At 66.6% G+C, this 115,343-nt stretch carries 104 protein-coding genes and 3 pseudogenes (1 of these 107 cut by a window edge); 55 read left to right on the top strand and 52 right to left on the bottom strand.

Annotated features, from left to right (window positions below; translation table 11 throughout):
* Positions 1–263: 263 nt before the first annotated feature.
* Positions 264–731: a hypothetical protein gene (locus ACQP1G_RS07900; protein WP_433200144.1), complete on the top strand. Its 468-nt coding sequence runs from the start codon at positions 264–266 to the stop codon at positions 729–731.
* A 51-nt stretch (positions 732–782) separates the two neighbouring features.
* Here the strand turns inward: ACQP1G_RS07900 and ACQP1G_RS07895 are convergent, their stop codons facing one another.
* Both ACQP1G_RS07895 and ACQP1G_RS07890 read right to left on the bottom strand, forming a co-directional pair.
* Entirely contained in the window at positions 783–1,910 is a 1,128-nt protein-coding gene (locus tag ACQP1G_RS07895; protein ID WP_433200141.1) for an acyl-CoA dehydrogenase family protein, read from the bottom strand.
* Positions 1,911–1,919: 9 nt separating this feature from the next.
* Positions 1,920–3,092: an acyl-CoA dehydrogenase family protein gene (locus tag ACQP1G_RS07890; RefSeq protein WP_433200138.1), complete on the bottom strand. Its 1,173-nt coding sequence runs from the start codon at positions 3,090–3,092 to the stop codon at positions 1,920–1,922.
* A gap of 234 nt (positions 3,093–3,326) precedes the next feature.
* Here ACQP1G_RS07890 and ACQP1G_RS07885 point away from each other — a divergent pair, with 234 nt between their 5' ends.
* Positions 3,327–4,139 (top strand): hypothetical protein, encoded by an 813-nt coding sequence (locus ACQP1G_RS07885; protein WP_433200135.1) that lies wholly within the window; start codon positions 3,327–3,329, stop codon positions 4,137–4,139.
* Positions 4,140–4,160: 21 nt separating this feature from the next.
* Here the strand turns inward: ACQP1G_RS07885 and ACQP1G_RS07880 are convergent, their stop codons facing one another.
* Entirely contained in the window at positions 4,161–5,405 is a 1,245-nt protein-coding gene (locus tag ACQP1G_RS07880; protein WP_433200132.1) for an epoxide hydrolase family protein, read from the bottom strand.
* A gap of 89 nt (positions 5,406–5,494) precedes the next feature.
* Between ACQP1G_RS07880 and ACQP1G_RS07875 the strand changes: the two genes are divergently transcribed.
* Together ACQP1G_RS07875 and ACQP1G_RS07870 are read left to right on the top strand one after the other, a co-directional pair.
* Complete coding sequence (locus ACQP1G_RS07875; protein WP_433200129.1) at positions 5,495–6,454, top strand: helix-turn-helix transcriptional regulator; 960 nt, start codon at positions 5,495–5,497, stop codon at positions 6,452–6,454.
* A 66-nt stretch (positions 6,455–6,520) separates the two neighbouring features.
* On the top strand, positions 6,521–6,850 hold the full coding sequence (locus ACQP1G_RS07870; RefSeq protein ID WP_433200126.1) for an MmcQ/YjbR family DNA-binding protein: 330 nt from the start codon (positions 6,521–6,523) through the stop codon (positions 6,848–6,850).
* On the opposite strand, the gene ACQP1G_RS07865 is transcribed toward ACQP1G_RS07870, so the two are convergent.
* Both ACQP1G_RS07865 and ACQP1G_RS07860 read right to left on the bottom strand, forming a co-directional pair.
* Positions 6,851–7,105, bottom strand: coding sequence for a hypothetical protein (locus tag ACQP1G_RS07865; protein WP_433200123.1), 255 nt, complete (start codon positions 7,103–7,105; stop codon positions 6,851–6,853). It lies immediately after the preceding gene.
* Positions 7,102–8,526: an MFS transporter gene (locus ACQP1G_RS07860; RefSeq protein WP_433200120.1), complete on the bottom strand. Its 1,425-nt coding sequence runs from the start codon at positions 8,524–8,526 to the stop codon at positions 7,102–7,104. Before ACQP1G_RS07860 ends, ACQP1G_RS07865 begins: the two co-directional genes overlap by 4 nt.
* A gap of 54 nt (positions 8,527–8,580) precedes the next feature.
* Here ACQP1G_RS07860 and ACQP1G_RS07855 point away from each other — a divergent pair, with 54 nt between their 5' ends.
* The gene (locus tag ACQP1G_RS07855; protein ID WP_433200117.1) at positions 8,581–9,069 is read left to right on the top strand and encodes a winged helix-turn-helix transcriptional regulator; all 489 of its coding nucleotides are present in this window, start codon (positions 8,581–8,583) and stop codon (positions 9,067–9,069) included.
* 9 nt (positions 9,070–9,078) lie between these two features.
* Here the strand turns inward: ACQP1G_RS07855 and ACQP1G_RS07850 are convergent, their stop codons facing one another.
* The gene (locus tag ACQP1G_RS07850) at positions 9,079–9,993 is read right to left on the bottom strand and encodes an SMP-30/gluconolactonase/LRE family protein (protein ID WP_433200114.1); all 915 of its coding nucleotides are present in this window, start codon (positions 9,991–9,993) and stop codon (positions 9,079–9,081) included.
* A gap of 129 nt (positions 9,994–10,122) precedes the next feature.
* Between ACQP1G_RS07850 and ACQP1G_RS07845 the strand changes: the two genes are divergently transcribed.
* The 5 genes from ACQP1G_RS07845 (at position 10,123) to ACQP1G_RS07825 (ending at position 14,203) form a co-directional block, all read left to right on the top strand.
* Entirely contained in the window at positions 10,123–10,848 is a 726-nt protein-coding gene (locus ACQP1G_RS07845) for an alpha/beta hydrolase (RefSeq protein ID WP_433200111.1), read from the top strand.
* Between the two features lie 47 nt (positions 10,849–10,895).
* Positions 10,896–11,273, top strand: coding sequence for a hypothetical protein (locus ACQP1G_RS07840; RefSeq protein ID WP_433200108.1), 378 nt, complete (start codon positions 10,896–10,898; stop codon positions 11,271–11,273).
* Positions 11,266–12,552: a WXG100 family type VII secretion target gene (locus ACQP1G_RS07835; protein WP_433200105.1), complete on the top strand. Its 1,287-nt coding sequence runs from the start codon at positions 11,266–11,268 to the stop codon at positions 12,550–12,552. The genes ACQP1G_RS07840 and ACQP1G_RS07835 overlap by 8 nt, the downstream gene beginning before the upstream one ends.
* Positions 12,549–13,421 carry an ESX secretion-associated protein EspG gene (locus tag ACQP1G_RS07830; protein WP_433200102.1) on the top strand — a complete coding sequence of 291 codons (873 nt, stop codon included), beginning with the start codon at positions 12,549–12,551 and terminating at the stop codon, positions 13,419–13,421. The genes ACQP1G_RS07835 and ACQP1G_RS07830 overlap by 4 nt, the downstream gene beginning before the upstream one ends.
* 251 nt (positions 13,422–13,672) lie before the next feature.
* Complete coding sequence (locus tag ACQP1G_RS07825) at positions 13,673–14,203, top strand: gamma carbonic anhydrase family protein (RefSeq protein WP_433200099.1); 531 nt, start codon at positions 13,673–13,675, stop codon at positions 14,201–14,203.
* A 123-nt stretch (positions 14,204–14,326) separates the two neighbouring features.
* Here ACQP1G_RS07825 and ACQP1G_RS07820 read toward each other — a convergent pair whose 3' ends face one another.
* Both ACQP1G_RS07820 and ACQP1G_RS07815 read right to left on the bottom strand, forming a co-directional pair.
* Entirely contained in the window at positions 14,327–14,950 is a 624-nt protein-coding gene (locus ACQP1G_RS07820) for a phosphoribosyltransferase (protein WP_433200096.1), read from the bottom strand.
* A gap of 11 nt (positions 14,951–14,961) precedes the next feature.
* Positions 14,962–15,816, bottom strand: coding sequence for a carbon-nitrogen hydrolase family protein (locus ACQP1G_RS07815; RefSeq protein ID WP_433200093.1), 855 nt, complete (start codon positions 15,814–15,816; stop codon positions 14,962–14,964).
* 62 nt (positions 15,817–15,878) lie between these two features.
* On the opposite strand from ACQP1G_RS07815, the gene ACQP1G_RS07810 reads away from it, so the two are divergent.
* Both ACQP1G_RS07810 and ACQP1G_RS07805 read left to right on the top strand, forming a co-directional pair.
* Positions 15,879–17,672: a DEAD/DEAH box helicase gene (locus tag ACQP1G_RS07810; protein WP_433200090.1), complete on the top strand. Its 1,794-nt coding sequence runs from the start codon at positions 15,879–15,881 to the stop codon at positions 17,670–17,672.
* 76 nt (positions 17,673–17,748) lie between these two features.
* The gene (locus ACQP1G_RS07805) at positions 17,749–21,192 is read left to right on the top strand and encodes an AAA domain-containing protein (RefSeq protein WP_433200087.1); all 3,444 of its coding nucleotides are present in this window, start codon (positions 17,749–17,751) and stop codon (positions 21,190–21,192) included.
* A gap of 162 nt (positions 21,193–21,354) precedes the next feature.
* Here ACQP1G_RS07805 and ACQP1G_RS07800 read toward each other — a convergent pair whose 3' ends face one another.
* Together ACQP1G_RS07800 and ACQP1G_RS07795 are read right to left on the bottom strand one after the other, a co-directional pair.
* Positions 21,355–22,533 (bottom strand): amino acid deaminase/aldolase, encoded by a 1,179-nt coding sequence (locus ACQP1G_RS07800; RefSeq protein ID WP_433200084.1) that lies wholly within the window; start codon positions 22,531–22,533, stop codon positions 21,355–21,357.
* Positions 22,534–22,580: 47 nt separating this feature from the next.
* Complete coding sequence (locus ACQP1G_RS07795; protein WP_433200081.1) at positions 22,581–23,060, bottom strand: TetR family transcriptional regulator; 480 nt, start codon at positions 23,058–23,060, stop codon at positions 22,581–22,583.
* Between the two features lie 429 nt (positions 23,061–23,489).
* Here ACQP1G_RS07795 and ACQP1G_RS07790 point away from each other — a divergent pair, with 429 nt between their 5' ends.
* Entirely contained in the window at positions 23,490–24,236 is a 747-nt protein-coding gene (locus ACQP1G_RS07790; RefSeq protein ID WP_433200078.1) for a tyrosine-protein phosphatase, read from the top strand.
* Here the strand turns inward: ACQP1G_RS07790 and ACQP1G_RS07785 are convergent.
* Together ACQP1G_RS07785 and ACQP1G_RS07780 are read right to left on the bottom strand one after the other, a co-directional pair.
* Entirely contained in the window at positions 24,190–25,506 is a 1,317-nt protein-coding gene (locus ACQP1G_RS07785) for a class I adenylate-forming enzyme family protein (RefSeq protein WP_433200075.1), read from the bottom strand. The two genes, ACQP1G_RS07790 and ACQP1G_RS07785, sit on opposite strands and share 47 nt — an antisense overlap.
* A 95-nt stretch (positions 25,507–25,601) precedes the next feature.
* Positions 25,602–26,396: an enoyl-CoA hydratase/isomerase family protein gene (locus tag ACQP1G_RS07780; RefSeq protein WP_433200072.1), complete on the bottom strand. Its 795-nt coding sequence runs from the start codon at positions 26,394–26,396 to the stop codon at positions 25,602–25,604.
* A 42-nt stretch (positions 26,397–26,438) separates the two neighbouring features.
* Here ACQP1G_RS07780 and ACQP1G_RS07775 point away from each other — a divergent pair, with 42 nt between their 5' ends.
* From ACQP1G_RS07775 to ACQP1G_RS07750, 6 genes are all read left to right on the top strand, one after another.
* Positions 26,439–27,464 carry a glutathione S-transferase family protein gene (locus ACQP1G_RS07775; RefSeq protein ID WP_433200069.1) on the top strand — a complete coding sequence of 342 codons (1,026 nt, stop codon included), beginning with the start codon at positions 26,439–26,441 and terminating at the stop codon, positions 27,462–27,464.
* 113 nt (positions 27,465–27,577) lie between these two features.
* Positions 27,578–28,309 carry a hypothetical protein gene (locus tag ACQP1G_RS07770; RefSeq protein WP_433200066.1) on the top strand — a complete coding sequence of 244 codons (732 nt, stop codon included), beginning with the start codon at positions 27,578–27,580 and terminating at the stop codon, positions 28,307–28,309.
* On the top strand, positions 28,306–29,292 hold the full coding sequence (locus tag ACQP1G_RS07765) for an ABC transporter ATP-binding protein (protein ID WP_433200063.1): 987 nt from the start codon (positions 28,306–28,308) through the stop codon (positions 29,290–29,292). The genes ACQP1G_RS07770 and ACQP1G_RS07765 overlap by 4 nt, the downstream gene beginning before the upstream one ends.
* Positions 29,289–30,071, top strand: a complete 783-nt coding sequence (locus ACQP1G_RS07760; RefSeq protein WP_433200060.1) for an ABC transporter permease — start codon at positions 29,289–29,291, stop codon at positions 30,069–30,071. The genes ACQP1G_RS07765 and ACQP1G_RS07760 overlap by 4 nt, the downstream gene beginning before the upstream one ends.
* Before the next feature lie 298 nt (positions 30,072–30,369).
* Positions 30,370–34,152 (top strand): ABC transporter transmembrane domain-containing protein, encoded by a 3,783-nt coding sequence (locus tag ACQP1G_RS07755; RefSeq protein ID WP_433200057.1) that lies wholly within the window; start codon positions 30,370–30,372, stop codon positions 34,150–34,152.
* A gap of 96 nt (positions 34,153–34,248) precedes the next feature.
* Positions 34,249–38,022 (top strand): multifunctional oxoglutarate decarboxylase/oxoglutarate dehydrogenase thiamine pyrophosphate-binding subunit/dihydrolipoyllysine-residue succinyltransferase subunit, encoded by a 3,774-nt coding sequence (locus tag ACQP1G_RS07750; protein WP_433200054.1) that lies wholly within the window; start codon positions 34,249–34,251, stop codon positions 38,020–38,022.
* 82 nt (positions 38,023–38,104) lie between these two features.
* Here the strand turns inward: ACQP1G_RS07750 and ACQP1G_RS07745 are convergent, their stop codons facing one another.
* Positions 38,105–38,695, bottom strand: coding sequence for a TetR family transcriptional regulator (locus ACQP1G_RS07745; RefSeq protein ID WP_433200051.1), 591 nt, complete (start codon positions 38,693–38,695; stop codon positions 38,105–38,107).
* Positions 38,696–38,779: 84 nt separating this feature from the next.
* On the opposite strand from ACQP1G_RS07745, the gene ACQP1G_RS07740 reads away from it, so the two are divergent.
* Entirely contained in the window at positions 38,780–39,106 is a 327-nt protein-coding gene (locus ACQP1G_RS07740; RefSeq protein ID WP_433200048.1) for a hypothetical protein, read from the top strand.
* A gap of 33 nt (positions 39,107–39,139) precedes the next feature.
* Here ACQP1G_RS07740 and ACQP1G_RS07735 read toward each other — a convergent pair whose 3' ends face one another.
* On the bottom strand, positions 39,140–40,783 hold the full coding sequence (locus tag ACQP1G_RS07735) for an alkaline phosphatase D family protein (RefSeq protein WP_433200045.1): 1,644 nt from the start codon (positions 40,781–40,783) through the stop codon (positions 39,140–39,142).
* A gap of 127 nt (positions 40,784–40,910) precedes the next feature.
* Complete coding sequence (locus ACQP1G_RS07730; protein WP_433200042.1) at positions 40,911–41,546, bottom strand: TetR/AcrR family transcriptional regulator; 636 nt, start codon at positions 41,544–41,546, stop codon at positions 40,911–40,913.
* 68 nt (positions 41,547–41,614) lie between these two features.
* Between ACQP1G_RS07730 and ACQP1G_RS07725 the strand changes: the two genes are divergently transcribed.
* From ACQP1G_RS07725 to ACQP1G_RS07710, 4 genes are all read left to right on the top strand, one after another.
* Positions 41,615–43,156: a flavin-containing monooxygenase gene (locus tag ACQP1G_RS07725; RefSeq protein ID WP_433200039.1), complete on the top strand. Its 1,542-nt coding sequence runs from the start codon at positions 41,615–41,617 to the stop codon at positions 43,154–43,156.
* A 23-nt stretch (positions 43,157–43,179) separates the two neighbouring features.
* The gene (locus ACQP1G_RS07720) at positions 43,180–44,037 is read left to right on the top strand and encodes an SDR family NAD(P)-dependent oxidoreductase (RefSeq protein ID WP_433208273.1); all 858 of its coding nucleotides are present in this window, start codon (positions 43,180–43,182) and stop codon (positions 44,035–44,037) included.
* Positions 44,038–44,088: 51 nt separating this feature from the next.
* Positions 44,089–45,015 (top strand): alpha/beta hydrolase, encoded by a 927-nt coding sequence (locus ACQP1G_RS07715; protein WP_433200036.1) that lies wholly within the window; start codon positions 44,089–44,091, stop codon positions 45,013–45,015.
* A gap of 184 nt (positions 45,016–45,199) precedes the next feature.
* Complete coding sequence (locus ACQP1G_RS07710) at positions 45,200–46,990, top strand: AMP-dependent synthetase/ligase (RefSeq protein WP_433200033.1); 1,791 nt, start codon at positions 45,200–45,202, stop codon at positions 46,988–46,990.
* 59 nt (positions 46,991–47,049) lie between these two features.
* Here the strand turns inward: ACQP1G_RS07710 and ACQP1G_RS07705 are convergent, their stop codons facing one another.
* Positions 47,050–47,928 carry an alpha/beta fold hydrolase gene (locus ACQP1G_RS07705; protein WP_433200030.1) on the bottom strand — a complete coding sequence of 293 codons (879 nt, stop codon included), beginning with the start codon at positions 47,926–47,928 and terminating at the stop codon, positions 47,050–47,052.
* Positions 47,929–48,016: 88 nt separating this feature from the next.
* Here ACQP1G_RS07705 and ACQP1G_RS07700 point away from each other — a divergent pair, with 88 nt between their 5' ends.
* Positions 48,017–48,571 carry a CGNR zinc finger domain-containing protein gene (locus ACQP1G_RS07700; protein WP_433200027.1) on the top strand — a complete coding sequence of 185 codons (555 nt, stop codon included), beginning with the start codon at positions 48,017–48,019 and terminating at the stop codon, positions 48,569–48,571.
* A gap of 57 nt (positions 48,572–48,628) precedes the next feature.
* Positions 48,629–50,413 carry a molybdopterin-dependent oxidoreductase gene (locus ACQP1G_RS07695; RefSeq protein ID WP_433200024.1) on the top strand — a complete coding sequence of 595 codons (1,785 nt, stop codon included), beginning with the start codon at positions 48,629–48,631 and terminating at the stop codon, positions 50,411–50,413.
* 252 nt (positions 50,414–50,665) lie between these two features.
* Here ACQP1G_RS07695 and ACQP1G_RS07690 read toward each other — a convergent pair whose 3' ends face one another.
* The 3 genes from ACQP1G_RS07690 to ACQP1G_RS07680 form a co-directional block, all read right to left on the bottom strand.
* On the bottom strand, positions 50,666–52,147 hold the full coding sequence (locus ACQP1G_RS07690) for a DHA2 family efflux MFS transporter permease subunit (protein WP_433200021.1): 1,482 nt from the start codon (positions 52,145–52,147) through the stop codon (positions 50,666–50,668).
* A 95-nt stretch (positions 52,148–52,242) separates the two neighbouring features.
* Complete coding sequence (locus ACQP1G_RS07685; protein ID WP_433200018.1) at positions 52,243–52,935, bottom strand: PadR family transcriptional regulator; 693 nt, start codon at positions 52,933–52,935, stop codon at positions 52,243–52,245.
* A 212-nt stretch (positions 52,936–53,147) separates the two neighbouring features.
* Positions 53,148–54,053 carry a glycine betaine ABC transporter substrate-binding protein gene (locus ACQP1G_RS07680; protein ID WP_433200015.1) on the bottom strand — a complete coding sequence of 302 codons (906 nt, stop codon included), beginning with the start codon at positions 54,051–54,053 and terminating at the stop codon, positions 53,148–53,150.
* A gap of 259 nt (positions 54,054–54,312) precedes the next feature.
* Between ACQP1G_RS07680 and ACQP1G_RS07675 the strand changes: the two genes are divergently transcribed.
* Genes ACQP1G_RS07675 through ACQP1G_RS07660 form a run of 4 tightly spaced genes read left to right on the top strand, consistent with a single transcriptional unit; the run spans position 54,313 to position 57,732 of the window.
* Positions 54,313–55,197 (top strand): ABC transporter substrate-binding protein, encoded by an 885-nt coding sequence (locus ACQP1G_RS07675; protein ID WP_433208270.1) that lies wholly within the window; start codon positions 54,313–54,315, stop codon positions 55,195–55,197.
* Complete coding sequence (locus ACQP1G_RS07670; RefSeq protein WP_433200012.1) at positions 55,158–56,354, top strand: ABC transporter ATP-binding protein; 1,197 nt, start codon at positions 55,158–55,160, stop codon at positions 56,352–56,354. Before ACQP1G_RS07675 ends, ACQP1G_RS07670 begins: the two co-directional genes overlap by 40 nt.
* Positions 56,351–57,019, top strand: a complete 669-nt coding sequence (locus tag ACQP1G_RS07665) for an ABC transporter permease (RefSeq protein ID WP_433200009.1) — start codon at positions 56,351–56,353, stop codon at positions 57,017–57,019. The genes ACQP1G_RS07670 and ACQP1G_RS07665 overlap by 4 nt, the downstream gene beginning before the upstream one ends.
* Positions 57,016–57,732: an ABC transporter permease gene (locus ACQP1G_RS07660; RefSeq protein WP_433200006.1), complete on the top strand. Its 717-nt coding sequence runs from the start codon at positions 57,016–57,018 to the stop codon at positions 57,730–57,732. The genes ACQP1G_RS07665 and ACQP1G_RS07660 overlap by 4 nt, the downstream gene beginning before the upstream one ends.
* 12 nt (positions 57,733–57,744) lie before the next feature.
* Here ACQP1G_RS07660 and ACQP1G_RS07655 read toward each other — a convergent pair whose 3' ends face one another.
* The gene (locus ACQP1G_RS07655) at positions 57,745–57,936 is read right to left on the bottom strand and encodes a hypothetical protein (protein ID WP_433200003.1); all 192 of its coding nucleotides are present in this window, start codon (positions 57,934–57,936) and stop codon (positions 57,745–57,747) included.
* A gap of 69 nt (positions 57,937–58,005) precedes the next feature.
* On the opposite strand from ACQP1G_RS07655, the gene ACQP1G_RS07650 reads away from it, so the two are divergent.
* Positions 58,006–58,404 carry a CBS domain-containing protein gene (locus ACQP1G_RS07650; RefSeq protein ID WP_433208267.1) on the top strand — a complete coding sequence of 133 codons (399 nt, stop codon included), beginning with the start codon at positions 58,006–58,008 and terminating at the stop codon, positions 58,402–58,404.
* A 58-nt stretch (positions 58,405–58,462) separates the two neighbouring features.
* Here the strand turns inward: ACQP1G_RS07650 and ACQP1G_RS07645 are convergent, their stop codons facing one another.
* The 4 genes from ACQP1G_RS07645 to ACQP1G_RS07630 form a co-directional block, all read right to left on the bottom strand.
* Positions 58,463–59,659, bottom strand: a complete 1,197-nt coding sequence (locus tag ACQP1G_RS07645; protein WP_433200000.1) for an NAD(P)-dependent malic enzyme — start codon at positions 59,657–59,659, stop codon at positions 58,463–58,465.
* 472 nt (positions 59,660–60,131) lie between these two features.
* Positions 60,132–61,736 carry an FAD-binding protein gene (locus ACQP1G_RS07640; protein ID WP_433199997.1) on the bottom strand — a complete coding sequence of 535 codons (1,605 nt, stop codon included), beginning with the start codon at positions 61,734–61,736 and terminating at the stop codon, positions 60,132–60,134.
* A 51-nt stretch (positions 61,737–61,787) separates the two neighbouring features.
* Positions 61,788–62,054 carry a hypothetical protein gene (locus ACQP1G_RS07635; RefSeq protein ID WP_433199994.1) on the bottom strand — a complete coding sequence of 89 codons (267 nt, stop codon included), beginning with the start codon at positions 62,052–62,054 and terminating at the stop codon, positions 61,788–61,790.
* Positions 62,051–62,905, bottom strand: a complete 855-nt coding sequence (locus ACQP1G_RS07630; protein ID WP_433199991.1) for a PHP domain-containing protein — start codon at positions 62,903–62,905, stop codon at positions 62,051–62,053. The genes ACQP1G_RS07635 and ACQP1G_RS07630 overlap by 4 nt, the downstream gene beginning before the upstream one ends.
* 62 nt (positions 62,906–62,967) lie before the next feature.
* On the opposite strand from ACQP1G_RS07630, the gene ACQP1G_RS07625 reads away from it, so the two are divergent.
* Positions 62,968–64,044, top strand: coding sequence for a magnesium and cobalt transport protein CorA (locus ACQP1G_RS07625; RefSeq protein WP_433199988.1), 1,077 nt, complete (start codon positions 62,968–62,970; stop codon positions 64,042–64,044).
* Positions 64,045–64,054: 10 nt separating this feature from the next.
* On the opposite strand, the gene ACQP1G_RS07620 is transcribed toward ACQP1G_RS07625, so the two are convergent.
* Genes ACQP1G_RS07620 through ACQP1G_RS07610 form a run of 3 tightly spaced genes read right to left on the bottom strand, consistent with a single transcriptional unit; the run spans position 64,055 to position 66,101 of the window.
* Positions 64,055–64,636 carry a suppressor of fused domain protein gene (locus ACQP1G_RS07620; protein WP_433199985.1) on the bottom strand — a complete coding sequence of 194 codons (582 nt, stop codon included), beginning with the start codon at positions 64,634–64,636 and terminating at the stop codon, positions 64,055–64,057.
* 4 nt (positions 64,637–64,640) lie between these two features.
* The gene (locus ACQP1G_RS07615; protein WP_330250104.1) at positions 64,641–65,132 is read right to left on the bottom strand and encodes a general stress protein; all 492 of its coding nucleotides are present in this window, start codon (positions 65,130–65,132) and stop codon (positions 64,641–64,643) included.
* Between the two features lie 12 nt (positions 65,133–65,144).
* A complete protein-coding gene (locus tag ACQP1G_RS07610; RefSeq protein WP_433199982.1) occupies positions 65,145–66,101 on the bottom strand; it encodes an HpcH/HpaI aldolase/citrate lyase family protein in 957 nt (318 codons plus the stop codon).
* Between the two features lie 64 nt (positions 66,102–66,165).
* Between ACQP1G_RS07610 and ACQP1G_RS07605 the strand changes: the two genes are divergently transcribed.
* From ACQP1G_RS07605 to ACQP1G_RS07565, 9 genes and pseudogenes are all read left to right on the top strand, one after another.
* Positions 66,166–67,485, top strand: coding sequence for a magnesium transporter MgtE N-terminal domain-containing protein (locus tag ACQP1G_RS07605; RefSeq protein ID WP_433199979.1), 1,320 nt, complete (start codon positions 66,166–66,168; stop codon positions 67,483–67,485).
* Positions 67,478–68,068 (top strand): DUF1003 domain-containing protein, encoded by a 591-nt coding sequence (locus tag ACQP1G_RS07600; RefSeq protein WP_433199976.1) that lies wholly within the window; start codon positions 67,478–67,480, stop codon positions 68,066–68,068. Before ACQP1G_RS07605 ends, ACQP1G_RS07600 begins: the two co-directional genes overlap by 8 nt.
* Before the next feature lie 120 nt (positions 68,069–68,188).
* Positions 68,189–69,661 (top strand): lytic murein transglycosylase, encoded by a 1,473-nt coding sequence (locus tag ACQP1G_RS07595; RefSeq protein WP_433199973.1) that lies wholly within the window; start codon positions 68,189–68,191, stop codon positions 69,659–69,661.
* A 140-nt stretch (positions 69,662–69,801) separates the two neighbouring features.
* A complete protein-coding gene (locus ACQP1G_RS07590; protein ID WP_433199970.1) occupies positions 69,802–70,665 on the top strand; it encodes a lytic transglycosylase domain-containing protein in 864 nt (287 codons plus the stop codon).
* A gap of 20 nt (positions 70,666–70,685) precedes the next feature.
* Positions 70,686–71,822 carry an Mrp/NBP35 family ATP-binding protein gene (locus tag ACQP1G_RS07585; RefSeq protein WP_433199967.1) on the top strand — a complete coding sequence of 379 codons (1,137 nt, stop codon included), beginning with the start codon at positions 70,686–70,688 and terminating at the stop codon, positions 71,820–71,822.
* Between the two features lie 312 nt (positions 71,823–72,134).
* Positions 72,135–72,419 (top strand): annotated as a pseudogene (locus ACQP1G_RS07580) (DivIVA domain-containing protein); the annotation flags it as partial.
* A gap of 797 nt (positions 72,420–73,216) precedes the next feature.
* Positions 73,217–73,789: a DNA-3-methyladenine glycosylase I gene (locus ACQP1G_RS07575; RefSeq protein WP_433199964.1), complete on the top strand. Its 573-nt coding sequence runs from the start codon at positions 73,217–73,219 to the stop codon at positions 73,787–73,789.
* A gap of 212 nt (positions 73,790–74,001) precedes the next feature.
* Entirely contained in the window at positions 74,002–74,169 is a 168-nt protein-coding gene (locus ACQP1G_RS07570; RefSeq protein WP_011211259.1) for a DUF3117 domain-containing protein, read from the top strand.
* Between the two features lie 16 nt (positions 74,170–74,185).
* Positions 74,186–75,010 (top strand): putative RNA methyltransferase, encoded by an 825-nt coding sequence (locus ACQP1G_RS07565; protein WP_433199961.1) that lies wholly within the window; start codon positions 74,186–74,188, stop codon positions 75,008–75,010.
* A gap of 51 nt (positions 75,011–75,061) precedes the next feature.
* On the opposite strand, the gene glgA is transcribed toward ACQP1G_RS07565, so the two are convergent.
* A complete protein-coding gene (gene glgA, locus ACQP1G_RS07560; RefSeq protein WP_433208264.1) occupies positions 75,062–76,219 on the bottom strand; it encodes a glycogen synthase in 1,158 nt (385 codons plus the stop codon).
* 137 nt (positions 76,220–76,356) lie between these two features.
* Between glgA and glgC the strand changes: the two genes are divergently transcribed.
* Complete coding sequence (gene glgC / locus ACQP1G_RS07555) at positions 76,357–77,571, top strand: glucose-1-phosphate adenylyltransferase (RefSeq protein ID WP_433199958.1); 1,215 nt, start codon at positions 76,357–76,359, stop codon at positions 77,569–77,571.
* A gap of 14 nt (positions 77,572–77,585) precedes the next feature.
* On the opposite strand, the gene ACQP1G_RS07550 is transcribed toward glgC, so the two are convergent.
* From ACQP1G_RS07550 to ACQP1G_RS07540, 3 genes are all read right to left on the bottom strand, one after another.
* Entirely contained in the window at positions 77,586–77,789 is a 204-nt protein-coding gene (locus ACQP1G_RS07550) for a hypothetical protein (protein ID WP_433199955.1), read from the bottom strand.
* An 88-nt stretch (positions 77,790–77,877) separates the two neighbouring features.
* Complete coding sequence (locus ACQP1G_RS07545; protein WP_433199952.1) at positions 77,878–78,135, bottom strand: hypothetical protein; 258 nt, start codon at positions 78,133–78,135, stop codon at positions 77,878–77,880.
* A gap of 121 nt (positions 78,136–78,256) precedes the next feature.
* Positions 78,257–78,889: an O-methyltransferase gene (locus ACQP1G_RS07540; protein ID WP_433199949.1), complete on the bottom strand. Its 633-nt coding sequence runs from the start codon at positions 78,887–78,889 to the stop codon at positions 78,257–78,259.
* A gap of 427 nt (positions 78,890–79,316) precedes the next feature.
* Here ACQP1G_RS07540 and sigE point away from each other — a divergent pair, with 427 nt between their 5' ends.
* The 6 genes and pseudogenes from sigE to ACQP1G_RS07510 all read left to right on the top strand — a co-directional run.
* Positions 79,317–79,931, top strand: a complete 615-nt coding sequence (sigE, locus tag ACQP1G_RS07535; RefSeq protein ID WP_433208261.1) for an RNA polymerase sigma factor SigE — start codon at positions 79,317–79,319, stop codon at positions 79,929–79,931.
* A gap of 88 nt (positions 79,932–80,019) precedes the next feature.
* Complete coding sequence (locus tag ACQP1G_RS07530) at positions 80,020–80,406, top strand: hypothetical protein (protein ID WP_433199946.1); 387 nt, start codon at positions 80,020–80,022, stop codon at positions 80,404–80,406.
* A gap of 10 nt (positions 80,407–80,416) precedes the next feature.
* Positions 80,417–82,018 carry a trypsin-like peptidase domain-containing protein gene (locus ACQP1G_RS07525; RefSeq protein ID WP_433199943.1) on the top strand — a complete coding sequence of 534 codons (1,602 nt, stop codon included), beginning with the start codon at positions 80,417–80,419 and terminating at the stop codon, positions 82,016–82,018.
* A 55-nt stretch (positions 82,019–82,073) separates the two neighbouring features.
* Positions 82,074–82,490: a Sec-independent protein translocase protein TatB gene (tatB, locus tag ACQP1G_RS07520; RefSeq protein WP_433199941.1), complete on the top strand. Its 417-nt coding sequence runs from the start codon at positions 82,074–82,076 to the stop codon at positions 82,488–82,490.
* 645 nt (positions 82,491–83,135) lie between these two features.
* Positions 83,136–83,990 carry a hypothetical protein gene (locus ACQP1G_RS07515; protein ID WP_433199938.1) on the top strand — a complete coding sequence of 285 codons (855 nt, stop codon included), beginning with the start codon at positions 83,136–83,138 and terminating at the stop codon, positions 83,988–83,990.
* A 200-nt stretch (positions 83,991–84,190) separates the two neighbouring features.
* A pseudogene (locus ACQP1G_RS07510) lies at positions 84,191–84,597 on the top strand (XdhC family protein); the annotation flags it as partial.
* 218 nt (positions 84,598–84,815) lie between these two features.
* Here the strand turns inward: ACQP1G_RS07510 and ACQP1G_RS07505 are convergent.
* The 6 genes from ACQP1G_RS07505 to dapE all read right to left on the bottom strand — a co-directional run bounded on the left by ACQP1G_RS07505 (position 84,816) and on the right by dapE (position 91,224).
* The gene (locus ACQP1G_RS07505; RefSeq protein ID WP_433199935.1) at positions 84,816–85,760 is read right to left on the bottom strand and encodes a glucosyl-3-phosphoglycerate synthase; all 945 of its coding nucleotides are present in this window, start codon (positions 85,758–85,760) and stop codon (positions 84,816–84,818) included.
* Positions 85,757–86,641 (bottom strand): dihydropteroate synthase, encoded by an 885-nt coding sequence (folP, locus tag ACQP1G_RS07500; protein WP_433199932.1) that lies wholly within the window; start codon positions 86,639–86,641, stop codon positions 85,757–85,759. The genes ACQP1G_RS07505 and folP overlap by 4 nt, the downstream gene beginning before the upstream one ends.
* A gap of 144 nt (positions 86,642–86,785) precedes the next feature.
* Positions 86,786–88,555, bottom strand: a complete 1,770-nt coding sequence (locus tag ACQP1G_RS07495; protein ID WP_433199929.1) for a long-chain-acyl-CoA synthetase — start codon at positions 88,553–88,555, stop codon at positions 86,786–86,788.
* 42 nt (positions 88,556–88,597) lie between these two features.
* Positions 88,598–89,167 (bottom strand): TIGR00730 family Rossman fold protein, encoded by a 570-nt coding sequence (locus ACQP1G_RS07490; RefSeq protein ID WP_433199926.1) that lies wholly within the window; start codon positions 89,165–89,167, stop codon positions 88,598–88,600.
* Entirely contained in the window at positions 89,161–89,967 is an 807-nt protein-coding gene (locus tag ACQP1G_RS07485) for a TIGR00730 family Rossman fold protein (protein WP_433199923.1), read from the bottom strand. The genes ACQP1G_RS07490 and ACQP1G_RS07485 overlap by 7 nt, the downstream gene beginning before the upstream one ends.
* A gap of 144 nt (positions 89,968–90,111) precedes the next feature.
* Positions 90,112–91,224, bottom strand: coding sequence for a succinyl-diaminopimelate desuccinylase (gene dapE, locus ACQP1G_RS07480; protein ID WP_433199920.1), 1,113 nt, complete (start codon positions 91,222–91,224; stop codon positions 90,112–90,114).
* 71 nt (positions 91,225–91,295) lie between these two features.
* Here dapE and dapD point away from each other — a divergent pair, with 71 nt between their 5' ends.
* Positions 91,296–92,243, top strand: coding sequence for a 2,3,4,5-tetrahydropyridine-2,6-dicarboxylate N-succinyltransferase (gene dapD / locus ACQP1G_RS07475; RefSeq protein ID WP_433199917.1), 948 nt, complete (start codon positions 91,296–91,298; stop codon positions 92,241–92,243).
* Positions 92,244–92,412: 169 nt separating this feature from the next.
* Here the strand turns inward: dapD and ACQP1G_RS07470 are convergent, their stop codons facing one another.
* Together ACQP1G_RS07470 and ACQP1G_RS07465 are read right to left on the bottom strand one after the other, a co-directional pair.
* Positions 92,413–92,802: a PPOX class F420-dependent oxidoreductase gene (locus ACQP1G_RS07470; RefSeq protein WP_433199914.1), complete on the bottom strand. Its 390-nt coding sequence runs from the start codon at positions 92,800–92,802 to the stop codon at positions 92,413–92,415.
* A 41-nt stretch (positions 92,803–92,843) separates the two neighbouring features.
* Positions 92,844–94,271, bottom strand: coding sequence for an acyl-CoA synthetase (locus ACQP1G_RS07465; RefSeq protein WP_433199911.1), 1,428 nt, complete (start codon positions 94,269–94,271; stop codon positions 92,844–92,846).
* Between the two features lie 132 nt (positions 94,272–94,403).
* Here ACQP1G_RS07465 and ACQP1G_RS07460 point away from each other — a divergent pair, with 132 nt between their 5' ends.
* Positions 94,404–95,252, top strand: coding sequence for an oxygenase MpaB family protein (locus tag ACQP1G_RS07460; protein ID WP_433208258.1), 849 nt, complete (start codon positions 94,404–94,406; stop codon positions 95,250–95,252).
* Here the strand turns inward: ACQP1G_RS07460 and ACQP1G_RS07455 are convergent, their stop codons facing one another.
* On the bottom strand, positions 95,253–95,882 hold the full coding sequence (locus ACQP1G_RS07455; RefSeq protein ID WP_433199908.1) for a TetR/AcrR family transcriptional regulator: 630 nt from the start codon (positions 95,880–95,882) through the stop codon (positions 95,253–95,255).
* A gap of 184 nt (positions 95,883–96,066) precedes the next feature.
* Between ACQP1G_RS07455 and ACQP1G_RS07450 the strand changes: the two genes are divergently transcribed.
* On the top strand, positions 96,067–96,951 hold the full coding sequence (locus tag ACQP1G_RS07450) for an oxygenase MpaB family protein (protein ID WP_433199905.1): 885 nt from the start codon (positions 96,067–96,069) through the stop codon (positions 96,949–96,951).
* 101 nt (positions 96,952–97,052) lie between these two features.
* A complete protein-coding gene (locus tag ACQP1G_RS07445) occupies positions 97,053–97,922 on the top strand; it encodes an oxygenase MpaB family protein (protein WP_433199902.1) in 870 nt (289 codons plus the stop codon).
* Here ACQP1G_RS07445 and ACQP1G_RS07440 read toward each other — a convergent pair.
* The 5 genes and pseudogenes from ACQP1G_RS07440 to ACQP1G_RS07420 form a co-directional block, all read right to left on the bottom strand.
* Positions 97,919–98,077, bottom strand: a pseudogene (locus ACQP1G_RS07440) (proline dehydrogenase); the annotation flags it as partial. The gene ACQP1G_RS07445 and the pseudogene ACQP1G_RS07440 overlap by 4 nt on opposite strands.
* Before the next feature lie 86 nt (positions 98,078–98,163).
* Positions 98,164–99,801, bottom strand: a complete 1,638-nt coding sequence (pruA, locus tag ACQP1G_RS07435) for an L-glutamate gamma-semialdehyde dehydrogenase (protein ID WP_433199899.1) — start codon at positions 99,799–99,801, stop codon at positions 98,164–98,166.
* Between the two features lie 60 nt (positions 99,802–99,861).
* A complete protein-coding gene (gene dapC / locus ACQP1G_RS07430; RefSeq protein WP_433199896.1) occupies positions 99,862–100,977 on the bottom strand; it encodes a succinyldiaminopimelate transaminase in 1,116 nt (371 codons plus the stop codon).
* A complete protein-coding gene (gene fdxA / locus ACQP1G_RS07425; protein ID WP_014987978.1) occupies positions 100,974–101,297 on the bottom strand; it encodes a ferredoxin in 324 nt (107 codons plus the stop codon). The genes dapC and fdxA overlap by 4 nt, the downstream gene beginning before the upstream one ends.
* A 199-nt stretch (positions 101,298–101,496) precedes the next feature.
* On the bottom strand, positions 101,497–104,100 hold the full coding sequence (locus ACQP1G_RS07420) for a bifunctional FO biosynthesis protein CofGH (RefSeq protein WP_433199893.1): 2,604 nt from the start codon (positions 104,098–104,100) through the stop codon (positions 101,497–101,499).
* A 268-nt stretch (positions 104,101–104,368) separates the two neighbouring features.
* On the opposite strand from ACQP1G_RS07420, the gene ACQP1G_RS07415 reads away from it, so the two are divergent.
* Both ACQP1G_RS07415 and ACQP1G_RS07410 read left to right on the top strand, forming a co-directional pair.
* Positions 104,369–104,866: a PH domain-containing protein gene (locus ACQP1G_RS07415; protein ID WP_433199890.1), complete on the top strand. Its 498-nt coding sequence runs from the start codon at positions 104,369–104,371 to the stop codon at positions 104,864–104,866.
* Positions 104,863–106,437 (top strand): PH domain-containing protein, encoded by a 1,575-nt coding sequence (locus ACQP1G_RS07410; protein ID WP_433199887.1) that lies wholly within the window; start codon positions 104,863–104,865, stop codon positions 106,435–106,437. The genes ACQP1G_RS07415 and ACQP1G_RS07410 overlap by 4 nt, the downstream gene beginning before the upstream one ends.
* A gap of 69 nt (positions 106,438–106,506) precedes the next feature.
* Here ACQP1G_RS07410 and ACQP1G_RS07405 read toward each other — a convergent pair whose 3' ends face one another.
* Positions 106,507–107,382 carry an alpha/beta fold hydrolase gene (locus ACQP1G_RS07405; RefSeq protein ID WP_433199884.1) on the bottom strand — a complete coding sequence of 292 codons (876 nt, stop codon included), beginning with the start codon at positions 107,380–107,382 and terminating at the stop codon, positions 106,507–106,509.
* 194 nt (positions 107,383–107,576) lie between these two features.
* Between ACQP1G_RS07405 and ACQP1G_RS07400 the strand changes: the two genes are divergently transcribed.
* Positions 107,577–109,352: an APC family permease gene (locus tag ACQP1G_RS07400; RefSeq protein WP_433208255.1), complete on the top strand. Its 1,776-nt coding sequence runs from the start codon at positions 107,577–107,579 to the stop codon at positions 109,350–109,352.
* A gap of 25 nt (positions 109,353–109,377) precedes the next feature.
* Here the strand turns inward: ACQP1G_RS07400 and ACQP1G_RS07395 are convergent, their stop codons facing one another.
* The 6 genes from ACQP1G_RS07395 to typA form a co-directional block, all read right to left on the bottom strand.
* Positions 109,378–109,794, bottom strand: coding sequence for a hypothetical protein (locus ACQP1G_RS07395; protein ID WP_433199881.1), 417 nt, complete (start codon positions 109,792–109,794; stop codon positions 109,378–109,380).
* Positions 109,791–109,949, bottom strand: a complete 159-nt coding sequence (locus ACQP1G_RS07390) for a hypothetical protein (protein ID WP_433199878.1) — start codon at positions 109,947–109,949, stop codon at positions 109,791–109,793. The genes ACQP1G_RS07395 and ACQP1G_RS07390 overlap by 4 nt, the downstream gene beginning before the upstream one ends.
* Before the next feature lie 20 nt (positions 109,950–109,969).
* A complete protein-coding gene (locus tag ACQP1G_RS07385) occupies positions 109,970–111,436 on the bottom strand; it encodes an amino acid permease (RefSeq protein WP_433199876.1) in 1,467 nt (488 codons plus the stop codon).
* A gap of 127 nt (positions 111,437–111,563) precedes the next feature.
* Positions 111,564–112,436: an N-acetyl-1-D-myo-inositol-2-amino-2-deoxy-alpha-D-glucopyranoside deacetylase gene (gene mshB, locus ACQP1G_RS07380; RefSeq protein ID WP_433199873.1), complete on the bottom strand. Its 873-nt coding sequence runs from the start codon at positions 112,434–112,436 to the stop codon at positions 111,564–111,566.
* Positions 112,433–114,175: an ABC transporter family substrate-binding protein gene (locus ACQP1G_RS07375; RefSeq protein WP_433208252.1), complete on the bottom strand. Its 1,743-nt coding sequence runs from the start codon at positions 114,173–114,175 to the stop codon at positions 112,433–112,435. The genes mshB and ACQP1G_RS07375 overlap by 4 nt, the downstream gene beginning before the upstream one ends.
* Positions 114,176–114,237: 62 nt before the next feature.
* Positions 114,238–115,343, bottom strand: the 3' portion of a protein-coding gene (gene typA / locus ACQP1G_RS07370; RefSeq protein WP_433199870.1) for a translational GTPase TypA. Its footprint extends 793 nt past the window's final position; only the last 1,106 of its 1,899 coding nucleotides appear in the window; its start codon lies off the right edge, out of view; it ends in the stop codon at positions 114,238–114,240.

Genomic DNA, 115,343 nt, shown 5'->3' with positions numbered 1-115,343 from the left:
CCGTCGCACGAATTACACCGCGCGTCTCTCATCTAGGTACTGGCGTCTCACGCGTAACTTTGATCACACACGCTACGGCCATGGGACGTGGTTCGACTACGACACGTGCCCGCGACACGCCGAAGAGACCAATTCGATATCTGAATTGCCAATGTTTTAATACGTGCTGGCACCCCCCCGCGTGCCCAGCGTGTTCTCACCTGGCCGGAGCGACCGGCCTCGATTATTGTTGAGCCCCACTCGAACTACGAGGAGTGTCACCGATGGAGAGCAGCAGGGCCAAGATCGCAGGTCCGGCGATCGCCGTGGGCGCGGTCTCTGTTGGACTCGTACTTATCGGCGCCTGCGGGCTCGGTAAGCACGACACCTACGTCGCACCCCCGCCGATCAAATCCCTGAACGACGCGGCCCCGGTCGTCCGCGACGGCACCACCTCGGCGGCGCCGAAGGTGTTCATCCCGCCATCGCCCAGCTGGCAGGTCGCGCCTCCCGGACCGCCGCGCAAGCCGGTCGGATTCACCGATCCCTCGACCTCGCCGGAGTCGACCACCCATGCGTCACGGACCTCACCGCTGTCCGGGCCGCCGCCGGTCGGCAGCACCGAGTTCGAGCTGACGCCGACCGCCGCCCCGCGTGCGACCCCCGTCGAGCCGACCGAAGAGCCGCCGACCACGACGCGCCGCGCGGCAACCACCCCGCCCCAGGGTTTGTCCGGCGAGGCAGACGAATAGCGAACGGCGGCGCATGCAACCGCATACGCCGCCGTTCGGAGTTACCGCGCCCTACAGCTCCGGCAGGTCGTAGTCACCGACCCTGGCACTGAGCACCCGCAGATGCTCCAGCCCACCGCCGAGCGTGCGCTCGATCGCGGTGAGCCGGGCGACGTAGTGGCTGACCGGGTACTCCGCGGTGACACCGATACCGCCGTGCATCTGGATCGCTTCCTGGCCGATATGCCGAGCCGAGCGGCCCACCTGCAGGCGCGCCCGCGACTCTACGATCGGATCGTTGGCACCCTCGGCCAGCGACGCGTTGACGTACAGGCTCATGCTGCGCGCCAGTTCCAGCGAGACGTACATATTCGCCGCCCGCTGGGTCAGCGTCTGGAACTTCGACAGCGTGACGCCGAACTGCTTGCGCGTCTTCAGGTATTCCGTCGTCAGCCGCAGCGCCTCCTCCATCGCACCGATGGACTCCGCGCAGAGCGCGGCCTGAGCATGTCCGACGGTCACCTGCACCGCCTCGGCGGCATCGATATTGCCGCCGAGCAATTCGCCTGGGGCCTTGTCGAATTCGATCTGCGCACCACGCTGACCGTCGATGGTCCGATACGACTTGCGCTGCACCCCAGCGGCATCGAGTCCGACCAGGAACAGCCCGACTCCTCCGCTCGGCAGCACCGCGCTGACCACCAGCTCATCGGCGCTGTCGCCGTGCGGAACCGGATTCTTCAGACCCGTCAGCACCCACGAATCCCCCTGCTGCACAGCGGTGGTCGTGAGTTCGGTGGACGGCCAGCGCACACCGGGCTCGGTGTGCGCGAACGCCAGCAGCTTGGTGCCGCCGGCGACCTCGGGCAAAATCCGCTGGCGCTGTTCGGCACTGCCGACCCGCGCGACCAGACCACCCGGCACCAGCACCGCGTCCAGCAGCGGTTCCGGCGCGAGCCGACGCCCCATCTCCTCCAGCACGACCATCGTCTCCACCGGACCGGCGCCGACGCCGCCGTCCTCCTCGGTGAAGCTCAGGCCGAGCACGCCGAGTTCGGCCAGCTGGTTCCAGACATCGCGGCTCCAGCCGAGTTCGGTGTCGGTGACCTTCAGGCGGGTCTCGGGATCGTAGTTGCGGGCGAGCAGGTCGCGAACCGTGTCGCGCAGCATGACCTGTTCATCAGTGAGTTCGAAATCCATGGCGGCGCCTCACAATCCGAGGATCGTGGAGGCGATGATGGTGCGCTGCACCTCGCTGGAGCCTCCGTAGATGGTGGTCTTGCGGTAGTTCAGGTAGCTGGGGCCGCTGCGCTGCGCCCAACCGGGTGAGGCGATGTCATCGGCGCCGACCGGCAGCGCGTCCTGGCCCGCGATATCCAGCAGCAGTTCGGTGGCGGCCTGCTGCAATTCGGAACCGCGCAGCTTGAGCACCGACGATGCCGGATTCGGCTTGCCGTCCGAGGAATTCGAGACCACGCGCAGCTGGGTGAGTTCCAGTGCGAGCAGTTCGTTCTCCAGCTCGGCGAGCCGGGCGGCGAACAGCGGATCCTCGAGCAATGTGCCAGCACCCGACTTGGTCTGGCGCGCGTAATCCTTGGCGACGCCGAGCTTGACCTTGGTGCGGCCGACACCGGTAATGCCGGTGCGTTCATTGCCGAGCAGGAACTTGGCGTAGGTCCAGCCCTGGTTCTCCGCACCGACCAGCTGATCGGCGGGCACCCGCACATTCTCGAAGAAGACCTCGTTGACCTCGTAACCGCCGTCGATGAGCTTGATCGGGCGGACGGTGACGCCGGGGGACTTCACATCGAACAGCAGGAAGGAGATGCCCGCCTGCTTCTTCGGCGCGTTCGGATCGGTGCGGACCAGGCAGAAGATCCAGTCCGCGTACTGGCCGAGCGTGGTCCAGATCTTCTGGCCGTTGACGATGTAGGAGTCACCGTCGCGCACCGCGGTGGTGCGCAGCGAGGCCAGATCGGATCCGGCGTCGGGCTCGGAGAAGCCCTGGCACCACCAGATATCCAGAGCGGCAGTCGGCGGCAGGAAGCGTTCCTTGATCTCCTGTGAGCCGAATTGCGCGATCACCGGGCCGACCATCTGGGCGTTGAACGTCAGCGGCTCGGGCACCGAGGCCAGCTGCATCTCGTCCTGCCAGATATGGCGCTGAATCGGTGTCCAGTCCTTGCCGCCCCATTCGACCGGCCAGTTCGGCACGGCCAGACCGTGGTCGTTGAGGATTTTGTTCGCGGTGACGATGTCCTCGCGGGACAGCTCGTGGCCATATTTGACGCGGTCACGGATGTCGGCGGGAATCTCGGTCCGGTAGAAGTTCCGCAGTTCGTCGCGGAAGCTCACCTCGTCGGGCGTCAGACTTAGTTTCATACACATCTCCCGGTGTGTCTCGTACGTCCGCGTCAAACCTACCCCCCGGTAATCTCTCACTGTCGAGTGGGTCACAGGGGTAGGCCGGGGGATGTACCGCCACCGTGTCGCGCGGCGGCCACTGGCCGGCCAGCAGGGATGGTCACGACTCCCTGGGCGGCAAAAGCAGCGAACTGGTACGTTGCTGTGCACGTGGGTCGGGGCTACCCCCATGTTCGGTACCGAGGAGAACGAGTGAACGGCAGATCTATCGCACGCGCCGCCGCGGCAGCGACCTCTTTCGGCCTCGGCGCGGTCCTGACTCTCACCGGCACGGCGGCCGCCGAGCCCTCCTCCGTCGACACCGGACTCGAGCAGCTCACCACCGCCGCCGGACCCGATCCGACCGCACAGGCGGGCGTCGGTGCGCTCAACCAGTTCACCAAACTGGTCGATATCGCCGAATTGCGCAATGTCTCGGCCGCTTTCACCCCGTTCGCCTATGCCGCGCCGACCTTCGGCTGCGGCAGCGTCGGCCCGGTCACCACGATCATCGCGGCTGCCTCCACCGACGGCGCCAACCCCAACGGCGCGGTCGACCCGCTGCCCGGCACCTTGCGGTTCAGCGCCACACCCGCGCACACGGGCTCGCCAGTGGCTTCCGGCCTGGTCGTAGCCTGGCTGAACGTCAACACCGGCGCGAGCGGCCTCAATACGCTCGACGACCGGACCGAATACGGTCCGACGCTGTCCAAGACCGTGGCCAGCGGTCCCGGCACGGTCATCGCCTCGATGTGGGGCGTCATCGACTACCCGTTCGCACACTGTGTGATGACGCCGACGGTCGGAATGTTCTTCGTGCCGGATCGTCCGGTGCAGGCACCGCCGCCCCCGGCGCCCGAGGCCGTCACACCGGCGCCCGCTCCTGCGCCCGCACCAGCCCCTGCTGGCGCGGCGGATAGACCGCAGGCGGCCCCTGCGCCCGAGGCCCAAATGCCCGTCGCGCCCGCCGCCCCGAACCTGGCGGGGTCCGTGGCGCGGGCCGAGATCGCGCACCAGATCAACTGAGCGCTCGGTTCCACTGGGCTTTCAGCGAACCTTACCGAAGAACGCGCGGATATCGGCCATGTGCATATCCGGCAGTTCCATTGGCACGAAATGGTTTCCGGTATTGCCCTCGGGCCAGTGCGCAATGACGTTATCGCGCTCGGCAAGTCGCAGCATGAGTGCCGAACCGCCCGCGTAGACGCCGGTCGGCACCAGCTTCTGTCCTGCGGGCCAGACGAATCCGCCATCGCCGAGGCCCTCGTACATCGGCCAGGATGATGTGCCGGCGGTGTTGGTGAACCAGTACAGGCTGATATTGGTCAGCAGGTGGTCGCGGTCCATGACATCCTCGGCCAGCTCGGCCAGCGGGGTGAATTCGTTGAACTTCTGCATCAGCCAGGCGAGCAGGCCGACCGGGGAATCGGTCCACGCGTGCGCGAAAGTCTGTGGTGCGGCACGCAATAGCGTGTGATGGTTCACGCCGCCGCTCATCCAGCCCTGCATCTGATCCCATTCGGCACGTTCGTCCGGCGTCATGGTCGGCACGTCGGCTTCGGTCGGCATGCCGATGCCGCCGTCGATATGCACACCGACCACGCGATCCGGTGCGACGCGGGCCATTTCGGGTGCGACATAGGCTCCGAGGTCGCCGCCTTGGACGCCATAGCGGGTGTAGCCGAGCCGGTCCATCAGTTCGACCCACATCTCGGCCACCCGGCGCACGGTCATCCCGGTGTCCTGCGGCGCTTCGGAGAACGCGAAACCGGGAACCGACGGGACGACGATATGGAACGCCTGCGCCGGATCCAGCCCGTATGCGCGCGGATCGGCCAGCGGGCCGATGGTTTTGGTGAATTCGACGAACGAGTTGGGCCAGCCGTGGGTCAGGATCAGCGGCAGCGCGTCGGGCTCGGGCGAACGGACATGCAGAAAATGCACATCCAGGCCGTCGATTTCGGTGATGAACTGCGGGAACTCGTTCAACGCCGCCTCCTGCGCCCGCCAGTCGTACCCGGTGCGCCAGTATTCGGCCAGTTCCCGCAGATACGCCACCGGGACACCACGCTCCCAGCCCTTGCCCGGCAGCTGCGCCGACCAGCGGATGCGGGCCAGCCGGTCGATCAGATCGTCGACATCGGACTGCGGAATCTCGATGCGGAAGGGGCGAATGGCGTCCCCACCCGTCACCCGATCGCCACCCCGCACGGAATCGCTACGCGATGCTGCATGCCCACCCGTCACCCGGCCGCCACCCCTCACGGAATCGCTACGCGATGCTGCATTCATTTGTGTCTCCTCACTGATCTCGGTACAACGACAACACTAGAAGCCATCTAGGACGATCCATGTCCTAGTTCTATAGAATCCTGAAAATCATGAACGACACCCCCGCCCGCCTGCTCCGCCTGCTCTCACTGCTGCAGACGCCACGCGAATGGCCGGGCAGTGAACTGGCCGAACGCCTCGGCGTCACCGACCGCACCGTGCGCCGCGATATCGACCGCCTGCGCGAACTCGGCTATCCGGTCGAGGCGACGATGGGCGCGACCGGCGGCTATCGACTGGTGGCCGGCGCCGCGATGCCGCCACTACTGGTCGACGACGAAGAGGCGGTCGCCATCGCGGTCGGACTGCGCGCGGCCGCAGGATCGGCCATCACGGGCATCGAGGAGGCATCGGTCCGTGCGCTCGCCAAGCTGGAACAGGTGCTGCCAGCGAAATTGCGCCGCCGAGTGCGGGTGCTCGGCACCGCCCTGGTGCCGCATACCGATGAGGCCCCCGCCGTCGATCCGGAGGTACTGACGGCGCTGGCAGCGGCCGTAACCAACCGGGAGCGTGTGCGTTTCGGGTATCGCGGCGAAGCCGGCGCCGAAACCCGCCGACATGTCGAACCGCTGGGCCTTGTCGCGTCCCGGCGCCGCTGGTACCTCGTCGGCCATGACATGGACCGCGAGGACTGGCGCATCTTCCGCGTCGACCGCATCGACCGGCCGCACCCCACCGGGGCCCGCTGCACCCCGCGATCGCTGCCCGCCGCGGATCCGGCCGCTTATGTCGCCGGCCGCCGAACCAATTGGGGCACACCGTCCTTCCGGGTCCGCGTCACCATCCAGGCTCCGGTACGCCGTGCCGCGGGCCGCCTCGGCGATTCGCCCGGCGATATCGTTCCCATCGACGACGATTCCTGCCTACTGGACGTCACGCGCGACGACGATCCGACCTGGTTGGCATACCGGCTCATCGATCTGGGCGCAGATTTCCAGGTTCACGAACCGCCCGTGCTGGTGGACCGGCTGCGGACGATCGCGACCCGCATCACCAACGCCGTCACCTAGCCGGATCGCGCCCGACCGCGGTGTTGCACGATAGAGGTCCGATTTGCCGAACCGGAGGCCCGAACCGTGCTCGACGCTGACGACGTGCGCCGCATCGCGTTGTCCTTTCCCAAGACCGTGGAGAAGGAACGCTGGAACCACCCCACCTTCGATGTGGCCGGCAAGATGTTCCTCACCCTCCCCGACGATCAAACCTCGTTCGCGGTCCGCTGCCCCAAACACGACCGCGAGGAACTCATCGCCGCCGAACCGCACAAATTCTGGGTCCCGCCACACGAGGCCTCGTCCTCCTGGGTCCGGGCGCGGCTGTCCGCACTGGAAGACACCACCGAACTGCGCGACATCCTGCTGGACTCGTGGCGACAGGCCGCACCCGCCGACCTCATCGAGCAGTGATCACGCCCCGGGATCCGCGGACACGTAATACCAGAGGTCCCAGGGGATTTCCGGTTCACGGGCGTGGGCTATCGGGAAATCGTCCGGGGTGTCCAGAGCCAGGTCGGCGAGGGCGCGGTTGACCGCAACGGACAGTTCCAGGGTGAGTCGGCGGCGGCCGGAGGGTGCGAGCGCCTGCACTGTGCGGACCATTGCGCGGACGGCGGTCAGCATGGATTCCGTTGCGGTGTCCAGTGTTCGGTTGCGCTCGATCATGGGGTCACCGCTTCGGTTGCGGCGCTCGGGTGCACGGTGACAGGAATATCGACCGGCTCCGGCGCACGCACCGGGCGTAGCGCCAGCGCCACGAGGCCCGCGGCGAGGGCGGCCGCGATACCGAGGAAGAAGGCTCGGTCCGAGGCGTCCAGAGCGGCATGCAACGTGGTCGGCGTGCCGATGATGGCAATCAGGAGTGCGGTACCCAATACCGCACCGAACTGACGGAAGGCAGCCCCGACAGCACTTGCCGAGCCGTAGCGATCCACAGGGACATCCGCGACCGAGGCCGCGCCGAGGGCGGGGAAGGCCAGCCCGATACCGATGCCGACCAGGGATTGACCGGGAAGCCAGGTGGTCAGGAAGTCGGGATCTGCCCCGCCAGTGCGCAGGACGAGTAGACCGATGGCGTAGACGATGGTGCCGGGGACGATCACCGTGCGATGGCCGAAGCGGTCCGCGATGCGGCCCGCGGGGATGGCGACCATGATCGTGAGCAGCGGTCCGGGCAGCACGGCCGAACCTGCCTTCAGGATGCTGTATTGCCATACGCCGGTGAGGAAAAGGATATTGCCGAGGATCATCGAGAAGAAGGCGAGCGCGAACAACAAGGTGCCCAGATTGCCGATGGCGAAACTCGGTATCCGCATCAGGGCGGGTTCGACCACCGGCTGTGGGTGCACCAGGCAGCGGCGCACCAGCCAGGCGATGAGCACGACCGCCGCGAGGAAGCAGGTGATGGTGTCGAGGCTACGCCAACCCCAACTGCCGCCTTGAATGATCGCCAGCGCGAGGAGTCCGAGTCCGGCCGCGGACAGTGCCGCACCGAGCAGGTCGGGCAGTCCGGTCCTATCGTCTTCTTTGCTTTCTCGCAGTCCGGCCCGGCCCGCAGCGATGATCAGCAGCCCGACCGGAATATTGATCAGGAAGATCCAGCGCCAGTCCGCGATCTCGATGAGAATTCCGCCGAGCGGCGGGCCGGTCCCCGCGGCCAGTGCCGACGCCGCGCCCCAGATGCCGACCGCGGTCGCACGCCGCTCCTTCGGGAATTCCGGCAGCAGCAGGGCGAGCGAGACCGGTGCGATGATCGCCGCAGCCACCCCCTGCAACGAGCGCGCGCCGACAAGTAGCTGCCAGTTCGGCGCTGCCGCGCAGGCAATCGAGGTGAGCACGAAAAGGCCGGTGCCCCAAAGCAGCAGACGCTTATGACCGAGCCGGTCGGCGAGTCCACCGGCCGGGACGAGCAGTGCCGCCATGGCGATGAAGTACGCGTCGAGCACCCAGCTCAGCTGCGCACGGGAGGCCTGCGGGAAGGACGCCGCGATATCCGGAAAGCTCACATTGACGATCGAGGTATCCAAGAAGGCGAGGAACGCGCTCCCACAGATGGCCAGCAGCGCCGATGTGCGTCGTTGCAACATGCAACTAGAACCTAGGCGACGTAGTTGCGAATTGCAACGGCTATCGTGGAGTCGATGAAACACGACGATCTGCTGGCGAGTAACTGTGCGATCGAGCGCTCCGGTGCCGTACTCGGCGAGCGCTGGGTGATCGCGATCCTGCGTGCCGCCTACTTCCGCGCCCGCACCTTCGAGGACTATCAGCGCAAGACCGGCATCGCGCGCAATATCCTGACCGAGCGGCTCAACCGACTAGTCGATTACGGCATCTTGGAGCGCCGCGAATACGCCTCGGGACCGTCGCGCACGCTGCACGAATACCGCCTGACCCCGGCCGGTATCGACCTGTATCCGGTCATCGCGGCGATCCTGGCGTGGGGCGAGAAGCACACCGGCCTGATCAACGGCGCGCCGACGGAATTGGTGCATCACAGCTGCGGCGAGGTCACCCACGCCAAGGTGGTGTGCGAATGCTGTGGCGAGGAGCTGCGACCGCATGACATCGAGGTGCGGCCGGGGCCGGGCGCGGAGCATCCCGCACCACCCTGGACACCGGTCGGGTGACGCATTTGTTCAGTGCGACAACCGAATCCGCAAGATCGCGCCGCCCTCGGTACCGGCGAGGAGTTCGTCGGAACGGCCCGGCACCGCGACCACCGATGTCATCGGCTGGCCGGTCAGCACGGCGCATGCGGTGTTCGTACTCGGATCGACCCGAACCAGCTGACCGGTCAATGTGGTCACATAGAGCACGCCCGCATCGTCGATGAGGAGATCGTCGGCGAAGTCGGGAATCCCCGGCGACACCGCCAGATCGGCGAGCACCGTCACGTTGCCCGGATCATCGATCGGGAAACGCACGATGCGGCCGAGCGGATTGCCGTTCATGCTGAGGTAGATCGCATTGTCCCGCACCACAATGCCATTGGCACCGGAGAACTTCGCCCGCGCCGTCCAGTCCTGGTCGACGCCGCCATCCGGGCGGATCCGGATCACACCGGGACCGGAAGCGACGTACAGATTGCCGTTCGCATCGAAGGCGGCGCCGTTGGGCATGGTGAACCCCGAGGCGAATACCGCGGGCCGGGGGTCATCGGGATCGAAACGCACCACACCACCGGGACGCAGCACACTCGTCGGTGAATCGCCGAAGACGACATACAGGAGTCCGTCCGGCCCGAGCCGGACCGCCCCCGGAAATTCGACCGGCACCGTCGCGGTCAAGCGTCCCGCGCTGTCGTAGCGCTGCACTTCATTGCGGTACAGCCGCGACACCCACAGATTGCCCTGCGCGTCATACCCCACGTTCTCCGACCAGTCGAGTATCGGCAGACCGGCGGGCATCGCGGTGGCCGCCTGGGCGGGCGCGCACGCGGCGACGGCAACCGGCTCTGCCACCGCACCGGGCGCACCGATACCCGCGCAGCCCAGGGCGAGCAAAGCGGCGACCGGCCATACCCGATTACCGGGACGATGGAGCTTTCTCAACGCGAACCTCGACTCTCCTGGCCCGACCCTTGCCTAGCCCGGCAGTCTAGTCACCTTGCCAATTATTTGATGCACGCGAGTTATGTCATGAACTCGACCAGATCGCACAAGATTTGGCAGTATCCACAGATGCCTTTCTTCGACGGCGCGCGCGGGCGAATGCACTATCGGCGGTGGCCGGTCGAGAACCGAACCGCGGTGGTGGTGTTGTTCCCCGGAATGGGTCAGCACAGCGGTCACTACCACCGCTTCGCCCGGATTCCGACGTCCGTCGGCATCGAGGTGTGGGCGCTGGACACCTCGGGACACGGGTTGAGCGAGGGCGATCCGGACAATCCCGGCACGCTATTGGAATTGGTGGCCGATGCGATGCGGCTGGTCGAGCTGGTCCGTGCGGAACTACCGGGGACGCCGTTGATCCTGATGGGTCACTCGCTCGGCGCGGTTACCGCCCTCGGCATCCTGGGCGCGGCGGTACCGGACCGCGCCAGCGCGGCCGACGATCTCAGCGGGCTGGAGGCGAAGTATCCGCTCGAACCGAGCCTGCCGCCGGGCGAGCTGATCGGGCTGGCCTTGTCCGGAGTGCCGAAACGCGCACTCGGCGGCGGCGCACCCGGCGCACCCGGCACACCGTTGCCGACCACACTGCCGATCCTGGCCGTGCACGGCGTCGAGGACCGGCGGGCGCCGATCGATGCGATGAGGGGCTGGACTCGACGCCACGATTGGGTAAGTTTGCGGGAGTACGCCGACGCCGGGCACGACCTGTTGCACGAGCCGGTGCACGCGCGGGTCGCTGCCGACATCGCGGACTGGATGCAGGGTGTCGTCGTGGGGTTGGCACGACATCGGTGAGTTGATCACGGCTGCGCGGGCAGCACGACGAGGAAGGGGGCGGCGAGATGTCGGATGTGACAACGCTGAATCAAGCGATCGACGACGGCCAGCTCTGGATCGATGGCGTACTGGTCGCCGAGGGGGCACATGAACTGTGCGCCAGGCGCTACGAACAGCTCGCCGATGAGGTCGAGGCCCAGATAGCCGTATTGAGCAGCGCCGCTTCACTTCCCGGCTTCGGCGGATTCGACTCGGGTGCGGCGTTGCGGCGCGGCTTCGAGGACAAGGCCGATGGCGCGATGACCCGGTTGCGCGAATATGCCGACGCCGCAAGAGCACTCGCACAGACCTTCCGCGCAGCCGGAGCGGCATACACCCGGGCCGATGAGGATCTCGCATCGGCGGTCGGTCGGGTCGAGGTGGCGGGAGCCGCACATGCGTAAGATGCCGCACACCGGCGAGAAGACCCCCATCCGGTACGTCGACCCCGACTACACACACACCGTCGAGATCTTCGACAACCTCTCGCATCAGCAGATCCACGACGGTGTGCAACTGATGAATCCGGTCGTCCTCGCCGGCGGACAACAGACTTGGCAGGGCAGCTCGACCGGCCTCGCCACCGCCGTCGAGCAGGCGCATACCGAAATTCGGGCCGCGATCGCCGACGGCTGGCGCGGCGACGCCGCGCAGTCGGCCGCCGACGCGGTGCGCGAATTCGAAAGGCACGGACAGCAACTCGCGGATGTGATGGCCGCCGTCGGTCAGCGGCTCGGCCAGGCGGGCGATGCCGCCGAGGCATTGCGCGGTGCCGTCGTCGCGCCGTCGGACGCCACACCGGATCTCGCTGGCGCACTGCTGGATCCGGCACGGGCCACCGATAACACCGCCACCCAGAAGTCCGCCGACGGTACCCGCCAGGACGTGGTGCAGGCGATGGACAGCATCTACACGAAGGTTTTCATCCCGACCGGATCCGGAATTCCCGCCTTCCCCGATGCGGCAACCGGCGATCCGGCGCCGCCGTCCGACACCACGCCCACCGCATCTGTTCCCGCAGCGACCGGCCTCGACACCGGAACGCAAACCCTCACCACCCCAACGATTTCGGTGAGCGCTCCGGTGACGACCACACCGCAGACCACGGTCGAGCCCGCCGCGACGACGACCCAGCCCACAACTGCGCCGACCACCATCACCCCGGTGGCCACCGCCGACACCGCCCCGGCAGCGGCCAAACCCGTTGTGCCGATGTCGGATTCCCCAGCGGCGACCACTTCCGCGGCAACGGCGCCGAGCGCCGCACCCGATCGCGCCACGCGACCCGGCACCGGCGCACCGGTGGTCACGGCCGCGGCCGCCCCCGTGATCGCCCCCACGGTCCCCGGCGCGGGCAACTCCGGCTCGGACGACGAACGCAAACGAGACGAGCGCAAACGTGATGCCAGTGGCGACGCGATCAATGGCGTCGGCGCGGGCGCGGTCGGCGGACTCATGGGCGGTGCGATGGTCGCGGGCGACACCCCGCGCTCCGGCCTGAGCACCAACGCGGCCGCCGTGCGCTCCGCACAGGCCCGCGGCGAGGACGACTACGACGACGACTACCACTTCTTCGACAACGATCTGACCTTCTTGGAACCGGCCGATGACGGCGGTGAACTGATCGGTGATATGGATCCGACGACACCACCGGTCGTCGGCGAATGGACCGAACTGGAGTGAACTGGACGCTGACCCCGGACCAGTTCGCCATGGCCTGGGCCCGCACCGACGGCGACCGCATCCCCTATCCCCTTGCGGTGCGCCTCTCGGCTCGCGACACCGCCGAACGCGCCGCCCAACTGCCCGCCCTGATCGGTTGGTGCGACCGAACTCTCGACGCGGACCTGGAAGGTGCGCTGCGCGTGCTGGCCCGCCCCACCGTGCGCATCGAGGTCTTCGGGCAGCGCGATGCGGTCGAGCAGGAGCCGGGAACCACTGGTGCCAGATCCGACTCAGGGCACGACGATGCGATCGAACAGACAGGTCTGGTCGGGCAGAGCGACCCGATCACCGCCGAACCGGATATTGACGTCGAAACGCGCCCGGTGCGCGTGCTCGGTGCGATCGCCGGGGATATCGCGGTGGTCGCGGCGCAGCGCCCGGGGACGAGCGCGGATCGGGGCGGCGATATCCGGCTGTTCGTCGATCGAGTGAAAAACCTGTCTGCGCGGGTGATTTCGATGCTGCCGGAGAATACGCCCGGCGCATCGGCACAACTGACCGCACCGCTGGCCCGGGTCAACGAGGACAGCCGGGACCTGGTGACCGTGCCGGTGGCCGGACCCGCGACGCCCACGCGAATTCGCAAACTGCTGCGGCAATCTCGCAATGGCATCGGCCAGATCGTGGTGTCGGTGCGGCGGCCCGATGGCGAGTTGCATCCGTTCGGAGTGTTGTGCTGGATCGATGTGGTCGGTGACGGCAGGTACTCGGTGCGCACCGGGGTCGACGTCGACATCATGCCGGTCACCGCCCAGCGGCTGACCGCGGTGCTGCGACCGATGGTCACCGCGGCCGAACGCACCCTGGCCTTCGCCGAACAATGGTGAAACCTCCGTCGCACAAGCACGGATCACCCCGCACGGAGCGAGTCCAACGAGCGACGTTCGCGGCCCGTCTCGCGTCCGTGCGCAGGCCGGGGCCATCGCGCTCAGCCGAGCGGCCGAAGTGCATGCGGCGCAGGGGCGAATCTCGGCGGCGCCGCCAGCGACTACTTGCAGGTCGCTCGAAAGGGTCGGACGCGAGACACCCGGGGGGCCGCGAACACTCCGCGCCGGAGGCGCGGTGTATACACTGCCCGGTGCCCCTATACGAATTCGAAGGCAAACGGCCCCAGGTCGATCCGACCGCGTTCATCGCACCGACCGCGACCCTGATCGGTGACGTACGCGTCGAGGCAGGCGCCTCCATCTGGTACGGCGCGGTGCTGCGCGCGGACCTGGCGCCGATCACCATTCGGGAACGCGCCAATATCCAGGACAACGCGGTCCTGCACGTCCCGCCGGATGTGCCGATGGAGATCGGCCCCGGCGCGACCATCGCACACAGCGTCGTCTTCCACGGCGCGTCGGTCGGCGCGGAGGCCATCGTCGGCAACGGCACCACGGTCCTGGACCTGGCCGAAATCGGTGCGGGCACAATGATCGCCGCACACTCACTGGTCCCACCGCACGCCAAGATTCCCGCAGGCGTACTCGCGGCGGGCGCCCCAGCCGAAGTCAAGAAGTCCATCGAAGGCACTCAGGCCGAAGGCTGGGTCAAACTGAACCCAACCTTCTACGCCGAACTCGCCCAACGCCACCGCACGGGCATCACCGAAGTCCAGCCCTGACCCGAGGCCGCCGCACAAGCCTTGCCGTAACCGCACGCGTGCAATCGCGCATGTGTAGTCGCCAACGGACTTGCGCGGGCCCGGCACCAGCGATGCTCGAATAGTGAGGCGGTGCAGGGCATCTCAGCCGAGTAGGGCGGTGACTTCGTCGTCCTCCAATTGGTGGAAGTCGCGGTAGGCCATGCCGACGCCGCCGAGCGAGTGCGGAACCCACGGGCAGACGACCTCATCCGCCTCGGCGGCCACCCGATGCAGTGCCTCGGCCGAGGACACCGGCACCGCGACCACGATCCGCAACGGGTTGTGCAGCTGAGCGACCCGGCAGGCGACGACCACCGTAGCCCCGGTCGCCATGCCGTCGTCCACGATCACCGTGGTGCGGCCCGTGATCGGGATCGGCTTGGCATCACCGCGCCACACCTCGCGGCGGCGCTCCAGTTCGTTGCGTTCCGCATCCTCGATCTCGGCGACCTGCTCCGGCGTAATCCCGGTGTGCGACAACACATCCTGATTGAGCACCCGGACACCGTCCTCGCCGATGGCGCCCATGGCCAGCTCCGGCTGCCATGGCACACCGAGCTTGCGGACCAGCAGGATATCGAGATCGCCACCGATGACTTCGCACACCGCGGCCGCCACCGGAACCCCGCCCCGGGGCAGTCCGAGCACCAGCGGTTCCGCCGCACGCAGGTGGCCGAGTTCCAAACCCAGCGCGCGACCGGCAGCTGCCCGATCGGTGTAGATCATCCGAATTAACGCTACTCCGGTACACGCTCGGTGATCGCGAATCGACGCAATGCCAGGCTGGGGTTCGTGCGGCGGACCGCAGCGAGCTGATCGAGGTCGATGGCCGCGGTGAGCACGCCGGGTTCGTCACCGAGTTCGGCGAGCACGGCGCCGGTCGGATCGATGATCATCGATGCGCCAGCCCCGCGCGGCGCACATTGATCGGCGGCGGCCACGTACACGGTGTTCTCGATGGCGCGGGCGCGCAGCAGCGTCGTCCACTGATCCACCTTCGCCGGACCGGGTATCCACTGGGCGGGCAGCACCAGCACCTGTGCACCCGCGGCAGCCACGCGACGGCAGCCTTCCGGGAAGCGAAGATCGAAACAGGTCTGCATGCCGAATGTCACAGCATCGACAGTGAAGGTGACCGGGGTCTCGATCGCCCCCGCCTCGACGACATCGGATTCGAGATGTCCGAACGCGTCGTACAGATGCACCTTCCGGTACTTCGCCATCAGGCTCGCATCGGGTCCGAGGACGACGAGCGTATTGCGGATTCGCCCCGCCCCGGCCGCCACCTGTTCGACCATTCCGGCGACCAGATGCACCCCGAATTCGCGCGCGATTTCGCCGAGGCCGGTGACGAACGGCCCGGTCAGCGGTTCGGCGACGGCCACGACCCGCTCGTCGAGCCGGGAGACGGCAAACATCGAGTATTCGGGTGCGACGACCACCCGCGCACCGCGTTCGGCGGCGCTGCGGACGTGCTCGCGCAGGGCCGCGAGATTGGCGGACGGATCGGTTCCCGGCGCGAATTGGACCACCGCCACATCCACTGCGGACGGCACCTGGTCGTGATGCGCGGGCACGCTTTCGGGTTGCATACGTCTCACCGTATTGGCCCGGTGGCCGGGACGACCACCGCGAGGCAGTAAACTCCTGGTCAATGAGTACCAATCAGGTCGACAGCGTTCCTGGCGACAACGACAGGGACAATGACGGCCCGACCTTCGCCGATCTCGGCATCGATGATCGCGTCCTCGCGGCCATCGCCGATGTGGGCTACGAATCGCCCTCGCCCATCCAGGCAGCGACGATTCCGCCACTGCTCGACGGCGCCGATGTGGTCGGGCTGGCCCAGACCGGCACCGGCAAAACCGCGGCATTCGCCATCCCGATCCTCATGGGCATCGAGGCGACCGGCAAACTTCCGCGCGCCCTCGTGCTGGCCCCGACACGCGAACTCGCGATCCAGGTCGCCGAGGCGTTCGGCCGTTACGCCACCCATATTCCCGGACTGCATGTCCTGCCGATCTACGGCGGCCAGGCCTATGGCGTCCAGCTCTCCGGCCTGCGCCGCGGCGCCCACGTCGTGGTCGGTACGCCGGGCCGGGTGATCGATCACCTGGAGAAGGGCACGCTCGACCTGTCGCAGCTGCAGTATCTGGTGCTCGACGAGGCCGACGAGATGCTGAAGATGGGGTTCCAGGAGGATGTCGAGCGCATTCTCGCCGACACCCCCCGCGAGAAGCAGGTCGCGCTGTTCTCCGCGACCATGCCCTCGGCGATCCGCAGCATCTCCAAGAAGTACCTGCGCGAGCCGGTCGAGATCACCGTCAAATCGAAGACCTCGACCAATACCAACATCACCCAGCGCTGGGTGCAGGTCTCGCATCAGCGCAAACTCGACGCACTCACCCGAATCCTCGAGGTCGAGTCGTTCGAGGCGATGATCCTGTTCGTGCGCACCAAGCAGGCCACCGAAGAGTTGGCCGAAAAGCTGCGCTCGCGCGGCTTCTCCGCGGCAGCGATCAACGGTGATATCGCGCAGAACCAGCGTGAGCGCACCATCGGTCAGCTGAAGTCCGGTGCGCTCGACATTCTGGTCGCCACCGATGTCGCCGCGCGCGGTCTCGACGTGGATCGCATCTCGCATGTGGTCAACTACGACATTCCGCACGACACCGAGTCCTATGTGCACCGCATCGGCCGCACCGGCCGGGCCGGGCGCAGCGGTGAGGCGCTGCTGTTCGTCGCACCCCGCGAACGCCACCTGCTCAAGTCGATCGAGCGCGCCACCCGGCATCCGCTGACCGAAATGCAGTTGCCGAGCGTCGATGATGTGAACACCCAGCGCGTCGCCAAGTTCGGCGATTCCATTACCGAGAATCTCAGCACGTCGAATCTGGCGCTGTTCCGCAAGCTCATCGAGGATTACGAGCGCGAGCACAACATTCCGCTCGTCGATATCGCGGCGGCGCTCGCGGTCAGCGGCTACGACGGCGACAACTTCTTCATGGAGCCCGAGCCGGAGCCGATCGAACGCCCGCAGCGCGAACGCATGCCGCGCACGGATCGACCCGCCCGCCGGTTCGAGGGCGAGGATCGTGGTCCTTCGCATCAGCGCGGCACCGGAGCCGAATTGGCGACCTACCGGATCAGCGTCGGCAAGCGGCACCGCGTGGTGCCCGGTGCGATCGTCGGCGCCATCGCCAACGAGGGCGGCCTGCGCCGCAGCGATTTCGGCCATATCAGCATCCGCCCGGACCACAGTCTCGTCGAACTTCCGGCGGACCTGTCCTCGGAGACCCTGGAAGCGTTGCGGCGCACCAGGATCAGCGGCCAGCTGATTCAACTGCAGCTCGATTCCGGCCCGCCCGGCGGGCGTCCGTTCCGCGCCGGACCGCGTCGCGATCGCGACGGCGGCAAACGACCGGAACGGCGTAAGCCACGATCCTGAACCGGGGAGGGTTCGCAAGGCCCCGCGGACACCGAATTCAACGCGGTCGAAGCGGCTAGCTAAGGTGTTGCCGTCCGTGTCCGGCGAAGACACAGGAGGGCCGCGTTTGATCGTGTTCGGTGATCGTGTCGTCTGCTCCGCCGTCGACCTGGTGCGCGCGGCGCAGTGTGAATTCGCGTTGCTGCGCACCCTCGATACCGAACTGGGCACCGTCGCGGGCGTGGTGGATGCGATGCCCGATCCGGTGCCGCGCGCCGTATTCGACGATGCGCGCGAACGCAGGCTCGCGGACTTCCGTGATCGGTTCGGCAGCCAGATGGTGGAGATCCATTGCCGCGCGGCCGAGCACGATCCGGCAACGGATCCCGGGGCCCATATCGCCGCGCTACGGGCCGCCCATGCCGAGACCATCGCCGCACTACGGGCCGGTGTGCACGTGATCCACGGTGCCACCTTCTTCGACGGTAAATTCTTCTGCGCCAGCGATTTCCTGGTGCGGGCGGGCCATCGGGTCCGCTACACCGTGCACGGCACCGCGGCGGGCCCACCGGAACGCGTCGGGGCAGCACTCGAACTCGCCGCCTGCGCCGATGCTTTGGACAGCAGCGGCGCGTTGACCGCTCCCCTGGTTCGATTGCATATGGGCGAGGACAGCCGGACCTACCCGCTCACCGATCTGGTGCCGGTGTATCTGGCCCGACGCGGGCGGGTCGAGCGAATCCTGGACGACAAACTGAGCGAATTGCTCCCCGTGCAGTGGGGCGATCCTCGCTATCTCGCCTGCGGCCACTGTCCGACCTGCACCACCGCGCTGTCGGCGGCACGTGACCTGCTGCTGGTTGCCGGGATGCCGCGTACTGCGCGAGCCAGGCTGCGCGAGGCGGGTGTAAGCACCATCGACCGACTGGCGAATACCGCCGCCACGGTGCCCGGCCTGCCGCCGCGCGCTTTCGGCGCACTGCGCCGCCAGGCCGAGATCCAGTTGCGCCGTGAGGATTCCGGGCTGCCGACGCACACCCTGGTCGACGCGATCGCGCTGGGTGCATTGCCGCCGCCGTCGCCGGGTGACCTCTCGCTCACCATCGAGCAGGGGCCGTCGGGTCAGCTGCTCGGTATCGAAGTCGGCGGCCCGGGTGCGATCCATTTGGCCTTCCGTGCCCCGTTCGGCGCGGCGCCCGCACCGTATCGGGCGATGACCGCGATCGCCGATGAGGAGGCCGGGCAGCGTCGCGCGCTCGGCGAGGTGCTCGACTACGTCGCCCAACGGCTCCGGATGTATCCGGATATGCGGGTGTACCACTACACCTCCGGTGTGCGTTCGGCGCTGCTGCGGTGGACCGGCCGATACGGGGTCGGCGAGGAGACCGTCGAGGATCTGCTGCAGGCGGGTGTGCTCGTCGACCTATATCCGATCGTGCGCAACGCCCTGCTGATCGGGGAACGCTCCTACCGGCTGAGTCGACTGCGGCGGCTGCTACCCGGCGCATCGCATTCCGCTGGTGCGGAACGCGATTGCGTGACCGTATTGCGGCTGCGCGACTGGCTGCTGGATCGGGCGGCCGAACAGCGCATCGATCCGGATGCGGCACTGCTGGATCAGGCGAGTTCGTGGTGCCTGGTGCCGAGCCCGGAGGAGCCGGATCCGCTGCCGCCGTCGCGGCCATCGTCGATCGAGGCCGCACTCGCGGAATTCGCGGCGGCACAGGGTGAGCCGCGCCATCCCGCCGCGCTCATGGCAGCGGCCCTCGGTTATCACCGGCGCGAACGCCAGCCGCTGTGGTGGGCGCATGCCGACCGGCTCAGCCATCCCGTCGACGAATGGGCCGATGCGCCAGGCGTACTGGTGGCCGACTGGGGCACTGTGGACACCAAATGGCATCGCAGCCCGCACCAGCCGACGATGCGCAGATATCTCACGCTGACCGGACGGATCGGCATCGGCTGGGGCGGCGCCGATACCGCGGGCGGCGCCGCGACCGGCACGGTGCTGACGCCGGGCACGACGGTGTACACCTTCTACGATCAGCCGGTCGCCGCCGGGATGATCACCGCCGTCGGTCGGCGCGCGACCGCCTCCGCGACCGTGCTCGGCTGTTCGGTGGACGCGAATTTCGACGACGCCGTCCGCCTCGAGGAATTGCTACCGGATGGCTGCGAACCCTATGACGACTTGCCGACCGCGATCGCGCCCGGACTGCCGGCCTGGAACGAGCAGATCGAGACCGCAGTCGAATTCGCGGCCCAGCAGTTGCTGATGGCGCTGCCGGAGGTCCCCGCCGGCGCGATCTTCGACATCCTTGCGCGCCGTGCGCCGCGCCTGCGCCGCGCCGACCGGCTACCGGATGTGCACGGTGACCACGCGGCGGCGATCACGGCCGCGCTGCGCGATCTCGACGACTCCTACCTCGCGGTGCAGGGTCCGTCCGGCACCGGTAAGACCTCCACCGTCGCCAGGGCGATAGAACGTCTGGTCACCCGGCACAAGTGGCGCGTCGGCGTTGTCGCGCCATCGCATTCGACGGTGGAGAGCATGCTCGACATGATCGTCGCGATGGGCGTGCTGCCCGAACTGGTGGCCAAGAAGGACGTCGAGGCGGTGGCGCCGGAGTGGTCGGTGATCGACGGTGCCCGCTATCCGCGATTCCTGGACAATGCGGTCAACGGCTGCGTGATCGGTGGTGCCTCAGCCGATTTCGCCGACGACGATGTGGTGCCGGGCGATGGTCTCGATCTGCTGGTGATCGCCGATGCCGGGCGCTTCCCGCTCGCCGACGCCATCGCGGTCGCGGTGAGCGCGCGCAAGCTGCTGCTCCTCGGTGATCCCGCACCCGCCGCGGCGCGCAGCACGCATCCGGAGCCGGTCGACGAATCGGTGCTCGGTTGGCTCACCGAGGGCCGCCACACCCTGCCCGCCGATCGCGGCTACTTCCTCGATCGCACCTGGCGGATGCACCCGCGCATCTGCGACCCGATCTCCCGGCTGTACTACGACAACCGCCTGCGCTCCAATGAGACCGTGACACTGGCGCGGCAATTGGATGGTGTCGAGCCAGGAGTGCAGACGCTGCTGGTGGAGCACAGCGGCGATGCGACCGAATCGATGGCCGAGGCCCGCGAGGTGGTCCGCCGGGTGCGCGCGCTGCTCGGAGTGTCGTGGACGACCGGTGCCATGACGCGGCGGCTGCACCCGCACGACATTCTCGTGGTCGCGCCCTATAGCGCCCAGGTCGGCCTGATCCGAACGCTGCTGGCGCGGGCCAAGATCGAGGATGTGCTGGTCGGCACCGCCGAACACTTCCGAGGCCGGGAGGCGGCGGTGGTGCTGATGTCGATGACCACCTCCAGCCCCGCCGATGCCCCCTACGGGATGCGGTTCCTATTGTCGCGCAGCATGGTTCAAGCGACGCTCTGTCGAGCCATGTGGAAGGCCGTCATTATCCGGTCACCGCTGCTCACCGAATACCTACCGAATACCCCGGATGATCTCTCGGAGCTGGCGACATTCCTGCGACTCAGCTGAGCGCGGAGCCGAATATTTCTTTCAGAGGCCGTTTGGCGGGTGATCGAAATATTCATCGGACCGGTTGGTTCTTTATTCGGAATTCGGTGCGACGCCGTCGCATCCGCATTCGATCTTGAAATTCACCATCGCGATCCACGGGAATTCGCCATTGGCGGCGGCTCAGCCGAAACAGTTGCCCTCACCGCGATAGGTGGGCACCGTCGTCCGCGCGCCGTCGCCGTCGACGAGATGAACCTGGTTGAATCGCTCGCACAGCTCACCTGCCTTGGCATGCCGGAACCACACCCGGTCGCCGATCCGCAGTTCGGCGGCCCCGGAGAGCGGGGTCTGCACCTCGCCCGCCCCCTCGGTACCCAACAGCGTCAACCCATTGGGCCATACCGGCCTGGGCACCCGGGACGCCCCGGTCGGACCGGAGGCGATGTAACCGCCCGCAAAAACCGTTGCAATGGCGGGAGTCGGCTTACGCAGCACCGATGTCGCGAAGAACAGCGCGGGGCGCGGCGTGAAGGCACGATAGTGATCGAACAGTGTCGGCACGTACAGCCCGGAGCCCGCGGTCACCTCGGTGACATCCGGATCGGCAATGCTGACCTCGATGGATCCAGAGCCGCCGCTATTGACGATCTCCAGCTTGCCGACCACCGAGCGCACCGCGTCGAGAACCTGCCGGCGGCGCTTGGCGATTTCGGTCGCCGAGGCCCTCTTGACCAGGCGGACAGCGATATTGGAGTCGGGCAGTCCGGCGATCTGTGCCTCATAGGTCATCACGCCGACCACATCGAAACCGCGATTCAGCGCTTCGCGCGCGAGCGCGGCGGCCTGTTCGGGAGTACGTATCGGCGAGCGCCGAACACCCAAGTGCAGCGGCCCGATTCGCAGCGAAGCGTCCACATCGAGGCAGATCCTCGGCCGCACCAGATCGGTGCCGACCGCGGCACGGATCAGCTCTAGCTGCGCGATATCGTCGACCATCAACGTGATGGACTCGCGCAGGGTGTCATCGGCGGCGAGCTCCGCCAGCGCCGCACGGTCGACGCTCGGATAGCCGAGCAGGACATCGCGGGCGCCGAGCCGGACCAGCCAGATGGCCTCGGCCAGGGAATACGACATGATGCCCGCAAAGCCGCCGGCGGCGGTGAGCCCGGTGCCGAGCACCTGCTCGAGCACTGCGCGGCAGCGCACCGACTTACTCGCCACTCGGATCGGCACACCACCCGAGCGACGGACCATATCCTCGGCATTGGCACGCAGCGCGGTCAGATCGAGAGCGGCCAGCGGCGGGTCCAACTCGGCCGTGGCCGCATGCAGTGCGACAATCGGCGACGTCTCAGTCACCAGAACAACTCAACCACCAAACTGGTCAAACGTCCAGTACTGTGCGATCAGACTTCGACAGCCCTGGTGGCCAAGCTGCTGACCAGGTCGTCGAGCACCACGAGCATCGTCTCGTCATTGCAATCCGCGAGCCAGCGCAGCACCGTGCCCTGCAGTACCGAGACCGCATAGGCTGCGATGGCATCCACCGGTTCCAGCCACTGCGCGCCAGACCGGTTGGCACAGAGATCGAGGAAGGTCGCGACCTCGGAGTCCATCTCCCGGAAAAGGGCCGAGGCCTTCGGATCGGCGACACAATCGGTCTGCGACTCCCAGCGCTCGGCCAACTGATGCGCGGTCGCTTCGTACGCCCGAGCCTGTTTGGCCGGGGCGGCCTTGACCAGTGGCCAGTAGGCACTCACACCGGCATGCAGCAGTACCCGAAGTGCTCGCACTCCGGTGAAATCGAGCGAGGCGGCGGCCTTCTCGACGGCCTCGCAGATGGTCGGCCGCAACCGAACCGCCGCTATATCTCCACGTACGCTCAACGAAGACTCCCTCGGGGAAAGAACTCGCGCACCCTCGTCGGCGCGGCTCGCTGAACATGGCGGGCTGCTCTCACGAATCCCTCGATCGGGAATTTCCTGGATGCCCAGTCCAACATTCATCAATGGTAGAGGGTTTTCAGGGTTTAAGAACGGATTCGTTGGGTATTTGCAGACTGGAAGATTGTTTTGTTACCCAAACGGAATACCGCTGCGATCGATCGGTGTCCACCGAAATCACCTCCCTTGGTGTCACTCTCGCGCCTGCCCTGAGCGAGATGCACCATTGACCAGACTACGGGCCGGCTTGTTCCCCTCCCGCCAAGGTGTGGCAGATCACACACAAAGGCTCGCAAACCGGACAACCAGCGGTTCCGTGCTCGATCCGCGATCGACACCCGTACGACTCCTCGGTGTAGTTAGCCTTGTTCGGTGACTCTCTCGCCCTCGGCCGACCAGTTCTACCTGACCGGCACGTTCAACTTCCGCGATCTCGGTGGTCTGCGCACCATCGACGCCGCGCGGATCCGCCCCGGGGTGCTGCTGCGCTCGGCCCAGCTGAGCGGCCTGGACCTACCCGGGCACGCCATCATGTGCGAACTCGGCGTCACCGACGTCTACGACCTGCGCGGCCTACGCGAGATCGAGCACATCGGCCACGACAATCTGCCCGACGACGTCCGACTGAATATCACCCCCTTCGACTCTCGGATGGCCGAGGCGCCGCCACACGACGCGCAGACCAACTCCGCGTTCGCGCATATGCTCGAGGTCTACCGGTACTTCCCGACTCTGCCCGAGGCGAATACCGCGATCATCACCATCGCCGAGACGATCGCCAGCGGCGACGGTGCGGTGCTCGTGCACTGCGCGGCAGGTAAGGATCGCACCGGCTGGGCCATCGCCACCCTGCTGCGCGCGGTCGCGGTCAGCGAGGCCGACGTGCTCGCCGACTTCATGGCCAGCAATGACGCCGTCCCCGCACTGCGCGCCATGATGGCACCGAAACTCGCTGCGGGAGCAGAACTTTCCATCGATATCCTGGGCGTCCGCGAGGACTACCTACAGGTCGCGACGGCCGTGGTGCGCGAGCGGCACGGTGATTTCGAGTCCTATCTGAGCGCCATCGGCTTCACCGTACAACTGCGCGAACGGCTGCGCGATCGTCTGCTCGAGTGACCTGGTCCGCCTGCACCCGCTCGCGCCGGACCAGACCGTCGGCGTCGATACTGACCTGATCGCCGGTGTGGAACCAACTTCCGGTGAAGCGGTCCGCGGTGGTCTCCGGATCGTTCCAGTAGCGGCTGGTGACATTCGGTCCGCGACATAGCAATTCGCCGTGTCCGGTCTGCGCCTGCGACCCCCACAGCGCCAATTCCGTACCGCCGAAGGCGAATCCGAGCACCGGATCGGCGCCGGGGGCAGTGTCGGTGTCGTCATCGACGACTAATCCGATGCCGCTGGTTTCGGTCGCGCCCCAGACCGACCACTGTCGGGCGGCGGGGAACGTATCCCGCAGCGTGGCGGCCAGATCCACGGAATCGGTAGGAGCCGCGGCGCGTTCGCCGCGATGGCCCGCATTGCTGACTCGGACGATTCCTTCGGTGCACAGCCCTTCGGTGCGCAGCGCCGCGAGTTCCGGCAGCAATCGGGCGAAGATGCGCGGTGTCGCCGAGACCATGTCGATGTGTTCGGAGACAATGGTTTCCGCCAGGCTCCGGCGGTCCGGCGCGAGGACGACGGTGCCGCCGACCGCGAAGGTCGGCAACATTTGGTCCACGCAGCCACTCGCATGCGCCAGCGGTAGCAGCACCAGATTGCGCAGGCCATCGGTCGGCAGATCCAGCGCCGCAACAACGGAACGAATTGCCGAGAGCAGATTTTCGTTGGTCAGCTCGACGCCCTTGGGCGCTGCGGTGGCATTGGCCGGACACAGCCCAGTGCCGCTGGTGTAGCAGAGCAGCGCCAGATCACTCAGTGCGGCACCGTCATCGATGAAGGCGGCGCCGTCGGGCAGTTCATCACTACCGCCACCGAGCACGAAATCGGTACTGCTGTCCGCGATGACCCGCTCAGCGATCGCATCGGGCAGTCCGTCGTGCACCAGCACCGGAACCGCGCCGCTGAGCAGCGCACCGAGGAACGCCTGTATCCAGCGCGCACCCGCTGGCATGTGGATGGCGACCCGATCGCCGTAGCCGATGCCGTGTTCCTGCAGGCCGCCCGCGATCCGGGAGGCGGAGTGCCACAGCTCTCGATAGGTCAGCCGCGGGCCGCCGATCTCCACCACCGCCTCCCTGGTCCCGAAGGCGTGCACCTGCAGATCCAATAGTTCGGTCAGTGCGGGGGTGAGATTGCCGTAGCGCAATACCCCGTCGGCGCCACGAGCCAGCGGAGCGTCGCGGGCATGCGGACGATTCAGGGGATACTCGACCAAGAACTGCGACATGGGTCCTCCGCACGCGCCTCGAGCTTGCAGGCTCTTGCGACTATATGACGCGAGTCACATCTTCGCTGGCATAGCCGGCGAACGTGTCCTGGCTGTCATCGACCGGTGTAGGTGGCCTTTCCCGGTCCGACCTGCAGGAAGCTTTGCACCGCGCCGCGCAGATCCGCGGTGTCGAACAGCGCGCCGGACACCTCCGGCGTCACCGAATCCGCATGTGCCACACCACCGGACCGCCATGCCCCGATGATCTGCTTGGTCGCGGCATGCGCCCGAGTCGGGCCCTTGGCCAGGCGATTGGTCAGATCCCGTGCGACGGCGTCGACATCGTCGTGGATGGCGTTGACCACGCCCCATTCGGCCATGGTCGCGGCATCGTAGAGGTCACCGGTCATCACGAATTCGCGGGCGCGGCCCGAACCGGCCCGCTCGGCCAGCCGCTGCGGACCGCCCATCGACGGCGTCAGGCCGACGACCGTCTCGACCAGACCGAATTTCGCCTTCGGCGCGGCGAGGATGATGTCGCAGGCCAGCGCCATTTCGAAGGCGGCGGTCAGGGTCAGGCCGTGCGCGGCGAAGACCACCGGGCACGGCAGCGCCTCCAACGGATGGATGATCTGCGCGAACAGGGTGCGCCACAGCTCGGCGCCCTGCTCGACGGTGAGGCCGTCGAAGACGTGCACGTCGACGCCGCCGGAGACCAGCTTGCCTTCGGCCCGCAGCAGCAGCGCGCGCGGCGGGTTGGCCGATAGCTCGCTGAGGTCCTCGATGAGCGCGTCGAGCATCGATTGGTCGAAGAGATTCAGCGGCGGATTGGCCAGGGTGAGGGTCGCGACCTCGGCGCCGCCATCGGTGTTTTCCCGGGTCAGCCGGGTGGCCTTGGTATCACTCATTCGGCAAGACTAAGACCGACTTCCATCTGCCAGACTGTGCGAGTGACCAAGTCGGTATCGGAAAATGCCTCCTATGTCGAGTCCGGGGAGTTCAAGAGGGATACGAACTACATCACCACCCGCATCACCGCCGACGGCAGCGACGGATATCCGGTCGAGCCGGGCCGCTATCGTCTGATCGCCGCGCGCGCCTGCCCGTGGGCCAACCGAGCGCTGATCGTGCGCAGGCTGCTGGGGCTGGAGGACGCGATCTCACTGGGGTTGTGCGGACCGACGCACGACAAGCTCAGCTGGACCTTCGATCTGGATCCCGGCGGTGTGGATCCGGTCCTCGGAATCCCCCGACTGCGCGATGCGTACCTGGCGCGGTTCCCGGACTATCCGCGCGGCATCACGGTCCCCGCGATGGTCGAGGTCCGCACCGGACAGGTGGTCACCAATGACTATCCGCAGATCACGCTCGACCTCTCCACCGAGTGGACCGCATACCATCGACCGGGCGCGCCGCAGCTGTATCCGGCCGAGCTGCGGGCCGAGATCGACGAGGTGAACCTGGCGGTATTCCAGGATGTCAACAACGGCGTCTACCGGTGCGGGTTCGCGGGGACGCAGGAGCACTATGAGCAGGCCTACGACCGGCTGTTCACCCGATTGGACCGGCTGTCCGAACGGCTCGCCACCCAGCGATACCTGGTTGGCGACACCATCACCGAGGCCGACGTGCGGCTGTTCACCACGCTGGTCCGATTCGATCCGGTCTATCACGGTCACTTCAAGACCAACCGCAGCAAGCTGACCGAAATGCCGGTGCTCTGGGCCTATGCGCGCGACCTGTATCAGACACCTGGATTCGGCGACACCATCGATTTCGGGCAGATCAAGGAGCACTACTACGTCGTGCACGCCGATATCAACCCGACGCGGATCGTGCCCAAAGGCCCGGAGTTGACCGACTGGCTGACCCCGCACGGCCGAGAAGCGCTCGGCGGCAGACCATTCGGCGACGGCACCCCGCCGCCACCGCCCCCGCTCACCGAAAGGGTCCCTGCCCTGCGCGAACCGGCGTGATCGCGGCGACATGCGGGGAACCAGGTCGACCGGGTACATCGTTGTCATGACGAGTTGATGGCGGTCGGTGCCATAAGGTTCATTCCGTACAGGCGGAAGAGGAGGATATCGCCGTGTTCAAAGGCACGTTCGAGAAGACGGTGGTCCAGCTACTCGATACCGGGTCGCGCCTGCAGGCGCCCGCCGTCGCCAAATACGTGGACCGGCTGCGGCGTTCGCATCCGTCGGAGAATCCCGCGCAGATCATCCAGCGGCTGGAGAGTCAGTACCTGCTCGCGGTGACCGGCAGCGGCGGTGCCGTCGGCGCGACGGCCGCGGTGCCGGGAGTCGGTACCGTCGCGGCCATTGCCGCGGTGAGCGCCGAGACCACCTTCTTCATGGAGGCGTCCGCGGTGTTCACGCTGGCCGTCGCGGCCGTGCACGGCATCTCCCCAGAAGATAAGGAGACGCGCCGGGCACTCGTGCTCGCGGTCGTGCTCGGCGAGAGCGGGATGGAGATCGTCGAGAAGACCGTCGGTCATTCGGCGAAGAACTGGGGCACGCTGTTCGCCAATAAGATTCCCGGCCTGTCCAGCATGAACGATTCGCTGCTCAAGCGGTTCATCATCCGCTTCATCACCAAGCGGGCCGCCTTGATGGCCGGCAAGGTGGTGCCCGCCGGCATCGGCGCGGTGATCGGCGGTTTCGGCAACCGGGCGCTCGGCAAGACCACGATCGACAACGCCCGCAAGGCCTTCGGGCCCGCGCCGGTGACCTGGCCCGCCGATCGCCAGCTGATCATCGACGCCGACCCGCTGCCCGCACTGGATCCGGCCAAGCCGCAACCCCCGACCACGCCGCGATGAGCGCGGGCCGACCGCTCGCATTCTCCGTCCGCGGCCTGAGCAAGCGCTACGACCTGGTCACCGGGATCGAGGACGTCAGCTTCAGCGTCCCATCCGGGACCGTCGCGGCCCTGGTGGGGCCCGTGGGCGCAGGTAAGTCCACGGTCCTGCGAATCCTGCTCGGCCTGCTCGAACCGACCTCGGGTACGGCGGCGGTCGGCGGACCGGGTTCGCGACGGCGCGGCGAACCGCAACATGCTCCCTCGGCCGTCGTCGGCGGCATACTCGCGCCACGCGGGTTGCATCCGGCTCGATCCGCCCGCAATCACCTGCTGGTGTACGCGGCGGCCGCGGGTGTCGAGGACTCGCGGGTCGACGAGGTGATCCAGCTGGTCGGCCTCGGTGCCTGGGCCGGGACGCGAGCGGGCGCGCTATCGGCCGGATCGCAGACCCGGCTGGCGCTGGCGACCGCACTTCTCGGCGATCCGCAACTGCTGATCCTCGACGAACCGATGGCCGATCTCGACGCGGCCGAACGCGCGTGGCTCCAGGACTTCCTGCGCCGGCATACCCGCCGCGGCGGCACGGTCCTGCTATCGAGCGAAGGCTTGGCGACAGTGATTCCGATCGCGGACAACATCATCGTGTTGAGCGAGGGTTCGGTGGTCTATCAGGGCACCCCCGCCCGGCTGCGGCGCGGCCATCCCGATCGCCTTGTTGTCGGCGCGTCCACGCCGATCGCGCTGGCCACCATGCTCGCCGCATACGGATTCACCGATGCGGTGATCCGGCCGGACGGACGGCTCGCGGTGGCCGAGGCGACCGAAGCGCAGATCCGCGCGGCAGCGACGGCGGCCGGTGTGCGCCTGGACAACATCACCGCCGACCAGATCCACCCCGACCGAGTGCTCGCATCGTTGCTCAAACCGGCCCGCCCACCACAGCCCGCCCCCTACGCCGGGATCGCACCGCCCCAACCGACGCCCTACGGGATTCCACGATGATCGCCGTTCTGCCCCCGGACCTCGTTCCGGCCGTCAACTCCGAAGTCCGCAAGGTCACCACGCTGCGGGCCAGCCGGATCCTCGCCGCTCTGATCCCCGCGATCGCACTCGTCGCGAGTACGGTCACCGCGTTGCTCGCCGGACCGGCCGACGCCAAGGCCAATCCGGCGACCGGTGCCGCGACCATCGGGCTCTACATCGGCCTCGCCGTCGCGATCGTGATCGCCGGAGCCTTCGGCGCCGCCGGGGCGGGTGCCGAATACCGTTACGCGACAATGCCATCCACGGCGCTGTTCACCTCGGACCGAGATCGGTTGGCCGCCGCGAAATTCCTGGTGACCGCCGGATTCGCACTGGCAACGACCTTTGCGGTCGAATTACTGGCCTTCGCGTGCCTGCTCGCCTTCGGCCGCGGCAAATTCGACTTCGGCCTGCGCCTACTCGGCGTCCTCGGCGGCGGCCTGCTCGTCGCGGTCTGCTGGTCACTGATCGGCGCGGGACTAGGCCTACTCCTGCGCACCTCCACCGGCGCGATCGTCACGATGTTCGGTTGGCTCCTGATCATCGAGCCGTTGATCTGGGTGGTCGCGAAGGCCATCGGCATCGCCGGAGTCGTCACCGTTCTCCCCGGCTCCGCCACCATCAGCACAATCGCGGTCGGCTCCTTCAAAGACAGCGACTTCCTGGCCCCAACCCCCGCCGCCCTGATAGTCCTGCTGCTGTGGACCCTCGGCATCGGCGGCACCGCCTGGTGGCTCCTCCGCAACCGCGACATCTAACCCGCCCCACCTCATCGAGCGGAGTCGAATGGTCGCTCTCCGGCAACCACATTTTGACTCCCCTCGACATCAACGCCCGATAACGCAACCACAGCCGGTCGGAGGTAGGGCGGGTACGGCACGCGATGCGCCCAGCACGGCTTGGGTAAGCCAGTCGATAGCAGGCCAGCGCCACTGAGCTGGTCGTGCAGAACGACAGGACCTATCGCGGGGAACAAATCCGAGGGCGATCTGTGTCGTTACCGTCGACATAAGCCGACAAGACGGGTGAACAGCGCAATTGAGTGAACCAGGGTGGATGCGCAGACTGTGGGCCGAGTGCTGGTCGCACCGGGGAACGGTCGCGGGGATCGCAGTCGCGTTGATAGCCGGAGCACTCGTCGAGATCTCGGCACCGCTGCTGACGAAACGCGCTGTCGACGCAGCGGGACTCGGCGATACCGCCGTCATCGGCATCGTCGCCGGATTACTCGCCCTCGTCGCGGTCGGCCGTTTCTCGGCCGCCTTCGGACGACGCATGCTGGCCGGACGGCTCTCACTGGACGTGCAGCACGCACTGCGGATAAATCTGCTGAGCTCGCTACAACGCCTGGACGGAGTCGGCCAGGACGCACTGCGAACCGGCCAGGTCGTATCGCGATCGATCACCGATCTCCAGCTGGTGCAGGGCCTGCTGGCAATGGCCCCGCTATCCGGTTTGGCACTGCTGGAATTTCTACTCGCCGCCGCCGTCATGGTGTGGCTGTCACCGCCCTTGGCCGCCGTCGCGCTGCTGGTCGTCCCGGCGATCGCACTGCTGGTATATCGAATGCGACCTCGGTTGTATGCCGCGACCTGGTCGGCACAGCAACGCGCCGCCGAGGTCGCCCAACATGTCGAGGAGACCGTCACCGGCGTCCGTGTGGTGAAGGGCTTCGGCCAGGAAGCCCGGATGGTGCAGGTGCTGGAACAACACGGGCGCACGCTCTACGCCGAACGCATGCGGGCCGCCGCGATCAACGCGCGCTTCGCGCCCGCGGTCACCACCATCCCGCAAGCCGGGCTGGTCGCGGTGATCGTCGTCGGCGGCCTGCTCGCGCTGCACGGGGCCATCGGAATCGGCACCTTCCTCGCCTTCTCCGCCTACGTCACCACCATGACGGTCACCACCCGCACCATGTCCTCGGTGGTCATCATGGCCCAACTGACCAGAGCCGCGGCCGAACGCGTCTACCAGGTCATCGACGCCGCCCCCGAAATCGCCGACCCACCCGCACCCGCCGATCTCCCCGAAGGCCCGCTCGGCATCGACATCGATTCCGTCACTTTCGGATTCGATCCCACCCAGCCGATCCTGCGCGACCTCGACCTCATCGTGCAGCCCGGCGAAACGGTGGCCATCATCGGCCCGGCAGGCTCCGGAAAGTCGACGCTCTCACTACTTCTCCCCCGCTTCTACGCACCGGACTCCGGCGCCATTCGCCTCTTCGGAGCCGAATCTGTTACCGCTGCGGGCGAATTCGCCGTCTCGACCGCAGAGTCCATCGCGACCGACGCGGCGGCCCGCTCGACAATCGACACTCGGACAGCGGATCCGCGAGACCCCACGGGCGTGGATATCGCCGACCTCAGCGCGGCCGATCTGCGCGCGGCGATCGGCGTGGTCTTCGACGACCCGTTCCTGTTCAGCGATACCATCGCCGCGAATATCGCCCTCGGCAGCCCTGCGGCAACCGACGCCGAAATCCGTTACGCCGCAAAGCTCGCCGCGGCCGACGAGTTCATCGCCGAACTCCCCGACGGCTATGACGCCGTGGTCGGCGAGCGCGGGTTGACCCTCTCCGGCGGGCAGCGACAGCGGATCGCACTGGCCCGAGCTCTATTGACGCGGCCACGAATTCTGGTGCTCGATGACGCGACCTCCGCGGTCGATGCGGTCACCGAGGCAGCCATCTTCGACAAGCTGCCCGATGCGGGCGGCCGCACGACGCTGATCCTGGCGCATCGAGAATCCACACTCGCCCATGCGGATCGGGTGATCAGGCTCCCCGGCCCGGCCACATACGTCACCGACGATGTCACCCAGATCGCCGACTCCGCCGCATCAGCCGGTCTCGGACGCGGCACAACCGGTTTCGGCCGCGCCGCGACGGCCACCAGCGGACCGGGCGGATTCTCCGGTGCGGCAGCCGATCTCAGCGAAACTCCCGAATTGCGCCGCACCATCGAACGTCTACCACCCGCCACCGAACAACCCGGACCGGACGACGAGCGCTTGCGCCGACCCGATCCCGAGTTCCGGCTCGCGCGGCTGCTGCGCCCGGTGCGTTGGCTGGTACTGACCGTCATCACCCTGCTGGCACTCGACACATTGATCGGCGTTGCCTTCCCGCCGATCGTGCGCTACGCCATCGATACCGGTGTGAGCGGCCATGATTCGGCCGCGCTGGCCCGCGCCGGAGTACTCGGCGCGGTATTGGTGGTCATCGGCCTCGCGGTCGGCGCAGCGACCACCGTACTCACGGCCCGCACCGGCGAACGCGTGCTCTACGGTCTGCGCGTGCGCAGCTACGCGCATCTGCAACGGCTGGGTCTGGACTACTACGAACGCGAGCTGTCCGGTCGCATCATGACCCGGATGACCACCGATGTGGACGCGCTGTCGACCTTCCTGCAGACCGGCGTCGCGACCACGCTGATCGGCGTGCTCACTCTGGTCGGGATCGCGGTGGCACTGCTGGTCATCGATGCCTCGCTGGCCGCGGTGGTGCTGATCGCGCTGCCGCCGCTGCTGGTGGCGACGGTGCTGTTCCGTCGGGTCTCGGCCACCGCGTACACCGTGTCGCGCGAGCACGTCTCGACCGTCAACGCCGACTTCCAGGAGAACGTCTCCGGCCTACGCGCCGTGCAGGCCAACCGGCACGAGCCGGTCGCCGCCCGTCGCTTCGCCGAATACTCCGATCGCTACCGCACCAGCCGGATGCGAGCCCAGCGGGCCATCGCGATGTACTTCGCCTTCGTCATCGCCTGGGCGGATCTGGCATTGGCCGCGGTCGTGTACTTCGGCGCCCGCGAAGTCGCCGCCGACGCGACCACCGCGGGCACCCTCATCGCCTTCGTGCTGTACCTGCAGTTGCTCTTCGGCCCGATCCTGCAGTTGTCGCAGGTCTTCGACGGCTATCAGCAGGCACGCGTCGGCCTGCGCCGCATCGGCGATCTGCTCCACACACCGTCCTCGATCGCCGCCGATCCCCCGGACGCGGTCGCGATCGACCATGGGTTGCGCGGCGAGGTCGTCCTCGACGACATCCGATTCCACTACCCGGGCACCGAGAAGCGCGCGCTCGACGGGGTGTCACTGCACATCCCGGCCGGATCCACGCTGGCCCTCGTCGGCCCGACCGGTGCGGGCAAGTCGACCATCGTCAAACTGCTGGCCCGGCTCTACGACCTGCCCGACGACGCCGACCCAACCGGCGCGATCCGCGTGGACGGCATCGACATCCGGCACTACCGCCTCGCCGACTACCGCTCCCGGCTCGGCATCGTCCCGCAGGAAGCTCACCTCTTCACCGGCGACGTCGCCAGCAACATTGCATTCGGGAAACCATCCGCGACCGAAGCGCAGATCGCGGCCGCCGCCACCGCGGTCGGTGCGGCCGACATGATCGCCGCGCTACCGCGTGGCATGCGTCACCCGGTCGGCGAGCGCGGCCGCGGTCTCTCGGCGGGCCAACGCCAACTGATCGCACTGGCCCGTGCCGAACTCGTGCGCCCGGATCTGCTGCTACTCGACGAGGCCACCGCGACCCTCGACCCGGAGACCGAGGCATCGGTCCTGGTAGCGAACAGATCGTTGGCACGGGGCCGGACCACCGTCGTCGTCGCGCACCGTCTCGGCACCGCCGCGCGAGCCGATCGGATCGCTGTCGTGGAACGCGGACGAATCGCCGAAATCGGGCCGCACGACGTGCTGCTGGCGGCCGGCGGACCCTATGCCCAGCTCTGGGCGGCGGCCAGCGCGACGGGGGGAATATTCTCGAGCAAGGACGGGTCGTCATCTTTGGGATCAGGTTTGTCCGGTGGTCAGTCGGTCCGCTGATTTGCTGCTGGGCCTATCCTCAGAGAGGGCGCATCGGCGCGCATCCGCTGATCCCCGTGCCGGGCACGTCACAAACGTCGCAGCGCGAAGAACGAAATGAGGCGAACACCTGCTGTGAGCAGCTCAACTTCCCAGTTCGGACAGAACCAGTGGCTAGTCGATGAGATGTATCAAAAGTACAAACAGGATCCATCCTCCGTCGATGAAAGTTGGCACGAGTTCCTCGCCGATTACACGCCCGAAGTCGCGGGTGATTCTGGTAACAGTGCCGCGCCCGCGGCCGCGCCCGCGCAGGTGGCCACCCCGGCACCGGCCCCCGCGCCGGTGAACGCGGCCCCGGCTGCAGCGGCTCCCGCCCCAGCGGCGCCCGCGCCCGCCGCGCCCAAGCCTCCCGCGCCCGCGAAGCCCACCGCCCGCGCGCCGCAAACGACTCCCGCGCCGACCTCGAATGCCGCGCCCACCTCCGGTGCGCCGAAGCCCGCCGACACCGCGACCGACGAGGCGAAGGTCCTGCGCGGCCCGGCCGCCGCCGTGGTGAGGAACATGTCCGCGTCGCTGGCCATCCCGACCGCGACCAGCGTGCGTGCCATTCCGGCGAAGCTGATGATCGATAACCGCCTGGTCATCAATAACCACCTGGCCCGCACCCGCGGCGGCAAGATCTCCTTCACCCACCTGCTCGGCTACGCGATCGTGCAGGCGGTCAAGTCGTTCCCGAATCTGAACCGGCACTTCGCCGAGATCGACGGCAAGCCGAATTCGGTCACCCCGGCGCACACCAACCTCGGCCTGGCCATCGACTTGGCGGGCAAGGACGGAAACCGCTCGCTGGTCGTCGCGGCCATCAAGGGCTGCGAGGCCATGACCTTCGGGCAGTTCCACACCGCCTACGAGGACATCGTGCGGCGCGCCCGTGACGGCAAGCTCGGCATCGACGACTTCACCGGCGTCACCATCTCGCTCACCAACCCGGGCACCATCGGCACCGTGCACTCGGTGCCGCGGCTGATGCCGGGTCAGGGCGCGATCATCGGCGCCGGCGCGATGGAGTACCCCGCCGAATTCCAGGGCATGAGCGACGAGCGCATCAACGAGCTCGGCGTCGGCAAGCTGATGACCCTGACCTCGACCTACGACCACCGCATCATCCAGGGCGCGGAATCCGGCGACTTCCTCCGGACCATCCACAACCTGCTGATCAGCGACGAGTTCTACGACGAGATCTTCCACGGCCTCGGCGTGCCCTACGAGCCGGTCCGCTGGCGCAAGGACGTCAAGGAACGCGGCGTCGACAAGAGCACCCGCGTGCTCGAGATGATCGCGGCCTACCGCAACCGCGGCCACCTGATGGCCGACACCGATCCGCTGCGGCTGGTCAAGGACAAGTTCCGCAGCCATCCGGACCTCGACGTCACCCAGCACGGCCTCACCCTCTGGGACCTGGACCGCACCTTCGATGTCGCGGGCTTCCACGGCCAGGAGCGGATGAAGCTGCGCGACGTTCTCTCGGTGCTGCGCGATGCCTACTGCCGCCACGTCGGTGTGGAGTACACCCACATCCTGGAAACCGAGCAGCTGCAGTGGATTCAGGAGCGGGTCGAGCAGAAGCACGTCAAACCGACTGTCGCACAGCAGAAGTACATTCTGAACCGGCTGAATGCGGCGGAGGCCTTCGAAACCTTCCTGCAGACCAAGTACGTCGGCCAGAAGCGCTTCTCGCTCGAAGGCGCCGAAGCCGTCATCCCGATGATGGACGCCACCATCGACCAGTCCGCCGAGCATTCGCTCGACGAGGTCGTCATCGGTATGCCGCACCGCGGTCGCCTCAACGTACTCGCCAACATCGTCGGCAAGCCGTACTCGAAGATCTTCACCGAGTTCGAAGGCAATATGAACCCGGCCGCCACCCATGGCTCCGGCGATGTGAAGTACCACCTCGGTGCGCGCGGCACCTACCTGCAGATGTTCGGCGACAACGAGATCGAGGTCTCGCTCACCGCCAACCCCTCGCACCTGGAGGCGGTCGACCCGGTACTCGAGGGTCTGGTACGCGCGAAGCAAGACCTTTTGAACAAGGGCGACGGGCCGGAGGGCTTCTCCGTCATGCCGCTGATGCTGCACGGTGACGCCGCATTCGCGGGTCAGGGTGTGGTCGCGGAGACGCTGAACCTGTCGGGGCTGCGCGGTTACCGCGTCGGCGGCACCATCCACATCGTGGTGAACAACCAGATCGGCTTCACCACCGCACCGGAGAACAGCCGCTCCACCGAGTACTCCACCGATATCGCGAAGTTCATCGGCGCGCCGGTCTTCCACGTGAACGGTGACGATCCGGAGGCCTGCGACTGGGTGGCGCGTCTGGCGGTGGACTTCCGGCAGAAGTTCCGCAAGGACGTCGTGATCGACATGGTCTGCTACCGGCGTCGCGGCCACAACGAGGGCGACGACCCGTCGATGACCCAGCCGGAAATGTACGACGTCATCGACACCAAGCGCTCGGTGCGCAAGGCCTACACCGAGAGCCTGATCGGCCGTGGCGATATCTCGCTGAAAGAGGCCGAGGACGCCCTGCGCGACTACCAGGGTCAGCTGGAGCGGGTGTTCAACGAGGTCCGCGAGCTGGAGAAGTACGTCCCGGAGCCGAGCGAATCGGTCGAGGACGACCAGCAGGTGCCGACCACCATCCTGACCGCCGTCGACAAGACGGTGCTGCAGCGCATCGGCGACGCCTTCCTCAATGTGCCGGACGGCTTCAACGTGCACCCGCGCGTCAAGCCGGTGCTGGAGAAGCGGCGCGAAATGGCCTACGAGGGCAAGGTCGACTGGGCCTTCGCCGAACTACTCGCCTTCGGCACGCTGATCGACGAGGGTCGCGCGGTGCGCCTGACCGGCCAGGACTCGCGTCGTGGCACGTTCACCCAGCGGCATTCGGTGATCATCGACCGCAAGACGGCCGAGGAGTACACCCCACTACACAACATCGGCAGCACCACCCCGGGCTGGTTCGCGGTGCACGATTCGGCGCTGAGCGAATACGCCGCGGTCGGTTTCGAATACGGCTACTCGCTGGGCAACCCGGACGCACTCGTGTTGTGGGAGGCGCAGTTCGGTGACTTCGTCAACGGCGCGCAGTCCATCATCGACGAGTTCATCTCCTCCGGTGAGGCCAAGTGGGGTCAGCTCTCGGAGGTCGTGCTGCTGCTGCCGCACGGTCACGAGGGTCAGGGCCCGGACCACACCTCCGGTCGCATCGAGCGCTTCCTGCAGCTGTGCGCCGAGGGCTCGATGACGGTCGCCGTGCCGTCCACCCCGGCGAACTACTTCCACCTGCTGCGTCGCCACGCACTCGACGGCATCCGCCGTCCGCTGATCGTCTTCACCCCGAAGTCGATGCTGCGCAACAAGGCCGTGGTCTCGGACCTGAAGGACTTCACCGAATCGAAGTTCCGCTCGGTCTTCGACGAGCCCACCTACGAACAGGGCATCGGCGACCGCAACAAGGTCAAGCGCGTCCTGCTCACCAGCGGCAAGCTCTACTACGAGTTGGTCGCCGAAAAGACCAAGCAGAAGCGCGAAGATATCGCCATCGTCCGTATCGAGCAGCTCTACCCGCTGCCCAAGTTCCGGTTGAACGAGGCGCTGGCTGGTTACCCGAATGCGACCGATATCGCCTGGGTCCAGGAAGAACCGGCCAACCAGGGCGCTTGGCCGTTCTTCGGCCTGAACCTCCCGGAGCTGCTTCCGCAGCGGTTTACCAAGCTGCGCCGCATCTCGCGCCGCGCCATGTCGGCTCCCTCGTCGGGTTCGTCGAAGGTGCACGCCGTGGAGCAGGCCGAAATCGTCGCCGAGGCCTTCGAGCCGACCAGCTAGTCGGCTAGCTCACCGTCCGGACGCCGGGTCGAATTCGTCTCTCACAAAGGCGAATTCGGCCCGGCGTCGGCGATTGCGGTGGTTAAAGGTTCGGTGCGCGGGGCTCGGGTTCCGGTGTGCCGTGGGCGATGTCGTGGATAGCGCGACGGAGCAGGGCGGCGATCCGGTCCGGCGGGGCATCGCGCAGAGCGTCCAGTTCCAGTAGATGTCGGCCGATAACGGTGCCGATAGTGAGGGCTCCGATGAGGCCAGCGCGCAGGTGGGCGTCGTCGTCGGCCAAGTGTTGGGCGGCCTGCTGTTGGCGGGCGACCATGGCGGAGCGGACTTCCGCGGCAGCGTCGGGGTGGGTGAGCATAGAGCGGATCGCGGTCAGTGCATCGGTGGGCTGCTCGGCGAGTTTCTGCTCGAGTGCGGCCAGTAGCTGTTCGGCCGCCTGCGGCGGCGTCCCGGTGATCAGTTCGTCCCGGTCGAATTGCGCGACCTGGGCGAACAAATTGTCTTTGGATCCGAAGTAGCGCATCACCAGCCCCGGGTCGGTGTCGGCCGCCGCCGCGATCGCGCGGATGGTGGCCCGGTCATAGCCGACCTCCGCGAACAGCCGCCGCGCCGCCTCCAGGATCCGGGATTGCGTGCGGTCGCGTTGTTCGGCACGGCGGGTGGGATGGGCACTCATGTATTCAGTCTACGGCTGTTGACCGAACGCAGATGAGTCGCTACCATTCAGTCTACGATTGTTGACTGAAAATAGGTGACCGATATGTGGCATACGATCCTGCTGTCCGCGCTCGCCGGTGTGATGGGCGCCAATGCTGTCCCGCACTTCGTCAAAGGCATGGTCGGCGAACAGTTTCCGAACGTGTGGGGTAATGACTCGCTGCGCAATGCCGTGGCGGGGACATTGGGGCTCGCCCTCGCGGTGGTGATCGGTTACTGGGCCGATCTGCCCGCCCATGCTCTTGCCGGTATCGGCGGCGCCTTCGCCGGGGCGCTGTCCATGGCGGTGTTCCATGGGCTCGGCGGCGCCTATCGCCTCAACTCCGCCTTGGGTTTGGCCAACCCGCCCCGCGCCGCCACAGCGCGTTGACCCGGCTATCGCGGCTGCGGAACTGCTCGATCCCTAGCGCGGCGGCGAACCCGCGGTTTCCGCTCCAGAATATTGACCGGCCCGGCTGTCGGAGCGCGATACCTCGGTGACACCGGGGACCCGGTTCTCCACGATGAAAGCGGCACGGGTCGAAATGGGGGCGCCGGGGCGGTGGATGTAGGGGACCACGCGAAAGTCGTTACGCCACAGCCCATGATCGAGTTCGACTCGGGAGTAGCCGCGTTGGGAGTTGAAAAATTTGAGGTCGGGGTTGGCAGCGAGAAGGGTGCGACCGGTTGGGGTCATATCGGTTCCGTTGCCGCCAGTGGTGATGGAGGTTCCGATGAATTCGGAGGCTACGACCGGAGCATCGGGGTTCGAGTAGTCGGAGCGGAGGTTGGCGGCGTGGTTCTGATGGCGGTCGCCGGTGATCACCACCAGGTTGTGGACGTCGCGGTCGGCGGCGGCGCCGAGGATGGCATTACGGTCGGATACGTAGCCGTCCCAGGAGTCGGTGCCGGTCGCGACGCCGGGGCCGAGGTCGTAGTCGGATTGGGCCATGGAGACCTGGTTGCCGAGGATCTGCCAGCGGGCAGCGGAGTTGGTGAAGCCATCGATCAGCCAATCTCGTTGTTGCGCACCGAGAATAGTGCGGTCCGAGGCGAAGCGGTCGGGGCAGTCCACGACCAGGCCGCCATCGCCGCAGGCCTGCGCAGTGCGGTATTGGCGGGTGTCGAGCATGGTGATTTCGGCGAGGTCGCCGAAGGCGTAGCGGCGGTGGATATGCATGGTGGGGCCGGAGGGCAGGGCCGCGATGCGCAACGGTTGGTGTTCGTACAGCGCTTGGAAGGCGGCGGCGCGGCGGTCGCGAAAAAGCTTGGGAATGCGGTAGATATCCAACCCAAGCCCGGGTGAATCTCCCGCCCAGTTGTTGTCGACCTCATGATCGTCGAAGGTGACGAGCCAGGGGAAGGCGGCATGGGCGGCGCGCAACGGCCGCTCGGCCTTGGCCTGGGCGTAGCGCAGCCGGTAGCCGGGTAGATCGACGGCTTCGGCCTGGAATTGCGGCTCCACCGACATGCCGACTCGACCGCGCGTCCAGCCCCGCTCGTAAATGTAATCACCAAGGTGCACAACCAGATCGAGGTCTTCGGCGCTCATATGTTCATAGGCGGTGTAGTAGCCGGACGTCCAGGATTGGCAGGACGCGAATGCGAAACGCATGCGCGCGGTGGGTTGCCCGGGCGAGGGAGCAGTGCGGGTTCGGCCGATCGGAGAAATCGCCGACCCCGCGCGAAATCGGTAGAAATACCAGCGATTCGGCTCCAGCCCGCGCACTTCGGGGTGTACGGAATGCGCGAGCTCGCGGGTCGCAACCGCTGTCCCCCGCGTCACCACCTGCCGAAACTGTTCGTCATGCGCGACTTCGTAGTCCACGGTCACCGGATGGCGAGCCATACCCCCGAGCCCGTCCGGTGCGAACGGATCCGGCGCAAGCCGCGTCCACAACACCACCCCATCCGGCAGTGGATCCCCCGAAGCCACCCCCAATGTGAACGGATCTCCCAACCACCGCGGCGCCCGAAACCGCCCACTACTCGCTGCCGACGCCCCCACCAGCACCGCAACCGCCCCAGTGGTACCCGCCCTCAACAGCTGCCGACGCGATAGGCCCATAGGTCAGCCTATCCGCCGCCTGCTCATCACGACACCCGCCGATACGCCGCCTACACAGGTGCGATCGGGTAAGTGCGGCTACCAGAAGGCGTATCGAAATTGCGGATTCGTCGACGGTTTCCGCAGGTCACCCACGCAGCGCGGCGCCGAGCGCGGGATTGAGCGACAGTGCGAGTGCCAGTAGCGATTCGACCAGCAGATCGACCAACTGATCGCGGGTGATGGTTTCGTTGCGAAGCCACGTCAACGTGGCCTCCTCTACGAACGCGATCCAGCCGCGCATGGCGAGGGTCAGGCGCGGACGTTCGGCCGCATCGATCGGCACGGGCACCTCGGTGAGGATGATGCCGATGATGGCGTCACGGGTCTGGTCCACCAGGGGAACCAGTTCCGGAGTGACGCTGGCCGGGCCACGCAGCAGCGACACATAGGAGTTGCGGTTCTCGCTGACGTACTCGATGTACCGCTCGATCGAATCGCGCAGCATCTCGGAGACACCGAGCGAGCGGTCGGGCGCGACGCGCTCGAGCAGTTCGGCGTTGGCGTGGCGGACGATCGCCAGCTGGAAGTCCTGCTTGGTCGGGAAGTAATGGAAGAGCAGGCCGCGTGAGATCCCGGCCTCTTCGGCGATCTCGGTGATCGAGATGTCCTCGATGGCGCGGTCACCGAGCATCTTGGCGCCCAGGGTGATCAGCTGCAACCGGCGTTCGTCCGGGCTGAGCCGGGTTCGCTTCACCGTTTCACCGGTACCTTTGCTACTCACAAGGTCATCTTACTGAACAAGAGTCAATACTGTTGACTCACGCTCAATAAGACCGTAGTCTCGCTTATATGAGTCGCAAGGTTACAGACAAAGCTGTCGGCAACCGGCCAGCCCGCCACGTCGAGACCATCATCATCGGCAGCGGTTTCGCCGGTCTGGGCCTGGCGATCCGGCTGAGTCAGCAGGGCCGCACCGATTACCTCGTACTGGAGCGCGGCAGCGATGTCGGCGGTACCTGGCGTGACAACACATATCCGGGCGCGGCCTGCGATGTGCCTTCACATCTGTACTCGTACTCGTTCGCACTGAACCCGAACTGGTCGCGCTCGTTCTCCAAGCAGGGCGAGATCCAGCAGTACATCCAGGGCGTCGCGCACAAGTACAACGTGCTCGACAGGCATCTGTTCAACTGCGATGTGACCGCCGCCCGCTGGAACGATGCGACCAACCTGTGGCATATCGAATCCACTCAGGGCAGTTTCACCGCGAACACCGTGGTGTCCGCGGTCGGTGCGCTCTGTGAGCCCGCACTGCCGGATATCAAGGGCATCAACGGTTTCGAGGGCGAAATCTTCCACTCGGCCCGTTGGAACCACGACGCCGACCTCACGGGTAAGCGCGTCGCGATCATCGGCACCGGCGCATCCGCCATTCAGATCGTGCCGTCCATCGCACGGGATGTCGCCCATCTGGACGTCTACCAGCGCACCGCCCCCTGGCTCCTTCCCCGCATGGACCGCCCATACACGCTGCCCGAGCGCCTCGCGTTCCGGCACATCCCCGGCTTCCAGCGCCTGTCCCGTGCGGCCATCTACGCGGCCCGCGAGACCCAGGTCGTCGGCCTCGCCAAGGTCCCCGCGCTGATGCAGGCTTTCGAACTGATCGCCAAGGCCAAGCTGCAGTGGGAGGTCCGCGATCCGGAGCTGCGCGAGAAGGTCACCCCGAACTTCCGGATCGGCTGCAAGCGCATGCTGATCTCCAACGACTACTACCCGGCGCTGAGCCGCCCGAATGTCGACGTCGTGACCGACGCCATCAAAGCGGTGCGCGCGAACTCCATCGTCACCAAGGACGGCGCCGAACGCGAAATCGACGCCCTCATTGTCGCGACCGGCTTCCACGTCACCGATTCACCGACCTACAACACCATCACCGGTAAAGACGGCCGCACGCTGGCCGAGGTCTTCGACGAGATCGGCCAGCAGGGCTACAAGGGGTCGGCGATCGCCAACTTCCCGAATATGTTCTTCCTGCTCGGCCCGAATGTAGGCCTCGGCCACACCTCGATGGTGTATATGATCGAATCGCAGATCAACTACATTGCCGACGCACTGGCCACCGTCGATCGCCTCGGCCTGCGCACCGTCGAAGTCAAACGCGATGTGCAGGACGCCTACAACAAAGGCCTACAGAGCAAGCTGGTGAAGAGCGTGTGGAGCACCGGCGGCTGTGCCAGCTGGTACCTGGACAAGCACGGCAACAACACCACATTGTGGCCGGACTTCACCTTCGAATTCCGTAGGCTGACCAAGAATTTCGACGTCACCGCCTACGAAACGACGACCGTCGAAACTTCCCTGGAAAATCTGAAAGTGGTGGCAGCACAGTGAATGCAGCATCGCGTAGCGATTCGATGAGGGGTGGCGGCCGGGCGACGGGTGGGCGCAATGACGCCTACTTCAAGGACAAGGTTTGTGTGATCACCGGTGCGGGTTCCGGCATCGGCCGCGCCCTGGCGGAGAACCTGGCGAAGCGCGGCGCCAAGCTCGCGCTCTCCGATATCGACACCGACGGCCTGGCCGAGACCGTGCGCCGCTGCGAGGCGTACGGGGCCGAGATCAAGTCCGATCGGCTGAACGTGACCGAGCGCGAAGCGGTTCTGCTGTACGCCGACGCCGTCAAGGCGCACTTCGGCAAGGTGCACCAGATCTACAACAATGCGGGCATCGCCTACCACGGTGAGGTCATCCGCTCGGAGTTCAAGGACATCGAGCGCATCATGGACGTCGACTTCTGGGGCGTCGTCAATGGCACCAAGGCGTTCCTACCGCTGCTGATCGAATCGGGCGACGGCCATGTCGTCAACGTCTCCAGCCTGTTCGGCCTCATCGCGGTCCCCGGCCAGAGTGCATATAACGCCGCCAAGTTCGCGGTGCGCGGTTTCACTGAATCGCTGCGTCAGGAGATGCTGGTCGGCAAACATCCGGTCAAGGTGACCTGTGTGCATCCCGGCGGTATCAAGACCGCCGTCGCCCGCAACGCCACCTACGCCGATGGCATCGACGGCGCGAGCGCCGCATCGATGTTCGACAAGAAGTTGGCCATTCACACGCCGGAGATGGCCGCGCAGACCATTACCGAGGGCGTTCGCAAGGGACACGGCCGAGTGCTGATCGGCTGGGAGGCCAAGGTGCTCGATCTGTTCGTCCGGGTCACCGCCTCCGGCTACCAGCGCATCGCCGCCGCGGTGAACCGCCCCTTCCTACCCTGAACCCTGCTGCCCCGGCGTCCGGACGCGGGCGCCGGGAATCGAGGAAAACCCATGCGTGACATCAACATTCCGCTACCCATCGCGCGGACGCTGCTGAATCCAATCTTCCGGGTCACGCTCAACGCGCGGCTGCCCTGGCATATGCAGCGCCTGCTGCTCGATATCGGTTCGCGCGCGCAGTTCCTCCCCTCGGACACCGCCGTGCACCGGCTCCGACTCGGCGGCAGACCCGCGGAAAGGATCACCGCGGGCTCGGAGAAGCCGAATCTCGCCAGCGGAGCCGTGCTCTACCTGCACGGCGGCGGCTACGCGGTCGGATCGCCCGGCACCCACCGCTCGCTGGCCGCCCGGTTGGCTCACGAAACCGGTTGCGCCGTCTATGTTCTCGACTACCGGCTGGCACCGGAACACCCGTTCCCGGCCGGACTCGACGACGCCGAAGCGGCTTTCCTCGAGTTGGTCGGCAATATCGGCTACCAGCCCGAACAGATTGCGTTATCGGGTGATTCGGCGGGCGGCGGACTATCGCTGGCCACCGCTCAGCGGCTGATCGCCGAGCACGGATACACCCCGGCCGCGCTCGGCCTGATCGCACCGTGGGTCGATCCGAATCGGGTCCCCGAGAAGTCGCGCGATCTGGTGATCAACCGGCCGTGGTCACGCGCCTGTGCCGCGGCATATCTCGGCGACGGCGACGGCACGGACACCGGCTATGCGCCGCTGCACGGGTCACTGGCCGGATTGCCGCCGACGTACGTTCAGGTCGATGTCAGCGAACTGTTACATGGGCAATGCGTGGAGTTCGTGGCCGCGCTGCGAATGGCGGGCGTGCACACTCGGTTCACCGAGAGCAAGGGGCTATGGCACGTCGCGCAGCTGCAAGCCGCACTCGTCGAAGCGGCCGCCGCTGCACTGACCGAACTGGCCGATTTCCTGCGGGAAGCCGTCCAGCCGGTCGCCCTGCGCGACCTAGGATAGATAGTGGCTCACCTGCGCTCGTTCCAACGCACGAAACGCAAGACCGACTCCGTCCCACCGGGTCCGACCGGCCCCCGACCGGCCCGTCGATTTCGAACCGGAACGGTTTTCCGGTGGCCGGAGTGACGTCCCGGTCACAGGTGTCGTAAATTACTGGCGAGTAAACCCACGTGGAAGGGCACTGATGCGAGAGTTCGAAGTCCCGGCTTCCTACACCATCCCGGAAGACGCGAATAATTCCGACAACGTCTTCCGGCACGCCGAGCAGTCGCCCGGCGCGGTGCTGTTCAACGTGACGGACGGCAGCGGCTGGCGGGAAATCAAGGCGGCGGAATTCGCGAAGACGGTCACCGATGTGGCCAAGGGCCTCATCGCCGCTGGCCTCGAACTCGGCGACCGCGTCGCCATCATGGCCCCGACCCGCTACGAATGGGTGCTGCTCGACTTCGCCATCTGGGCCGCCGGTGGCTGCACCGTCGCGATCTACGACAGCTCTGCCGCCGAACAGGCCAAGTGGATCCTGCAGGACTCCGCGACCAAGCTGCTCGTGGTCGACAGCGCTAAGCACCGCAAGGTCATCGACGAGATCGAGGCGGGCGCGCTGCCGGATCTGAAGGAGACCCTGCAGATCGACAAGGGCGCGATCGACGAGTTGATCGCGCGCGGCGCCGATCTCGACGACGCGGCCGTGCACGCACGCCGCGCCGAGGTCAATGCCAAGTCCCCGGCCACCCTGATCTACACCTCGGGCACCACCGGCCGCCCCAAGGGCGTCATGCTCTCGCACTCGAACCTGTACGCGGAGTCGCAATCCGACCGGCTCGCCCTGAAGAAGTACGTCGCCGAAGGCAAGAAGACGCTGATGTTCCTGCCGCTGGCGCACGTCTTCGCACGTGCCGTCACGCTGGCCGCCTTCGACGCCAAGGTGATCGTCGCGTTCACCTCCGACTGGTCCACCCTGGTCGAACAGTTCGGCAGCTACCGCCCGCACTTCATCCTCGCGGTCCCGCGCGTCTTCGAGAAGGTCTTCAACAGCGCCAAGCAGAAGGCGCACGACGGCGGCAAGGGCAAGATCTTCGACGCCGCGGCCGAGACCGCGATCGCCTACAGCGAGGCCATCGACAACGGCGGGCCCGGCCTGGTGCTAAAGCTCAAGCACACCCTGTTCGACAAGCTCGTCTACAGCAAACTGCGGGTCGCGCTCGGCGGCCAGTGCGAGGCCGCGGTCTCCGGCGGCGGACCACTCGGTGCCCGCCTCGGCCACTTCTTCCGCGGCGTCGGCGTCACCATCTACGAGGGTTACGGACTCACCGAGACCACCGCGGCCATCACCGTGAACACCCCCGGCAGTATCCGGGTCGGCACCGTCGGCAAGCCGATCGAGGGCCACGCGGTGAAGATCGCCGAGGATGGCGAACTGCTGCTGCGCGGGTCGGTGGTGTTCAACGGCTACTGGGGCAATGCCGATGCCACCGAGGAGGCCTTCACCGACGGCTGGTTCAAGACCGGTGACCTGGGCGCCATCGACGGCGACGGGTACGTCACCATCACCGGCCGCAAGAAGGAAATCATCGTCACCGCGGGCGGCAAGAACGTCTCCCCCGGCCTGATGGAGGATTCCCTGCGCGCGCACCCGCTGATCAGCCAGGTCATGGTGGTCGGCGACGGACAGCCGTTCGTCGGCGCACTGATCACCCTCGATCCGGAGGCGTTGCCCGGCTGGAAGGAACGCAACAACCTGCCGGTCGACACCCCGATCGAGCAGGTGATCGAAAACCCGGCGCTGGTCGCGGAGATCAATGCCGCGGTCGCCGAGACCAATAAGAAGGTCTCACATGCCGAGGCGATCAAGAAGATCCGCATCCTGCCCGTCGACTGGACCCAGGAGACCGGCGAGCTGACGCCGAAGATGTCGCTGAAGCGGGCCGTGGTGATGAAGCAGTACGCGTCCGAAGTGGAGAAGATCTACGGCTGACGCCGAATGCCGAAGGCGCCGTCCGTGAATTGCGGGCGGCGCCTTTGCTTTTCCGTCATTCAGCCGTGCACGGTCGGGAGGCGGTCGAGGAAGTCGGCGATCAACGGCGCGATCTCGGCCAGGTGTGTCTCCAGGGCGAAGTGGCCGGTATCGAATACGTGCAACTCGGCGGCGGGGAGATCGGCGAGGTAGGCGTGCGCGCCGGGCTCGGGGAAGAAGGGGTCGTTCGCGCCCCAGACGATGAGGGCGGGCGGGGTGTACTTGCGCAGCCACTGCTGCCATTCGGGGTAGGCGGCGACATTCGACTTGTAGTCGAAGGCGAGGGCTACCTGAGCCTCCTTACGGCCCGGGAGGTCGAGGAAGTACTGGTCGAGGTTCCAGGATTCGGGGGTGAGCACGGTCGGGTCGGCGACGCCCTGCTCGTACTGACCGCGGGTACCTTCCAGCGTGAGTAGGCCGCGGATGGTGTCCTCGGCCCCCTCCTGCTCGGGCCGCAATGCGGTGAAGTCACGAGCGAGATCCGAGAGTCCCGCCTCGTAGGCGTTGCCGTTCTGCACGATGAGGCCGTTGATCCATTCGGGATGGCGCAGCGCGAGGCGCAAGCCGATCGGAGCGCCGAAGTCGAAGACGTACATCGCGAACTCGCGCAGCTCGAGCCGTTCGACGAAACCCTCGATCACATCGGCCAATCGGTCGAAGGAGTAGTCGAAATCGGCTGGTGCGGTGGTGTTTCCGAGGCCCGGATAGTCCGGGGCGATCAGTCGGTACTGCCCGCCGAGCACATCGAGCAGCCTGCGGAACTGGTGCGAGGCCGACGGGAATCCGTGCAGCAACAACAACACCGGGGCGTCGGCGCTGGCCGGGACCGATTCGCGATAGAAGACCTCGACACCGTCGACGTCGATGCGGCGATGCTGGATGGCTGGCAGCTCGATCATGGCTTCACATGCTTTCTATCCGTGATAATGCATTAGTTCTAGCCGATTATCTACTAACGTGTCAATCGGTAGATGTACCATTAGCAACATGAATGAAGCGCCGCTGGTCGGCGAGCCGCTGGCACTGGACCTGGTCAACACCCGGCCGACCGACGCCGATCTGCTGGACACACCGGAGCACCTCGCGAATTGGCTTGCGCTGCAAGCCGCACGGTTTCCGGAGCTGGCCATCGCACATCCCACCGCCGCCGACCTCGCCGCGGTCACCGCGGTGCGCGACCACATCGGTTCCGCGCTCGACGCACTACTGCACAATCGCCGCCCGCCCGCCGAGGCGCTGCGCGGACTCAATGCCGCGCAGGCCGATGCGCCCGCGATCCGGAGGTTGGCCTGGGACGGCAACGCGGTCACCGCAACCGTGCACCGTGACGGCACCTCGGCCGAAAAGCTGGCCGCGGTACTGGCCGAAGCCGCCACCGATCTGTTCACCGACCCATCGATCGGCACGCTGAAGCGCTGCGAGGCCGACGACTGCGTCCTGCTGTTCCTGCCCGCCCACCCGCGTCGCCGCTGGTGCTCACCCGAGCGCTGCGGCAACCGGGTCCGCGTCGCCCGCTACTACCAGCGACACAAGGCCGACTGACAGTCACGTCACCGAATGGTCATACTCCAGGACCAAACCCAGCAGTACGCTCGAACCATGGCTGAACTGCGCTTTCGGGTGACGGCAGGCATCGTAGCGGCCGGTCTGGCACTCGGTGTCGCAGAACTCGTCGCCGCCTTCACCGGCCCCGACAGCGCACCCGCCAACGCCCTCGGCTCGACCGTCATCGACCACACCCCCGACGGCCTGCGCGAATGGGTCATCCAAACCTTCGGCACCAACGATAAAACCCTGCTCTTCGCCTGCATGGCACTCGTGGCCGTACTCGTCGCCGGATTCATCGGCGCGATCGAACGAACCGACCACCCCCGAGGCTCCTGGCTGCTGGCCGCCCTCGGCCTGCTCACCGCCGCTATCGCGATCGGCCGCACCGGTATGTCCGCCGCCTGGCCCACTGTAATCGGCGTGGCCGCAGGCATTTACGCCCTTCGCGCCCTGACCGACCGAATCGACGACGCGGCCGCCGCGCGGAAAGCAGTACGGCCCGCCGCGCCGACGCCAGCTGCCGCCACATCGGACGCCGCCACATCCGGTGACGACGCGGCGAGCAGCGATGCGGCCGAACAGCGGGCTACCGATGCCGATGATCACGCAGCCGATAACGTCTCGCCTTCATCGGCGGCACCGAGCACCGGTGCGGATCAAGACGATTCGTCCGATGAGAGTGCGTCGGCAGTCGCCCCGGCCCGTGCTGGCGCCGCAGCGGCCGCACAGGAACCCACCGGGGCCCAGAGTTCGGCGGCCGTGGCACTGCCACAGCGGCGACAGGTGTTGCGGGGCATTGTCATTACGGGTGGGTTGGCATTGCTCGGCGGGGTGGGTGGGCGGCTGATCGGGGCGCAGCGGCGGGATGTTTCCGGTGAGCGGGCGGCGATTCAGTTGCCGGAGCCGAGTGGGCCCGCGGTATCGCTCGCACCCGACGCGGATCTGAAGCTGCCGGGGCTCACCCCGTATCTGACTTCCAATAGCGACTTCTACCGGATCGATACCGCGCTCATCGTGCCGCAGGTATCCATTGACGACTGGTCATTGCGGATTCACGGGATGGTGGATCGCGAAATCCAGATCAGCTGGGGCGATCTCGCCAAGCGCATGCCGGTCGAGACATTGGTGACCCTGGCCTGTGTATCGAATCCGGTCGGCGGCGACCTGATCGGCAACGCGCGCTGGCGCGGCTACCGCCTGGACGAACTGCTCGCCGAGGCCGGACCGCATTCGGACGCCGATATGGTCCTGTCGCACAGCATCGACGGCTTCACCGCGGGCAGCCCGCTGGCCGTACTCACCGACGGCCGCGATGCGCTGCTTGCCGTCGGTATGAACGGCGAACCCCTCCCGGTCGCGCACGGCTACCCGGCCCGCCTGGTCGTCCCCGGCCTCTACGGATACGTCTCGGCCACCAAATGGGTCACCGAACTGGAAATCACCCGCTTCGACCGCGCAACCGCCTACTGGACCCGCCGCGGCTGGTCCGCCTACGGCCCCATCAAAACCGGCACCCGCATCGACACCCCCCGCTCCCGCGCCAAACTGCAACCGGGCAGCATTGCCATCGCAGGCGTGGCCTGGGCCCAGCACCGCGGCATCCGAACCGTCGAAGTCCAAATCGACGACGCTCCATGGCAACCCGCCCGCCTATCCACCGAACAATCCATCGACACCTGGCGCCAATGGGTCTACGACTGGAACGCCACCCCCGGCCCCCACACCATCCGCGCCAGAGCCACCGACGGCACCGGCGAAACCCAAACCGAAGCCCGCGCCCCGGTAGTGCCCGACGGCGCAACCGGATATCCCTCGACCACGGTCCAAGTTGGCTGAGCGCCGATACACACAACCATTCAGACGCGCTCCCTGGTCGAAGTCGCCTGCGCGGATCGGATCGCGCTGATATCCGTAGCCGTCCTGAGCAGCGCGCCATGTCCGCCGTCTTCGATTGGGCTCGGGACGAGAACCTGCCGCCGGAACCGATCACGGTGGAGATTTGGAAAAAGCTTCCCGATGGCGGAACAAGTGCGTTGAATGCCTCGTACCCCGCGAGCGAGACGGTCGCGGGGTACGAGCTGGACAAACTCAGGCCGCGACGCTGTCGGCCTTGGCCAGGTCGGTCTTCGGGCCGGGCGCGGCGGATTGCCCGTGCCGGACGAACAGAGCCGAGGCGATGACACCGATCAGGAGGATGCCCGCGGGGAGCAGGATGGATTGGCTCAGCGCGGTGCTGAAGGCGTCCTTGACGAACTCCGGGATCGGGCCCTGTCCCGCACCGCCTTCGGAGATCTTGCCGCCGCCGAGGCCATTGGCGGTCATGCGGCCCGCGACCAGGGCGCTGATCGCGGCACTGCCGAGTACCGAACCCACCTGGCGGGTGGTGTTGTAGATACCAGCGCCGGCACCGGCCTGCTGGATCGGCAGGTTGTGGGTGGCGGTGGAGGCCAGCGGCGCCCAGATGCAGGCGTTGGCGAAACCGGCCAGCGCGGCCGAGAGCAGGAACCACACGATCGAAGAATGCGGCGTCATCACGCCCGCGAACCAGAAGATCGAGGCCGAGAATCCGATGAACCCGATGGTCGGCACGATGCGCGGTTGCAACCTATCGGCGAACTTGCCGATGACCGGCGCGAAGATGCCGGTGACGATCGCCATCGGCGCGAACACCAGCGCCGACCGGGTCGGCGACATCTCCCGCACGGCCTGTAGGTAGAAGTACGAGGGCACCATCATCGAGGTGACCGCCGCACCCATTGCCGCGATGCCCACATTCGACAGTGCGAAGTTGCGGTCACGGAAAAGCCCCAGTGGCAGCAGTGGCTCGCCGGTATTACGCGACTGGTTCACCAAGAACACCGCCAGCACAGCCAGACCCGCGCCGATCATCAGCCAGATGCGCAGCGACCAGTCGTAGGTATTGCCCTCCTGGATGCCGAATACCAGCAGGAACAAGCCGATACCGCTGAGCACGACACCCGGGACGTCGAACTTGTGCTCATTGGTGGGCAGCGACGGCACCAGCCAGACTGCCAGCGCGAAAGCGACGATGCCGACCGGAACGTTGACGATGAAGATCCACTCCCAGCCGAGCCCGTCGACCAGCACACCGCCGAGGATCGGGCCGACCAGCGTGGCGAGACCGGCCACACCACCCCACAGCCCCATGGCCGCACCGCGCTTATCCGGCGGGAAGGTCCTGGTGATGACCGCCATGGTCTGCGGCGTCATCAACGCGGCGCCGAGTCCCTGCACGGCCCGCGCGGCGATCAACATGGTGATCGATCCGGACAGACCACACCACAGCGAGGCCGCGGTGAAAACGGCCAGGCCGATCAGATACAGGTTCTTGGGCCCGTAACGGTCGCCGAGCCTGCCGGTCATCAGCAGCGGCACCGCGTAGGTCAGCAGGTAGGCACTGGTCACCCAGATCACCTGGGAGATGTCGGCCTTCAGGTCAGTCATGATCGCCGGATTGGCGACCGCGACGATCGTCATATCCAACAGGATCATAAAGAAGCCGACGACCAGCGCGAACAGCGCTAGCCACGGATTGCGTTGGGTGGTCATGAATGTGGTTCCTATCTCGGATATCTGTTCCCGATGCGCAGGACAGGTCGATCGGCTTTGTGTGCGGCGGTTGGCCTCGCGCACGCCGGAACGCATCAGGGCGGTGACGCGCTGGTCTCGGTCCGGCTGCGCGGCACCGGGGGTGGTTCGGGATGTTCGCTCTCCGACCAGGCGTGCTGGTGCTCGGTGATCCGAACACCGGTAGCGGGATCGAACTCGTCCCACTCCATCTCGCCGCTGTCCAGTTCGGAGATCAGATTATTGACCCACGCGACCTCGGCCGCGATGGTGCTGTGCAAGTACGGGAGCACGATCCAGTAACGACGCGGCACGGCATGCAAACCCGCCCACTGACTCATCATCTCCACGTCCGCGAGGTCGTGCCCCAACCTCTGCACACGCTCCCGCAACAACATGAGCACTTCCTGCGCCGGCAGATTGTGGGCCTCTGCGAGCGCGACGGGGAACACCGGATACTCCCGCGCGGGATTGCGCAGGATTTCGGCAACTCTGGAACGCAATGTCTCCCGGCCACTTTCGGTGATCCGGTAGGTGGTGCGCTCCGGCCGATTCCCTTCCCGGTCGACCCCCTCGGCGCGCACCAATCCTTGATCGGCCAACCGCGCCACCGTGTGATAAAGCGAGCCCGGCCGCACCTTCACCAGCATGTCCTCACGACGGGCGATCAGTAGCTGAAACGCCTCGTAGGGATGCATGGGCCGCTCGTCGAGCAGCGCGAGCACGGCGATCGCCAATGGCGTCACCGCTGGGCGCGCGTGCTGCCCCATTTCGGTCACCTCCCGCATATCGATTCCCGAGAGCATGCACGCTAGCCGTGGCCGCCGACATACTCCACATCAAATACTCCACGTGGAATATACGGCGTGGATCAGTCGGACCACAAGACCGCGCCATCGAACCGAAATGTGATCGGCGACATAGCAAACGACCCGAGCGTGCACCGCTCGGGTCGTGACAAGGGTTTCCGACGGAAGGCCGCCTAGAGCGCGTGGTCGTCCAACCAGATGCGGGCCATCTCCGCGGCATCGACACCATCGCGCACCTTGCGGATCATTTCCGCCAACGCATCGGTCGTGAGCTCACCCGCGACGTAGTTCAGCTTCCGGATCTGCCGATCGTCGAGCAGGCCCTTGCGGTAGACCGCCAGCACATTCTCGGCGCGTACCGCATAGTCCCCATCGGCGAGGATTGTCAGCCCATTGGTCGCGCCGGGGACCAAGGCCGGCGGTCCGGTCAGGATTCCGGCCTGGATCTCGCCGTCCAGCAGCGCTATTCGCAGGGCCGTCGCATCGGGATAGGGCCTGGCCCCGGCGAAATCGCAACCGGCGATCCGCACCGGTCCCGCCGCCCGCAGCACATCCGGTACCGGCGCCACCCCGGCCTCCATCGCACCACACCGCGGCGCGAGCGCGTCGATCGAACGCACGTTATCGCGGGTCGCCGCGGCTTCGGTCAGCAGCACCCGGGCTCGCATATCGGTGCCGTCGGCAGGATCGGACACCGCAAGCCCCTCCGGCAGCGACCGGTTCAGCTCCTCGGTCACCGACAGCCGCACGGGCGCCGACTTGTCCACCGCATCGGTGGTTACCTCGGGCTTGCGGGCCTGCGCCCCGGCGTTCAGAAACGTGAGCAGTTCGCCACTGTGTTCACCGACGAGCGTCACGGTGCCCGCGTCCAACGCGGCCAGATAGTCCGCGCGGCTACCGAGATCGGCGGCCACCGTGGTGCGCGCACCGGTCCGCGCGAGCGCCCCGGCATAGATTTGCGCAAGGAGATTTGATTCCATCGAATCGCCCGCGCCGACCGCTATCGTCGGTCCCGGATTGTCGTTTCCACAGGAAACGGCCAGCCCGACGGCCGTAACGACCAACAGCCATGCCAGCATCCGCCTCGACGCGGCCAATACCATCCGGCGACACCAACTCTCCGTAGCGAACAGGAACACCATGCAGCGGGCAGTATGAACCACCAGAATGTACCGGGTGGCCGTGCGTACACGGCTCCTCGCACCGCCCGTCCATGCCGGAAGGACTCCAGTGAAATCCACGATCACCCCCGATGCCGAGAGGCACGGGCGATTCGCGCTGCGGCTGACGCTGCGCGCCGCCCGCGTCCTCATCGCCGCCGCGGCACTGGCCGCCGCCATGATCCTGTCCGCCTGCGGTAACTCCGATCCGCTTGCGGCCAAGGGCAATTGTGACGGCGATGGGCTGACCGTCGGCTCGGCGAACTTCCCGGAATCCGAGACGGTCGCGAATATCTACGCGGAAGTGTTGCGCGTCAACGGATTCAAGGTCGACACCAAGCTCAATATCGGCAGCCGCGAGGCCTATATCCCTGCACTGCGCCAGTGCGCGATCTCGGTGATCCCGGAGTACAACGGCAACCTGCTGCAGTACCTGGACAAGAATGCGACCGCGACCAGCTCCGCCGACGTCGATACCGCGCTCGCCAAGGCGGTCGGCTCCGATCTCGCCGTGGGTACCCCAGCACCCGGTCAGGACTCCGACGCGGTCGTGGTGACGAAGGCCACCGCGGAGCGCTGGAACCTGCACAGCATCGCCGATCTGGCGGCACATTCGGCCGAGGTGAAATTCGGCGCGCCCGCCGAATTCCAGGAGCGCGCAGGCGGTCTGCCCGGTCTGAAGAAGAACTACAACCTCGATATCGCCGCGAACAACTTCGTGCCGATCGCCGACGGCGGCGGCCCTGCGACGGTGCGTGCACTGGTGGACGGCACCGTGACCGCGGCCGATATCTTCACCACCTCCCCCGCGATCGTGCAGAACAACCTGGTGGTGCTGGAGGATCCCAAGCACAACTTCCCGGCCCAGAATGTGGTGCCGCTGTTCAACACCGCCAAGAAGACCGATAAGGCGATCGCCGCGCTCAATGCCGTCTCCGCGAAACTCACCACCGACGAGCTGATCAAGCTCAACGAGGCCGTCTCCGGGAGCAGCAAGACCGAACCCAAGGCCGCGGCACAGCAATGGGTCACCGCCCAGGGGCTGAACACGCCGACCAAGTAGGAGCCAGCGTGTCCGATATCGAATTCAGCCGTATCAGCAAGACCTATCCGGATGGCACGCACGCCGTCTCCGCACTCGATCTGCGCATCGAATCCGGCTCGTTCACCGTCTTCGTCGGACCGTCGGGCTGCGGCAAGACCACCTCGATGCGGATGATCAACCGGATGATCACGCCCAGTTCGGGCACCATCACCGTTGGCGGCGCGGATATTTCGACGGTGAATCCGGTCACGTTGCGGCTCGGCATCGGCTACGTGATCCAGAGCGCCGGACTCCTCCCACACCGCACCGTCGTCGACAATGTCGCGACCGTGCCGGTGCTGCAAGGGGTTCGGCGCCGCGCGGCCCGCGCGGCCGCACTCGAGGTGCTGGACCGGGTCGGATTGGACCGCTCGCTGGCCAACCGGTATCCGGCCCAGCTCTCCGGCGGACAGCAGCAGCGAGTCGGGGTGGCCAGGGCACTGGCCGCCGACCCGCCTGTGCTGCTGATGGACGAACCGTTCAGCGCGGTCGATCCGGTGGTGCGCGAGGAGTTGCAGGCCGAAATGCTGCGCCTGCAGGCGGAATTGCACAAGACCATCGTCTTCGTCACCCACGATATCGATGAGGCGGTCAAGCTCGGCGACCGGATCGCGGTCTTCGGCCCCGGCGGCATTCTGCAGCAGTACGACCAACCGCAACGCGTACTCGCCGCGCCCGCAACCGATTTCGTCGCCGGATTCGTCGGACGCGACCGCGGCTATCGCGCGCTGTCGTTCCGCAGCGCGGATAGCCTGGTACTGCATGAGATTCACACCGCGACCGAACCCGAACTCGCCGAGCTGCGGCTGGAACGCGGCGAATGGGTGCTGGTGGTCACCGATTCCGGCGTGCCGCGCGGTTGGATCGATGTCACCGGCGTCGAGGGGATTCGGGCGGGCCGGGCGTTGCAGGACAGCATCGCGGCGGGTGGATCACTGTTCCCGCCGGACGGCGACCTCCGTCAGGCCTTGGACGCGGCGATTTCATCGCCATCGGGAATCGGTGTCGCCGTGGATGATTCGGGGGCCGCGCGCGGCGGCATCCGGGCACCCGAGGTACTCGAGCAGCTCTCCGGGCAGCGCACGCTGGAGGACGACGAGCGCAATCGGCACTTCTTCGAAACCGAGAACGCATGAAGTATCTGATCGACAACTTCGCCGAGATCATGGGTTTCACCAGGACCCACCTGTATCTCGCGTTGGTACCGCTCGCGCTCGGCCTGATCATCGCGATTCCGGTGGGCGCGTTGGTGCGCCGCGTGTCCTGGCTGCGGCGGATCACGGTGACGGTGGCCAGCCTGTCCTACACCATTCCGTCGCTGGCGCTGTTCGTGATCATTCCGCCGCTGGCCGGAATCTCGACCATCGATCCGCTGAATGTGATCATCGCACTCACCGTGTACTCGACCGCACTGCTGGTGATCGCGGTGCCGACGGCGCTGGATTCGGTGTCGCCCACCGTCATCGACGCCGCCGACGCCGTCGGCTTCAATTCGCTGCGCCGCACGGTGACCGTCGACATGCCTTTGGCCATACCGGTTTTCGTATCCAGTCTGCGGGTGGTGGTGGTCACCAATATCGCCATGGTTTCGGTCGGTGCGCTGATCGGCGTCGGCGGGCTCGGCAAACTCTTCACCCAGGGCTATCAGCGCGACTATCCGGACGAGATCATCGCCGGCATCATCGTGACGCTCGCGCTGGCCCTGATCTTCGACCGGCTCGTCTACGCTCTCGGCCGCTGGTCGACCCCGTGGGCGCGCGCGGACGCCAGGACCGCGAAGGCGAAAGGCGCTGCCGCATGAACCTTTTCATCGACGCCTGGCACTACCTCACCAACGGCGCGAACTGGAACGGCCCGGCGGGAATCGAACACCGCATCGGCGAGCACCTCTGGTACAGCTTCCTGACCATCGTCTTCTCCGCGGCGGTCGCGGTCCCGCTCGGTCTGGTCATCGGGCACACCCGCCGCGGTTCCGCGGTACTCGTCGGATTCGCCAATGCCATGCGCGCGCTGCCGACCCTCGGCCTGCTCACCTTCCTCGTCCTACTGCTCGGCCTCGGGCTGATCCCGCCGCTACTCGCGCTGGTCACGGTCGGTATTCCCCCGCTGCTGGCCGGTGCGTACGCCGGAATCGCCAATGTCGCGGCCGATGTCGTCGACGCCTCACGGGCCATGGGCATGACCGAACGCCAGATCCTGTTCCGCGTCGAAGTCCCCAACGCGCTGCCGATCCTGCTCACCGGTCTGCGCGGCGCCACCCTCCAGGTCATCGCCACCGCGACCATCGCCGCCTTCGTCAACCTGGGTGGCCTCGGCCGCTATATCTTCGACGGCATCGCGGTCTACCGCTACGATCGCGTCCTGGTCGGCGCCCTCCTGGTCGCTGCGCTCGCCATGCTGATGGACGGCCTGCTCGCCTGCACGGTCTGGGCCAGCGCCCCCGGCACCGGCCGCCTGCGCCGCACGAACAGGGCGATCGTCACACCAGCGGCCATCCTGCAAACCTCGCAGTGAACGCGACCGCGATCAGGTGTAGGGGTCGGTGATCTCACGCAGCCGGGTCGACGTGTCACGCAATTGCCGCATGCGCTGGGCACCCACATGGGTCGCCCATTCGTCCTGGATCCGATCGGCGATGACGTTCGAGTACGCAGCAACATTGCGTTGACGAGTACTGTGATCAGAGTCACTATGTGACGAGATCGCAGGAGTCGTCACCCCATGGTTCATTCACCCGAGACCAGGAGGTTTGCTGTGAATAGCCGCTCTTTGAAGGCTCGCGACATCATGCACGCCAGTGCGGAATGGATTCCCGCCGACGAGACGCTGGACCGGGCCGCGCAGATGATGCGCAGGCTGGATGTCGGCGGCCTGCCGATCGGTAACAATGATCGGCTGGTCGGCATGCTGACCGATCGCGACATCGTTGTGAAATGTATTGCAATGGGCCATGATCCGAGCAAGATCCGGGCCGGTGATCTGGCAGAGGGCACGCCGCGTTGGGTCTCCGCCGACGCCGACGTCCGCGAGGTGCTCGACCTGATGGAGCGGGACCAGATCAAGCGGCTCCCGGTGGTCGATACCAATAAGCGCCTGGTGGGCATGATCTGCGAATCGGATATCGCCAAGAACCTCACCGACCGCGAAGTCGCCGAATTCGTCTCGGCCGTGTCCGTACCGCACTGACCCACAACGAAATACGGGGCCGTCCACGATGTGGACGGCCCCGTTTTTCGAGGTCGGGCTATGCAACACCCTCTGCGCGCGCGGCGGCGGCGACGGCCTCGGCGACGGCCGGGGCGACGCGCGGGTCCAGCGGGCTCGGCACGATCTTGTCGGGGCCGATCTCGTCGGCGACCACGCTGAGGATGGCGTCCGCGGCGGCGATCTTCATGCCCTCGGTGATCCGGCGAGCGCCCGCGTCCAGCGCACCCTTGAAGACGCCGGGGAAGGCCAGCACATTGTTGATCTGGTTCGGGAAGTCGCTGCGCCCGGTGGCCACGATCGCGGCGTACTTGTGCGCGACATCCGGGTGGATCTCCGGATTCGGGTTCGACATGGCGAACACGATCGACTCCGGCGCCATCGAGGCGATCAGTTCCTCGGCGATGGTGCCCGCGGAAAGTCCGAGGAACACATCGGACCCGGCCAGCGCCTCGGCCGCACCACCGGTCAGCCCGCGCGGGTTGGTGCGCTGCGCCAGTTCGGACTTCACCTCGTTGAGATCGCCGCGATCCCGGCTGACGATGCCCTTCGAATCGAGCACGGTCACATCCTTGACACCCGCGGCAAGCAGGATATTCGTGCACGCCACGCCGGCGGCACCGGCACCGGACACCACGACCTTCATGTCGTCGATGGCACGACCCTGCACCTTGGCCGCACCGTTGAGGGCGGCGAGCACCACGATGGCGGTGCCGTGCTGGTCGTCGTGCATGACCGGGCAGTCGAGGGCCTCGATGAGCCGCTGCTCGATCTCGAAGCAGCGCGGCGCCGAGATGTCCTCCAGGTTCACCGCGCCGAAGCTCGGGCGCAGCCGGATGACGGTCTCCACGATCTCATCGACATCCTTGGTGTCGAGCACGATCGGGATCGAGTTCAGTCCGGCGAACTTCTTGAACAGCGCCGCCTTGCCCTCCATCACCGGCAGCGAGCCACGCGGGCCGATATCACCGAGACCGAGTACCGCGGTGCCATCGCTCACCACGACCACCAGACGGTCGGTCCAGGTGTAGCGCTTGCACAGTGCCTCATCCTCCGCGATGGCCAGGCTGACCTTCGCCACGCCCGGGGTGTAGGCGATGGAAAGGTCGCGCTGGGTCTCCAGCGGTGCGGTGAGTTCGACCGATAGCTTGCCACCGAGATGTCCCGCGAAAATCTCGTCGTGCGTGATTTCGGAAAGGCTTGCAGTGGCATTCGGTGCGTCAGTCACAGGTGACACGATTTCACTCCTGCTCGGGTCGGACAACCGGGGGACGGGTTACCGCCGGGTAATGGGTATTAGCTGATTCATACGCTCATCGAGTGCGCTGACCGGGACGTTTCGAGTCGGGCCGAAGGCGTCGAAAAACCGACGGTCCAATACCGAAACGTGGCGCGGCACTGATCCGCAGAGCGAGAGTCGGACGGGTGTGTCCGTACAGAACATGCAGCTCGTTTCGAGCGACCTGCAAGCAGTCGCTAGCGCAGGGCATCCTCGCGTCGCGACGGTGCGTCGCGAGGCGGAGATCGCCGTTGTTCCCGGACCCGGCGGTGGCGTGGGCGGGAATCCGCAACATTCTGCCAGCCGGGACGACGCATTGCCAAACCGGCGTGTCGTGTCCCGGTCGAGCCTCATCTTTCGAGGGTAGGTCGTGGGAATTACCAGGGGGTAAGCAGAAACTCGCACTTCGGTTGCGGTATCCGGTGAGCTGTCACAACGGGAGCGGATCGGCCGCGGTGAGGTCCGGTCCGGCCGCTGGTTCGGGCACTGCGGCGGCGAGTCGTGGCGCGGGTTCGAGCGTGTCCGACCGTACCCACACCGTGTCGAGCCCGCCGGAGGTCAACCGCACCCGCCCATCGGCCGCGGCGCCGGGATGATCTGTGCGCCGGTGCATACCGCGGGTCTCGGCGCGCGCGAGCGCACTGTATTTGGTCCAGCGCGCCACGGCCAGCAGCGCCGCCGCCTGCCTGGCTCGCAGCCGATCCGCGCCGAATCCGCCGAGATCGAATTCGGCGCCCGGCCACATGCCGTCGAGTTCGGCGATGCTGTCGTGCAGACTCCCCGCGCTGCGCCAGTAGCTGCGCCGCAGCGGCAACGTGTGCTCCTGCACCAGCCCGACCACCGCGCGCGGATCGATCCGGGCCACCGGATTCAGTCCGGCACCCGCCACCTCGCGCACCGGTCCGGTCAGGCCGCGTCCGCGGGCGAACCGCGCCGCGCCCTTACCGGCCCATACCCCCGAGGCGATGGCCCAGGCTCCGCCCTGACCGCCGAAGCCGCTGACCGCGCCGGTGATCGGCTCACGCGTCGTGACATCGCCCGCGCCGTAGAGTCCGGCCACCGTGGTCGCGCAATCCGCCCCCGCGATCCGCAGCCCGCCGGTACCGCGCACCGTGCCCTCGAGCACCGCGCGCAGCGGCACCCGGCGGGTGCGATCGACCAAGCCCTGTCGGGAGAGCCAGCGCCGCACCGGGTACGGCACATCATCCAAGGCGGCGTAGATCCGGCGGCCATCGGCGATCGCGGTGAACGCCGTGGAACGATGACCGGTGATCTCCGCGCCCGATTCGTCGTAGAGCGTCGCGAAATGCAGTGCCAGCCCGGGTGCGAACGCCTCGTCGCGAGGTGACGGCAGAACCGGTGCAAGGGCGTAGGCGCTGGAGAATTCCATACCGGACAACTCCGCGCCCACCTCGGCGGCCAGCAGCAGTCCGTCGCCGGTGTCGACATCGGTGCCAGCGCCTCCGGAGAGGAACGCGCAGCCACCGGTGGCGACGACAACTGCCCCGGCCCGGATGGTCCACGAGCGGAAACCGTTGTGCTGCTGCACGCCGACCGCCCCGGCGACCACACCGTCGCGATCGACGAGCAGTTGCAGCGCGGGATGGAAATCGAGAATGCGCACCCCCGCGTCGAGCAGGCTGCGGCGCATCCGGCGCAGATAACTCCCGCCGTCCATAACTACGCGCAACGACGTCCCGCTGGCGTCGTGGCCAGTGCCCTCCCCCGGAAACCGATAACCCCACTGCACCAACTGTTCGACCCGCCGATGCGTCTCGTCGAGCACGCGCAGCATCCACTCCGGTTCGGCGATCCCGCCGCCGTGCGCGTAGGCGCGCCGCACCGCATCGTCCCTGGCGGGTCCCGGCGGGATATTCCACAGCGATGTCGTCCCGCACGCGGTGGGTCCGCTGGCCCCGCAACGGGACTTGTCGACGAGTACCACCCGAGCGCCCGCGGTGGCGGCCGAGACGGCGGCCCAAGCCCCGGCGGGACCGCCGCCGAGGACGAGCACGTCCGTCTCGAATTCAGCCACAAAGAGAAATGTTCGACCACAATTCACCCGGCCGCAACCATTACTGGAATATCAGCCCCACCACTGCGTCCAGAGCAATAATCCGGCGACAATGAAAACGACCATCGATCCGGAAAAAGCAGCCAAACCCCGATGCCGGTCCGAAAAAGTCTGTGCGCCAACGCCGAGCACAGATGCGGCGATATGCCACGTCACCGATTCCCCGCCGGGTCCGGGAAAGTCGCGCCGAGCAGCGATGACCGCGGTACCGACAACGACGAGGGCGAGCACGAACATCCCACCGGCGACGATTCCGCTGAGTCCGCGCAGCACTCTCACGAGGCGATCACCGGCACTCCCGTGGCTTTGCCCGCCAGTTCCTCGAATTGCGCCGGATCGGTGGTGAATTCACCGAGCCGGATGGTTTTGTTCGCGCCGTGATAGTCCGAAGATCCAGTGGCGATGAGACCGAGTTCGGCGGACAGGTCGACCAGCAGGGCCCGGTCGGCCGCGGAATGGTCCGGATGAGCGATCTCCAACCCGCCCAGCCCCAGGGTGGCGAGTTCGCGAATCTCGTCGAGCGCGAGCAGCCGGCCCCGCTTACGCGCCCTGGTATGCGCGAGCACGCTGACGCCGCCCGCGGTCGCGATCATCTCGATCGCCCGGCGCAGCGGCGTATCGGCCTTCTCGGCGTAATAGCGGCCGTGCGGCGCCAGTAATTCGGTGAAGGCCGCGTCCACACTCGGCACCACACCGGCCTCGACGAGCGCACGGGCCAGATGTGGGCGACCAGCCGACGGTCCGGCCGAGGCCAGCACCGCGTCCGGATCGATGGGTAGTCCATCGGCCCGCATCCGCTCGGCCATCGCGCGCAAACGCTCGACCCGCTCGGCACGCAGGCGCTCCCGCTCGTCGGCGAAACTCCGATCGGTCGGGTCGAATAGGTACGCGAGCAGGTGCACCGGAACCGGCCACCCGTCCTCGCCGAGGCCGATACACGACATCTCCATGCCACGCACCAGCGTCAACCCCTTCGGCAGCGCGTCGACCGCTTCGCTCCACCCGGCGGTGGTGTCGTGATCGGTGATCGCGACGACGTCCAGGCCTGCCGCCGCCGCGTTCCGAACGAGTTCGGCCGGGGTATCGGTGCCGTCGGAGGCGGTCGAATGGGTATGGAGGTCGATGCGCACGCCTTCTTTCATACCGTGCCGCTCGTCGCGAGCCGCACGCGCAGGCGACGTAGCATCGAGCGGTGCCATCTATTCCGCCGCTACCGTCGTTCCGCGGCCAGGGCCGAGCGCACACGCCGCTGCCCCATATCCCCGTCCCCACCGCGCGTGCGGTGGTCGATTGCGCTGTCTACGTCGACGGCAAACGGCTGCCCGGCCACTTCAACCATGCGGACGCGATGGCCGAGGTCAGCAAGCGCGGAACCGGATTCGTGTGGGTCGGACTGCACGACCCGGACGAGTACCAGATGGCCGATATCGCCAAGACCTTCGACCTGCATCCGCTGGCCGTCGAAGACGTCGTCCACGCCCATCAGCGACCGAAGCTGGAACGCTACGACGACACCCTGTTCCTCGTACTGCGCACCGTCAGCTACGTCCCGCACGAAATCCACTCGATCAGCGAGATCGTCGAGACCGGCGACATCATGGTCTTTACCGGACCCAATTTCGCGGTCACCGTCCGGCACGGCGAGCACACCGGATTGGCCGGTGTCCGAAAGGAATTGGAGAGCCAACCCGAGCAACTCGCATACGGCCCCGGCGCGGTGCTGCACGCGGTCGCCGACCACGTCGTGGATTCTTACGTCGAGGTCGCCCAGTCGGTCGAGAACGATATCGACGAGATGGAGGAAGAGGTCTTTACCCCGCGCAGCAAAGTGGCCGTCGAATCGATCTATCAGCTCAAGCGTGAGGTCGTGGAGCTACGGCGCGCGGTGAATCCGCTCGGGACCGCGCTCGAAACACTCGGCCGTAACACCGGAATGCCGTTGCCCAAGGAGATTCGCCGCTATATGCGCGATGTCGCCGATCACCACACGGCAGTGGCCGAGCGGATCAACGATTTCGACGAGGCACTCAGCGCGCTGATCGGGGCGGCACTCGCCAAGGTCGGTGTCCAGCAGAACACCGATATGCGCAAGATCTCCGCGTGGGTCGCGATCGCCGCGGTGCCGACGATGATCGCCGGGATCTACGGCATGAACTTCGAGCACATGCCGGAGCTGAAACAGGTCTGGGGCTATCCGGCCGTGCTGCTGCTCATCACGGCGGTCTGCACCGGGCTGTACGTCAACTTCCACCGCAACAATTGGCTCTGACACCCCTAACCTACAGTGCCGCAGCACCTCTCGCGGGATCACGCACATCGATACCGGCCTCCGCCCAGGCATCGCGCAACGCCTGCGCACCGCGCACACGCACCCAGGCCGCCTCGGTCGCGGTCACCGGAACCACCGCGAAATACCGCACCGGCTCGGCGGGCGCGGGCAATACCACCTCGGGAATATCGCTCTCGCCCAACAACACCGCGGTGAACGGCGCATTGCGCCACATCGGCTCCCCGAGGTCGAGCAGCGCATCGGCTTGCAGCACAACGCCTTCCACGGCGGGCGCCGCGACGAGCACACCGAGCGTGCGCGCCAGTCCCGAACTCGCACCCACTCCGCCACGCAGCGTCAGCACCAGCTCGGCGCGCGGCCCGCGCACCGGGTCGGCGTGCAGGTCACTGGGATCGCCCATGGGATGGCGGGATCCGCCGAGGGTTATGTAGTGCACCAGATCCTCGCCGGGGATGCGCAGGATTTCGATGGGCTCCAACCCGAGAAAAGTCACCGACGCGGAGTCGACGCCCGCCGCCACACCGAAGTGGTCCAGCACCTCGGTGCGGACCTTGTCCACTACTTCTTCCATGCGCTCAGATCGCCAACCGCGCCAGCATGTCCCGAGCCTGCTCGGCCGACTTCGGATCACACAGCACGTCATAGCGGCCCGCCACCAACTGCATGGTGGAGGCGAAGTCGCGCTGTCCCTTGGTCGCCGCGTACGGGATCGAGGTGGAGATGACGCCGAAGATGATGCCGCCGACCAAGCCGACCAGCACCGGCGCGAAACCGCCGCTGGTGGTGAACAGGCTCAGTAGCAGACCGAGGAACAGGCCGAGCCACGCGCCCGAAACCACCCCACCGCCGATCACCTTGCCCCAGGTCAGTCGGTACAGCACGCGTTCGACCTGCATGAGGTCGACGCCGACGATGGTCACGTCTTGCACAGGGAACTGGTTGTCGGCCAGGAAATCGACTGCCTTCTGCGCCTCGGCATAGGTCGGATACGAGCCGACCGGCCAGCCCGATGGCGGCGTCGGCAGACCCTGACGCGCACGATTCGAGTTCCCCAAGGGATTCGTCATATCTCTATTCTGCTATTCCGAAGCGATGTTCGGGGGTGTGAAACGCGTGGTGCGCGTCATCCTCGCCGCTCGGCCCTTATCCGCGATTACCTGAGCCATCTTGGCGCTGGCCTCATCGATCATTTCGTCGCCGAGCATTACCGCTCCGCGCGCACCGCCCTTTACGGAGGTATGGAAGGCGTAGGCATCCAGAATCAGCTCGGCGCGATCGTAATCTGCCTGACGCGGACTGAAGATCTCGTTCGCGGCCTCGATCTGTCCGGGATGCAGCACCCACTTGCCGTCGAAACCGAGTGCGGCGGTGCGCCCGGCCGCCCTGCGGAATCCATCGATATCCCGAATTTGCAGGTAGGGGCCGTCGATTGCCTGCAGACCGTGCGCGCGGGCGGCGAGCAGGACGGTCATCAGAATGTGGTGGTAGGCATCACCGGTGTCATAACCCTCCGGCTGTTCACCGACCACCAATGTGCGCATATTGATACTGGCCATGAAGTCGGCCGGACCGAAGACCAGGGCCTGTACCCGCGGGCTCGCGGTGGCGATCTCATCGATATTGCGCAATCCCAGCGCGTTTTCGATCTGCGGTTCGATGCCGATCCTGCCGACCTCGAGCCCGCTCGCCTTCTCCAACTGGGTGAGCAGCAGATCCAGCGCCCGCACCTGACCGGCATCGGTGACCTTCGGCAGCAAGATCGCGTCCAGTGCCGCACCGGCGCCCTCGACCACCGTGATCACATCGGAGTAGGTCCATTCGGTGGTCCAGTCGTTGACCCGCACCACCCGCAGCTGCGTACCCCAGCCGGAGTCGTTGAGCGCCGCCACGATATTCGCACGGGCCTCGGCCTTGGCGGCGGGCGCGACCGCATCCTCCAGATCGAGGAATACCTCGTCGACCGGCAGGCTCTTGGCCTTATCGATCATCTTCTTGCTGCTACCGGGGCAGGCGAGCACCGAGCGGCGCGGCTTCATGATCACTCCCGTCGATCGTGGCATGGTGCGGATACCGGTCCGCGCACCCTCTAACCTGACAGCCATGGCAGCAACCAGGGTGTACGTCGCCAGACTGGCCGGGCTGGTGGTACTCGGCCCGGACGGCGAGTCTATCGGCCGCATCCGTGATGTCGTCGTGGCCATCCGCTACGACCGCCAGCAACCCCGGGTACACGGCCTCGTCGTCGAATTGCCGTCCCGGCGGCGGATTTTCGTGCCGATGCTGCGGGTCACCACCATCGAGCCCGGTGTCGTCGCGCTCAATACCGGCACGGTCAGCCTGCGCCGCTTCAACCAGCGTCCCGGCGAGATGCTCGCGCTCGCCCAGATCGTCGATTCCACGGTGCGCGTTGAAGATCCGGATCTGCCCGACGTCGCGGACGTCGATGTCCTCGTTGTCGATCTCGGCATCGAACAGACCAGGACCAGGGACTGGCGGGTGACCAGGGTCGCGGTCCGCGGACACCGCAGGCTCGGACGCCGCCGCACCGTCCACGTGGTGGACTGGACCCAGGTCAGCGGGCTGACCCCGTACGAAATCGGCAGGCTGGGCCAGGACGTCACCCAACTGCTCGAACAATTCGAGGGCCTGCGCCCCGCCGACGTCGCACATCTACTACGCGAACTCCCGGAGAAGCGACGCATCGACGTGGCGATCGCACTCGACGATGAGCGACTCGCCGACGTCGTCCAGGAGCTTCCCGACGACGATCAGGTCGATCTGCTCGGCCACCTCGAGGTGCACCGGGCCGCCGATGTGCTCGAGGCAATGGACCCCGACGATGCCGCCGACCTGCTCGGCGAGCTGCCGACCGGTGAGCGGGAATCGCTGCTGGCACTGATGGATCCGGAGGAGTCCGAACCGGTCCGCCGACTGCTGCAGCACTCCCCCGACACCGCGGGCGGTCTGATGACCCCGAAACCGGTGATCCTGACCCCGGCCACCACCGTCGCCGAAGCGCTGGCCCGGGTACGCAATCCGGATCTGACGCCCGCGCTGGCCTCCATGGTGTTCGTGGTGCGACCACCGACCGCCACACCGACCGGCCGGTTTCTCGGCTCGGTCCATTTGCAGCGACTTCTGCGCGAACCTCCCGCACATCTGGTCGGCGGCATCCTCGACAGCGATCTGGCCCCGTTGCGCCCCGATGTTCCGCTCAGTGCGGTGACGCGCTACTTCGCGACCTACAACCTGGTCTGCGGTCCGGTCGTGGACGAGGAGAACCACCTGCTCGGCGCGGTCAGCGTGGACGATGTGCTCGACCATCTGCTGCCGGAGGATTGGCGTGAGCAGGAGGATATGGCGCACGATATGGCAATCGAGGCGGCCGAAAGGCATGAGGGGGTAGCCGATAGTGAGTGAGAAGAATCCGGCGCGCCAGCGCCTCGAGACGCCGTTGGAATCCCGGTTCCGCTTCGACTACGACGCCGAGGCACTGGCCCGCTCCAGCGAGCGCGTCGCCAGATTCCTCGGCACCGGCCGCTATCTGGCGCTGCAGACCATCGTGGTGATCGTCTGGATCGTGCTGAACATCTTCGTGATCGCACTGCGCTGGGACCCGTATCCGTTCATCCTGCTCAACCTCGCGTTCTCCACCCAGGCCGCCTATGCGGCGCCGCTGATCCTGTTGGCGCAGAACCGTCAGGACAACCGCGACCGGGTATCGCTGGAGGAGGACCGGACCAGGGCCGCCCAAACCAAGGCCGATACCGAGTTCCTCGCACGCGAACTGGCTTCGCTGCGGATCGCGATCGGCGAGGTTGCTACGCGCGACTACTTGCGCCGGGAATTGGAGGAGATGCGGGAGGTGCTGGACCGGATCGAGGCCGCCGAGGCCCCGGATCGCATATCGCAGTCGGATAAACCGGCAAAGGCACAACGCAAGAAAAGCTCCGGCAGAACGCAAGGCGCACTTCCGGTTTCACCGCCAGTTGCTGACGATTGACAGGAAATGCTCAACAACGTTCTGACTCACGGGTAACCTGGATCGCGTTGTCCCGAGCGGCCGGGCAGGGGATGTCCCGGACAGAAGCTCCCAACGACCGTCGAGGATTGGTGTGGCCGAATGCGCATATCTGCTCCGATTACCGTCTCGGCCCTGGTAGTCGCTGGTCTGGTCGCCACCGGATCGGCCACCAACGTCACCCAGTCCAGCACTCCGAACAAGGCCCCCGAGGCCTTGCTCGCCGCGTCGGCCGGCTCCGCAGGCTCGGACGGAACATCCGACAACACCGCCGAGTCGGCATTGTCTCGGACAGTTGGTCTCCTTCCGGTCGCACCGGAAGCTCCCCGCAAACTTCGAGCAATGACTCCGCTTACTGGTGGCACACCGATGTTCGCGGGTTCGGTTCCGTTGCACGACATCTCGCTTCCGGCCACGGGCGGCGCGCTCGGCATCCCGGAGATCGTGCTCGCGGCATATCGCAATGCCGAACTCGCGCTGGCATCCTCGATGCCCGGCTGCGGCCTGTCCTGGAGCCTGCTAGCCGGTATCGGCCGGATCGAATCCCTACACGCGGGCGGCGGTCGCACCGACGCCGCAGGCACCACGGTGACCCCGATCTTCGGCCCCGCCCTCGACGGCACCCTCCCCAATAATCAGGTGATCAGGGCCACCGACGGCAGCGCGGTGCGCGCCATCGGCCCGATGCAGTTCCTGCCCGGTACCTGGAGCCTGTACGCCGCCGACGGCAACGGTGACGGTATCGCGGATCCACACAATGTCTTCGACGCCTCGCTCGCCGCGGGCAAATACCTCTGCTCGGGCGGGCTGGACCTGCGCGATCCGCAACAGGAACTGCGTGCGGTGCTGCGCTACAACAACTCGCTCGCCTACGCCGCCAACGTGCTGAGTTGGTCGGCGGCCTACCGCACCGGCGGCACGCCGAGCCAGGTGAGCATTTCCCCCGATCTCATTCCGCCGGGCACCGCGCCGACCACGACGGGCCCGGACATTCTGGCCGCATCCAGCACGAAACCGCCTACCACCACGACCACCGAGCTGCCGCCGAACACGGTGACCATCATGCCGCCGACCCAGGTGATGATCACCATCCCCGGTCTGCCGCCGATCCCGTGCGGCATTTTCTGCCCGCTGCCCGTGCCCAAGCCGCCGTGCGATCCACAGCAGGTGGCCCCGGCGCAACTGCCGGCGCCCGGCGATCCGGCCCAGCCGCCCAGCGATCCGGCCCAGTCGCCGATCGCACCGGCGCAGACCTTCGGTGCGGGCAATGGCGAGCCGAAGGATCCGCAGCACCCGGATCAGCCGCAGCCACAGCCGCGAGCCGCCAACTGCACTCCGGCCCAGCCCGATCCGGGTGCCGCGCAGCCCGGTGCGACACAACCCGCGCCCAATGCGCAGCCCACGCAACCGCAGGATGAATCGGCGCAGAGCACGCCCGAGAAGACGCCGGAGCCCGGCGCGCCCGGCGCAGCGGAGTCGGCGCCGACCGAAGCCGCCACACCACCGCCCGCACCGGGCATCACATTGCCGTTCGGCATCGTTATCCCGCTGCCCGCGCTGGCCCCGCAAGCCTGATACCAGGACCGATACCCAACCCGTGACGCCACACTGAGACCCGATAACGAAGCAGTAACAAAAAGGTCTCGAATGCGGTAGCCTCTACTTCGTCCATCACGAAGGGCTCGTTGCCGAGTCAATTGGAGGGTCACCACACCGTGGGGCGTCACCGAAAACAGTCGCCTGCGACAATCAAGCGCAGCTCCGTTATCGCATTGACCGGATTGGTTCCCGCTGGGTTCGTGGCCGTCGCCGCGTCCGCGGGCAGCGTCGATCAGACCGCAATGTCTGTCCTGCAACACAATTCGGGGGACGATCAAGACGATCAGGGACCGAGACCCGCGGCCGTCGCGGAACCAGCGACGGCCGAATTCGTCGCTCACGCAATGGCAAAGTCGGCGCCGACCGCGCCGCCGATCGTGAAAACCGTTGCGCTGCCGGATGGTAGGCAACCGGCCGCGCTGGCACCCGGCCCGCTCGGCATTCCCGGCGTCGCCATCGCGGCCTACCAGAATGCCGAACGCACCCTCGCCGCCGAGAACCCCGTCTGCGGAATCCCCTGGTATCTGCTCGCCGGGATCGGCCGGGTCGAATCGACCCACGCCTTCGGCGGCAAGGCCGACGCAGACGGCAATCCACTGACACCCGTCTACGGACCGGTACTCGACGGCAGCCTCGCGGGCAATCACGTCGTCCACGACACCGACGGCGGTGCGCTGGACGGACTCAGCGGATACGACCGCGCCATCGGCCCCATGCAGTTCCTGCCGGAGACCTGGAAGCGCTACGGCGCCGATGGCAACGGCGACGGCATCGCCGATCCACAGAACCTGTTCGACGCGGCGCTGACCGCGGGCAAGTATCTGTGCGACGGCGGGTTGAACATGCGTGATCTCACCCAGCAGACACGGGCGATCCTGCGTTACAACAACTCCATGGCCTATGTCGCCAACGTGATGGCATGGGCCGGGTCCTACGCCTCCGGCGTCGCACCCAAGCCCGGTGACCTGCCCCGAATCTGACACGACGTAAAATTCTTGCCATGCCAGTGGTTACGGAAGCGGATGTGCGGGGAGCCCTCGCGAAGGTCGACGACCCGGAGATCCGCAAACCGATCACCGAACTGGGCATGGTGAAGAGCATCGCGATCGGTGCCGACAGCAATGTCCATATCGAGGTCTACCTGACGACGGCGGGCTGCCCGCTGCGCACCGAGATCACGCAACGGGTCACCAAGGCGGTGGCCGATGTCGCGGGCGTCGGCGCCGTCACGGTCGAGCTCGATGTGATGGACGACGAGCAGCGCACCAACCTGCGCAAGCAGTTGCGCGGGGACTCCGCCGAACCGGTGATCCCGTTCGCCCAGCCCGGTTCGCTGACCCGCGTGTACGCGGTGGCCTCCGGTAAGGGCGGCGTCGGAAAGTCCAGTGTCACAGTCAACCTCGCCGCCGCCATGGCCGCACGCGGCCTCTCGGTCGGTGTGCTGGACGCGGATATCTACGGCCATTCGATTCCCCGGATGCTCGGCACCGACGCGCGGCCGACGCAGGTCGAGCGGATGATCATGCCGCCGCAGTCGCACAACGTGAAACTCATCTCCATCGCGCAGTTCACCAAGGGCAATACGCCGGTGGTGTGGCGCGGTCCGATGCTGCACCGCGCGCTACAGCAGTTCCTCGCCGACGTGTTCTGGGGCGACCTCGATGTGCTGCTGCTCGATCTGCCGCCCGGCACCGGCGATGTCGCGATCTCCATCGCACAGTTGATCCCGAATGCGGAGATCCTGGTCGTCACCACACCCCAGCCCGCGGCCGCCGAGGTCGCCGAACGCGCCGGTGCGATCGCGCTGCAGACGCGGCAGCGGATCGCGGGCGTCATCGAGAATATGTCCTGGCTCGATCTGCCCGATGGCACCCGGATGGATCTCTACGGCTCCGGCGGCGGCCGATCCGTCGCCGAACGCCTCACCCGCGCGGTGGGCGCGAATGTGCCACTGCTCGGCCAGATTCCGATCGAGCAGGCATTGCGCGAGGCCGGCGACGAGGGCACCCCGATCGTGCTGCGGGATCCGGAGAATCCGGCCGCCAAGGCGCTGCTCGAGGTCTCCGACAAACTCGCGGTCCGCCGTCGCGGGCTCGCGGGCATGTCACTCGGCATCGATACGACCCGCCACCTGTAGCGATAACCCGCCAGCATCGGATGACGATGTGATGGGGCGCGTCCCGTAGCGATAACCCGCCACCCCGTAGCGACAAGCCGCCCACCCGTGCGACAAGCCGCGCCGGAACGGGCTCACCGCACCCCGAACACGCCCAGCTCCGCGCCCCGATCGCGCCCCGCCTTCGGGCTGCGGTGACACCCGCGCCGACTCGGATCTACGAGGCGAAAGCACGGCTCGGTCGGCCGGTCAGATGGCCACCGACAATTCGAAGTCCAATTTCCGCAGGACCGGCCGATGCCAGGTGCCGGTGTGGGCCAATAAGCTCGGGGCATGCTCACGCTGCTGTTGTACGTGCTGATCGTCGGCTTGGTCGCCGCGGTGTTGTTCTTACTCGCCAGTGCGGTATTCGGGCGAGCCGAGGAACTCGGGCCGCTGCCCGAGGGCACGACCGCGACCGTCCTACCTGCCGAGGGCATCAGCGGCGCCGATGTGCGCGCACTGCGGTTCCAGCAGGTGGTGCGCGGCTATAAGGCGGGCGAAGTGGACTGGGCACTGACCCGGCTCGCGACCAGAATCGACGAGCTGCAATTCCAACTGGCCGAGGCGCGCGCCGCCCAGACACCGAACGTCCAACTTCCGACCCAACAGCACCCCCAACAGCCTGCCCCCGCCATCCCACCGAACGGCTCGATCGCTCCCCAGCCACCAACCGCCCAGCCTCCAACCGCCCAGCCACCAACCGCCCAGCCAGCGGCCACCCCACCGCACCCACCGACCCCCCGGCCACGGACCACCACCACCGCACCGAACAGCCCGATCGCCCAACCCCGGACACCGGCCGCCGAGCCGCAGGTCGCGACCGCATCACCGAACGGCCCAGCCGCCCAGCCCCAGGCACCCACCGCACCGCCACCGGTTGCCGATCCGCAGGTCCCGGTCGCCCAACCACCGACACCGGGGCCCCAACCGCAAGCACCGACCGGCCGCGAGCAGCCCACTCCGAACGGCCCGGTTACCCAGCCGCCGTTGGCCCAGCTGAACGGATCGGTTGTCCAGCCGCAGCCAACGGCGCGCCAGCCGCACGCATCGACTGCGCAGCCACCGGCCGCCAAACCAGATGCGACGACTACACCACCGAACGGCCCAGCCGCCCAGCCCCAGGCACCCACCGCACCGCCATCAGTTGCCCAGCCGCCGGTCCCGCCAGCCCAGCCAGCACCGACCGGCCGCGAGCAGCCCACGGCAAACAGCCCGGTAGCCCAGCCACCGCTGGCCCGACTGGCCGAACCGGTTGTCCAGCCGCAGCCGACGGTGCCTCGGGCGCGCGCGTCGACCGCGCAGGCCCAGGGATCGGTCGCATGGCCGCAGGCACCGGGTGCCCCCCAGCACGCGCCGACGGGGGTGGAGAAGAAGTGACCGCCGAGATCGCACTGGAGGCCGAGTCCGACGGTAAGGTGCGCTGTCCGTGGGCCCAGGGGTCACAGCTCTACCGTGACTATCACGATCACGAGTGGGGGAGGCCGCTGCACGGCGATGACGCCATGTTCGAGCGCATGTGTCTCGAGGCGTTCCAATCAGGTCTGGCGTGGATCACCATCCTGCGCAAGCGGCCGGCCTTCCGTAGCGCGTTTGCCGGGTTCGCGATCGATCAGGTGGCCGCCTTCGGTGACGACGATGTAGCGCGGTTGCTCGCCGATTCCGGCATCGTCCGCAACCGGGCCAAAATCGATGCGGCGATCGCCAACGCGCGCGTCGCCGCTGACCTCGATCTCGGACTCGACGAGCTGATCTGGTCCTATGCTCCGGCGCCTCGGCCACGCCCGGGCACGGCCGCTGATGTACCCGCGACCACTCCCGAATCCGTAGCTCTGGCAAAAGAATTGAAGCGGCGCGGATTCCGCTTCGTCGGCCCGACCACCGCCTACGCACTGATGCAGGCGACCGGAATGGTCGACGACCACCTAGCCGATTGCTGGGTCCGATAGCGACTGCTCGCAGGTCGCTCGAAAGGGCCCGCGGTGAGCGGCCCAACACAGGCCGAGCGGTCACATTTCGAACTCAGGTATCCGTCCACTCCGGCGATAGGGAAGAATGGGACGGGTGTAGCTCGCCAAATGCCGGCGGGCTCGCTTGTTGGTGACAACACGAGTTCCAAGAAAGTGCGCAGCATATCGCGCAGATCTGGAGGGAGCAGAGGATGGCGGCCATGAAGCCCCGCACCGGGGACGGTCCCCTCGAGGCAACCAAGGAAGGGCGTGGAATCGTGATGCGGGTTCCACTCGAGGGTGGCGGGCGTCTGGTCGTTGAGCTCACGCCGGATGAAGCGGCAGCGCTCGGTGACGAACTGAAGAGTGTCACCAGCTAATCCCCCACTGGCTGCAGTGGCCGGTCTACTGGCCTGTCCGGAATGCGGCTCCGGTATGGACTCGCGGGATCGGACGCTGCGCTGCGGGCACGGGCACAGTTTCGACATCGCCAAGCAGGGTTACGTCAGTCTGTTGACCGGCGCGTCGACGAAGATGACCGGCGACACCGCGGCGATGCTGGACGCGCGCGCCGCATTCCAGGTCGGGGGACATTTCGCACCGATCGCCGATGCGGTGGCCGAGGCCGTCGCTGCCGACGACTCCTCCGGCCCGGTCCTCGACGACGATGCAGTACTCGAGATCGGTGCTGGGACCGGTTATTACCTGGCGGCCGCGCTCGATGCCGTTCCGGCGCTCGGGATCGCCTTGGACGTGGCCAAACCCGCCGCAAGACGCTGTGCCCGCGCCCATCCACGCGCCGCCTCGGTACTCGCCGACGCCTGGCGCGGTCTGCCCGTTCGCGACGGTGCGCTGCGCCGTGTGCTCTCGGTATTCGCGCCACGCAATCCGAGCGAGGTCGCCAGGGCCCTCACCGCCGACGGCCGGTTCGTCGTCGCCACCCCGACCTCGCGCCATCTGGGCGAGCTGATCGGCCCACTCGGCATGGTGACAGTCGACCCGGATAAGGACCGGCGACTCACCGAGGCCATGTCCGGCCACTTCGCAGCCACCGACCGTGCCCTCGTCGAGTACTCGATGAAACTCACCCGCACCGACATTCGCGACGTAGTGGCGATGGGTCCATCCGCGCACCACTCGACCCCCCACCTCAATGCCCTCCCGGATACCGTCGAGGTCACCGCCTCGGTCCAGATCGCGACCTACCAGCCCCATCCCTGACCCCAGCAAACAGCTGCAGGATCCAGCGGATTCAGCAAGGGGGCGGCCGGGTCAGAACTTGCGGACTCGGTCGTAGATCGCAACGGTTTGGGCCGCGATCCGAAGCCAGTCGAATTCGGCGATGGCGCGATGGCGTCCGGCCGCGCCGAATTCGGCGGCGAGCACCGGATCACCGGCGACCTCATTGACGGCCACGGCCAGGTCCTGTTCGTATTGCCGCACCGCGCTCGCGTCGTAGTGCACCAGGCGACCCGTCTGCCCGTCCGCGACCACTTCGGGAATGCCGCCGACATCCGAGGCGACCACCGCGGTCGCGCATGCCATCGCCTCCAGATTCACGATGCCGAGCGGCTCATAGACCGAGGGACAGACGAAGACCGTTGCGGCGGTCAGGATCTGGCGGATCCGCTCGGTCGGCAGCATCTCACGCACCCAGAACACATTGCCGCGCACACTGCTGAGTTCGGCGACCGCCGCGGAAACCTCGGCCTCCATCTCACGGGTATCGGGCGCGCCCGCGCACAGCACGAGCTGGATCTCCGGATCGAAGTCGCGGGCCGCGGCGAGCAGATGCCCGACCCCCTTCTGCCGGGTGATGCGACCGACGAAGGCCACGATCGGATGGTCGGTGCGTACGCCCAATTCGCTCAGGATCGACCGGGATCCCCCGACCGGCGGTCCCGGATGCCACACCGTCGCGTCGATGCCGTTGTGCACGACGTGGACCCGGTCCGGATCGATGGTCGGGTAGGCGTCGAGCACATCGTGGCGCATGCCCTCGCTCACTGCGATGATCGCATCGGCGTACTCGACGGCATTGCGCTCCGACCACGAGGACAAGCGGTAGCCCCCGCCGAGCTGTTCGGCCTTCCACGGCCGCCGCGGTTCCAGCGAATGCGCAGTGAGCACATGCGGGATCCCGTAGAGCGTCGCGGCGAGATGTCCGGCCAGCCCGGTGTACCAGGTATGCGAGTGCACCACATCCACCTCACCCGCGGCATCGGCCATACGTAGCTGGGCCGACATCATCTGCAGCGCGGCGTTGGCGGCGTAGAGCATCGGATCCGGCTGGTGCACTACGGCATCCGCGCGCGGCACACCCATGCAGTGCACGGACACCTCGCACAGCTGCCGCAACTGCGCAGCCAACTGCGTGACATGCACGCCGGCCCCGCCGTATACCTCGGGGGGAAATTCCCGCGTCAACATCGCCACGCGAAGCCGGTCGGCATCACCGGCTCCCGCCCCTGCACCCCCGCCGCCCGTGCCGAAAGTCACGGCTTCAAACTAGACGTTCACTTTGGCATGGGCCACCTGTACCCGGGTGGCGCGGTAGTTTGGCAGATGTGAGGAGCCAGCCGCACGTACTCGGGATCGTGCTCGCCGGTGGCGAGGGTAAGCGTCTGTTCCCACTCACCGCGGATCGAGCCAAGCCGGCGGTCCCCTTCGGCGGCGCCTACCGCCTCATCGACTTCGTACTCAGCAATCTGGTCAACGCGGGCTATCTGCGGCTGTGCGTGCTGACCCAGTACAAGTCGCATTCGCTGGACCGGCACATTTCGCAGACCTGGCGGCTGTCGGGTTTCGCCGGGGAGTACATCACGCCGGTGCCCGCGCAGCAGCGGCTCGGTCCACGCTGGTACACGGGCAGTGCTGACGCGATCATGCAGTCGCTGAACCTGATCTACGACGAGGATCCGGATTACATCGTGGTCTTCGGCGCGGATCACGTGTACCGGATGGATCCGGAACAGATGGTCCAGCACCACATCAACTCCGGTGCTGGCGTCACCGTCGCCGGTATCCGGGTGCCGCGCAGCGAGGCGAGCGCATTCGGCTGCATCGACTCCGACGAGTCCGGGCGGATCACCCAATTCCTGGAGAAGCCGCCGCATCCACCTGGCACACCGGACGATCCGAACGTCACCTTCGCTTCCATGGGCAATTACGTCTTCACCACCAAGGTGCTGGTGGATTCGATTCGCGCCGACTCCGACAACTCCGATTCCGATCACGATATGGGCGGCGACATCATCCCGGCGCTGGTCTCCGCGGGTGAAGCCTCGGTATACGACTTCGCCGATAACGAGGTGCCCGGTGCGACCGAACGCGACCGCGGCTACTGGCGCGACGTCGGCACCATCGACGCCTTCTACGCGGCCCATATGGACCTGGTCTCGGTGCATCCGGTCTTCAATCTCTACAACAAGCACTGGCCCATCCGCGGCGCCGCGGAGAATCTGCCGCCCGCCAAGTTCGCGCAGGGCGGGCTCGCGCAGGAATGCGTGATCGGAGCCGGCTGCATTCTCTCGGCCGCGACCGTGCGCAATTCGGTGCTCAGCTCCAATGTCATGGTCGACGACGGCGCGACCGTCGAGGGCAGTGTGCTCATGCCGGGTGTGCGGATCGGGCGCGGTGCGGTGGTGCGCCGCGCGATCCTGGACAAGAACGTGGTCGTCGGCGAGGGCGAGATCATCGGTGTCGATCTGGACCGGGATCGGGATCGCTTCGCGGTGAGCAACGGCGGCGTGGTCACGGTCGGCAAGGGCGTCTGGGTCTAGTACCGGCGTATCGGCTATGGCGCATTCGTCGGGCAGAATGGCGCGCAGGGCCGGGGAGTTTTCGTAACGGTTGTCGACGGCGACTTATCACCGAAATCGGCGGTGACGACCAGCAGCATCAGGATCACCGCGAGGCCGAGCACGAGAACGAGCACAATCGCGGACCGGCCCCAGTTGATCGGGCGCGGTTCTCGATAATCGTCGTCATTGCCGAACATCCGAACCTCTCCCCGATGTCCACACCGGGACATCCTCTACTCCTTGATACCCAGTCGGCAGCGGTTTTGCGCGGCATTTCTCGACGGGTTATCGCGGGCCGGGTTGCGGCGGTGCGACGGTGGCCGTGCAGAACGGTTCGCATGGCCCTGGAGTCGACGGGACTTTTGTTCGCTCGGTGCCGAAATCAGCATTGCTGACCCACACCAGCACCACCACGGCAAGCACCATGATGAAAATCAGAAAGCCGAGTGCGGGCAGCAGACAGCCACCGCGTAATCGTCCCTCATTGATCGTGTGGCCGATATGGCCGATTTCGAGGATCTCGGATCCGCGCTCCCACACCATGGGCATACCTTGCCGTCGTCGAACCTGGCATCAGCTCGAATACCCGTCGAACGGCGATGGAATCAGCATGTGGTGAACGAAATCCCCACGCGCCCAGCGTTTATCGGTAGCCGGTCGGTAACTATCCGCGCGACGCGCAGAGCAGACCGTCGCCGACCGGGATCAGCACACTGGTGAGTTCGGGATCCTCGGCGATCGCCCGGGTGGCCGCGCGCACGGCCTGGGTCGCCGGATCGCGCTGGGCCGGATCCGGAACACGGCCACCGAGCAGGGCATTGTGCAGCAGGATCGCGCCGCCCGCGCGCAGCAGACGCACCGCCTGGGCGACGTATTGCGGATGCTCGAGCGGTGCCGCATCGATGAAGACCAGGTCATAGGCGCCGTCGGCGAGCCTGGGCAGCACATCGAGGGCACGGCCATTGATCAGCCGAGTGCGCGCTGGCGGAATCTCGGCCGTGCGGAACGCCTCCTTGGCCGCCCGCTGATGCTCGGGCTCGGAATCAATCGTGGTCAAGGTCCCGTCCTCGCGCATGCCATCCAGTAGCCACAGCCCGCTGATCCCCGCGCCCGTCCCCACCTCGACCACCGCTCGCGCACCCAGGAGCTGGGTATACATGCTCAGCAGGGCGCCGACCGAGGGTGGTACGGGTACCGCACCGAGTTCGATGGCCCGCTCGCGCGCGCCGATGAGGACCTCGTCTTCCACGACGGATTCCTCCACGTAGGAGAGATTTCGCTCCAGATTCGATGCCACGCCTATGAGGCTAGGGCACGAAGTCGCAAGTTTGGCTCATCAGTGAAGCGTTATCCCGTGCTCGAGCGATTAATTGATTGGCGGGGGGCGGGCACAGATTCTCAGGTGTCCCTCAGGATCTCCACACCCCCGGCATATCGAGGCAAGAAAGAGTATGGGCAAGCAAGACCAGCCGACCGCCCGGTGCGGGGACGCGGGAACAACCACATACCGTTCGTCGGTTGTATCCGTACATGACGATCCGAGATCCGGATCGCGATCAGGTCCGCAACCACGGTCCCGAGTAGGAGGTATCACCATCCACATGGACAGAGGGTCTTTTATGGCGCTCCCGGTGCCCTCCGTGGTTACACCAGCTACCGCCGCCGGGGCCACCCGCGTCGGGGCGGCGCGCGAGTTCTCCACCTTGCCAGCGCAAGCCCTGCCGATGGAGGCCGATATGAACGACGATGCCACCGATGTCGAGCTGACCGGCACCGCGGCCTTCGATGCGACCGGCGACCGTTCGGCGATGCCGTCCTGGGACGAACTGGTCCGCGAACACGCCGACCGGGTGTACCGGCTGGCCTACCGGCTGTCCGGCGACGCGCAAGACGCCGATGATCTGACTCAAGAGACCTTCATCCGGGTATTCCGCTCGCTGTCGAATTACCAGCCGGGCACCTTCGAGGGCTGGCTGCACCGCATCACCACGAACCTGTTCCTGGATATGGTGCGCCGTCGCAACCGGATCCGGATGGAGGCGCTGCCCGAGGATTACGACCGGGTGCCCGCCGACGGACCGAGCCCGGAACAGGCCTATCACGACGCGCGGCTGGATCCGGACCTGCAGTCCGCGCTGGATTCGCTGGCCCCGGAGTTCCGTGCCGCGGTCGTACTGTGTGATATCGAGGGTTTGTCCTACGAGGAGATCGGCGCGACTCTCGGTGTCAAGCTCGGCACCGTGCGCAGCCGCATCCACCGCGGCCGTCAGGCACTGCGCGACTACCTTGCGCATAATGGAAGTGAGCAGCGGTTCACCGCTGACGCGAACATAGGGTGAATCCGGCGGGAGCCGCGTTTCACCCAGCGGCCGGATATCCGTCCGGCCGTGCGCTATGGATGTTGTCGGTTGGAAGGGTGAGCACCGAATGAGTGGCGACGCCAGCACGTCAGGTCGTCCCCGTTTCCGTCCCACCGAACATCTGGCCAGCGAGGCGATCGCGGCCTATGTGGACGGCGAACTACGGATGAATGCCTATCTGCGTGCCGCCCAGCATCTTTCCGTGTGCCCGGAGTGCGCGGCGGAGGTCGAGGCGCAGCAGCAGGCGCGGATCGCGCTGCGCCGGGCCGGTCAGGTCTCGATTCCGACCGATCTGCACGACAGCCTCACCCGCATTCCACTCGCCGAACTCCCCGGCGGTGCGACGAGCGCGGCCTCGCAGCGGCCCAACGGAAGCCCCCGCAACGAGGCGGTTTTCGGATTTCTGACCGATTCGTTCACCGCGACCCGGTGGACAACGTGGTGGCGCAAGTAGAGTTTGCCGAGTGACCACCGAATCGACGAATTCCGGGCCGTCGGAATCGCGGCCCACCGCAGGCGACACCACCGATTCGGCGGCCAATAGGGGGAAACTGGGCGCACCCGCCCCGTCGGCTACGCCGACTTCCAGTCCCCTGCGGCCGTCGGACGCGCCCGTACTCGGACCGCGCCCGGTTTACCGGCCGCATGTGGACGGTCACACGGCGCGTGCGTTCCGCCGCCCCTCCGGTCAGACCGGTTCGTTCTCCGAACAGCCGAAGTCCGCGGCCGGTTCGCAGCTCCCGCAGGTCGGCCCGGAACTGCACAACAGCCCGCCCGACGCCGTACTGGCCGAGGCCTTCGGACGTCCGCAGGGCTCCGCCGAACTGTTGCAGCGTGATCCGGACGCCGCCGATCAGTCCGTTCCGGCCGCCGGTCCGACCGATCCGTGGCGCGATCCCGATGCCGCTGCGCGCCTCGGCGCGCCCGCCGTGCCGACACCGCGGCCCGCCCCGCTGCCGCAGGCACAGAAGCTCTCGGCCAGGGAGGTGCTGTTCGGCTCACGGGTGGCGCCGAAGGCACTGGTCCTGCTGGCCGTTGTCGCGCTGGCCATCGGCGTTCTCGGCGGCTTGGTCGGCAGGTTGACCGCCGAGGCGACGTCCCCGTTGACCTCGCGCAAGGTCACCCTGGCGCAGACCGGCGATATCGAACGCCCGCACGGCCTGATCGCCAAGGTCGCCAATGCGGTACTGCCCGCGGTGGTTTCGATTCGGGTCACGGTCGGCGATAACGGTGCGACCGGTTCCGGTGTCGTGATCGACGGCGCTGGTTACATCGCGACCAACAATCACGTGATTTCGATGGCGGCACAGGACAAGTCGAACCGGGCCGCCATTCAGGTGACCTTCTCCGACGGCAGCCGGGTACCCGCGCATATCGTCGGACGCGATCCGAAGACCGATCTCGCGGTATTGAGGGTCGATGTGAAGAATCTCACTGTCGCCAATCTGGGCAAGTCCAAGGACGTTCAGGTGGGTGATGACGTGCTGGCGATCGGTTCGCCGCTCGGCCTGAGCAAGACCGTCACCTCCGGCATCGTCAGCGCGCTGCACCGCCCGGTCGCGCTCTCCGGCGAGGGCAGCGATACCAAGGCCGTCATCGACGCGGTACAGACCGATGCCTCGATCAACCCGGGTAACTCCGGTGGCGCGCTGGTCGATATGGAGGGCCGGGTCATCGGCATCAATACCGCGATCCGTAGTGAAACCGGCGGTTCGGTCGGCCTCGGCTTCGCGATTCCGGTCGATATGGTCACCTCGATCGCGAACACGCTGATCCACGACGGACAGGTGCACCACCCCAAGATCGGTCTCAGCGCCCGCACCAAGCAGGTCGCCAACGACGTGATGAGCGGCGCCGCCGTCGCCGACGTGGAGCCCGGCGGCCCGGCGGCCAAGGCCGGGATCGTGGAGAACGACGTCATCGTAAAGATCGGCGACCGCGAGGTGACCGGACCGGATGAGCTGGTGGTCGCGGTACAGCAGCGCCGGATCGGCGATACGGTGAACGTACAGTTGATCCGCGATGGCAGGCAGGTGGACGTGCCGGTCACGCTGGAATCGGACTGAGCGCGCGCGGGAATCCGGCGGGGCTCGGGTAACTATCCCCAGGTAGCCTGGACCCGTGTTCAGCAACATCAGCTGGGGCGAGATGGTCATCCTCCTCGTCGCCGCCCTCGTGATCCTCGGCCCGGAGCGACTGCCCGGCGCGATTCGCTGGACCACGCAGAGCCTGCGCAAGGTCCGCGACTACGCCAGCGGTGCCACCCAGCAGTTGCAGCAGGAACTCGGCCCCGAGTTCGAGGATCTGCGTAAGCCACTGGCGGACCTGAACGAGCTGCGCCAGATGTCGCCGCGCCAGATGGTCACCAAACATCTTCTGAACGGCGACGATTCGGTTTTCCGTGATTTCGAGAAGGCGATCCCGGATAAGCAGGACCTGCTCGGCACCGGCAGCGGCATGCCGGACTACCCGATGCCCAAGCTCGAAAAGCCGTTGGACCGCAACGAACGTCCGCCGATCGACACCGACGCGACGTAGCTCTGTTGTTGGCAGCGCCTTCGGCGCTGCGGGTTCGCGGCCCCCTTGGTCTCGCGTCCGAGCCGTCGAGACTCGCGCCTTCGGCGCATCGCTTCGACGACTCGGACGCGAGACGGGCCGCGAACGGGTCACTCGTAAGACTCGCTCCGTTGTGGTCACCGATGTACGGGATCGTCCGGCGCTGGATGTACACCGGCCAGTGGTCGAGACTCGCGACTGCGGCGCATGCGCTTCGACGACTCGGACGCGAGACGGGCGCGAACGGGTCACTCGTAAGACTCGCTCCGTTGTGGTCACCGATGTACGGGATCGTCCGGCGCTGGATGTACACCGGCCAGTGGTCGAGACTCGCGACTGCGGCGCATGCGCTTCGACGACTCGGACGCGAGACGGGCGCGAACGGGTCACTCGTAAGACTCGCTCCGTTGTGGTCACCGATGTACGGGATCGTCCGGCGCTGGATGTACACCGGCCAGTGGTCGAGACTCGCGACTGCGGCGCATGCGCTTCGACGACTCGGACATGAGACGGCCGCGAACTTTTCGGTCGTAAAGACTCGCCCGCGGTAGTCACCAGAGCCTGAAATATTCTTGTGCGTAAAGAAGACTAGACGCATCACGGTGTCGAGCTGTCTAGACTTCGCACATGTCGGCCGATGACGTGGCGCGCGTTTTCGCGATCGAAGATAAGGTCGAGCGACTCAAGGCGGCCACAGATGGGGTGGCGGCGGCCCAACAGACCATCAACGAACTGACCCGTATCCGCAGAGCGGTGATCAGGGAACTACATGCCGAGGGCTGGACCTTCGCCAGAATCGGTGCGGCGGCGGGACTTTCCCGTGCGCGGATCCACCAGGTGAGTACCCAGGGTCCCGCTCCGGAAGGTCTGTTCTTCGGGCACGGGTCGCTCACGGTAATCGCTCCGGAGGTTCGTGGTGGCCGGGTGCTAGGCGCTCCGGACCCGAGCGCGGCGCAGCGACTGGTGGAGTTGCTGCGCGAACTCGGCTTCACCGCGACGGTGGAGCACTTCCTGCCGGGCCGCCCTGTCGATCTGAATCGCGACGGGCTGATCGTGCTCGGCGGGCCCGAACTCTCCCCCAGCGTGCGCCAACTCATCGCGGCGGATCCGCGGCTGCGGCGCGCGGTGGCCAGGGCCGGGGACGCGCGGCGCGGCATCGAGGATCGCGCGGCCCGACGGGTGTACCGGCCGGGCGGCCCCGAACCGCATGACATCGCCTATATCGCCCGCCTCCCGCGCCCCGACGGCCGCGGTACCGCCCTGATAATCGACGGTCTGCATCCGCCCGGCTCGCTCGGCGCAATCCGTTTGCTCGCAACCAGATTGGCCACGCTGCACGAACGTGCTGCCACACATCTGTTTTCGGTGCTGGTCGCGGTGCGCTACGACCGCGCCACCGGGGAACCGGTCGATGCCGATCTGCTCACCCCGGTGTACCGGCACGACGCTGAACCCAGATCGATTTCCGGCCTCAGACGCTGAGTCGTCCGACTCCGGACACCTTTTGGCAATCGAACTGAACATGGCGGCCGATGCGCGGCGTCGAGTCTCGCTGGGCCGCCATGCATTCGCTCGCATTCGAAGAACCCAGGTGGGCCACTGCAGCTCGCCATAGAACCGTGATGTGCCACACACTACGGAGGCCTTCCATCTCGGCTCGACAACGGCAATGCTGCTGCACCACCCCAGCCCGATTCCCCTCGGCCCACGAGGTGGTCGTCGACTGGCCGGTCCGGTATCTGACCGCCGAGCACGCCGCCGGCCGCATCGACGACCGCACGGTCGTTTGTGTGCTCACCCTCGACACCAAATTCGATGTGCCAATGCTGGTGGCAGCGTTGAAAATCGAGCAAATCGGTTTCGTCGGCGCCCTCGGCTCCCGCCGTACACACCACGATCGCGTCGAACGCCTCCGTGCGGCCGGTGTCACCGACGCTCAACTTGCCCGCCTGAAAAGTCCCTCGGCCTTGACCTCAACGCCCGCACCCCCGACGAAGCCGCCATCTCCATCGCCGCCCAGATCCTCGCCGAACGGGGCGGCGCGTCAGGCCTTCCACTGGCAACGACCAACGGCCCGATCCACCACTGACCGGGCCCGAAAGACCATCCACTGCTACGACCTGCGGGCGCCCGCCAATGCCGCCGGACCGACCGTCCGGCCAGATCCAGTACGGCGTACGCAGACTGCTCGCCGACCAGCTCGTATTCCCCACTCGCGGTTCGATGCGACCTGGAAGTAGCCGGGAACCGACGAAACCCCGGGCGCTTCGAGCGCCCGGGGTTCGTATCGAGTCGGGTTGGGTCGAATCAGGCCGCGGCCCAAGCCGGGCGCAATGTGTTCATCGGCGGCCGATCGACCAGCGAGACTTCCGTGCTGTGCGCGGTAAAGGCATTGCCGATCAGCGGGAACTGGGTCAGCGCCGCACCGGAATCCTGCACCCCGCTGCGACCGAGCACGGTGCCGAGGATCTGGCGGCTCATTACCCCGAGATCGGCGAGCGGGCGGTTGCGATGCGTGCGCACGCCCAGATTCACCTGACCGATCGCGGACAAGCCGAGGCGGTCGTAGGTGTCGAGGAGCAGACCGATCTCCACGCCGTAGCCGGGGGCAAACGGCACCGAGGTCAGCAGTTCACGGGTGCCCGCGTACTCGCCGCCGAGCGGCTGGAGCACCTGCGAGAGTTCCGGACGCAATGCGGCCAGCAGCGGACGGGCGACGAGTTCGGTAACCCGACCGCCGCCATGCGCGTCCACCGCACCCGCCTGCCGCAGCGGCCTGCGGTAGTAGGCCTTCGCCAGATGCATATCGTCGACCAGCAGCAGCGGGCCGAGCAGCTTGGGCACGAAAGCCGGATCCGGGTCGATGAGATCGGAGTCGACGAAGGCGATGAGGTCGCCGCTGGTCACGGCCAGCGACCGCCACAGCACCTCGCCCTTGCCCGGCATCGGCTCGAGTTCGGGCACGGCCTGTTCGCGACTGATCACTTCGGCGCCCGCGGCCAGCGCGCGTTCGGCGGTGGCATCCGTCGAACCGGAGTCGAGCACGATCAGCTCATCGACCAGAGTGCCGAGCAGCGGCCGAATGCTGGCCACCACATCGGCGACGGTGTTCTCTTCGTTCAATGCGGGCAGCACCACCGAAACGGTGCGTCCGCGCTTGGCGGCGACGAGTTCGTCGACCGTCCAATCGGGAGTGTCCCAGGTATTCGTCGTCGCCCAGAGGGGGCTCTGTGGGGGGTGGTGGAAATTCATACCAGACCTCGCAGGGTTCGTGCTGGGGGCCGGATGCCCTGTATCGCGGCGATCATGTCCACGACGCGCCGAGTCTGGGCAACCTCATGAACTCGGAAGACTCGGGCGCCGGCGGCCGCCGACCATGCTGTTGCTGCCAATGTGCCCTCCAACCGCTCGGATAGACCGACACCTAAAGTCTCCCCGATAAAATCCTTGTTGCTCAGCGCCATCAAGACTGGCCATCCGGTATTTACAAGAACGTCTATTCCGCGCAACAACTCGAGCCCGTGGTAAGTGTTTTTGCCGAAATCATGGGTCGGATCGATCAGAATCGAATCGCTGCGAACCCCGACTGCGACCGCATCTTCTGCGGCGCGCAGCACGGTTTGCGTTACTTCTGCCACCACATCGGCGTACCGCACCCGATGCGGTCGGGTGCGCGGGACCGCCCCGCCGGTGTGGCTGCATACGATGCCGACGCCGCGATCGGCGGCCACCCGGACCAGATCCGGATCGGCGCCCGCCCAGGTGTCGTTGATCAGATCCGCGCCGGCGGTCACCGCCGCCTCGGCCACCTCGGCACGCCAGGTATCGATGCTGATCAGTAGCTCCGGATACTTCTCCCGGATCGCCGCGACGAAGGGGACCACGCGGCGGGCCTCTTCCGCCGCGTCGACGAGAGTGCCGGGACCGGCCTTCACCCCGCCGATATCGACCAGGTCGGCGCCCTCGTCAACGGCCCGCGCGACCGCATCCATGGCGGCCGCGTCGGTGAATGTGGCGCCCTGGTCGTAGAAGGAGTCGGGGGTGCGGTTGACGATGGCCATCACCAACGCCCGATCTGTCGCCACCGGCTTGCCGCACAGGGTGGGAAGCGGCGCTGCGGTCGGGCTGAACATGGCTCCGACTGTACCCAGTCCGGTAATGCGTCCCGAGCGAACGGGTTGTGGACGATGGATTCTTGGGACGCGCAACAACTGGTTTCACCGGTACCTGGTGAATCGGTCCGGTGCGCCCAACGTTCGACCGCCGGGAGCCGATGCCTAACTCTTGGGCGCGCGCGCCGCGGCGACATCGGTGGCGTAGTCGTCGTAGGCGGGGATGTAGCCGTCGGCGCGACCGGCGAGCACATACAGCTGACTGTCGGCGTCGGATGCGTAGCCCTGTTTGCGCAGGTCGACCTTGCGGCTCTTGAAGGTGGAGGTCTGTTCGAGTGCGGCGACGACCCGGATGAACAGCGGCACCGCGTAGCCGGGCAACCGCGAGTAGGCCAGTTCCGCGAGCGCTCGGCCGTCGAATTCGGCGCCCGGGTACAGGGTCACCGCCGCCATACCCGCCTTACCGTCCGTGCCCGGGATATCCACGCCGAAGACGACCGCCTGGGAGATCGCATCGGATTCGGCCAGCGCACCCTCGACCTCGGTGGTGGCCACGTTCTCGCCCTTCCAGCGGAAAGTGTCGCCGAGCCGATCGACGAAGGCGATATGGTGCCAGCCCTGGTCGCGGACCAGATCACCGGTGTCGAACCAGATATCACCGTCGGTGAAGCCGTCGCGCACGAGCTTCGCCTCGGAGGCGGCCTTATCGGTGTAGCCGTCGGCGGGCGAACGGCTGGTCACCTTGGCCAGTAGCAGGCCGACCCCGCCGCCGGGTACCCGGCGCAACCGACCGTCCCTATCGCGCTTGGCCTTTCCGGTCGCGTCGTCGTATTCGACGATGGCATAGGGCAACGGCCCGAAACCCGCGGTGCGATCCACCCCGAAGGCATTGACGAAGGCGATATTCACCTCACTGGCGCCGTAGAATTCGACGATCCGGCCGATGCCGAAACGGGTCTTGAACTCATCCCACAGCTCCGGGCGCAGCCCGTTGCCGACGGCGAGTCGGACCCGATGCCGACGGTCTGTCGGCTTGACCGGCTGATTGAGCAGGTAGCGGCAGAGTTCGCCGATGTAGATGAACGCGGTCGCCTGCTCGCGAATGATCTCGTCCCAGAACCGGGAGGCGGAGAACTGCCTGCCGAGCGCGTAGGTGCTGCCTGCGGCGAGGACCGACGACAGCGCGACCGTCAGCGCATTGTTGTGGTAGAGCGGCAGGCAGCAGTACAGCGTGTCGTTGCCACGCAGGCGGATTCCGAGCCCGCCGAGTCCGGCCATACTCTTGGTCCAGCGCAGATGCGTCATCACGCTGGCCTTGGGCAGTCCGGTGGTACCGGAGGTGAAGATCAGGAAGGCGCGTTCCTTCGCCGTGATCCGCGCGCAGATCGGCGGGTCGGCCGGGTCGGCGTCCTGGGCCGCTAGGTGCAGATCCTGCGAAAAGAGCACATCGGCAAGCGGTTCGGCCAACGAATCCAATGCCGCCTGGCATTCCTCGCCGACCACGTTCAGCACACTGTCGAGCAGTCCGAAGCTGTGGGCGAGCACCTGGTCGCGCTGATGGTGGTTCAGTAGGCCAACCGTCGCACCGAGTTTCACGGTGGCCAGCACCACGAACAGGGTTTGCGGGCGGTTGGTCATCAGCACGCCGACCACGTCACCGCGCTGCACACCCCGGTCCGTGAGCACCCGCGCGTATCGGTTCACCTGCGCGTTGGCCACGCCGTAGCTGAAGGTCTCACCTTCGTACTTCAGAAACGGCCGGTCCGGATGCCGATGAGCGTTGCGCTGGAAGTACAGACCGACCGAGGCTGCGGTGTCCGGCCGCACCAGCATGCCGATCGCACCACGCACCATGGATGGCGCGTCGAAAGCCATGCGCGGCAACTGTTTTGCCACATCGAATAGGCTGACCGTAGCGCGGGCGTCAGTGCTCACTGCGTCGAATCTCCTTGTCGAGAGCGGTGCTGTGCTCCTGTGTCACCCAGGTTCTTGCGTCGCATCGGGTTTCAGCGCCGCGAAGGCCGCTGGCAGATCCTCGACCACGGTGATCCTCGCCATGGCCGACTGGGACATGAACTTGCGATCGTAGAGCTCGTCGAGCCAGGCGAACAGGCCTCGATAGAAGCCGTTCGCATCGAGTACGACCACCGGCTTATCGTGTTGGCCGAGGTAGCCGCCGGTCCAGGTTTCGAAGAATTCCTCGAGTGTGCCGATGCCGCCGGGCAGGGTGAGAAAGGCGTCGGCGCGATCCTCCATGACCTGTTTGCGCTGGCGCATGGTGTCGGTGACGATCAGCTCATCGGCGTCGACATCGGCGACTTCCTTGTGCACCAGATGTTTCGGGATCACCCCGATGGTGTGCGCACCGCCAGCGCGGGCGCCGGTCGCGACCGCGCCCATCATCGAGACGTGACCGCCGCCGGAGACCAATTGCCAGCCGCGCCTGGCGATCTCGGTGCCGACCCGGGCAGCGAGCGCGAGCAGGTCGGGTTCGGCGGTGCTGGCCGAGCAGTAGACGCACACCACGTACGCGCGTTCGCTCACCACTGGTCCTCCGTGCCGACGGCTTCGACGCCATTATTTGCCTCGGCGGCAGACAGGATGATCTGTACGACCTCCTCGACGCTATCGGTCACATGCAGCAAACCGAGGTCACCGGGCGAGATCTTGCCGGAGCCGCCGAGCGAATCACGCAGCCAGTCGACGAGTCCGGCCCAATACTTGCTGCCGAACAGGATGATCGGGAAACGGGTGATCTTGCGGGTCTGCACCAGGGTCAGCGCCTCGAACAGCTCGTCCAGGGTGCCGAAACCGCCTGGCAGACAGATGAATGCCTGCGAGTATTTGACGAACATGGTCTTGCGGGCAAAGAAGTAGCGGAAGTTGATGCCCAGATCGACCCACTCGTTGAGGCTCTGCTCGAAGGGCAGCTCGATGCCGAGTCCGATCGAATAGCCCCCCGCCTCGGACGCACCGCGGTTCGCGGCCTCCATTGCGCCCGGACCGCCGCCGGTGATCACCGCGAACCCGGCGTGTGCCAGCGCGCCGCCGATCGCCACAGCGGCCTGATACTCCGGATGACCCTCCGGAGTACGGGCCGAACCGAAGACCGTTACCGCGCGCGGTAGTTCGGCGAGCGCGCCGAAGCCCTCGACGAATTCGGCCTGGATGCGCAGCACCCGCCACGGATCGGTATGCACCCAATCGCTGGGGCCGTGCCTGTCCAGGAGATTCTGGTCGGCGGTGCCGCCCGGTTTGCGATCGCGGCGGAACATGATCGGTCCGCGGAATTTGGGTGTCGACTTCGGCGTGCTTGCGATCTCGTTATCGGCGGCTTCGGTGGACATGGCGCCCACGCTACCGGGCTCGCCCACCTCCCCGAATCTTTGCCGGTCGTCGGGTGCTGCCACGTCAGTGTCGTCGCGGCCCGGCGGTTCCGGTGCGCCGCGATCTTTGGACGTACCCGACGAGTTACCCATGTGCATACGAAATCAGCGGGACGGGTTGGCCGGATCAACGACTTGCTCGGTCAGATAGGTGCGCAGTACCTCGGCGACCGAGGTGATCTGGGCGACCGGGACGTGTTCGTCGCGCTTGTGGGCGAGGTTGGGGTCGCCCGGGCCAAAGTTCACCGCCGGGATGCCGCGGGCGGCGAAGCGCGCGACATCGGTCCAGCCGTACTTGGCGCGCACACTGTCGGCGCCGACCACGGTGATGAGGTCTTTGGCGGCGGGGGCGGACAGGCCCGGCAGCGCGCCCGCAACGGAGTCGGTGAGTTCGAAGCCGACCTCGAGTCCATCGAATACCGTGCGCACATGCTCCGTGGCCTGCTCGACGGTGCGGTCCGGCGCGAAGCGGAAGTTCACCTCGACCTGGGCCTCGTCCGGAATCACATTGCCCGCGACCCCTCCTCCGATTCGTACCGCGGACAGGCCCTCGCGATAGACACAACCGTCGATATCGACCTCGCGGGCTTTGTAGTCGGCGAGCCGCCGCAGCACCGGGGCCAGCCGGTGAATCGCATTGTCGCCCTTCCAGGATCGGGCCGAATGGGCCCGCACACCGTTGGTCGTGAGGCGCACGCGCAGCGTGCCCTGGCAGCCCGCCTCGATGACGCCGCCGGACGGTTCACCGAGGATGGCCAGATCACCGACGAGCCAATCCGGCAACTCGCGCTCGATGTGGTTGAGGCCGTTGTACTTCGCATCGATCTCTTCGCAGTCGTAGAAGATCAGCGTCAGATCGTGCACAGGTTCGGCGACGGTCGCGGCCAGATGCAGGAACACCGCGTCCCCGGATTTCATATCGACGGTGCCGCAGCCATAGAGCTGGCGCTCTCCCGCCTCGTCCACGAACGTGCTCGGGACGTTGTCGGCGATGGGCACGGTGTCCAGGTGACCCGCGAGGATGACCCGGGTCGCCCGCCCCCGATTGGTGCGGGCCAATACAACGTTGCCGTGCCGCAGCACCTCGAACCCCGTTGTCTGCTCGCGCAGCGCCCGCTCGACGATATCGGCGATCGCCACTTCGTCCCGCGAGACGCTCGGGATATCGACCAGGGCAGCGGTGAGGGCGATGGGGTCGGCGCGCAAGTCGATGGTCACGGATGCCAGCCTACGACCGCTGGTCGACGTGGCTCACCATGGGCGAGGACGGATGGGTAACCTCTGTTGACGTGAGCATTCAGGGAGCAGCAGCAGTCGGTATCGCCAATGTGACCGCAGACGGGACCGTATTGGATACGTGGTATCCGAATCCGGAGCTGGGCGCGTTCGGTGAGACCGGGACGAAGCGGCTGGATGAGGCGCCCGCTGAGTACGCGGCGCTGCTCGGGTTCGACGAGGCGCGCGGGGTGGATGTGATCGCGGTGCGGACCACGATCGCCGATCTGTCCGCGGCGCCGGTCGACGCGCACGATGTGTACCTGCGCCTGCACCTGCTCTCGCACCGGCTGGTCAAGCCGCACGAGGTGAGCTTGGACGGGCAGTTCGGGCTGCTCAGCAATGTGGTGTGGACCAACCATGGTCCGGCCGCGGTGGAGGGCTTCGAGGCGACGCGCGCCAAGCTGCGCGCCCGCGGACCGGTCACCGTGTACAGCATCGATAAGTTCCCGCGGATGGTCGACTATGTCGTGCCGTCGGGCGTGCGCATCGGCGACGCCGACCGGGTTCGCCTCGGCGCGCATCTCGCCTCGGGCACTACCGTCATGCACGAGGGCTTCGTGAACTTCAATGCGGGCACCCTCGGCGCCTCGATGGTCGAGGGCCGCATCTCCGCGGGCGTCGTGGTCGGCGACGGCTCCGATATCGGTGGCGGCGCCTCCACCATGGGCACGCTGTCCGGCGGCGGCACCACCATTATCTCGATCGGCGAGCGCTCCCTGCTCGGCGCCAACTCCGGCCTCGGCATCCCCCTCGGCGACGATTGCGTGCTGGAAGCCGGCCTCTACCTGACCGCGGGCACCAAGGTCACCGCGCCCGACGGCACCGTGGTCAAGGCAGCGGCCCTCAGCGGCCAGAACAACCTGCTCTTCCGCCGCAACTCCACCACCGGCGCCGTCGAGGTCGTCCCCCGCAAGGGCACCGGCATCGAACTCAACGCCGACCTGCACGCCAACGACTAGGCTCATCCGCCTCCCCCGATCTTCAGGCGCCGGACCCAGTCGCGACAACGGTGACGTCGGCGGGCGGCGGCGTGGCTGCGGGCACGTTGGCCCGTCCCCCACGAGTTACCCATGTGCGTACGAAATCAGTTGTCTCGCCGATCCGGACACACCGCGTCGGCACAGGTGGCTACGCGTGGTTGACACCCGCCTCCAGGCCGAAGGCGATGATTCGGGTGGGGTGGATGCGGATCATTTCGCGGGAGACGCCGGGGATGTAGGGGTCTACATCGGTCAATTGTTCTGCGGTACCGCGGATTTCGAGGCAGCGCACGCGCCAGGGTTGGACCGAGGCGATATCGTCGACGACGAAGGCGACGCGGTTGTTGGTGGCGATATTGCGAAACTTCCAGGAGGTGCCCATATTCCAGCCCGCGATATCGATAGTGCCGAGGTCCGCGTTATAGCGGAAGCCGACCGGGCTGTTCTGGGGTGCCCCGTCGGGGCGCACGGTCGCCAGTCGTCCGAGGCGTTGGGTGTGCAGATAGTCGATCTGCTCAGGGGTCAGTGCTTCGCTCATGTCGCGACCGTAGAACCTGAACCCAAGCTGAGGTCAAGCGCTCAGCCCAGCAGCTTCTTCTGCACCTTCCCCATCGCATTGCGTGGCAATGAATCCACCACGCGAACCTCGCGCGGGCGCTTGTGCACCGAAAGTTGCTCGGCCACATGCTCGATGAGGTCCTTCTCGATGGAGTCGGGTGCGGCGCCGCGCAAGACGACGTACGCGACGATGCGCTGCCCCAGATCGTCATCGGGGAGCCCGACCACCGCCACCTCGGCGACTGCTGGATGCCCGAGCAGCACGGTCTCGACTTCACCGGCTCCGATCCGGTACCCACCGGATTTGATGAGGTCGACGGATTCCCGGCCCACGATGCGATGGAAGCCATCGGCATCGATGGCCGCGACGTCACCGGTCTTGAACCAGCCGTCGTCGGTCCAGCATTCGGCGGTCGCCTCGGCCCTGTTGTAGTACCCGTCGAAGAGCATCGGGCCGCGGACCTGCAGTCCACCGATGCTCTCACCGTCATGCGGGACCTGCGCGCCGGCTTCATCCGCGAGCCGGGTCTCGACGCCAGCGACGCGAGTGCCGACCCAGCCGGGGCGGCGTTCCCCATCGGCGCGGGTGGACAGCGTGATCATTGTTTCGCTCATGCCATAGCGCTCGATCGGCGCGTGTCCGGTGAGTTCACGCAGCCGGTCGAAGACCGGCACCGGCAGCGGCGCACTGCCCGAGACGAGCAGTCGCGCATCGGCCAATCGCCTTGCCGCATCGGGATCTTCGACCACGCGCGACCAGACGGTCGGCACGCCGAAGTAGACCGTGCCGCGGGCATCGGCATAGGCCTGCGGTGTCGGTTTGCCGGTATGGATCAGCGGGCTGCCCACCCGCAGCGGCCCGAGCAGGCCGAGAATCAGTCCGTGCACATGAAATAGCGGAAGCCCATGCACAAGTACGTCATTCGGGGTCCAGGCCCATGCGTCGGCGAGCGCGTCGAGCCCGGCGGCGATGGCACCGCGGTTGAGTACGACCCCCTTGGGCAGACCGGTGGTCCCCGAGGTGTAGAGCACGAATGCCGGTGTGGCCGGGTCGGGTTCGGGGTAGGAATGCCAGGAGCGAGCGTGCACACGCACCGGTACCACCGGCAAGTCCGTCCCCTCCGGCGCCTCCCCCAGCCATGCCTGCGCAGCCGAGTCGGTGAGAATATGCGCCAGTTCGGCGGTCCCCGAATCCGGCGGCACCGGCACCACCGTCACCCCCGCGATGAGACAGCCGACGACCGCGAGCACCGTGGTCACGGTCGGCCGGGCCAGCACCGCCACCCGATCCGCGCGAGCGATGCGCTCGGCGACCGATGTGGCGGCGCCCAGCAAATCACTACGCGACAACGTGACCCCGTCGATGGTGACGGCATCCGGGATATCCGCTCCGGCGGCGACGGCGAGCGGGTTGAGCGAACGAAGCAGCAACGGCGGACCGAACGACATTCGCTCACGCTACTTCGGCGCGGCACCACACCCCTACGCTCCCCCTTGACAGCGCCGTGACGGTTGACACACCCATGAGGCGGTGAGAAGGTTGATCAATATCCTTCTCAACAATGAGAACGGGGGTCGATGATGACCAGCCCGCCTCCACGGCCACCGCGCGACGCAGCGGACACCTTCGATATCGAGCAGTACATCGACGGTGTCGCCGCCTTCTTCGGCGGCACGGCGAATGTCATCATGCAGCTCAGTACGCTGCCGGTCGGCTACGGCGTCCTGGAGAGCACCGTCGACAGCGGCAAGGTCATGCTGCATCCGATCAAGCGGCTGCGCACCACCCTTACCTACCTCTCGGTCGCCTTGCTCGGCACCGACGATGACCGCACCACCTACCGCGATGCCGTCAACTCGTCACATCACACGGTCAAATCCACCGCGGCGAGTCCGGTGCAGTACAACGCCTTCGATCCGAAGCTGCAACTCTGGGTCGCGGCCTGCCTGTACTGGGGTGCCCGCGACATCTACGAGCGCATGCACGGCCCGATGCGTGACACCGATGCGGAAGCCTTCTACTACTACGGCGCCCGACTGGGCACCACCCTGCAAATGCCACCGCAGATGTGGCCAGCCGACCGCGCCGCCTTCGACGAGTACTGGACCGAGAATCTCGCGAAAACCACGATCGACCCGCCGATCCGCGACTACTTCGACGACCTGATCGATCTGAAGATGCTCCCGCTTCCCGCACGCTTGACCTTCGCCCGATTCCACCGATTCGTGGTCACCGGCCTGCTACCCGAACATCTGCGCGACCAGATGGGCATGACCTGGACCGCGCGCGACGATCGAACGCTCGCCACCATCCTGCACACCCTGGGTTCGGTCACAGCGCGAATACCGAAGCAGGCCAGGATGTTTCCGATCAATGCCTACCTCTGGGACATGCGCGTGCGCAGGCGTTTCGGTCGGCGCCTGGTGTGACTAGATCCGGAACGAAACGACCACATGTTCTCGGGCGAACCTCCGCATCGCGGCGTCGTCATCGAGCGGCAGTACGGTTTGCGGCGTCAGCGCCAATGACAGCGCCGTCCGGGCGGTCATCTCAGCGAGCGGCTCCGGGTCGTACTCGGGTAGCTTGCCCTCGGCCTGCAGCCGAGAGATGAACTCGGCCAGGTAGTCCCGGCCGAGCTCGATCACCGGCGCACCCTTGGTGGTGAGATACGGCAGCACGATCTCCGGCTCGGTCTTCAACAACCGCTCGAGCAGCTTGTTGCCGCGCAAGCCGTTCAGAAACGCGACGAACAGCTCTACGATCTGATCCTCGGCGCTGGCGTCGCGATCGACCTGCCGTTGCAGCGCCGCGTCCACCTCCTCGACGAACTGACGCGCCTGCCGCATCCCGACCGCTTGGATGAGATCGGATTTGCTCGCGAAGCGCCGATAGAGCGTGGCCAGCGAAAGTCCGCCGCGCCGGGCGACCTCCACCATGCTGGTCCGCTTGATGCCGAAATCCAGGAACGCCAGCAAGGCGGCGTCCAGCACCCGCGATTGATTGCGGTCCTCCGGCCCGGTGCTGCGCACCAGGGCCAACAGTCTGGTCAGCCTCGCCATATTTCCCACCCTATTCCGGTCCGGTGACACGATGACACCGCTAGCATCGCATGCCATCAGCTGCCAATGCCCCCGAACACCGGGAAAGCGTGATTGACAGCACGTCGACACGATGAGAAGGTTGATATCAAACCTTCTCATTGCCGCTCATCGCATGAGCGGCCACAGAAAGGCGAGGTCAACGATGACCGAACCACTGCACAATGCCGACGACCTGCCGAATCCCGGCCCTATCGGCCCCACCGCCATCGAGCCCATCACACCGGAAACCGTTGTCGAATATATCGACGGACTCGCGGCATTCCTGGGCGGTGCCGCCAATGTGATCATGCAACTGAGCCTGCGCCCGGTCGGGCGCGGCGTGCTGGAGAGCACCGTGGACAGCGGCAAGGTGACGCTGCACCCGATCAAACGGCTGCGCACCACACTCACCTATCTCGCGGTCGCACTGATGGGCTCCGAACAGGAGCGCGCGACCTACCGGGACGCGGTCAACGAGTCACATCGGCCGGTCCGCTCGACCTCGGCGAGCCCGGTGAAATACAACGCCTTCGATCCCACACTGCAGCTCTGGGTGGCCGCCTGTCTCTACTGGGGCATCGACGATCTCTACACCCGCATGCACGGTCCGATGGATCCCGATGCGGCCGAAGCCCTCTACCAGTACAGCGCCCGGCTCGGCACCACCTTGCAGATGCAACCGGAGATGTGGCCCGCCAATCGTGCCGAGTTCCAGCGATATTGGGACGAGAACCTGCCGAAGCGCGGCATCGAGCCCGCCCTGCGCGACTACTTCGACGACCTCATCGACCTGAAGATGTTGCCGCGGCCGATTCAGTTCGTATTCGCCCGCCTGCAACGGTTCTTCGTAACAGGCCTACTGCCACCGCATCTGCGTGACGAGATGCGGATGACCTGGACAAACGATGATCAGCGCCGATTCGATCGACTGCTGCGGGCGATCTCAGCGGTGCACACCCGGCTGCCGAGGCAGGCGCGGATGTTCCCGTTCAACGCCTACATGTTCGACGTTCGCAGGCGCATCCGATTGGGTAAACCGCTCGTGTAGGGGGATCGTTTGACAGGCTATCGAGTCGATGAGAAGGTAATTACTCATTCTTCTCATCGCTTTCGATTGCCGCTGATCGACCCGGAAAGACGAGGCCGACGATGACCTTGCCGCTACCCGCACAGCCGCCCGATCCCGTAGCAACCTGCCGCTATGGCACCGTCGACGACTTCGCCATGGACAAGTTCTGGAGCGGTGTCGCGGCCTTCCTCGGTGGTACGGCCAATGTGATCATGCAGCTGAGCCTGCGGCCGGTCGGCTACGGCGTCATGGAGAGCACGGTCGAATCCGGCCGGATCGATGTACACCCGTGGAAGCGGATGCGCACCACGCTGACCTATCTCGCCGTAGCGTTGATGGGCACCGAACACGACCGCGCGATCTACCGCGAGGCCGTCAACGGCTCGCATCGGGCCGTACATTCCGAGCCCGGTGCTCCGGTCAAGTACAACGCCTTCGACCCGAAGCTGCAACTCTGGGTCGCCGCCTGTTTGTATTGGGGCGTAGTCGATCTGGAGGAGCGACTACACGGACCGATGGACGAGGACACCGCGGAGGTGTTCTACCAGTATGCGGCTCGACTGGGCACCACCCTGCAGATGCGACCGGAAATGTGGCCCGCCGACCGAAAGGCGTTCCAGGAGTATTGGAATACCAATCTGGCGACCAAGATTATCGACCCGCGTACCCGCCGATACCTCGACGATCTCATCGATCTGAAGATGGTCGCCCGGCCGTTGCGCATATTCGCACCGCTGCAGCGACTGTTCGTGACCAGCCTGCTGCCGCCGCACCTGCGCGCCCAGATGCGCATGCACTGGAGCGCACGCCAGGAGCGTTTCGCGAATCGGCTGCTGCGGGTGACCGGCGCTGTGCACCGCCGACTGCCGAAGTGGGCCAGGCTCTTTCCGATGAACCTCTACCTATGGGATATGCGCAGGCGGCATCGACTCGGTAAGCCGCTGGTCTAAGACTTGCTGACCAGCGCGCGCAGAAAGAACGTGAGGTTGGCCGGGCGTTCGGCCAGGCGGCGGGTCAGGTAGCCGTACCACTGGCTGCCATAGGGCACATACACCCGCACGGTATTGCCCGCGGCCAGCCGCAACTGCTCGGTATCTCGAATGCCGGGGAATTCGGCACGCAACGCACGAATCGTGGCTAGTTTCCGCCGCGGCGAATCGGCCGCCGCCAGAATGACCGGCCGCAACGGATTCATTCCGACTTCATGTGCGGATACCGGTGATCACCCGGCGGCACGAAGGTCTCCTTGATCGTGCGTGGCGCGACCCAGCGCAGCAGATTCAGCGGTGATCCCGCCTTATCGTCGGTGCCCGAGGCGCGCGCACCGCCGAAGGGCTGCTGGCCGACCACCGCACCGGTCGGCTTATCGTTGACATAGAAGTTGCCCGCGGCGAATCGCAGTGCGGCCGAGGCCTGTTCGATCGCCTTGCGATCCTGGGCGAAGACGGCGCCGGTCAAGGCATACGGCGCGGCCGATTCCACCTCGGCCAGCACCGCGGCGTAGGAGCCGGGTTCGGCATCGTCGTAGACGTGCACCGCGAGGATGGGGCCGAAGTACTCCGTGGCGAAGGCTTCATCGTGCGGATCGTCCACCAACAGCACTGTCGGCCGCACGAACCAGCCCTCGCTGTCGTCGTATCGGCCGCCCGCCGCAATGGCGATACCCGCCGACCTGGCCCGTTCGATGGCGGCCACATTCTTGTCGTAGGCCCGCCGATCGATCAGCGCCCCACCGAAATTCGTCAGATCGGCGACGTCGCCATAACTGAGTTCCCTGGCCAGTTGGAGGAAGTCGTCGCCGATCGTGCGCCACACCGAGCGCGCGATATAGGCGCGCGAGGCCGCCGAGCACTTCTGGCCCTGATATTCGTAGGCGCCGCGAATCAGCGCGGTACGCAAGGCATCCGGATCCGCGGATGGATGCGCGACGATGAAGTCCTTGCCACCGGTCTCACCGACCAACCGCGGATACGAACGGTATCGGCCGATATTCGCGCCGACCTGCGACCACAGGAACTGAAACGTCTTGGTCGACCCGGTGAAGTGGATGCCCGCCAGCCGCGGATCGACGAGTGCTACCTCCGACAGCTCGACACCGTCACCGGTCACCATATTGATGACACCGGGCGGCAGTCCGGCCGCCTCGAGCAGGCGCATCGTATAGAACGCCGAGAGTGTCTGCGTGGGAGACGGTTTCCACACCACGGTATTGCCCATCAGCGCGGGCGCAGTGGGCAGATTCCCGGCGATCGCGGTGAAGTTGAACGGCGTGATCGCGTAGACGAACCCCTCCAGCGGGCGATAGTCCATCTGGTTCCACACCCCCGCGCTCGACTGCGGCTGCTGCTGCAGGATCTGGCGCGCGAAGGCCACGTTGAAGCGCCAGAAGTCGACGAGTTCGCAGGGTGCGTCGATCTCGGCCTGCTGGACCGTCTTGGATTGGCCGAGCATGGTCGCGGCAGCCACCGTCTCCCGCCACGGCCCGGCCAGTAGATCGGCCGCCCGGAGGAAGATGGCTGCCCGCTCGTCGAATGCCATGGTCCGCCAGCCGGGTGCCGACGCCATCGCAGCCTCGATGGCGCCGTGGGCTTCCGAGTGGGTGGTATCGGTGTAGGTGCCGAGCACCTGCCGATGTCGATGTGGGGCGACGATATCGTGCCGAGCACCGATGCCCGGCCGATGTTTACCGCCGATGACGAGCGGAATATCGATGGATTCGGCGGTGATCTCGGTGAGCTCGGCGTTCAGCAGTTCGCGCTCACGACTGCCCGGCGCGTAGGAATGCACCGGCTCATTACCAGGGATAGGGACTACCGTGACAGAGTCCATACTCAAGGCTAACGCCGTTCCCGGGCCGTCGGGCGCGACCGCAGGCCGTGTCGGCGAGACTCAGGTCAGGCGTTGTGCCGCGGCCTCGATGCGCTCGTCGGTGGCGGTGAGCGCGATGCGCACGTACTCACCCGCGCCAGGTCCGTAGAAGTCGCCGGGGGCGGCGAGAATACCGCGCTCGGCCAGCCAGTCCAGGGTGGTGCGGCACGGCTCGCCCCGGGTGCACCACAGGTAGAGGCCCGCCTCGGAGTGATCGATGCGGAAACCGGCCTGCTGCAAGGCCTTTCGCAGTACCTCGCGACGCGCGCGATAACGCTCACGCTGCTGCGCCTCATGGGTGTCGTCACCGAGTGCGGCGGTCATGGCCGCCTGGATCGGGAACGGCACCATCATCCCGGAGTGCTTACGCACCTCGAGCAATTCGGCGATGAGTTCCGGATCGCCCGCGACGAAACCGGCGCGGTAGCTGGCCAGGTTGGAGGTCTTCGACAGCGAGTGCACCGCGAGCAGGCCGGTGTGGTCGCCGTCGCATACCTCGGGATCGAGGATCGAGACCGCCGGCCCCTGCCAGGCCAAGCCGAGGTAGCACTCGTCGGAGGCGACGACCGCGCCGCGCTCGCGCGCGAACTGGACAACCTTGCGCAGATGCTCGACACCGAGCACCTTTCCCGTCGGATTCGACGGTGAGTTCACATAGATAAGGGCGGGCGAGCGCGGACCCAACCGGGTCAGCCCGTCCGCCCGCACCACCTGCGTACCGGCCAGCAGCGCACCAACCTCGTAGGTCGGGTAGGCGACCTCGGGGATGACGACCAGATCGTCCGCGCCGAGGCCGAGCAGCCGCGGCAGCCCGGCGATCAGTTCTTTGGTGCCGATCACCGGCAACACCGCGGCCGGGTCCAGACCCGTGATCCCGTACCGCCGCTTCAGCGCATCGACCGCCGCGACGCGCAGCTCGACGGTGCCGTGCGTGGTCGGATAGCCGGGCACATCCGCGACCGCACTCAACGCCGCCCGGATCAGCGGGTCCACCGGATCGACCGGAGTGCCGACCGACAGGTCGACGATTCCGCCCGGATGCGCGGCGGCCTTCGCCTTCACCGCCACGATGGTGTCCCAGGGGAAATCGGGGAGTAGACCGCTGACCCGGCGACGCGATGACACCTCAGAGCTCATTCACTCGCCATCGGCGGCAGCTCTTTGATGAACGGCGGGTCGTAATCCACCTTGCCGACCTTCGTCGCACCGCCGGGCGAGCCCAGCTCGTCGAAGAAGTCGACATTCGCGTTCACGTAGCCGCTCCATTGGTCCGGGGTGTCGTCTTCGTAGAAGATCGCCTCCACCGGGCACACCGGCTCACATGCACCACAGTCCACGCACTCGTCGGGATGGATGTACAGCATGCGACCACCCTCGTAGATGCAGTCCACGGGGCATTCCTCGATGCATGCCTTGTCCTTCACGTCAACGCACGGTTCAGCGATGATGTACGGCACTGCCGCTCTCCTAGTCTGTCCTCACGGGGATACTCCGCCCAGCGTCACACTATCCCGGCGACCCAGGTTACTCCCGGTCAGCCTGCCCTAACCAACTTGGTCCCGCAGCCCACTCGGTGGATACGAAACACCCATTGCATCCGCGTCTTTGCGAATCGCCGCGATATGACGACCGGGACCCTGATATCGACCCGGTGTACTACCCCACCGACAGTGGCAGCGCCGCCGAAATCTTCCGCGGTGGAACACCGTAGGTGGTGGTGCGTTCGCGCACCGGACGGCCGATACCCTCGGCGATCTCGGCGAGTTCCGCGACGGTCTTGGCGGAGCCGTGTTGGGATCCGGCCATGCGGGAGATGGTCTCTTCCATCAAGGTACCGCCGAGATCATTGGCGCCGCCGTTGAGCATCATGCGAGTGCCCGCCGTGCCGAGTTTCACCCAGCTGGTCTGAATGTTATCGATGCGGCCGTGCAACATGATCCGCGCGAGGGCATGGGCCGCGCGGTTGTCCCGAATGGTCGGGCCCGGTCGCGCCGCGCCCGCCAGATACAGCGGCGCGCTCTGATGCACGAACGGCAGCAGCACGAATTCGGTGAAACCGCCTGTCTCGTCCTGGATTCCGCGCAGCACTCGCAGATGTCCGACCCAGTGCTTCGGGTTGTCGACGTGGCCGTACATCATCGTGGAACTCGAGCGCAGGCCGACCTGATGCGCGGTGGTGATCACCTCGACCCACGCGGAGGTCGGCAATTTCCCCTTGGTGAGCACCCAGCGGACCTCGTCGTCGAGGATCTCCGCCGCCGTGCCCGGAATCGTGTCCAGTCCGGCTTCCTTCAGCGCGACCAACCAATCGCGGATGCTCTGCCCGCCGCGCGAGGCGCCGTTCACGATCTCCATCGGACTGAACGCGTGCACATGCATCGACGGCACCCGCTGCTTGATCGCGCGCACCAGATCGGCATAGCCGGTGACCGGCAGATCCGGGTCGATACCGCCCTGCATACAGATTTCGGTCGCGCCGTCGACATGCGCCTCCCAGGCGCGGTCGGCGACCTCGTCCATACTCAGGGTGAACGCGTCGGCATCACCCTTGCGCTGGGCGAACGCGCAGAAGCGGCAACCGGTGTAGCAGATATTGGTGAAGTTGATATTCCGGTTCACCACATAGGTGACCTCATCGCCGTTGACATCGCGGCGCAGTTGGTCGGCCAGTGCGGTGACCGCCTCCAGTGCCGGCCCCTCCGCGGTTGCCAGCGCGAGGTATTCGGCGTCGGTGAGGCCAGCCGGATCGTTTTCGGCGGCGCGCAGCGCGGCGAGCACATCGGAATCGAGCCGCTCGGGTGTCGCGACCGCGAGATCGCGGGCCTGTTCGCGAATGGTGTCCCAATCGCCGAAGGCACCGACGACATCCTGGCCCAGTGCGGAATCGCTGCGGCTCTCGGTATTTCGGCCCTCGGAATCGATCGAGGTATTGAGGTCGATGCGGCCCGCGGATTCCCACGACTCGTCCGGTTCCTGCCAGGGCAGGCCGACCGGGATCGCATCCGGATTCGCCAGACCGGTCCTCGGATCGGTGAGCGCCGCGACATGTGCGCCGATGCGCGGATCGACCCACGGATTGCCCGCGCGCACATATTTCGGATGCGCCGAAGTGCGTTCGACGAGTTCGTAGCCGGCGGCCTCGGTGATTTCGCGCAACGTATCGAGGTTCGGCCAGGGCCGTTCGGGGTTGACGTGGTCGGGGGTGACCGGCGAGACGCCGCCCCAGTCATCGATGCCCGCATCGATCAGAGCCTGGCATTCGGAGTGCGACACCAGGTTCGGCGGCGCCTGCACTGGAACGTCGGGTCCGAGCAGCAGTCGGGTGACCGCGATGGTGGCACGGAACTCCTCCATGCCAGCGTCCGGGACATCGCGCATGGCGGTGTCGTCCTTGGCCCGGAAGTTCTGGATGATCACTTCCTGGATATGCCCGAATGCCTTGTGCTGCTTGCGGATCGCCATGATCGACTCGGCGCGCTCGGTCAGCGTCTCGCCGATGCCGACCAGAATGCCGGTGGTGTAGGGCACCGAAAGCCGACCCGCGTCGGTGATGGCGCGCAGCCGCACCGCCGGATCCTTATCCGGACTTCCGTAGTGGCAGTTGCCCTTCTCGGTGAACAGCCGGGTGGCGGTGGTCTCGAGCATCATGCCCATCGACTGCGCCACCGGCTTGAGCCGGGAGATCTCCTCCCAGCTCATCACGCCGGGATTCAGATGCGGCAGCAGGCCGGTCTCCTCGAGCACCATGATCGAGACGGCGCGCAAGTAGTCCAGCGTGGAGTCGTAGCCGCGCTCGTCGAGCCACTGCGCGGCCTCCGGCCAGCGGTCCTCGGGCCGGTCACCGAGGGTGAACAGCGCCTCCTTGCAGCCGAGCGCCGCGCCGCGCCGCGCGATATCGAGCACCTCGTCGGGCTCCAGGAACATGCCCTTGCCCTCGGCGCGCAACTTGCCGGGCACCGTGACGAAGGTGCAGTAGTGGCATTTGTCCCGGCACAGCTTGGTCAGCGGGATGAAGACATTGCGCGAATAACTGATCGTCTTCGGCCGCCCCGCCGATTCCAGTCCGGCATCTCGCACCCGGGCGGCGCTGCGACACAGGTCGACGAGGTCGTCGCCGCGCGCGTGCAGCAGCACGGCCGCCTCGTCCACGTTCAGTGTCACGCCGTCGCGGGCCCGCCGCAGCGCACGGCGCATTGCCGATGGCGTTGGCGGTGCGGGCGGGACGCTCGGGGTCGCTAGCTCGGTCACGCCCTCGATCATGCGCTACACATCCTGGGCTGTCTCCCTCCAGTGCTCGTGACCGTTGCCAACTCCGGGGTTGCACGCACTATTCCGAATTCACGGGTCAATCTATTCCCGCGCAGGCCCAGCCGTTTTTGCGGTGGTTCGTGATCGCCTCGGCGGCGGCCCGTCGGTCCAGCGCGATCGCGGAAAAGCCGGCTTGCCGTCGCGCACGAAGGCGCTGGCCGATGATTCGATGGTTCCTGGTCCCGCGCGTCCGGAGCGTGCGCGTGGAACCATGGCAGGCATGTCGCAGTCGCGCACGATCATGGCCGACCCGGCCTGGCGTCCGAGTACCAAGGCCAAGCTGTTGTGGACGATTCAGGCCGCGGTCGGATGGGTGCTTCCCGTCGTGGCGTTGATCGTCTGGGCGCTGGTCGATACCGGGCACCGGGGCGCGCAGTTGGTCGTCTTCGCGGTGGCGGTGGTGCTCGCGGGGCTGAGTATCGCAGTGGTGCCGCTGTGGCGATACGCCGTGCATCGGTGGGAGGTGACCGATGAGGCGGTGTACACCCGGGTCGGGTGGTTGGCGATCGAGAGCCGGGTGGCGCCGATCTCCAGGGTGCAGACCGTTGATACCGAGCGCGGGCCGCTGGAGCGGTTGCTCGGTCTGGCGACGGTGACCGTCACGACGGCATCGTCCGCCGGAGCGGTGCGGATCTCCGCACTCGATCTGCCGGTCGCCGAGCAGACCGTCACGCGGCTGACCGAGATCGCCGCATTGCACCGCGGGGACGCGACATGACCGAAAACGTGCCGGAATCCGATCTCGCGCCGGAGACGGATCAGCCGTGGTTGCGGCTGGATAGGCGAATGCTGTTGGTACACCCCATTACCGAGGTGGTGAAGTTCATCCCGGTGCTGATCGGGTCGGTCATCCTCGGGACCAATACCGGCAACCACCTCTGGGGTCTCATCGCTTTGGCGCTGATCGTCGGCTTCGCGCTGACGCGCTGGTTCACCACCACCTACCGGGTCGGGCCGACGCATGTGGAGTTGCGCACCGGGTTGATCCAGCGCAAGAAGCTGTCGGTGCCGCGGTCGCGGATCCGGTCGGTGGATATCGAAGCCGATCTGCTGCATCGGGTGCTCGGACTCGCCGTACTGGCGATAGGTACTGGACAGCATGCGGATTCGCGCGAGAAGTTCAAGTTGGACGCGTTGGACGCGGATGTGGTGCCGCGGTTGCGGGCGGTTCTGCTCGCCCATACCTCGGCCGGGGAGTCGCCCGCTGAACAACAGATTGTTGATCCGCTGCGAAAAGGCCGGCCGGAGTACGCGTCCCACGACGCCCGCGAGATCGGCCATTGGCAAGGGAGCTGGGTGCGTTACGCACCGCTGTCGCTGACCGGTTTCGCGATCATCGCCCCCATTGTCGGTATCGCGTTCCAGTACGGGATCGGCCAGGTGCTGTTCAGTTCGGACGCGGTGCACAGCCTCGAGGACGGCAGTGCCGCCCTGATCGCGATCGTCATCGCACTGCTGATCGTCGCGATCGTGGTGATCGTCAGCCTCGCGGCCTGCGCCCGTTATCTGGCTACCTATTTCGGGCTGCGGGTGCTCGATGACGACCGCACCCTGCACCTGCGCCACGGACTGTTCACCACCCGGCAGATCACCCTGGATCTGGCCCGCTTCCGCGGCGCGACCGTCAACGAGCCGCTGCTGCTGCGCTTGGCGGGTGCCGCCGAGTTGGAAGCCATCATGACCGGTCAGAGTCCGCGTCAAAAGATCCTTCCGCAGGCACCGCGCTCCGCCATCGAACGCACGCTGGCGGAATTGCTCGTGCCACGAGGCGCCGAGAATATGGCGACGAGCCCCGTGCAGCAGCAAGGCGCGACCGTGAGCACCGCACCACTGATCGCGCACGGCCCGATCGCGCGCCGCCGCAGGTACACCCGGGCGTTGAGCCCGATCCCGATCGTCGCGGCCGTGCTGGGGATCACTTCCCTTGCCGGAGCGGACCTTTCACCGTGGTGGTGGCTGCTGCCCGCGCTCACGGCCCCGATCGCCGCCGCGCTGGCGGCGGACCGCTACCGCGGACTCGGCCATGCCGTCCTGCCCGCCACTGAAACCAACCCGGCTTGGCTGATCACCCGCTCCGGTTCGCTCGACCGCGATCGTGACTGCCTGGAGGCTCCGGGCATCATCGGCTGGACCGTCCGCCAATCCTTCTGGCAGCGCCGCTCCGGCGTCGCCACCGTGGTAGCCGCCACCGCGGCCGGGAAGAAGCGCTACCTCGTCGTCGACATTCCGCTCGACCAGGCCTGGGCGCTCATCGAATCAGCGACGCCCGGACGCCTCGGCACTCGCTGATACCGACCGATGCGGCCCCGCCGCCCCGATTCCCGGACGCGGTCACGGCATGCGGAGACGGCTGGCGAATCAGCTTGCGGCTGATCGTGTTCGGCTCGGGTTTGCCAGGAAGTCGCGGATGGCGGCGGCCACTTGGTCGGGGGCTTCCACATTCGGTGAGTGTCCAGCGGTATCGATCACCTCGACTCGCGCACCAGCGGCGGCGTAGCGTTCGGTCGTATTGCGCCAAGCGTAGAGACTGTCGTGACGACCGTGAATCACCAAGGCGGGCAGGCCGAGAGCGCAGATCTGTGCATCCAGCGGGCGCACCGTCAGTGCCAGCGGGCGTTCCACCATGACGGCCCGGTTGGCACGCCAGCACATCGCCCGGTGGTCGGACCGCAGCTGTGACCACCCGGGCCCGTTGGCATCCGGATCGAACCCGCGCGCGAAACCGGCACCGAGCGCGCGGCGCAGCAGCACGTCGTTGTTCAGCAGCGCATGTACGGCTCGTCCGATCGGCGCCCAGCCGAGCAGCCTCAGTACCGGACGCATGACCCGCAGAATCCGGATCTCATCGCAGTCGGGGGCCTGATCGACGACGACGACCTCGCTGACCCGACCCGATAGTTCCGCGAGTCCGAGCGCACTGTCCGCGCCCCACGAATGCCCGACGGCCGTGGCGTCGGTGACTTCGAACTGCTCGAGCACCGCGGTCAACATCTCGCTCTGCGCGCGCTGATCGAATCCGGGTTCCCCTGTGGTGCAACCGAATCCGAGCAGGTCGACCCGGATCACCCGGTAGGTGTCGGCCAGCAGCGGGGTGAGTCCGTCCCACCAGTGCACCGACCCCTCGAATCCGTGCAGCAGCACAATGGGTTTGCCATCGGCCGGACCGTCCTGTCGAACGTGGACCGCCCCGGCTGGCACCTGGACGAGTTCCCCGATCATGCGCCGTTCCATCATTGCTCCATATTTCGGTGTCTGAGACCGTCCGCTTCGACAATAGAGCGTGACTCAGTCGATCCGTCCGCTCGGCCCGATTCACCCGGTGTCGCTGATCGATTGCCAGTACCGCGCCGAGTTCAATGGTGATCGTGGTCGAGACCTCGACATCGCCGACGCGGGAGTTGCCCATCGCCGATCGCCGGGTACGGCGAATGCAGCGCGGCGACAAATATCGACTGACCGCGATCGGCGGTTTGGCGGCGTTATCGCTGGATGCGCTGTCCAGCGTGGCGTATGGGCCCGAGGCGATCGTGCTGGTGCTCATCGCGGCGGGTGCGGCGGCGGTGTCGTGGACCCTGCCGGTGTCACTGGCGATCGCTGCACTGTTGCTGATATTGGTGCTGTCGTATCGGCAGGTTATCGCCGTCCATCCGGACGGCGGCGGGTCCTATGCGGTGGCGAAGAAGGATCTCGGTCGCGGCGCGAGCTTGCTCGCGGCGGCGAGTCTGGTGGTGGACTATGTGCTGACCGTCGCGGTGAGTCTTGCCGCCGGTGCGGCCAGTTTGGCCAGCGCGTTTCCGGCACTGGCCGATCATCTGCTGTTGATCACGCTGATCGGACTGGCGACGCTGACGGTGATCAATCTGATCGGGGTGGCCGAATCGGCGAAGGTGCTGATGGGGCCGACGCTGTTGTTCATCGTCGCGATCCTCGCGGTGATCGTGGTCGGATTGTTCCGGCCGGAACCGGTCGCGGTGATCGGCACCGATCTCGGCCCGATCGTGCCGATCGATACCGTCGGAATCTTATTGCTGCTCAAGGCCTTTTCCGCAGGCTGCTCGGCGCTGACAGGTGTCGAGGCGATCGCCAACGCGGTGCCGTCGTTCCGAACTCCGTCCGTGCGGCGGGCCCAGCACACCGAGGTCGCCCTCGGCGTGCTGCTGTGCACGATGCTGCTCGGACTGGCCTTCCTGATTCGTCGCCATCACGCGGTGCCGCGCGGTGAGGTAACCCTGCTCGCCCAACTGTCGGCGGCGGCATTCGGCACCGGCTGGCCGTTCTATGTCACCAGTCTGGCGGTCACGCTCGCCCTGGGCCTGGCCGCCAATACCAGCTTCGGCGGTCTGCCGGTGCTGCTGTCACTGTTGGCGAAGGATCATCGCGTCGCCCACCTGTTCGCATTGCGCTCCGAACGCCCGGTATTCCGTTACGGCGTCGCGGCCCTTGCCATCCTGGCAACCACCGTGCTGATCGTGGTCGACGCCGAAACCCACCGGCTGCTACCGGTTTATGCGGTCGGAGTCTTCATCGGCTTCACCATCAGCCAGACCGGCCTGGTGCGCCACTGGCGCGAACAGCGTGGCTCCGGCTGGCTCCCACGCGCCGCCCTCAACGGCTTCGGCGCGATACTCACCGCCGTCGCCGCCGTGGTCCTGCTCATCGAGAAGTTCACCGAAGGCGCGTGGCTGCTGCTGATCATCGTGCCCGCGTTGGTCACCCTGTTCGCCCGGACCGAGAACTATTACCACAGCGTCGCCGAACAACTCGGCCTCGGCCGAATCCCGGTCCTGCCACCACAATCCCCGGATCAAGAACCAATGCTCATCGTGGTCCCGATGGTCGCCGTCAGCGAGGTCGCCGCCCGCGCCCTGCGCACCGCTCAATCCTTCGGCGGCGAAATCGTCGCCGTGGCAGCCGAAATCGATCCCGCCGCCACGCGTCGCCTCAGCGCCCAATGGAAGGAATGGGATCCGGGCGTCCCCCTGATGGTCCTGCCCTCCCCTCGCCGCAGTCTCGTCGCCACCCTCGTCGGCTACGTCCGCAACCAAACCCGCCAGGGCCGCCAGGTCACCGTCCTACTCGCCCAAGTCGAAGCCGACCGCTGGTGGCACCGCCCCCTGCACAACCCGCGCGGCCCCGTCCTGGCTGCCGCGCTGCGTGCCCGCACCGACGCGGTCATCGCCACCCTGGCGGTTCGACTGGACTGACCACACACCGTCCGAGCCCGATAACTCAGCGACTGAACAGACCGGCGTTCGCACGGAAGTAGAGGTACAGCAAGGGCGGGACCAAGCCGCAGAACAGCAGAAGTAGTGTGCGCCAATCGCTTGCCAGCAGGATGTCGCCGCCGGGGCCGGTTGCCGAGCAGGCGAGGAAGCCGAAGGTCCACGCGGCCAATGGAAGCAGCGCCGCGCTGATGCGGTGGGTTACCGAATGGACGCCCATGACCAGCAGGACATTCACCACACCGGCCAGCACCGCTGACAGCGGGAAGGCGACCGTGCCGATGTAGGTGGGGAGGTAGAGGACTTCCAGTGCCAGGGTGATCAGGGCGTCCAAGACCAGGACGCCGATGATCACCGGGCCCAGCGGAAAGGGCTCGGGGGCACCGAAGGTGCGGTCGGTCGCCTTCTCGAAGTCGACACTCACGCGACCGGCGGGTAACCGAGGAGGGTGAGCAGATGGCTCTGCATATCGACGAACGCGTACAGCACCGACATGTAGAGATCGTGCTGTTGCTGCGCGCCGGGGCGCAGGCTGTCCACGAAGGCAGCGATGGCGTTCTGCAGTTCCCAGTTGTACATGGTCGGAGTCTATTCCGAGATCAGTCACCTTCAATGGGGATGTTCGCGACAACGGGGAATTCGCCGGTGTAGCCCCCGCGCATGGCGGCGATCGCGAGGACCCGTTTGCGGGCGGCGTACCAGCCGATGATCAGCGCCGGGATGATCACAACGAGCGAGGCGACGGTCCAGGTGCCGACCGGATAGTCGACGCCGGTGAGCACCACCACGAAGAACAGGAAAACCAGTGTGAGCAGGCCGGTCCACGGTGCGCCCCACATGCGGAACTCCGGACGCTGCAATGTGCCCCGCTTCCACCAGCGCCACAGCTGCAACTGGCACAGCACGATGGTGGCCCAGGAGGCGATGATGCCGAGCGAGGCCATATTCAGCACGATCTCGAAGGCGCGTTCGGGCACCATGCCGTTGAGCGCGATGCCACAGAGCGCGATCAGGCTGGTGAGCAGGATGCCGCCGTATGGCACACCGTTGCCGCCCATGACCCCGGTGAACTTGGGCGCACTGCCGTTCATCGACATCGACCGCAGGATGCGTCCGGTGGAGTACAGGCCGGCATTCAGGCTGGAGAAGGCGGCGGTGAGCACGACGACATTCATTACGCTGCCGATACTCGGCACGCCGAGCATGGTGAAGAAGGTGACGAACGGGCTCTCGCCGGACTTGTAGCTGGTGTAGGGCAGCAGCAGGCCGAGCAGTACCAGCGAGCCGACGTAGAAGACCGCGATCCGCAGGATGACCGAGTTGATCGCGCGCGGCATGATCTTGGCCGGATTCTCCGTCTCCCCCGCCGCAGTGCCAACCAATTCGACGGCGGCATAGGCGAACACGACACCGGAAGTCACCACGACCAGCGGCAGGATCCCGGTCGGGAACAGTCCGCCGTGATCGGCGACCACGCTCGGACCGGTCGCCGCACCCTGCACGGTGAATCGGCCGATCAGGAATACGGTGCCGATGATCAGGAACGCGCTCAGCGCCGCCACCTTCACCAGTGCCGCCCAGAACTCCATCTCGCCGAACCATTTGACCGAGACCAGATTGACCCCGAGCACGAGCACCAGCGCGATCAGCGCGAGCAGCCACTGCGGAATGTGGGTGAATCCGGCCCAATAGTGGAAATACTGAGCAATCGCGGTGGTATCGGCGATTCCGGTCATCGACCAGTTCAGGAAATACATCCAACCGGCGACGAAAGCGGCCTTCTCGCCGAAGAACTCGCGGGCGTAGGAGACGAACGAACCGGATGAGGGCCGGTGCAGCACCAGCTCACCGAGTGCGCGCAGAATGAAGAAGACGAAGACGCCACACACCGCGTATACCAAGAAAAGTCCTGGTCCCGCACTCGCCAGTCGCCCGCCCGCACCGAGGAACAGACCGGTTCCGATGGCACCGCCCATGGCGATCATCTGAAGCTGACGCGGTTTGAGACTCTTGTGATACCCGTGATCCTCGATACTGAGGTGAGCCTTGTCGCCGACCGCTGTCATGAACCGCTATGCCTCCACATTGATGTCCAAAATCACAAAGACGGTACCCGGCGTCCAGAACAGCCATGACAGCAACCCTCAGGCAACGGTCGGCGAGCCGCGCAGTATCGGGTGAAACGCGCAGGTGCTACAGCCCCGCGAACAGGTCGTGCTCGCGTCCGTCCGGCCCCACCGGACCTCGAGTGCCGCGAACCAGCACGAAGTGCTCTTCCGGAAGTACCGGCTGCGCAACGTTATTGGAGAGCACGAACTCCCGCCCCGACGGCGCGACTATTACCTGGGTGGCATGCGCACGCAGCGCCGCCCGCTTGGCGGCCAGCGAATCGGACACGTCGACGGTGGTCGTCACCGTATGACTCGGCACGCTCGCCAGTTCCCCCGCGGTGGGCAGCCGCCAGCCGCGCGGCAATGCCCCCGGCAGCCCCTCTACGGTCCGCCGAGCCAGCGTCTCGGTGTGCAGGCGCAGCATGTCGCCGTCGGTCACCGTCCAATAGAACTTCGGGGTGTCCCAGCCCTGTTCGGCCGCCGCGGTGACCGCCGCCGAGGTGACCCAGTGCGCCCGGATATGGTCCGGATGCCCGTAGCCGCCGCGCGGGTCGTAGCCGATCACCACGGCGGGCCGCAGTTCCAGCACGATCGCGGTGAGCGCGTCCACGGCGGCGGCGCCGGAGTGCACGAAGGCCCGCGGATGCTCCGCCGCGGGCGTGCCCGCCATACCGGAGTCGCGCCAGCGGCCCGCGCCGCCGAGGAATCGCGGCGGTCCGGCCTTCAGCACGGCCAGCGCCTCGGTCAGCTCCGATATCCGATATCCGCCCAGCTGATCGGCGTGCTCGGCGGTCAACTGCGCCCACTCGTCCCCGATCACCTCACCCTCTTCGCCGAGGGTGCAGGTCACCACCGTCACCGGAACGCCACGACGACGGTAGTGCGCGATGGTGCCCCCGGTAGTGATGGATTCGTCGTCAGGATGGGCGTGCACCAGCAGTAGTCCACCCGTCATGGGATCCTGCGCCACATCGCCGCGTCACCGAAAATGCCGACCTGGATGGCCCCGCTCAACGACGCACCGTCGACGCGTGGACCGGATGCGGCCACGACGTTGTCCTGCACGATCGGCAGCACCGTCGCCAGTGCCCACAGTTTCGGCTCGGCATCGCCCAGCGCCCGGCCGACCTCGACACCGCGCAACGCCTCGTCGATGGAAGGCTGCAGTCCGGGATCGCAGATGCCGGACAGATTGCTCGGCGCCTTCTTGGCCGCCTCGATTGCGGTCTGCGAATTCCCGTTGCTGGTACCGACTTCCACCGGCGGGCAGCCATAACGAGAGGAGAGTACGGTGGCCGGATCCGAACCGGCGACCTCCCAGCCGACGATGGCGTCGACACCGCCTTCGGTGAGTTCCTTACCGTAGAGCGTATCCGCGGCGAGGCTGCGCACGCTGGCATCTATTCCAGCACTGCGCAATTGGTCCGCGGCGGTATTGGCGACCGCGAGCGCGGTGGCATCGCCCTGGACCGCGCCGATCCGAATCGCCAGTGCCTTACCGTTTTTCGCGACCGAGCGGGGCCGAGGCGCGGGTGAGGTCGGCGACTGCACCGGCGGCGTCTCCGGTGCACGGCCATAACCCGCCTCGGCGAGCAGCGCGAAGGCCTCCTCCGCGGGCGGCCGCGGCGGCGCGGTCGGTGTGTAGCCGGGATCGGACGGCGTCAGGATCTGCGCGCGCACCGGCTCGACCCAGCCACCGGTCTGCCCGGCAACGGTGGCGAGCAGCGTCGGATCGATCAGCGCGGTCACCCCGCGTCGCACCCGCGGATCGCTGAGATCGCCACTGCGCCCATTGATGACGAACTGCAGCTCACGCGATTGCGGCATGATCACGGTGCGCACCGACGGGATCGCCGCCAACTGCGCCTGGGTCGCGACACCCCCGTGCACCAACGCCATCTGGGCATCACCGGTGCGCAGCGAATCGGCCAGCTGCGCGGGAGTTCCGCCGCGGCGCAGCAGGATCTGGTCCGGCGCGGCGGGCGTACCCCAGTAGCGATCGTTACGTTCGAGCAGGATCTCGTCGCGCCCGCGATCGGTCGATTTGATGCGGAAATTGCCGCCCGATACCTGCACGCCCTCGACCAGACCGGTGGCGAAACCGCCCGGCTGGTCCTTGATCAGATGCGAGGGCAGCAGATTCGTGAACAGCTCACGCCAGGCCGGGTACGGCTCGGTCATGGTGACGGTCACCGTCTTACCGCCGCCGGAGGAGCTGATATCGGCGATGTGCCGATATCCCGCCGGATCGACGACACCCGGCTGGCTGATCATCTGCTGCCACAGGAACCGGAAGTCCTCCGCTGCGATCGGCGCGCCATCGGACCAGTTCGCCTGGTTGCGCAGCGTATAGGTGATGGTGAACGGTTCTTGCGCGGTCACATCGGCCGAGACCACCAGCGCTGTATCGGGCACCCATTCGGTGGCGCCGGGCAACGCCGGGTTCGGCACCGGCCGGAACGGGCTCGGCAACACCATCGAACTCACCGCCGCGGTGGCCGGTGACTGATCGGAACGCAGGTGCGGGTTGAACCCGATACCGATGTCATCGATGGCCACCACGACGGTGTTCTTACCGGGCTTGGCCGGTGTCGTCTTGGGGCTGTCCGTGCTCTCGATCGGTGGTGGCGGATTCGCGGTGCACCCGGCGAGCACCGTAGTCGAGGCCGCCATCATGATCAGCATCGCGCGCATCGTCGCGCGTCGTATAGCCCCCGAGCTCACGTGCCGCACTCTACTTGGCCTCGCCCATGCCTTTACAGCGCAGCCCGGTCCCGAGCCTTCCGTCGCGACAGCTCGCGCCCACGTTCGGTGGCGCCGAGGATGACCTTGCGCACCCGGACGATCTCCGGCGTGACCTCGACACATTCGTCGACGGCACAGAACTCCATCGCCGCCTCCAGATCGAGCTGCAGCGGCTTGGCCAGCGTCTCCATCACGTCGGCAGTCGAGCTGCGCATATTGGTCAGCTTCTTCTCGCGGGTGACGTTGATATCGAGGTCCTCGGCGCGCGGGTTGATGCCGACAACCTGACCCTCGTAGGTGTCCGCGCCCGGCTCCACGAAGAACTGACCGCGATCGGCCAGCTGGATCATGGCGAACGGGGTCACCGAACCGGCGCGGTCGGAGACCAGCGAACCGGTGTGACGGGCCCGAATCTCACCGGCCCACGGCGCATACCCGTGCGCGACCGCGTTGGCGATGCCGGTGCCGCGGGTTTCGGTGAGGAAGTCGGTACGGAAGCCGATCAGACCGCGCGAGGGGACGATGAACTCCATCCGCACCCATCCGGCGGCGTGGTTGTTCATCTGCACCATCTTGCCCTTGCGGGCCGCGAGCAGCTGGGTGATCGCACCGAGGTACTCGTCGGGGCAGTCGATGGTCAGCTCTTCGTAGGGCTCGTGCACCTTGCCGTCGACCTGCTTGGTGACCACCTGCGGCTTGCCGACGGTCAACTCGAAGCCCTCGCGACGCATCTGCTCGACCAGGATGGCAAGCGCCAGCTCACCACGGCCCTGCACCTCCCAGGCGTCCGGGCGGCCGATGTCGAGCACGCGCAGCGAGACGTTGCCGACCAGTTCGGAATCCAAGCGCGACTTGACCATGCGCGCGGTCAGCTTGTGGCCCTGCACCCGGCCGACCAGCGGCGAGGTGTTGGTGCCGATGGTGACCGAGATGGCGGGCTCGTCGACGGTGATGCGCGGCAGTGCGACGGGATTGTCGGTATCGGCGAGGGTGTCGCCGATCATGATGTCCGGGATACCCGCGATGGCGACGATGTCACCGGCGACCGCTACCTCACCGGGCTGGCGTTCGACGCCGATGGTCTGCAGCAGTTCGGTGATCTTGACCTGCTTGATCC

Source organism: Nocardia sp. CA-107356 (genome assembly GCF_050946365.1).
Classification (GTDB): Bacteria; Actinomycetota; Actinomycetes; order Mycobacteriales; family Mycobacteriaceae; genus Nocardia.
The sequence above is the reverse complement of the archived record's forward strand: the minus strand, read 5'-3'. Positions and strand labels throughout refer to the sequence as shown.

Coding starts and splice junctions, on each gene's coding strand:
- ACQP1G_RS07765 (WP_433200063.1), top strand. CDS start 28,306: ATGAGCGCGGGCCGACCGCTCGCATTCTCCGTCCGCGGCCTGAGCAAG.
- ACQP1G_RS07755 (WP_433200057.1), top strand. CDS start 30,370: ATGCGCAGACTGTGGGCCGAGTGCTGGTCGCACCGGGGAACGGTCGCG.
- ACQP1G_RS07610 (WP_433199982.1), bottom strand. CDS start 66,101: ATGAAGCCGCGCCGCTCGGTGCTCGCCTGCCCCGGTAGCAGCAAGAAG.
- ACQP1G_RS07760 (WP_433200060.1), top strand. CDS start 29,289: ATGATCGCCGTTCTGCCCCCGGACCTCGTTCCGGCCGTCAACTCCGAA.
- ACQP1G_RS07695 (WP_433200024.1), top strand. CDS start 48,629: ATGGCTGAACTGCGCTTTCGGGTGACGGCAGGCATCGTAGCGGCCGGT.
- ACQP1G_RS07705 (WP_433200030.1), bottom strand. CDS start 47,928: ATGATCGAGCTGCCAGCCATCCAGCATCGCCGCATCGACGTCGACGGT.
- ACQP1G_RS07690 (WP_433200021.1), bottom strand. CDS start 52,147: ATGACCACCCAACGCAATCCGTGGCTAGCGCTGTTCGCGCTGGTCGTC.
- ACQP1G_RS07445 (WP_433199902.1), top strand. CDS start 97,053: ATGACCTTGCCGCTACCCGCACAGCCGCCCGATCCCGTAGCAACCTGC.
- ACQP1G_RS07615 (WP_330250104.1), bottom strand. CDS start 65,132: ATGACGAATCCCTTGGGGAACTCGAATCGTGCGCGTCAGGGTCTGCCG.
- ACQP1G_RS07700 (WP_433200027.1), top strand. CDS start 48,017: ATGAATGAAGCGCCGCTGGTCGGCGAGCCGCTGGCACTGGACCTGGTC.
- ACQP1G_RS07745 (WP_433200051.1), bottom strand. CDS start 38,695: ATGAGTGCCCATCCCACCCGCCGTGCCGAACAACGCGACCGCACGCAA.
- ACQP1G_RS07470 (WP_433199914.1), bottom strand. CDS start 92,802: ATGAGCGAAGCACTGACCCCTGAGCAGATCGACTATCTGCACACCCAA.
- ACQP1G_RS07845 (WP_433200111.1), top strand. CDS start 10,123: ATGCCTTTCTTCGACGGCGCGCGCGGGCGAATGCACTATCGGCGGTGG.
- ACQP1G_RS07530 (WP_433199946.1), top strand. CDS start 80,020: ATGAGTGGCGACGCCAGCACGTCAGGTCGTCCCCGTTTCCGTCCCACC.
- ACQP1G_RS07670 (WP_433200012.1), top strand. CDS start 55,158: ATGGGTCACCGCCCAGGGGCTGAACACGCCGACCAAGTAGGAGCCAGC.
- ACQP1G_RS07400 (WP_433208255.1), top strand. CDS start 107,577: ATGCAGCGCGGCGACAAATATCGACTGACCGCGATCGGCGGTTTGGCG.
- ACQP1G_RS07895 (WP_433200141.1), bottom strand. CDS start 1,910: ATGGATTTCGAACTCACTGATGAACAGGTCATGCTGCGCGACACGGTT.
- ACQP1G_RS07665 (WP_433200009.1), top strand. CDS start 56,351: ATGAAGTATCTGATCGACAACTTCGCCGAGATCATGGGTTTCACCAGG.
- ACQP1G_RS07515 (WP_433199938.1), top strand. CDS start 83,136: ATGTCGGCCGATGACGTGGCGCGCGTTTTCGCGATCGAAGATAAGGTC.
- glgA (WP_433208264.1), bottom strand. CDS start 76,219: ATGTTGACGCGGGAATTTCCCCCCGAGGTATACGGCGGGGCCGGCGTG.
- ACQP1G_RS07735 (WP_433200045.1), bottom strand. CDS start 40,783: ATGGGCCTATCGCGTCGGCAGCTGTTGAGGGCGGGTACCACTGGGGCG.
- ACQP1G_RS07900 (WP_433200144.1), top strand. CDS start 264: ATGGAGAGCAGCAGGGCCAAGATCGCAGGTCCGGCGATCGCCGTGGGC.
- ACQP1G_RS07650 (WP_433208267.1), top strand. CDS start 58,006: ATGCACGCCAGTGCGGAATGGATTCCCGCCGACGAGACGCTGGACCGG.
- ACQP1G_RS07835 (WP_433200105.1), top strand. CDS start 11,266: ATGCGTAAGATGCCGCACACCGGCGAGAAGACCCCCATCCGGTACGTC.
- ACQP1G_RS07890 (WP_433200138.1), bottom strand. CDS start 3,092: ATGAAACTAAGTCTGACGCCCGACGAGGTGAGCTTCCGCGACGAACTG.
- ACQP1G_RS07680 (WP_433200015.1), bottom strand. CDS start 54,053: ATGCTGGCATGGCTGTTGGTCGTTACGGCCGTCGGGCTGGCCGTTTCC.
- ACQP1G_RS07385 (WP_433199876.1), bottom strand. CDS start 111,436: ATGACAGCGGTCGGCGACAAGGCTCACCTCAGTATCGAGGATCACGGG.
- ACQP1G_RS07595 (WP_433199973.1), top strand. CDS start 68,189: ATGCGCATATCTGCTCCGATTACCGTCTCGGCCCTGGTAGTCGCTGGT.
- ACQP1G_RS07820 (WP_433200096.1), bottom strand. CDS start 14,950: ATGATCTACACCGATCGGGCAGCTGCCGGTCGCGCGCTGGGTTTGGAA.
- ACQP1G_RS07660 (WP_433200006.1), top strand. CDS start 57,016: ATGAACCTTTTCATCGACGCCTGGCACTACCTCACCAACGGCGCGAAC.
- ACQP1G_RS07725 (WP_433200039.1), top strand. CDS start 41,615: ATGAGTCGCAAGGTTACAGACAAAGCTGTCGGCAACCGGCCAGCCCGC.
- ACQP1G_RS07855 (WP_433200117.1), top strand. CDS start 8,581: ATGAAACACGACGATCTGCTGGCGAGTAACTGTGCGATCGAGCGCTCC.
- folP (WP_433199932.1), bottom strand. CDS start 86,641: ATGTTCAGCCCGACCGCAGCGCCGCTTCCCACCCTGTGCGGCAAGCCG.
- ACQP1G_RS07375 (WP_433208252.1), bottom strand. CDS start 114,175: ATGCGCGCGATGCTGATCATGATGGCGGCCTCGACTACGGTGCTCGCC.
- ACQP1G_RS07715 (WP_433200036.1), top strand. CDS start 44,089: ATGCGTGACATCAACATTCCGCTACCCATCGCGCGGACGCTGCTGAAT.
- mshB (WP_433199873.1), bottom strand. CDS start 112,436: ATGACGGGTGGACTACTGCTGGTGCACGCCCATCCTGACGACGAATCC.
- ACQP1G_RS07605 (WP_433199979.1), top strand. CDS start 66,166: ATGGCAGCAACCAGGGTGTACGTCGCCAGACTGGCCGGGCTGGTGGTA.
- ACQP1G_RS07455 (WP_433199908.1), bottom strand. CDS start 95,882: ATGGCGAGGCTGACCAGACTGTTGGCCCTGGTGCGCAGCACCGGGCCG.
- pruA (WP_433199899.1), bottom strand. CDS start 99,801: ATGGACTCTGTCACGGTAGTCCCTATCCCTGGTAATGAGCCGGTGCAT.
- ACQP1G_RS07710 (WP_433200033.1), top strand. CDS start 45,200: ATGCGAGAGTTCGAAGTCCCGGCTTCCTACACCATCCCGGAAGACGCG.
- ACQP1G_RS07750 (WP_433200054.1), top strand. CDS start 34,249: ATGAGGCGAACACCTGCTGTGAGCAGCTCAACTTCCCAGTTCGGACAG.
- ACQP1G_RS07405 (WP_433199884.1), bottom strand. CDS start 107,382: ATGATGGAACGGCGCATGATCGGGGAACTCGTCCAGGTGCCAGCCGGG.
- ACQP1G_RS07570 (WP_011211259.1), top strand. CDS start 74,002: ATGGCGGCCATGAAGCCCCGCACCGGGGACGGTCCCCTCGAGGCAACC.
- ACQP1G_RS07810 (WP_433200090.1), top strand. CDS start 15,879: ATGAGTACCAATCAGGTCGACAGCGTTCCTGGCGACAACGACAGGGAC.
- ACQP1G_RS07740 (WP_433200048.1), top strand. CDS start 38,780: ATGTGGCATACGATCCTGCTGTCCGCGCTCGCCGGTGTGATGGGCGCC.
- ACQP1G_RS07410 (WP_433199887.1), top strand. CDS start 104,863: ATGACCGAAAACGTGCCGGAATCCGATCTCGCGCCGGAGACGGATCAG.
- ACQP1G_RS07685 (WP_433200018.1), bottom strand. CDS start 52,935: ATGGGGCAGCACGCGCGCCCAGCGGTGACGCCATTGGCGATCGCCGTG.
- ACQP1G_RS07550 (WP_433199955.1), bottom strand. CDS start 77,789: ATGTTCGGCAATGACGACGATTATCGAGAACCGCGCCCGATCAACTGG.
- ACQP1G_RS07460 (WP_433208258.1), top strand. CDS start 94,404: ATGACCAGCCCGCCTCCACGGCCACCGCGCGACGCAGCGGACACCTTC.
- ACQP1G_RS07860 (WP_433200120.1), bottom strand. CDS start 8,526: ATGTTGCAACGACGCACATCGGCGCTGCTGGCCATCTGTGGGAGCGCG.
- ACQP1G_RS07390 (WP_433199878.1), bottom strand. CDS start 109,949: ATGTACAACTGGGAACTGCAGAACGCCATCGCTGCCTTCGTGGACAGC.
- ACQP1G_RS07485 (WP_433199923.1), bottom strand. CDS start 89,967: ATGTCCACCGAAGCCGCCGATAACGAGATCGCAAGCACGCCGAAGTCG.
- ACQP1G_RS07620 (WP_433199985.1), bottom strand. CDS start 64,636: ATGGAAGAAGTAGTGGACAAGGTCCGCACCGAGGTGCTGGACCACTTC.
- ACQP1G_RS07545 (WP_433199952.1), bottom strand. CDS start 78,135: ATGGTGTGGGAGCGCGGATCCGAGATCCTCGAAATCGGCCATATCGGC.
- ACQP1G_RS07840 (WP_433200108.1), top strand. CDS start 10,896: ATGTCGGATGTGACAACGCTGAATCAAGCGATCGACGACGGCCAGCTC.
- ACQP1G_RS07720 (WP_433208273.1), top strand. CDS start 43,180: ATGAGGGGTGGCGGCCGGGCGACGGGTGGGCGCAATGACGCCTACTTC.
- ACQP1G_RS07465 (WP_433199911.1), bottom strand. CDS start 94,271: ATGTCGTTCGGTCCGCCGTTGCTGCTTCGTTCGCTCAACCCGCTCGCC.
- ACQP1G_RS07450 (WP_433199905.1), top strand. CDS start 96,067: ATGACCGAACCACTGCACAATGCCGACGACCTGCCGAATCCCGGCCCT.
- ACQP1G_RS07880 (WP_433200132.1), bottom strand. CDS start 5,405: ATGAATGCAGCATCGCGTAGCGATTCCGTGAGGGGTGGCGGCCGGGTG.
- ACQP1G_RS07585 (WP_433199967.1), top strand. CDS start 70,686: ATGCCAGTGGTTACGGAAGCGGATGTGCGGGGAGCCCTCGCGAAGGTC.
- ACQP1G_RS07675 (WP_433208270.1), top strand. CDS start 54,313: ATGATCCTGTCCGCCTGCGGTAACTCCGATCCGCTTGCGGCCAAGGGC.
- dapC (WP_433199896.1), bottom strand. CDS start 100,977: ATGAGCTCTGAGGTGTCATCGCGTCGCCGGGTCAGCGGTCTACTCCCC.
- ACQP1G_RS07785 (WP_433200075.1), bottom strand. CDS start 25,506: ATGTCGCAGTTCTTGGTCGAGTATCCCCTGAATCGTCCGCATGCCCGC.
- ACQP1G_RS07865 (WP_433200123.1), bottom strand. CDS start 7,105: ATGATCGAGCGCAACCGAACACTGGACACCGCAACGGAATCCATGCTG.
- ACQP1G_RS07875 (WP_433200129.1), top strand. CDS start 5,495: ATGAACGACACCCCCGCCCGCCTGCTCCGCCTGCTCTCACTGCTGCAG.
- sigE (WP_433208261.1), top strand. CDS start 79,317: ATGGAGGCCGATATGAACGACGATGCCACCGATGTCGAGCTGACCGGC.
- ACQP1G_RS07780 (WP_433200072.1), bottom strand. CDS start 26,396: ATGAGTGATACCAAGGCCACCCGGCTGACCCGGGAAAACACCGATGGC.
- ACQP1G_RS07415 (WP_433199890.1), top strand. CDS start 104,369: ATGTCGCAGTCGCGCACGATCATGGCCGACCCGGCCTGGCGTCCGAGT.
- ACQP1G_RS07815 (WP_433200093.1), bottom strand. CDS start 15,816: ATGCAACCCGAAAGCGTGCCCGCGCATCACGACCAGGTGCCGTCCGCA.
- ACQP1G_RS07420 (WP_433199893.1), bottom strand. CDS start 104,100: ATGATCGAGGGCGTGACCGAGCTAGCGACCCCGAGCGTCCCGCCCGCA.
- ACQP1G_RS07505 (WP_433199935.1), bottom strand. CDS start 85,760: ATGAATTTCCACCACCCCCCACAGAGCCCCCTCTGGGCGACGACGAAT.